Below are 115,343 nucleotides of genomic sequence, written 5' to 3'. Positions count from 1 at the left end.
CGTCGGTCAGCTTCAGGTTCACCTCGGCCGAGTTGCGGCCGTCGCGCGTGCCCACGTTGGACAGGATGCTGTCGATTTCCTTGAATTCGCTCAGCGCCGTTTCCACCTGCTTGACCTTGTCGTTGGTGTATTCCAGGCTGGAGCCGACCGGGGTCTTGAAGCGCATATTGACCCAGCCTTCATCGGTTTCCGGGAACATCTCGCCGCCTATCATGGGCACCAGCATCAGGCTGGCCACGAAGATGGCGGCGGTGGCGGCCAGCGTGGTCTTGCGCCAGTTCAGCGCGGCGGCCAGCACCTTGCCGTACACCACGTGCAGCCAGTCCACGCCGCGCTCGACCCAGTCCATGAAGCGGCCCAGCCACGGCAGGTAGCGGAAGCGGTTCTCTTCCGGGTCCGGCCACACGGACGACAGCATGGGGTCCAGCGTGAAGGAGACGAACAGCGACACCAGCACGGCCACCGCCACGGTGATGCCGAACTGCAGGAAGAAACGGCCGATAATGCCGTCCATAAACGCCACCGGGATGAACACGGCCACGATGGCGAAGGTGGTGGCCATGACGGCCAGGCCGATCTCGTTGGTGCCGTCCTCGGCCGCCTGGTGGTGGCCCTTGCCCATGCCGAAGTGGCGCACAATGTTCTCGCGCACCACGATGGCGTCGTCGATCAGCAGGCCGATGCACAGCGACAGCGCCATCAGCGTGAGGAAGTTCAGCGTGAAGCCGAAGGCCTGCATGGCGATAAAGCTGGCCATGACGGAGATCGGCAAGGTCAGGCCGGTGATGATGGTCGAGCGCCAGGACTTGAGGAAGAAGAACACGATCACCATGGTCAGCACCGCGCCTTCGATGATGGTGCGCTTCACGTTGTCGAGCTGGCTCTGCACGCGCTCGGACTGCGAATCGAGGATGTGCAGGCGGACGCCGTCCGGCAGCGTCTGCTGCAGGGCCTCGGCGGCCTTGCGCACGCCTTCGCCCACCACCACCACGTTGGCGTCCTGCACCTTGGTCACTTCCAGCGAAATGCCGGGCTTGCCGTCGATGCGCGAGTACGATTGCGCTTCCTCCTCGCCGTCGACCACGCTGGCCACCTGGTCCAGGTAGACCGGGCCGTTGGCGCGGCGCGCCACGATGATTTTGTTGAATTCGCGCGCGTCCTTGATCTTGCCTTCCACCCGCACCAGCTGCTCGGTCACCGGCTGGCTGATGTTACCGGCCGGCAGGTTGGCATTGGTGGCCTGGATGGCGCGGATGATCTCGTCCACGCCTATGCCCTGCGCGGTCATCTCGTTGGGTTTCAGGCTGATCAGCACCTGGCGCTTGGTGGTGCCCAGCACGCGCACCTGGCCCACGCCGGCCACGTTCTGGAAGCGCTTGCTGATGATCTGGTCCGTCATGGTCGACAGCTCGCGCAGGCTGTGCTTGTCCGAGCTCAACGAGAGCGTCACCACCGGGCGTTCATTGTCGCCTTCCTCGCGGGCGATGAAGGGGTCTTTGGCCTCCTTGGGGAAGCGCGGGCGCACCAGGGCCACCTTGTCGCGCAGCTCCTGCATGGCGCGGTCCATATTGGTGGACAGCTGGAACTCCAGGTAGACGCCGGCCCGGCCTTCCCAGGAGTTGGCGCGTATGGTCTTCACGCCGCTGACGGTGTTGACGATGTCCTCCACCGGCCGCGTAATGTCGTTCTCCACCGCTTCCGGCGAGGCGCCCGGATATTCGATCTCGATGGCGGCGAAGGGCAGGCTGACGTTGGGCATGCTCTCCACGCCCAGGCGCTTGTAGGCGAACAGGCCCAGCACCATGAGCGCCACCATCACCATGGTGGCGAACACCGGATTTTTAATGCTGACTTTGGTTATCCACATGGCTTAGCTCCGCGCGCCCGGCACGCTGGCCTTTGCCGTGGCCGCCGCCGCGTCCGCGCCGGCCGGCGCGGCCAGCTTGACCTTGGCGCCCGGCTTGACCGCGTCCAGCTTGGCCACGATCACCTGCGCGCCCTGCTGCAGGCCGCCGGTCACTTCGGCGTAGCCGGTGTCCTCGTTGCGCAGGCCCAGCGTGACCGGCTGCGCCACCACCTTGCCCTGGTCCACCTGGTACACCACCTGCTTGCCGCCGTCGCTGCGCAGCGCCGCCAGCGGCACCACCGGCATCACGGCCGAGCGTTCGGTGACGATATTGCCCTTGGCGAACATGCCGCCCAGCAGGGCGCCGTCCTTGTTCTCGACGGAAATGTAGACCAGCATGGCGCGCGAGCCGGGCTCGGCGGTGGGGTTGATGCGCGCCACCTTGCCGTGGAATTCGCGCTGGAAGCCGTCCACCTTGAACGCCACGTCCTGGCCGGTTTTCACGCGCGGAATCTCGGACGTGGGTACTTGCGCTTCCAGCGTCAGCTCGGCCAGGTTGACGATGGTGTAGACGGGCATGTCAGGCGCGACTTTTTCGCCCGCCTGCACATGGCGTTTGGAGATGACGCCGCTCATGGGCGCGCGGATCACGCTGTCGTTCAGCGTAATGCGGGCCATGTCCACCATGGCGCTGGCCGACTTCACATTGGCGCGCGCCAGTTCCACGCCGTTGGCGGTGGTGTCGTAGGACGTCGAGGAAATATAGTTCTGCTTGAGCAGGGCCTGGCTGTTGGCGTGGTTGCGGCTGGCCATGGCCAGCTTGGCCTGCGCCTCGTCCAGCATGGCCTGCTGCTGCGTCAGGCGCGCCTGCAGGTCGGCCTGGTCCAGCCGCGCCAGCACCTGGCCCTGGGCCACGTGCGTGCCTTCGCGCACGGCCGCCTCGCGCACTTCGCCGGACACCTTGGCCTTGATGGTGGCCTGGCTGACGGGCGCCAGCGAGCCGGACAGCGGCAAGCTCACGGCCAGCGCGCGCGCATCGATGGCGGTCACGTCGGCGGCGGCCAGTTCGTAGACTTCCGGGCCTTTTTTCGCGTCGGCCTTGGCCGGCGCCGCGGCAGTGGCCGGAGCGGGCGTCTTGGCCCGGCTCTGCATCACGGTCCATCCGCCGCCCGCCAGGGCCAGCACGATCAGCACTGCGGCAGGCTTGCGCCAGCGTTTGCCGCGCGCTGCGGCCTGGGCGGGAGCGGAGGATAGGGGCAAGGTCTCGATTTTCATTGTTTTGTCTCTTGGAGGCCAGATTGGGATGTTGCCACTCTAGGTAATTTCAAGAGCCCGCACCACGCCAGTGCGACGAAACGGAGAAAAGCAGGGCTGAGTTGCAAAAACGCGGGGGCGGGTGGCCTGATGCATCACGGCAACGACCCGGCGCCGGCGGCGCGCACGTTTGACAAAGCGCAATACGTGCGCCGCGCGCACGCGCCAAGATGAATGCTACGCCCCGAAGCGGGCACATCGCATCGAGGGCGCCGTGGAGCCGCATCAACCTGACGCTGGGCCTGCCTTGCCCGCACCGTCCGACACCATCGCGGTGCCGGACGCACTGAACCTGATCTCCCGCCTGATCGACACGGTCGAGCCGTCCCAGCTGGTGGCCGTGCACTGCATGGACGAGGCTGGCTGCGTGCTGTTCTGGAATAGCGCCTGCGCCGAACTGTACGGCATCGCCTCCGCCGACGCGCTGGGCCGGCCGCTGGCCAGCCTGCTGGCCTTCGAGCAGGCCGATGAGCACGCGGCCGCGCTGGCGGAGGCCTGGCGCAGCGGGCGCGCCAAGCCGGCCCGGGACTGGCAGGTGAATACGGCGAGCGGACGCCGCCTGTGGGTCAATTCCACGCTGTTCCCGGTGGCGCAGGACGGCGCCGTGCGGCAGATGTTTTGCGTCGACGCCGACATTACCGCGCGCCGCATCGAGGACGAGGCGCTGCGCGCGGCCGGGGCCAATTTCCGCCAGATCTACCTGAGCTCCGCCGACGCCATCCTGATGCTGCAGGGCGAGCGCGTGACCGACCTGAACCCGGCCGCGCTGGCGCTGTTCAAATGCCCGCAGCGCGACGGCATGGTCGGTCACCGCCTGCGCGATTTTTCCACGCAGCAGCCGCCGGACGGCGAGCAGCAGGCGGGGCCGCCCGGCATGGATGAGGGCGGCGGCAGCCTGCGCTACGACTGGCGCTTCCTCAACTGCGCCGGCGAAGCCTTCTGGGCCGAAGTGCTGATGACCTCGATTTCGCTGGACCACGGCTACCTGTTCTACGTGGTGGTGCGCGACATCAGCGCCCGCAAGCAGGCCGAGCGCACGCTGCACCTGGCGGCCCAGGTGTTCGAGAACTGCCGCGACGCCATCGTGCTGACCGACCGCGAACGCCGCATCATCGCCCTCAACCGCTCGTTCACCCAGATCACCGGCTACGAGGCCGAGGCCATGCTAGGCCAGCCCTTGCAGCTGCGCCGCAGCGGCGAGGACGCGCACGACTTCCAGCGCCTGGTGTGGCAGGAAATGGATGCCAACGGCCACTGGCAGGGCGAGGTCAGCGCGCGCCGGCGGGGCGGCGAACTGTTTCCCGGCTGGCTGTCGCTGACCGCCATCCGCGACAACGCGGACCGGGTCAGCAGCTACATGGGCATGCTGTCCGACATCACCGACCGCAAGCGCGACGCGGACCACACCCGCCACCTTGCCGAGCACGACTTCCTGACCGACCTGCCCAACCGCGTGCTGCTGCTGGACCGGCTCAGCCTGGCGCTGGCGTCGGCGCGCCGCAGCCACACCATGCTGGCCATCCTGTTCATCGACCTGGACCGCTTCAAGGAGGTCAACGACACGCTGGGCCACCAGGTGGGCGATCAGCTGCTCAAGGAGGTGGCGGCGCGGCTGGTGAAGTGCGTGCGCGGCGCCGACACGGTGAGCCGCCAGGGCGGCGACGAGTTCCTGATCATCCTGGCCGATATCGGCGGCGCGGACCAGGCCGCGCACGTGGCGGCCAGCGTGCTGGGCGCCATCGCCCAGCCTTTCCAGCTGGGGCCGCATGCGCTGCACGTGTCCGGCTCGGTCGGCATCAGCCTGTATCCGGAGGACGGCGACGGCATCGAGCAGCTCATCAACAATGCGGACGTGGCCATGTACCACGCCAAGGAAAGCGGGCGCAACGGCTTCAAGTTCTTCAACGCCGACATGCACGCCAGGATAGCCGAGCGCGAGCAGCTGGAGAGCGGCTTGCGGCTGGCCTTGCGCGAGCAGCAGTTCGAGCTGGCGTTCCACGCGGAGGTGGACATTGCCAGCGGCGCGGCGGTGGGCGTGGAGGCGCTGCTGCGCTGGCGCCACCCCGAGCTGGGCCTGCTGCGCCCGGAGCGCTTCATGGCCGCCGCCGAGGAGGCCGGCTTGATGGTGCCGATCGGGAATTGGGTGCTGCAGCAGGCCTGCCGCACTGCGCGGCGCTGGCACGACGCCGGGCACAGCCTGGTGGTGGCGGTCAACCTGTCGGCGGCGCAGTTTGCGCAGAAGGACTTGCTGGCCGTCGTGCGCGCGGCGCTGGAGGCCAGCGGGCTGGACCCGGCCAGCCTGGAGCTGGAGCTGACCGAGGCCATCATCATGAAGGGCGGCAACGCCGCGCGCAGCACATTGGATGCGCTGCATGGGCTGGGCGTGCGGCTGACCATAGACGATTTCGGCACCGGCTATTCGCGCCTGGGCTATCTGAAGGACTACCCGGTGGACAAGCTGAAGATAGACCAGTCCTTCGTGGCCACGCTGGACGGCAATACCGCTGTGATCGGCGCCATGATCGCCATGGCGCGCAGCCTGGACATGCTGGCCATTGCGGAAGGGGTGGAAACGCAGGAGCAGCTTGATTTCCTGCGCAGCGCGGGCTGCGACCAGTACCAGGGCTACCTGGCGGATGCGCAGGTGCAGGCCAGCGCTTTGGGGCAGCTTTTGGCGGGTTAGCGCCGCAAGCGCAGCCGCACCAGCACCTGCCCGTGGTCAGACGTTTCCGGCCGCTGCTGGCTCAGGTGGTCGTTCAGGTACGTCACGTCATACACCTCGCCGATGGCGCGCGGCGACTCCGGGTGGAACTGCTCCGACACCAGCACATGGTCTATGGTGCTGTAATGCCCTTCGTGCACGGTGGTGTAGCCCATGTGGTGCAGATGGTCCTGCCGCTGCTGGATCTGCGCGCAGTCGAACATGCGGCCGCGCAGCTCGTCGCCCGGCTCGCAGTTCGGATTGCCCCCCAGCACAATGGTGGTGGTGACGGCGTCGGCCGTGTCGTTGAAGTCGCCCATGACCACGCAGGGCCGCTGGCCGTCCTTCATCACCTTGCTCAGCAGCACGCGCAGCGCCACCGCCTCCGTGCCGCGCCACACCAGCGAGCGCAGATTGGCCAGCGCGTAGTGCAGCGGATCGTCGCCGCAGTCGTCGCGGCGGTAGTCGGGGCGGCGCGACTTCAGGTGCACCACCACCACGTCCACCGTGGTCTCATTGGGCAGCACCACCTGGGCGTGCAGCGGCGCGCGCGCGAAGCGGTCGGCATCGGGATTGCCGGAGTCGGACACCACCCCGGCCGGGAACTCGGCATACACCGTGGGCGGCGCCGCCAACGGCAGGCGCGACACCAGCGCCACATTGGGCGTCAGGCGCGTGGCGTGCGGGTCGGGGTCGAAGCCGGCGTGGATGGCGTCGCGGTATTTGCGGGTGCGCGACAGCACGTCGCGCAGCGCGGCCTGGGAAAAGATTTCCTGGAAACCAACCACATCGGCATCCAGCTGGTCCAGCTGCTGCGCGGTCCATTCCACCTTGGCCTCATATTCCTGCTCAGAAAGCGGCGGCAGGTTGTCGTACAATTGAGCACCCGGCGGGGCGAGATTGCAGACATTGAACGTGGCGAAGCGAATTTCTTCCCGCATAACGAAACTCCTATTGAACGGTTAGCGTATCACGGCATGGCCAAAAAAGAGCATATTTCCGAAACGCCCGCGACCCAGATGCTGCGCAAGCATAAGGTGGCGTTCTCCGAACACCCTTACGAATATGAAGAACACGGCGGCACCACGGTGTCCGCGCGCGAGCTCGGCGTGGATGAGCACGCGGTGGTCAAGACGCTGGTAATGCAGGACGAGGCGGCCAAGCCGCTGATCGTGCTCATGCACGGCGACTGCAAGGTGTCGACCAAGAACCTGGCGCGCGGCATCGGCTGCAAGTCGGTCGAGCCGTGCAAGCCGGAGGTGGCGCAGCGCCATTCCGGCTACATGGTGGGCGGCACCTCGCCCTTCGGCACCAAGAAGGCGCTGCCGGTGTATGTCGAGGAGTCCATCCTGGCGCTCGATACGATTTATATCAATGGCGGGCGGCGTGGCTACCTGGTGGGCATCAAGCCGCAGGTGCTGCTCGAGCTGATCGCGGCCAAACCGGTGCACTGCGCGCTGGCCGACTGAGGCTACTCAGTGCCGGGCGCTTGTTGTATAGTCGTCAGCCGCCGCAGTGGCAGCATGAAAAAATAAAAGAGAGAAACGTATGAATACAGCACTGATAACAGTGGCCATGGCCGTGGGCGCCTACCTGCTGGGCTCGATTTCCTTCGCCGTGGTGGCCAGCAAGCTGTTCGGCATCGCCGACCCGCGCACCTACGGTTCCAAGAACCCGGGCGCGACCAATGTGTTGCGAAGTGGCAACAAGAAAGCCGCCATCGCCACCCTGATCGGCGACGCCGCCAAGGGCTGGCTGGCGGTGTGGCTGGCCGTGCATTACCAGGAGCAGCTGGGCGTGGAGGACATCGCCATCGCGCTGACGGCGATCGCCGTGTTCCTGGGCCACCTGTGGCCCATCTTCTTCCGCTTCGTGGGCGGCAAGGGCGTGGCCACGGCCGCCGGCGTGCTGCTGGGGCTGAACGTCTGGCTGGGCCTGGCCACGCTGGCCACCTGGCTGATCGTGGCCTACGCCTTCCGCTACTCCTCGCTGGCCGCGCTGGCCGCCGCCGTGTTTGCGCCGTTCTACTACGGCCTGCTGTTCGGCGTGGATGCCATCCTGATCGCCGTGGTGGTCATGTCCATGCTGCTGCTGTTCCGCCACAGCGCCAATATTTCCAACCTGATCGCGGGCAAGGAAAGCCGCATCGGCAGCAAGGCCGCCGCCAAGAAGAAGTAAGCGTTGAAATAGGCCGTGGCGGCCCCATATCGCAGGGATACTTTCCGCGAGGCCGCCATGACCACTCCCATCAAAATCGATTTCGTTTCCGACGTCTCCTGCCCCTGGTGCGCAGTCGGCCTGAACGCGCTGGAAACGGCGCTGCGCAGCATAGGCGGCGAGGCCGCCCCCACGCTGCACTTCCAGCCCTTCGAACTGAACCCCAACATGGGGCCGGAAGGGCAGGACATCACCGAACACATCACCCAGAAATACGGCGCCACCCCGGAGCAGCAGGAGCAGTCGCGCGCCATGATACGGCAGCGCGGCGCCGACGTCGGCTTTGACTTCGCCATGGGCAAGCGCAGCCGCATTTACAACACTTTCGACGCGCACCGCCTGCTGCACTGGGCCGGCCTGGAAGGCGCCGAACAGCAGCGCGCGCTCAAGCACGCCTTGTTCACCGCCTACTTCACCGAAGGCGAAGATCCGAGCGCGCACGCCGTGCTGCAGGCGGCCGCCGTCAAGGCGGGCCTGGACCCGGCCGGCGCCGCCGCCGTGCTGGCTTCGGACAGCTACGGCGCCGAGGTGCGCGCGGCCGAGCAGTTCTACCAGCGCCAGGGCATCAACTCGGTGCCGGCCGTCATCATCAACGACCGCCACCTGATCTCCGGCGGCCAGCCCGCCGAGCTGTTCGAGCGCGCGCTGCGCCAGATCATGGCCGGCGCGGCCTAAGCCCGGGCGGGCAATCTGCGGCCGAAAGGCGGGGCGGATGTCCGTTCGCGGTTTTTTTGCGCTAAACTTGTCGATGTAGCACCGAAGCTTATAGACTAGACAAGCGCAACGACGCTACGAAGGGACGCCATGCTGGCCGCAGAGAATATTTACCCGAATATATACCCACTCAGTTATGCCATTCCGCCGGACGACGCGCGCCGCGTAAGCGCGCTGCAGCGCTACCACGTGCTGGACACCCCCGCCTGCGAGGAATTCACCTTCCTGACCGAACTGGCCGCGCAGCTGTGCGGCGTGCCGTACGCCTTCATCACCCTGGTGGACGCCGGGCGCGCCTGGGTGAAAGCCGCCACCGGCCTGGCGCTGGACACCTTGCCGCGCGAGCAAAGCTACTGCTCGCTGGCCGTGCTGGGCCAGCAAGCCACCGAAATCGAAGACCTGAGCGCCGACCCGCGCACCGCCGAGATGCCGCTGACGGTGTCCGCCCCCCATATGCGCATGTACAGCAGCGTGGCGCTGACCGCGCCGGACGGCTACGCCATCGGCGCGCTGAGCGTGATGGACAGCCGGCCGGGCCGTCTCGTTCCCGAGCAGGCGCGCAGCCTGCGCCGCCTGGCCGCGCAGGCCATGGCGCTGCTGGAAGCGCGCGCCGCGCGGCACGCGCTGCAGGCGGCCCGGGCCGAACTTGCCGAATTGTCCACCACCGACGAGCTGACGGGCTTGCACAACCGCCGCTCCCTGCTGGGCAAGCTGAGCTTTGAAGTGGCGCGCACGCGCCGCTTCCGCACGCCGCTGTCGGCCCTGATTATCGACCTGGACGGCTTCAAGGCCGTCAACGAACGCCACGGCAGCGACGCGGGCGACCTGGTGCTGGCCAACGTCGGCCGCCTGGTGCGCGAGAACGTGCGCGTGATCGACCTGGCCGGTCGCTACGGCGGCCAGGAAATCTGCGTGCTGCTGCCCAACACGCCGCTGGAAGGCGCGCTCAAGCTGGCCGAAAACCTGCGCGCCAAGCTGGCTGCGCAAATCCACCGCGAAGCAGGGCGCTTGCTGCCGGTCACGGCCAGCATCGGCGTCGGCGCCTTCAACCACATGGACATCAGCGACGGCGACAGCCTGCTGCGCCAGGCCGAGCAGGCGCTGGCGCGCGCCAAGGCGAGCGGACGCGACCGCGTCGAAAGTTAATTCAGCCCACAGGAGGCAGCCATGCCCAAAGCAATCTGGAACGGCGAAGTGATCGCCGAAGCGAATGACGACGAAGTGCAGATCGTGGAGAACAACGTCTACTTCCCGATCGGGAAAGTGGCCGAGGAATACCTGCAGGAAAGCGAGCACACCACCACCTGCCCGTGGAAAGGCAAGGCCAACTACTACCATCTGCTGGTGGACGGCAAGGTCAACGAAAACGCCGCCTGGTTCTACCGCCACCCGTCCGACAAGGCGCAGCACATCAAGGACCACGTCGCCTTCTGGCACGGCGTGGAAGTGCAGCGCTAGCGTGGTGTAGGTGGAAAAGTTGTAAGCCAGCCATTTTCCTGCCCCGGGTTCGGGTAACATCCGGGGCATGGATAACATCACCCACACCGTCGTCGGCCTCGGCGTCGGCGAACTGGTGCAGCGCAGCCTGCCCGCCGAACCGGACGAAGCAGGCCAGCGCACGCGGCACCGCCTGCTGCTCACCGCCTGCGCCGCCGCCAGCAATTTCCCCGACCTCGACCTGTTCCTGACCCGGCTGCTGCCCGACCCGCTCGGCTACCTGCTGCAGCATCGCGGCCACACGCACACCTTGCTCTATGAAGTGCCGCAGGCCCTGCTGCTGGTGGCGCTGCTATGGCTGCTATGGCCGAATGCGCGGGCGCTGCTGCGGCGCAGCCAGCACGCGCGCGCCGGGCTGGGCGCGGCGGTCGTGCTGGGCTTCCTGCTGCACATCGGCATGGACTTCCTCAATTCCTATGGCGTGCATCCTTTCTATCCCTTCGACGGACGCTGGTTCTATGGCGACATGATCTTCATCATCGAACCGGTGTTCTGGGTGGCGTTCGGCGCGCCGCTGATCATGGCGATCGGCCGGCCGTGGCTGCGCTGGCTGATGCTGGCCGGGCTGGCGGGCGCGCTGTGCTACTTCGCCGCGCGGGGCTATCTGGGGACGGTGTCGCTGGCGGCCTTGCTGGCGCTGGGCGCCGGGCTGGCTTGCCTGAAAGCGGCACGGCGGCGCAGCCGGCGCGCGATGGCGCTGGCGCTGCTGGTCAGCGTGGGCTTCGTCGCGGCGCAAGGCGTGGCCGGCACGGCGGGGCGACAGCGCGTGCAGGCTGCGCTGCAGGCGGCCGATCCGCAGTCGCGCATCCACGACGTCGCCATGACCGCTTTTCCGGCGCAGCCGCTGTGCTGGGCTTTTGTTTCGATAGAGTCCAATGTAGCGGCAGGCAGCTACCGCCTTCGGCGCGGGCTGGTCAGCCTGGCGCCCGGCTGGCTGACGCCGCAGCAATGCCCCTCGGGCCTGCTGGACCCGCCGCCGCACCGCGCCGCCGCTCCGGGCGTCGAGCTGTACAGCGAGGTCAGCGGCAAGCTGGCCGAACTGCGCAGCCAGGCGGACGGCAACTGCTGGCTGTCGGCCTGGCTGCGTTTCGCGCGCATGCCCGCCATCACCGGCGCCACCGCCAGCGACATGCGCTTCGCCACCACGCCGCGCGGCAACTTCACCACGCTGGACCTGGCGGCGACCGCCGGACGCGCCTGTCCCGCCGGCGTCCCCGCCTGGACGCCGCCCCGCGCCGATCTGCTTGCCCGCTAGCGGCCGGGGCTGCGGTGGCCTCAGGCCGCCTGTGGCAGCACGTCGTCATGGTCGGTGGACAGCGACAGGCTGATCCACTCGCCCAGTTCCTGCTCCACGAAGCGGTTCTTCTCGCGCACCATGCGCACCGTGTCGCTGCCCAGCATCAGGCGCACGGGAGGCTGCGCGCTGTCGGCCAGCTTCAGGATGGCCAGCGACAGCTTGCGCGGATCGCCCGGCTGCTTGAGGCTGACGCTGGCGGCGAAGGTGCGCATGGCGCCCACGGTGCCGGCATAGTCGTCCAGGCGCGCATCGGTGGACACCAGCGAATTCCCTTCCAGGAACTCGGTGCGGAAGTAGCCCGGCTCGACCACCGTGACGTGGATGCCCAGCGGCCGCACTTCCTCGGCCATGGCCTCGCTGATGCCCTCCACCGCAAACTTGGTCGAGCCGTACACGCCCCAGCCCGCGTGGGCCGTGTAGCCGCCCACGGACGAGATATTCATCACATGGCCGCCGCCCTGCCGGCGCATATGCGGCAGCACGGCGCGGGTGACGTTGAGCAGGCCAAACACATTGGTGTCGTACAGCGCGCGCACCTCCGCGTCGCTAGCCTCCTCGACCGCGCCCAGCAGGCCGTAGCCGGCGTTGTTCACCAGCACGTCGATGCGGCCGAAACGGTCCACGGCGGCGCGCGCGGCCAGCACGGCGGCCGCCTCCTGCGTCACGTCCAGGCGCAGCGCCAGCAGATTGGGATGGGCGCCGATGGCGTCGATCACCGCTTGCGGGTTGCGGGCGGTGGCTGCCACACTGTCGCCGCGCGCCAGCGCATCTTTCGCCATCAGGACGCCGAAGCCGCGCGATGCACCGGTGATAAACCATACTTTAGACATGCTGTTCTCCTTGAGATGTGGTGGGATGTTGATGGAGGCCAGTTTAGGCCGCCTGCCTCTGCTACACTAGCCACCATAAAGGCGTTTGATTTTCACCTTCTGGTTGTAAATGGATACTTCCCGCGTTATCACTTTGTTTATCGCCGTGGTCCGCGCCGGCAGCTTCAGCCAGGCGGCGGCCGAGGCCGGGTTGTCGCCGCAGGCCGTCAGCAAAGCCGTGCGCCAGCTGGAGGACAGCCTCGGCGTGCGCCTGTTCCACCGCACCACGCGCAGCCTCAGCCTGACGGAGGAGGGCGAGCGCCTGTTCGAGCTGGCCAGCCCCGGCCTGCGGCTGCTGGACGAAGCGCTGGAAAACGTGCGCAACAGCCGCAAGGACATGGACGGCGTTATACGGGTGGCGGCACCCACCTCCTTCGGCCAGCACATGCTGATCCCGCTGGTGCGCGACTTCCAGGACCTGCATCCCGGCGTGCAGTTCGACCTGCTGCTGGAAGACCACTTCACCGACCTGATCGACGCCAAGATCGACGTCGGCTTCCGGGGCGGCAACCCGCCTGAGCGCAACCTGGTCTCGCGCCGCATCGGCGACATCGGCCTGTACATCTGCGCCGCGCCGCGCTACCTCGAAAAGCACGGCGCGCCGCAGACGGTGGACGAGCTGGCCGCGCACCGCTGCACCGGCTTCCGCCAGCCCAACACCGGCCGCCTGGTGCCGTGGGAACTGCGCATCGACGGCGGCACGGTCTACAAAGACATCCCCACGGTGGCCAGCTTCAACACGGTGGAAGGCGAAGTGCAGGCCGTGCGCGAAGGCGTCGGCATTGGCCAGCTGGCCGCCTACATGGCCGAAGCCGACATCGCCGCCGGCCGCCTGGTGCACCTGCTGCCGCACACCGTCACCGTCAACAGCGGCGTCTACATGTACTACCAGCAGCGCACCCAGATGCCGCAGCGCGTGCGCCAGTTCATCGACTTCGCCTCCGAGCGCGCCCCCGGCCTGTTCCCAAAAATTAAGCACCCCACCCGGTTTTGTTTGGAGAAATGATGGATAGATTGCATTTGATGGGGGTGTTTGTCGCCGTGGGCGAGGAGCAGAGCTTTGCGGGCGGGGCGCGGCGGCTGGGGATGTCGCCGCCGGCCGTCACGCGCGCCATCGCCGCGCTGGAGGAGCGCCTCGGCGTGCGATTGCTGGACCGCAGTACGCGCCATGTGCGCGTCACCGAGGCCGGCCAGCGCTATCTGGACGATGCGCGCCGCATCATCGCGGAGGTGGACGAGGCCGACGAGGCCGCCGCCGGCAGCAACGCCGCCCCGCGCGGCCACTTGTCGGTGACGGCGCCGGTGCTGTTCGGCCGCCAGTACGTCACGCCCGGCATCGTCGAGTATCTGCGCCGCTATCCGGGCATGGAGGTCAACGCCATGTTTGTGGACCGCGTGACCAATATGCTGGAGGAGGGCATCGATGTGGCGGTGCGCATCGGCGATCTGCCCGATTCGAGCCTGCGCGCCGTCACCGTGGGCCAGGTGCGGCGCGTGATCTGCGCCGCGCCGTCTTATCTGGCGGAACACGGCACCCCGTCCGCGCCCGAGGCGCTGGCGGACCATGTGATCGTGACGTCGTCCGGTTCGAGCGGTGCGCCGGACTGGCGCTTTGCGCAGGCGGGCCGCGCGCAGTCGCTGCGCTTGAAGCCGCGCCTGGTGGTCAACAGCAACGACGCGGCGATCGAGGCGGTGCGGCGCGGCTTCGGTGTCACGCGCCTGCTGTCTTACCAGGCCGAGGCGCTGCTGGCGTCCGGCGAGCTGGTGCTGCTGCTGGAGGAGTACGCCACGCCCGGTGTGCCGGTCAGCATCGTGCATCGCGACAGCCGGCAGGGTTCGGCCCGCATCCGCAGCTTCGTCGACCTGATGGCGGAGCGCCTGCGCGCCGTGCCGGTGCTGCAGCCGCTTTAGGGCGCCGGCCCGGCGCCAAATGCGCACTTGGTGCGCCTGCTTTTGGTGCGCCGCACAATATCGGTGCTGAAAATACACTTCTTTCCCCGCGTTTGACAGCCGCCGCCCCGTAATCGGGCTGGCACAGCTATTGCAAAGCTAGTGGCAGGGCAGGCGTCCGCCTGCCGCAGTTCACAAACTAGCATGGGGATAAGATGGACAGCAAAATCAGCTTGACTCGCCGCAGCCTGTTGAAAGCCGGCGCCGCCACCGCAATCTCCGGCCTTGCCACGCAGGGCGTCTGGGCCGCCGGCTCGGACAAGCCTGAAAAAGAAGAAGTCAAAATCGGTTTCATCCCGCTGACCGACTGCGCCTCGGTGGTGATGGCTTCCGTGCTGGGCTTCGACAAGAAATACGGCATCAAGATCGTGCCCAGCAAGGAAGCTTCCTGGCCCAGCGTGCGCGACAAACTGGTGAACGGGGAACTGGACGCGGCGCACGTGCTGTATGGCCTGGTCTACGGCGTGCACCTGGGCGCCGGCGGTCCCAAGAAGGATATGGCCGTGCTGATGAATCTGAACCACAACGGCCAGGCCATCACGCTGTCGAAAAAAGTGTCCGACAAGGGCGGCGTGGACGGCCCCTCGCTGGCCGCGCTGATGAAGAAGGACCCGCGCGAGTATTCCTTCGCGCAGACCTTCCCCACCGGCACCCATGCCATGTGGCTGTACTACTGGCTGGCCAGCTACGGCATCAATCCCATGAAGGACGCCAAGATGATCACCGTGCCGCCGCCGCAGATGGTGGCCAATATGCGCATCGGGAATATGGACGGCTTCTGCGTGGGCGAGCCGTGGAACCACCGCGCGATCGTGGACGGCATCGGCATCACCGCCACCACCACCCAGGAGATCTGGCGCGACCATCCGGAGAAGGTGCTCGGCACCAGCGCCGAATGGGTGAAGAAGTATCCCAACACGGCGCGCGCGCTGACCGCCGCCATCCTGGACGCCAGCCGCTGGATCGACGCGTCGCTGTCGAACAAGCTGAAGATGGCCGAAACCATCGCCGACAAGTCCTATGTGAATACCTCGGTGGACGTGATCAACCAGCGCATCCTGGGCCGCTACCAGAATGGCCTGGGCAAGACCTGGGACGATCCGAATTCGATGAAGTTCTTCAACGACGGTTCGGTGAACTTCCCCTACCTGTCGGACGGCATGTGGTTCCTCACGCAGCAGAAGCGCTGGGGCCTGCTCAAGGCCGAGCCGGACTATCTGGCGGTGGCCACGCAGATCAACCAGGTCGATGTGTACAAGGACGCCGCCGCCATGGCCAAGGTGGCCGTGCCGAAGTCCGCCATGCGCAGCGTGAAGCTGATCGACGGCACCACCTGGGACGGCAAGAATCCGAAAGCCTACGCCGATTCATTCAAGATCAAAGCATAAGGAGCAGCCATGAGCGCAGTTCTGCACAATATCGCCGCCGTGCCGGTAAAGGACGCCGTGAAGGAAGCCGTGAAGGAAGCCGCGCCGGAGAAGCCCGCGCGCAGCGAGCGCATCGCCGCCAAGGGCATCAAACTGGAATCGGGGAGTGCGCGCATGCGGCCCTACGTGATGAAGTATCTGCCGCCGCTGATCGGCCTGGCGCTGCTGGTGCTGGCCTGGCAGATCCTGGCTTCCAAGAACAGCAGCTTCCCCACGCCATGGGCCACCTGGGAGGAGGCGGTCAAGCTGTTCTCGGACCCGTTCTACCGCAAGGGGCCGAACGACCAGGGCATAGGCTGGAACGTGCTGGCTTCGCTCCAGCGCGTGGGCATGGGCTTCGGCCTGGCGGCGCTGGTGGGCATACCGCTGGGCTTCATCATCGGCCGCTTCCCCTTCATGTACGGCATGTTCAGCCCCATCATCAGCCTGCTCAAGCCGGTGTCGCCGCTGGCCTGGCTGCCGATTGGCCTGCTGGTTTTCAAGGCCGCCGATCCGGCAGCCATCTGGTCGATCTTTATTTGCTCGATCTGGCCGATGATTATCAACACGGCGGTGGGCGTGCAGCGCGTGCCCCAGGACTACATGAACGTGGCGCGCGTGCTCAGCCTGTCCGAATGGAAGATCGTCACCAAGATCCTGCTGCCTTCCGTGCTGCCTTACATGCTCACCGGCGTGCGCCTGGCCATCGGCACCGCCTGGCTGGTGATCGTGGCGGCGGAAATGCTGACCGGCGGCGTGGGCATCGGCTTCTGGGTCTGGGACGAGTGGAACAACCTGAACGTGCCGCACATCCTGATCGCCATCGGCGTGATCGGCGTGGTGGGGCTGCTGCTGGAATGGGCGCTGGTGTCGCTGGCCAAGGCATTTACCTACGAACAAGTGGAGAACTGATATGAGCGCGAAATTCATCGACATCAGCAAGGCCGAGATGGTGTTCAACACCAAGAAGGGCCAGTTCCATGCGCTGGCCAATGTGAACCTGACGGTGGAGCAGGGCGAGTTCATCACGCTGATCGGCCACTCCGGCTGCGGCAAGTCCACGCTGCTGAACCTGATCGCCGGGCTGACCACGCCCACCGGCGGCACCATGATCTGCAACGGCCGCGAGATCGCCGGGCCTTCGCCCGAGCGCGCGGTGGTGTTCCAGAACCACTCGCTGCTGCCGTGGCTGACCTGCTATGAGAACGTGTACCTGGCGGTGGAGCGGGTGTTCAGCGCAAAGGAGAGTAACAAGCAGCTGCAGGAGCGCACCTGGGCCGCGCTGGCGCTGGTGGGCTTGACGGCGGCGGCGGGCAAGCGGCCGAACGAGATCTCGGGCGGCATGAAGCAGCGCGTGGGCATCGCGCGCGCGCTGGCGATGGAGCCGAAAGTGCTGCTGATGGATGAACCCTTCGGCGCGCTGGACGCCCTGACGCGTGCGCACTTGCAGGACGAGCTGCTGCGCATCGTGGCGGCCACCGGATCGACGGTGGTGATGGTGACGCATGATGTGGATGAAGCGGTGCTGCTGTCGGACCGCATCGTCATGATGAGCAACGGGCCTGCGGCGACGATAGGGGATATCGTGCAGGTGCGGCTGGCGCGTCCGCGCGACCGGCTGGCGCTGGCGCAGGACCCGCTGTATATCGATTACCGCAGCAGCGTGCTGGAGTTCCTGTACCACCGGCAGGGGCGGCCGGCGCAAAGGGCCGCGTGAGCGCCTGGCGGGTTACGCTACGCTAACCCGCCCTACGAATTTGCAAGGGGCATGTGCTGATGCGTAGGGCGGGTTAGGCGGCGCCAGCCGCCGTAACCCGCCAAATTCAAATCACCCGCAGCTCGTCCAGCGGCCAGCGCGGACGCACATTGAAGGAGTAATCCTTCTTCGCTGCGTCCGGGTTGATCATCAGCCGCATGGCGCCGGCAAAGGCGATCATGGCGCCGTTGTCTGTGCAGAACTCCAGCTCCGGGTAATACACTTTGAAGCGCTTCTTGGCCGCCGCCGCGTTCAGCGAAGCGCGCAGCTGCGCATTCGCGCCCACGCCGCCGGCGATCACCAGCCGCTTCAGGCCGGTGTGCTTGAGCGCCGACACGCACTTGGCCGTCAGCACTTCCACAATGGCGTCCACAAAGCCGCGCGCGATATTCGCCTTGTCCTGCTCGCAGATATTGGCGATCACCTTTTCCTCGTGGTTCTTCACCACCGTCAGCACCGCCGTTTTCAGGCCGGAGAAGCTGAAGTTGAAGTCCTTGGTGTGCATCATCGGGCGCGGCAGCTTGTAGGCCGCCGGGTCGCCGAATTCGGCCAGGCGCGAAATGGCGGGGCCGCCCGGATAGCCCAGGCCCAGCAGCTTGGCGGACTTGTCGAAGGCCTCGCCTGCCGCGTCGTCCAGCGTTTCGCCCAGCAAGGTGTACTGGCCCACGCCGTCCACCCGCATCAGCTGCGTATGGCCGCCGGACACCAGCAGCGCGATAAACGGGAACTCCGGCGGCTGCGAGGCCAGCAGCGGCGACAGCAGATGGCCTTCCAGGTGGTGTACGCCCAGCACCGGCTTGTCCAGCGCCATGCCCAGGCTGCAGGCGATGGACGAACCGACCAGCAGCGCGCCCGCCAGGCCGGGGCCTTGCGTGTAGGCGATGGCGTCGATATCGGCCAGCTGCTTGCCTGCGCCGGCCAGCGACTGCTCCAGCAGCGGGATGGCGCGCCGGATATGGTCGCGCGAAGCCAGTTCGGGCACCACGCCGCCGTACTCCTCGTGCATGGCCACCTGGGAATAGAGGGCATGGGACAGCAGGCCGTGCTCTGTGTCGTACAGAGCCAGGCCGGTTTCGTCACAGGAGGATTCAACGCCGAGAACAATCATTGGGACCGTGCAAAGTGAAAGGGGAATCCGCCATTGTAATGGAAAGCGGGCGCAGCCCGCACCAAAGGGGCCCGCCGATGCACACCCGTAGGGCGGCGGCACGGCGGCGGTAGGGCGCGTTAGCGTAGCGTAACCCGCCATCGAGCCGCCAATAGCGTCTTCACCGCTGGCATCCCTCTTGCTTTAGATCCCATATAGCATCGAAGGAGCCAAACCATGGCTGAGTACTGGAAACTGATCTGCAAGCTGAAGGACATTGCCCCGCAGGGCGTGCGGCTGGTGCCGCGCGGGCTGGCGTGGCAGGAACTGCCGGGCGTTGCGGTGATCCGCACGCTGGACGACCAGGTCTTCGCGGTGCTGGACGGCGGCCGGCCCGAGCAGGGCGCCGTGCGCCACTACGCCGTCAAGCTGGAGGACGGCAAGATCTACCTGGACCTGAATGAACTGAACGCCCCCGCCAGCCGCGCCGAGGCGGCGCTGGCGGGAGCCTTCGGGGTAGCCCCCCACGTCGGCGCCAACCCCTGGGCTTGATGCTTTAAGGACGCTTCAGCAGTTCCGCATGCGCCTTGCGCAGCATCTCAGCCGTGGTGTCCCAGTCGATGCAGCCGTCCGTCACCGAGCAGCCGTACTTCAGCTCGCTCAGATCGGCCGGGATCTTCTGGTTGCCGCCTACGATGTTCGACTCGATCATCACGCCCACCAGCGACTGGTTGCCGTGCGTGATCTGGTTCACCACGTCCGTCATCACCAGCGGCTGCAGCTCGGGCTTCTTGTAGCTGTTGGCGTGCGAGCAGTCCACCACGATATTGGCCGGCAGCTTGGCCTTGGCCAGCGCCTGCTCGGCGATGGTCACGGACACCGAGTCATAGTTCGGACGGCCGTCGCCGCCGCGCAGCACCACGTGGCCGTAGCCGTTGCCGCGCGTGCGCACGATGGACACATTGCCTTCGCCGTTAATGCCCAGGAAGGCGTGCGGATTGGCCGCCGACAGAATGGCGTTGATGGCGATGCTGATGTCGCCGTCGGTGCCGTTCTTGAAGCCCACCGGGGTCGACAGGCCGGACGACATTTCGCGGTGCGTCTGCGACTCGGTGGTGCGCGCGCCGATCGCGGTCCAGGCGATCAGGTCGCCCAGGTACTGCGGCGAGATCGGGTCGAGCGCTTCGGTCGCGGTGGGCAGGCCCAGTTCGCACACGTCCAGCAGGAACTGGCGCGCCTTTTCCATGCCCACGTCCACGCGGAAGGAGTCGTCCATGTCCGGATCGTTGATATAGCCCTTCCAGCCGGTGGTGGTGCGCGGCTTCTCGAAATACACGCGCATTACCAGCAGCATGGTGTCGGCCACTTCGGCTTGCAGCGCCTTCAGGCGGCGCGCATAGTCCAGGCCGGCCACCGGGTCGTGGATGGAGCAGGGGCCGACTACCACGAACAGGCGCTTGTCCTTGCGGTCCAGGATGGCGCGCAGGTCGGCGCGGCCCTGCATGACGACGGCCGACGCGGCGTCGGTCAGCGGCAGTTTCGCGTGCAGTGCGGACGGAGTCGGCATGGACGCGAAGTTGGTAACGTTTACGTTTTCGATGTCTGGCGAGATCATGATTCGGTGCCTCAACTCATTATTTTAATCAGGGGGACCTATAAGTGTAGCCGAATTGCCAGTTTGATGCGGGCGGCACTGCAATGCAGCAATCCTGGGCGCTGGCTCTTGTAGTAAGCTCTCCACCATGACGACACATCCCAACCCATTCCCTGCGGCAAGGTTCATCAAAGAAATCGGCCGTGGCAAGAAAGGCGCGCGCAGCATGACGCGCGCCGACGCCCAAGAACTGTATCAAGCCATCCTGGACGGCCGGGTCTCCCAGCTGGAACTGGGCGGCATCCTGCTGGCGATGCGCATCAAGGGCGAGTCCGTGGACGAGATCGCAGGCTTCCTGGACGCGGCGGAAGCCTCGTTCACGCCCCTGCAAGCGCCTGCGGGCGGCTGCGCGCCGGTGCTCATCCCCACCTACAACGGGGCCCGCAAGATGGCCAACCTGACGCCGTTGCTGGCCCTGCTGCTGGCGCGCGAGGGCGTGCCGGTGCTGGTGCACGGCGTGCCGCACGACCTGGGCCGGGTGGCCACCGCCGAGGTGTTTGCCGAACTGGGCATCCATGCTGCCGGCAGCCATGCCGAAGCCGAGGCGGCGCTGGCGTCGGGCAAGCTGGCCTTCATCACCATCGACGCGCTGGCGCCCAAGCTGGCCCATATGCTGTCGCTGCGCCGCATCCTGGGCGTGCGCAACTCCACCCACACGCTGGTGAAGATGATGCAGCCCTTCGCCGGCCCGGCGCTGCGGCTGGTGTCCTACACCCATCCGGAATATCTGGAGATGCTGGGCGAATACTTCTGCACGGCGGCTGCGCCCGAACGCGGCCACGCCTTCCTGATGCGCGGCACCGAGGGCGAAACGGTGGCCAACGCCAACAAGGGCCAGCGCATCGACTGGTTCCATGATGGCGAGCGCACCGTGCTGGTGGAAAAGCAGCTCACGGCCGAAGAGGAAGTGGTGCTGCCGGAGGACAAGAGCGCCGCCGCCACCGCCGCGTGGATCGCCTCCGTGCTGCGCGGCGACATCGCCGTGCCCGCCTCCATTGCCGAGCAGGTGGCCCAGGTCGCCAAGGTCGCGCGCAGCCTGGCCTGATGTGCCGCAATGCATGATGAAGCGTAGGGCGGGTTAGCGGGAACCGCGTAACCCGCCAAGCGCCGCCGGTCCGGCCGCCAAGTCAGAGTACAATGGCCGGTTTTGAAGCGGAATCGGAGCAGTGATGGCGAAATTTGATGTGGCGGTAATCGGCGCGGGCGCGGCGGGTATGATGTGCGCGGCCGAGGCCGCCAAACGTGGGCGCCGGGTGGTGCTGATCGACCACGCCGCCAAGCTGGCCGAAAAAATCCGCATTTCCGGCGGCGGCCGCTGCAACTTCACCAATATCAACACCAGCCCGGCCAACTTCCTGTCCGAAAATCCGCACTTCTGCAAGAGCGCGCTGTCGCGCTACACGCCGTCGGACTTCCTGGCGCTGGTGCGGAAATACCGCATCGCCCACCACGAAAAGCACCGTGGCCAGCTGTTCTGCGACGACTCGGCCGAACGCATCATCGAGATGCTGAAGGCCGAATGCGCGGCGGGCGACGTGCACTGGCGCATGCCGTCCAAGGTCGCCTCCGTGGAACAGATGGACGACGGCAGCTTCTACCTCGCCACCGACACCGGCGACATCGAATGCGACAGCGTGGTGATCGCCACCGGCGGCCTGTCGATTCCGAAAATCGGCGCCAGCGGCTTCGGCTACCAGATCGCCGAGCAGTTCGGCCTGAATATCGTGCCCACCCGCCCGGCGCTGGTGCCGCTGACCTTCGACGCCGACACCTGGGCGCCGTTCGCGCCCCTGTCCGGTATTTCGCTGGAAGTGGACGTGGAGACCGGCAGCCTGAAGGGCCGCAAGCCCGACGGCGCGCGTTTCCGCGAAGACCTGCTGTTCACCCATCGCGGCCTGTCCGGCCCGGCCATCCTGCAGATTTCCAGTTTCTGGCAACCCGGCGCGCCCATCGTCATCAACCTGCTGCCGGAAATGGACGTGGCCCAGGAGCTGATCGAGGGCAAGCAGACCGTCAAGAAGCAGCTGGGCAACGTGCTGGCCCAATGGCTGCCGGCCCGCCTGGCCGAAGGCCTGTTGCAGCTGCACGGCCTGGCCGCCGACGCCCGCCTGGCCGACATGCAGGACGCCGTGCTGCGCAAGCTGGGCGCGGCCATCAACCAGTGGACCATCACCCCCAACGGTTCCGAAGGCTACCGCAAGGCCGAGGTGACCCGGGGCGGCGTGGATACGCGCGAGCTGTCCCAGCAAACCATGATGGTGGGCAAGGTGCCTGGCCTGTACTTTATCGGCGAGGCGGTGGACGTGACGGGGTGGCTGGGCGGCTACAATTTCCAGTGGGCCTGGGCTTCGGGTGTGGCGGCCGGCCAAGCAGTCTGATATGATTGCATTCCGGCGTGTGTTTTGCCGCCGGAGTCAGGTGTTGGCAGGACGAAAAGGTTGCTCAAAAACAGACAGTTTTCTAGATGAAACTGGCCTGTTGAGCCGGTTTTCCGTCCAAAGGTCTTCCCAATTTGGCCGAATACTGCTAATATCTTTATCTTCCTAAAATCTAACGGTTTGAATTTTTACATGACCACTATCCGCCTTAAAGAAAACGAGCCGTTCGAAGTTGCAATGCGTCGCTTCAAACGCACCATCGAAAAAACCGGCCTGCTGACCGAACTGCGCGCACGCGAGTTCTACGAGAAGCCAACCGCAGAGCGCAAGCGCAAGCTGGCAGCTGCCGTGAAGCGTCACTACAAGCGCATCCGCAGCCAGCAACTGCCTAAGAAACTGTTCTAAGACTGTTGTTTCAGGATAGCCCGGCAGTACGGCGTCGCGCCGCGGGCTCATCCTGTCCAGTCGCATGCCCGCTCCGGTTCGCCGCAGCGGGTTTTCGCATTTTGCGCCACGATTTTTCCCAGTGAGAACGAACAATGAGCTTGAAACAACAGATTAGCGATGACATGAAGGCCGCCATGCGTGCCAAGGAAGCCGGCAAGCTGGCCACCATCCGCCTGATGCTGGCGGAAATCAAGCGCAAGGAAGTGGACGAGCAGATCGAAGTGAGCGACGAGCAAGTGGTCGCCATCGTCGACAAGATGATCAAGCAGCGCAAGGACTCCATCACCCAGTTCGAAGCCGGCAACCGCCAGGACCTGGCCGACATCGAAAAAGCCGAGTTGGAAGTGCTGATTGCCTACAAGCCGGCCGGCCTGTCGGACGAAGTGGTGGCCGCCGAAGTGGCCGCCGCCGTGGCCGCCTCGGGCGCCGCCGGTCCGCAGGACATGGGCAAGGTCATGGCCATCGTCAAGCCCAAGCTGGCCGGCAAGGCCGACATGGCTGTCGTGTCCGCGCTGATCAAAAAAGCGCTGACCCCGGCCTGATCCGGGTGCCGGCCCGCCATGCGCCGCAGGCGGCTCCGGCGGGTTACGCTCCGCTAACCCGCCCTACCGGTGCTGGCGTAGGGCGGGTTAGGCGGCTCGCCGCCGTAACCCGCCATCGCGCCGCCGATTGATCAGCCTCAAGCCGATCGCTCGCGCGGCAGTATAGCCTCTGATGTAGAACAAGACTGATCGCCGTGATACCTCAATCCTTTATCTCCGATCTATTGAACCGCGTCGACATCGTGGACGTGGTCGGCCGTTATGTGCAGCTCAAAAAGGGCGGCGCCAACTTCATGGGCCTGTGCCCGTTCCACAACGAAAAATCCCCCAGTTTCACGGTCAGCCCCACCAAGCAGTTCTACCACTGCTTCGGCTGCGGCGCGCACGGCACCTCGATCGGCTTCATGATCGAATACTCCGGCATGGGCTTTGTCGATGCCGTGAAGGAGCTGGCGCAGAACTGCGGCATGGTCGTGCCCGAGCAGGACGACAAGATACCGCCCGCCCAGCGCGCCCAGATGCAGGCCCAGAGCATGGCCCTGTCCGAGGCCATGAACCTGGCCGCCGACTACTACAAATCCCAGCTGCGCTCGGCCCCGAACGCCATCGGCTACCTGAAAAGCCGAGGCCTGACCGGCGAAATCGCGGCCCGCTTCGCGCTCGGCTTCGCGCCCAACGGCTGGGACAACCTGCGCAGCGTGTTTCCCAACTACGAGGCGCTGGCGCTGGTCGAGGCCGGCCTGGTGATCGACCGCGTGGACGAGGAGGGCAACCACCGCAAGCGCTACGACCGTTTCCGCGAGCGCGTGATGTTTCCAATTCGCAACACCAAGGGCCAGGTGATCGCCTTTGGCGGCCGCATCATGGAGCAGGGCGAGCCTAAGTACTTGAATTCCCCCGAAACGCCTTTATTTTCCAAGGGTCACGAGCTGTACGGCCTGTTCGAGGCGCGCCAGGCCATCCGCGACGCCGGCTATGTGCTGGTGACGGAAGGCTATATGGACGTGGTGGCGCTGGCGCAAATGGGTTTCCCGCAGTCGGTGGCGACCCTGGGCACGGCCTGCACCAGCACCCACGTGCAGAAACTGTTGCGCCAAACAGACACCGTGATCTTTAGTTTTGACGGCGACAAGGCCGGCCGCCGCGCTGCCCAGCGCGCGCTGGAAGCCTGCCTGCCCCATGTGTCGGACAACAAGACCATCAAGTTCTTGTTCCTGCCGGCCGAGCACGACCCGGACAGCTATATCCGCGAATATGGCGCCCCGGCCTTCGAGCAGCAGGTGCACGAGGCCATGCCGCTGTCGCAGTTCCTGCTGCGCGTGGTGTCCGCCGAGCATGATTTGAGCGAGCCGGAAGGGCGCGCGCGGGTGCAGTTCGAGGCCAAGCCGCTGCTGCAGGCCATGACGCCGTCGGCGCTGCGGCTGCAGATCGTGCGCGGCCTGGCCACCATGACGCAGAGCAGCCCGGGCGAGATCGAGCAGCTGTACGAGCTGAGCAAGCCGGTGGCCGAGGTGCGCAGGGCGCCGCAGCGCAGCAGCCGTCCGCAGCCCGTGGGCCTGGAGCTGCAGATCGTGCGGCACCTGGTGGCGCACCCGCCGCTGGCCTTCACGATAGACGAGGCGGGCCTGGGCGCATTCACCAACTTCGGCGAGGAAGCGGCCGAGCGCCTGTACCAGCTGATCGCGGCGGCCATCGCGCTGGGGCCGCAGGGCAGCTTCGCCGCGCTGGCGCAGCATTTGAAGGAGCAGGGCAGCGAGTACGACGGCATCATCAGCGAGATCGCCGCCGAGCCGGAGTCGGATTTCGACGCCATCAAGACGTATCTGAGCAGTGCCATCCGCCAGATCCGGACCGACGCGCTGAAAGCCGAGCTGGCACAGTTGTTCGCGTCCGGTTTGTCTTCCAGCGAAATTGGTGTACGCTACCGCGAAATTACGGCTATGCAAGACCAGTTGTTACGGGAGGCCGAAGCGGAGCTATCAGCCCGCTAGTCTCACGGGGCTGCGCCCCTATGAGACGGGCCGGGCGGGGTCTGGAAATTGTAAAGTAGCGTGCTATAATAAAACGCTAAGTATTGAGTGCTTAGCTTTGTTGTTTCAGTTCGGAATTCTGTTTGTTTTCAGTAAGTTAGGCTCTTGATCGGTGCGGCGGGCGGTAAGGCTGCGGCACCGTAGGCCGGGGCCGGAATGTTGCCGGATCATGGCCGGATGGCGCAGTCGGTAACCGCCCAGGCGCGGCGCCTGCCTCCGGACACTGGTGGATCTAGCCCCCTTGCGCTGTCTACAGTAGAATTTCTGCCGAGTACGGTCCCGGGTTTGGGCCGGCGGTGGAGGTTCCTGTGTGCGCAGGAGCCAGAAGGTATAAGTATTCGTAGCGGTGTTGCAAGAACTTTATCCTAACCCGTAAAGCAAGTCGTTGTGTAATCGAAAGCGCCTGTGCCAACAAAGAAACCTGAATCCAAAGCGGCTGCAAAGCCGAGCAAAGTGACCGCCAAGGCCGCCAAAACGGCCGACAAACCGGAAACGCGTGTTACCAACACGCCGCCGGCGGTAAGCCAGACCACCGATGCCGCCGCCTTGGCAGCCATCGATACTTCAGGCTATGTGCTGCCTTCAGTGAAGGTGCCGGGCCGCCGTGGCCGCAAGCCGAAAGAATTCCAGCCCGAGAACGACGAAGTGGCCGCGCTCAACGCGGTCGAGCGCGCCGAGCTGAAGGCGGTCGACAAGGCCAAGGCCAAGGACCGCAAGGCCAAGGAAAAAGCGCTGCTGAAGGACGCCTTCTCGTCCGACACGGAAGCGACCGAGGAGGAACTCGAACGCCGCCGCCAGAAACTCAAGACCCTGATCAAGTTCGGCAAGGAACGCGGCTTCCTCACATACGCCGAGATCAATGATCACCTGCCTGAAAATATCGTCGATCCGGAAGCGATCGAGGGCATTATCGGCACCTTCAACGACATGGGCATCGCCGTCTACGAGCACGCGCCGGACGCCGAGACCCTGCTGCTGTCGGACAATGTGGCCACCGTCACCAGCGACGACGAAGCCGAAGCGGCCGCCGAAGCGGCCCTGTCCACCGTGGACTCCGACTTCGGCCGCACCACCGACCCGGTGCGCATGTATATGCGCGAAATGGGCTCGGTCGAGCTGCTCACGCGCGAAGGCGAGATCGAGATCGCCAAGCGCATCGAAGACGGCCTGAAGGACATGATCCAGGCCATTTCCGCCTGCCCGGTGACCATCGCCGAGATCATCGCCGCCTCCGAGCGCATCCGTAACGACGAGATCAAGATCGACGAGATCGTCGACGGCCTGGTCGACGAAAGCGAAGGCGAGCCCGCGCCCGCCCCGGCCGCCGCCGCCTCGGACGACGAGGAAGAGGACGAGGACGAGGAAGAGGAAGAGGCCGAAGAGGAAGAGGAAGCGGCCGGCGCATCGGGCGCCGCCGGCTACTCGGCCGAACAGCTGGAGCAGATGAAAAATGCTGCGCTGGAAAAATTCGACCTGATCTCGCAGCAGTTCGACAAGATGCGCCGCGCCTTCGAAAAGGACGGCTACAGCTCGAAAGCCTACGTCAAGGCGCAGGAAGCGATTTCCTTCGAACTGCTGGGCATCCGCTTCACCGCCAAGGTGGTGGAAAAGCTGTGCGACACCCTGCGCGGCCAGGTGGACGAAGTGCGCCACATCGAGAAGCAGATCCTGGACGTGGCGGTGAACAAGTGCGGCATGCCGCGCGCCCACTTCATCAAGGTCTTCCCGGGCAATGAAACCAACCTGGAATGGGTCGACGGCGAAGTGGAAGCCGGCCACGCCTACAGCGCCATCCTGGGGCGCAACATTCCGACCATCAAGGAACTGCAGCAGCGCCTGATCGACCTGCAGGCCCGCGTGGTGCTGCCGCTGCCGGACCTGCGCAACATCAACCGCCAGATGGCGGCCGGCGAGATGAAGGCGCGCAAGGCCAAGCGCGAAATGACCGAGGCCAACTTGCGCCTGGTGATTTCCATCGCCAAGAAATACACCAACCGCGGCCTGCAGTTCCTGGACCTGATCCAGGAAGGCAACATCGGCTTGATGAAGGCGGTGGACAAGTTCGAGTACCGCCGCGGCTACAAGTTCTCGACCTACGCCACGTGGTGGATACGCCAGGCGATCACGCGCTCGATCGCCGACCAGGCGCGCACCATCCGCATCCCGGTGCACATGATCGAGACCATCAACAAGATGAACCGCATCTCGCGCCAGATCTTGCAGGAAACGGGCGCCGAGCCCGATCCGGCGACCCTGGCCATCAAGATGGAAATGCCGGAAGACAAGATCCGCAAGATCATGAAGATCGCCAAAGAGCCGATCTCCATGGAAACGCCGATCGGCGACGACGACGATTCCCATCTGGGCGACTTCATCGAGGACAACAACACCCTGGCCCCGTCCGACGCGGCGCTGCACGCGTCCATGCGCGGCGTGGTCAAGGACGTGCTGGACTCGCTGACGCCGCGCGAAGCGAAGGTGCTGCGCATGCGTTTCGGCATCGAAATGTCGACCGACCACACGCTGGAAGAGGTCGGCAAGCAGTTCGACGTGACGCGCGAGCGCATCCGCCAGATCGAAGCGAAAGCGCTGCGCAAGCTGCGCCACCCTTCGCGTTCGGACAAGCTGAAAAGCTTCTTGGAAGGCAACTAGGCACTTGACGGGAGCGTCGGTTCCGCCTATGCTCCCGTGTCCGTTTAATCAACGGTTGCAGTACCCAGGGCCTCTAGCTCATGCTTGGTTAGAGCAGCGGACTCATAAACCTTGTGTATCGAAAAGGTGCATAAAGGGAAGTCGTTTAGATTCAAAGATTTACGGTTGATTTCTTGCTCGTTTTGAGGTGCGCAAAACGCTGTCTGGTCCATTTCTGGTCCGGCGCGCACCGGACGGCAGGGCTCCAGAGCCTCGACTTGTCGGTGGGGCGGTATAAGTAGTACAGGTTTCGGGCCTCTAGCTCATGCTTGGTTAGAGCAGCGGACTCATATGTAAATGTGCCTTGCGATGGGAAACCGCGTAAGGGATGGTGTCAAATTCGGTGAAACCTAAGCGCAGCGATGCGTAAGGCAATGCCGAGCCAAGCTTCAGTGCGAAAGTGCTGTTGAAGGTGTAGAGACTAGACGGCACCCACCTACGGCGCAAGCTATGGTGAAGGCATAGTCCAGGGAGTGGCGAAAGTCACACAAACCAGAATCCGTTGGTGCCGTGTTCGACTCACGGGAGGCCCACCAAACAATGAAAAAGCCAACCCTGCGGGGTTGGCTTTTTTTTAGCTGAACGCCCTCGGGCTCGTCCAGTGTTTCATGACGAGTGGTTAGACCTATGTTTTTCCGAGGAGGTACTGGCTGGCCTGACATCTCCAGTCAGGTCACGTTTGAATGACAAAGCCCTGCTTTTCTCGCTTAAATTGATATGATCCTCCCGAGCGCCGCTGGCCAAGGCGGCAGTTCTTCTTATCCACGAAAACTCTTTGAAATTCAACGTACCCGGTGCTGACTGGTGCGGCATTGCCTGCATTGCATTTTTATCGTTTAGCAATGCTACAATGTATTTCCAAATGGAAATTGCAGAGATATTGTGCATGAAATTGTTTGCCCGTACTTTGCCAGTCCTCCTTTGCCGCGACACAACCTGTCGTTCGCCGCGAATATAGTGTCTCCATGGCATCCAATTACACTACCAAGATCAGCAAGGGCGAAAAACTCGCCCAGCGCCTGTCCCGCATCCTGGCACGCCTGCACCAAGGTGATCGCATCGATAAACGTCAGTTGGCCGAGGAACACGATGTGGATGTGCGCACTATTGAACGCGACATGGGGGAGCGGCTACTTGGAATCGCCGAACGTGATGCGGATGGCCGCTGGCAACTGACGCACGCCGCCCGCAGTACGATTCCAGTCAAGTACCTACATGGCTACGCGCGTATGGCCGGCACCGAGTATCTTTTTCCGGACGGCAGCCTGCGCTACTTGCTGCAGCAATTGAATATGCCCGAACATCGTCGGGTCACCCAGGTACAGGTGATCCCCCACGAAGACCTGCAGGGCAGCCGCATCTTTACCGCATTGCATGCCGCCATCGCCAGTCAGCACAGTTGCAGCTTCATTTACAAGAATAGACTGCGGCTTGCCCAGCCTTACCGGCTGATCCATAAAAATGGCGTCTGGTATCTGGCGGCGGAAGACAGCGGGCGGCTCAAGAACTTCAGCGTGGCGCTGATCGATCAGCTGGAGGTGGATGAAGCCAGCCGCTTTCCTCTCAACCGCGCCCACAGCGACTACATCGACGCCAAGGACGATGTATGGTTTACCACCGAAACGACGGACGTTCTGTTGCGGGTCGGCCCGGACATCGCGCACTACTTCAACCGCCAGCAACTACTGCCGCAGCAACAGCAACGACTGGACGGCGACGGCTCCTTGCTGGTCACCACGCAAATCAATCACATCAATCAATTAATGCCGGTGGTGCGGCATTGGTTACCGCATGTGCGAATTCTCAAGCCTAAAGAGTGGCACGACGAGCTGGTGCTCGGCTTGAAGCAGGCGATTCAGCTGTGGGAAGAATGAAATCAAGTTTGGTCTATATCAATCAGGAGTCAGCATGAATGATGAACACAAAAAAGCGATACGCACCTCGATCAGCGCCTGTCCGATCTGGACCGCGCGTGCGGCAGACCAAATCGGTCAGATGTTAGCGCAAATCAATCCGGCTAATACCATGATGGCGGGGATTTCCATGACCGCACAAAATAGCGCTATCAAAGGGGGATTCGCTTCGGAAGTTTTTCATGCCGAGTCCTTCAATCTGGATGCCATCCTGAAGAACAAGGATGTACGCGCGTTCACTGATAACTTCAGCAATACGCCGTTGGCGCGCAACGATACATTGCACGATATCGTCGTAATGAAGGATGGCCAGCGTGTCTTGGGCGCCCAATTGAAATACTTCAAGGATGCTGACGCGACGCAGAAGGCATTTCGCTCCACCAGGGATGGCGTGCACCAATACGAAAACAGCGATCTGTTCCTGGGACCATCCGATCAGATTGACGGCATCCGCACGTCCGCCCAAAAGACGGTGCTGAAGAATCAGCAAACGCGCCCGGGAGTTGCGCGCGCGGCGGAGAAGGTGCGCGACAACACCTGCGCCCAGCTTGATGTGGACGGCGCCCAGTCAACCCCGTTGAGCAAGGGCGAAGCCGAGCAACTGGGCAGCGGCTCCGAGGCCGGCAAAGATCTGCACGAGCAGATGCAGAATGACTACCTGAACAAATCCACGCTACAGCAAAGCATGAAGGCAGCCCAGGCCGCAGCGATCATCACCGCCGTCACCGCTGGCTGCATCAATTCCTTCCAGTACATCCAGCAGGTACGGAATGGCGAAATCAGCGCGGAGCAGGCTGCCCACCTTATTTTGAAAGACACGGTGATTGCGGCCGGCGATGCCGCGTTGAAGGCCGGCGCGGCGACCGCCAGTGTCAGCATCGCGGCGCGCTCGCTGCCTCAGTTGTTTGCCGGTTCGGCATTCAAGAGCAGCCTCGCCGGCGGCGCGGTGGCCGGTGCGGCTATCTGCGCGGTGGATGCCGTGCAATGCTTGGTGTTGTTCGTTGCAGGCAAGATGAGTCGTGAAGAACTGGAGACCCGCACCGGGAAAAATCTGTTCCAGACTGGAGCCGCCGTGGTCGGCGCCTCGGTGGGCGCTTCGATCGGCGCACTGGGTGGGCCTGTGGGCGCATTCATCGGCAGTTTGGTGGGCGGCATGATCACGTCGATCGCGATGAGCATAGCGCTGGACAATCATATTGAGAAAAATTTTAGGCTCACGCTGACAAATACGGAACAGGTGGTCGGCAGCGGCATCGCCGCCCACGACACATTGCAGTATCTGCAGCTTTCTCAGGAATACTACGCGGGATTCCATAAGTCGCTGTATTTGTCCGAGCGCCACTTTGGGCAACAAGTCAAGACAATGCAGTCCCAAAGCGCACGACTGAAAGACAAAATTAACAACCTCTGAGGTATGAATATGAATGACGCATCCGTCGCTGAACAAAATCAGATCTTTGAGGCCTCGCTGGGAAGTGTGGAGCAGGACGCTATCAATGCGCTGGTTAGCAAGCACAAGGCAAATGCCGCCGTCACGCAGCAACTGGCGATGGACGCCTCGAAGCTGGTGGCGACCAGCCAGGAGCGGCTGGCCCAGCAATCCGGAGCAGGCTTCTTTAAACGGCTTGCCAATGCCATCAGCGGCAAGACCAGCGAGAATCAGCAGCTGAACCAGTCGGACATGCTGCAGATGCAAAAGTTTGCATGGCACTATCTGCAGCAGTTGCAGCAGCAGAATCTGATTAATGCTCAAAGTATCGCGGTCATCCGCAACAATCTGGGAATGATGAATGAATACATCATCGAGACCCGTGATTTCCTTGAGCATGCCATTGATAAAATCGACCACCGTCTGCGACATCTGGAAAACAATGCTAAGTTCGTCAGCTGGGCGCTGAATATCGAAGCGAACAAGCGTCGCTTCAAATCGATGCCGAAGAACTTACTGATTTTGCGGCTGACCTACGATTTCCAGCGCAGCCATCAGCATGTGCTGTTCACGGAGCGCGATGTCAGCAATTACCTGGTCACTACGCTTGAGAAGCTGGATGTGAATTGCGACGAGGAGATCAAGCTGCTGGACTTCATCAGCGAACTTATCGATCAGATCGATATCGTTGGCCTTGAGCAGTACCGCAGCCTGATCGCGGTCTCGTTCGATGAATACGCGGTGGAGTCTGATTTCTTGCAGAAGAATATTTCTGGCATCGGCTTCAATGCGCTTTATTATCTGTCCGATCAATATGAACGCATTACCGACCTGATCGCTGATGAGCAACTGTGCAACAGTGACGAAGCACGCGAAAAAATAATATCCAAATTTTTTGGCAAGGAGTTTTCAGGCCTGACCACTGCCTGTAGCATCCGTCATCTGATGTGCGAAATCATCGGAGCCACCCAGCTTGCGATTGACGTCTACAAGGACCAGCACGGCTTGAACGCCGCGCCGCAACCAGTCGCCGAAGCGCTGCAGCAGGAGGAGGAGCCGGTGATACTGTTTTCCGCATTGCCGGAAATTCATGCGCACACCTATTTCGACAGTGGCGCTAGTGACCAATCGAAGCGCGATTATTTGCTGCTGTTCGCCTTATGCGTTGAGACTTCCGCATCCTTTAAAGCGCCGGCACGGGAGTTCCTGTCTTTGTTGGGCGCGAAGGCGGGCCAGGCCGATGTGCGCGAGGAGATCCTCAGGCTGGCCGACAATCCGCGCAAGCTGAATGACTATCAGCCAGCGATGCAGGCATTGCTGGACGACGAGGATAAGAAACTCACTTGGCTGCTCGATGTCTTCTTCTTGCTGGCATTGGATGGCAAGCCGGTTGAAAGCCCCCAGATCAAATCGATACTGGGCATCCTCAAGCCCGCCCAGTTGAAGGAATGCCTGCCGCAGCTGCTGGCGATTATCGGTGACAGCGATGAGTCCAAGGTGCTGGAGCTTGCGCTCAAATTGACGCCGTCCACGCAGGCCTGGAAGAATGTGGTCCGTTACCGCGAGCTGCGTTTCGGAACATTCTTCGCAGAGCCGCTGAAACGCCTTCAGGCGGCAAGCTGGGCGAACACGCGCCTGCTCTTAGAAATGAGCGAAGTGTATCGTAGAGGCATGGAGCACGCGTACTTTTTCAGCTACTCCGACGGCAGTTTCATGGACAATCTGGCGGAGAAAGCTGCTTCCACCTTGTGTGCCCAGGGGCGTAAATCTGCGCTCGCTGGACTGAACGAGTTTCGCGAGAAGACCGTAGCTTTCCTTTCGGAGCACAGTTCCGCGCTGTCCCTAGGAAATAGTGTGATTTCCCGTTGGAGTATTTCTGCTTTCGAGTTCAAGGACGATACTGGTTACAGCGATTTTGATCTGGATAATTCGGCGGAGAACGAGGACTGGGGCGATCAGTTCCAGCTTTATTACGATAAGCTCGAGGGGACGCTGAATTCGTTTGACGGTGCTTGCGGCAATGTTGTGAAGCAAATTGAGTTCTTCGTTGCGGGCGATTTCGATCAATCCGTGCTTGCGCTCAGAGAGAAGCAGCGTGCCGAATCCCAGCGCAAACGAGAGCAGGAGAAGCTGGAAAAACAGTCCGTCGTCCTTGTCAAGGATGGACAGGAGCACCTGTTCAGAATCGATTGGCGGCAGGTCGACAATCCACCGTGCGATCCGCAGCACATTACCCACATCAAAACGGACGGCAAGATATGGGTGATCGTCGCCAGCATTAATTCCGATGAAGTGGTGTACCGCAGTGAAGACGGTGTGGTCTGGCAGAAAATCCAGCTCGATCTGCCGCAGTTCAAGATCTGGCTGGACAAGATCGATGTCGTCAATGGCCTGTGGATCGTCAGAAACCGTGCGCTCAGGGAGGGAACGCGGGAGCAGGGTTGTTATTATTCAAGTGATGCCTTGGTTTGGCAGCACAGCACCGGCCCCGACGGCGAATACAAAAATCAGGGTTATGAAAATCTCGTGTATTTTAACGGCGTATGGCTGTGGGCAACCTCGCAAAGGAAGAAATACTCTTATACTGAAAAAGGTTTCTTCAGCGACTCCACCAACACCGGCACTTACTACACGCTGGCGGTGTTTTGCGCCCCGACGCTAGATGGCCCGTGGCAGCCGTGGGAGCACACGCCGCAACTTCCTGAAGGTGCCGGAGTAAAAACAATCTGCTCGCTGCCGGGGGGCAACGCGCTGCTCGCTTTCTGCGAATACGACAGTTCCTATATTCGTAACAAGAAGAAGCCTGAGAACCCGCCGTTTGTGAAGTATTTTGGCGCCGGCAAATCGTGGCAAACCAGCGACTGGGATAGCAGCAGATCTTTTTACGGCTCTGATCGCCCGATTATTACACAACTGGACGGCAAGTTAAGGTATTTCTGCTCCGGTGAAATCCTTGTATCGGTCAAGGGCTATGACTGGCAGCTCCAGGAGGCGACGCTGCATGTTGACGAGCATTTTCAGTTGAACGACGTGAGCCTGTTCACTAGGAGCAACGACATGGGCATTTACCTTAGTCAGGATGGCGAGCAATTCAAGGAAATCGCGCTTGACGATGGGGGGTGGCGATATCTGACAGCCAATGACGGTGGCATACTGGGTATCCATTATGCTAACAAACACGAGGAAACGGTGCTGCGGGTAGGGCGCTACATTTGCCAGCCAAAGCTGTGACCGTGAGGCGGCCCGTCAAATGGGCCGCCCCGCCGTTCGCCTGGCTGTGAGCGGATTTTTCTTGCCCCGATGGCTTTGTGTGTTGCATTTAATAAAATTGCGACAAGCATTCCATAAAAAAGTGGAGTAGGAGTGACACGGCCCTGCCTGACTCGCTCAAATCGATATCATTTTCCTGAGCGCGACCCGTTCGGGTGTCTGCTCGTCGGACCTCGAACTTTCCTAGAAATTCAATACCTGCGGTGTTCTGTGTGACCGCCAGGAAAAACGGAAATGGAACGGACGACGTAGGCTGCACTGCTCGTTACCTTTGTCTGCTCCGCATTGCATCTTGATTTCTAAGGGTTCTTGGGCAACGGGCAACGCTCGTTGCCTCGATGCTCAAGAACTCTGAAAACGCTCAACCCCACCCCCCACGTATCAACTTCCTGCCCGCATTCGGTTATGCCGAATGCGGGCTTTCTTTTGTCATCAATACGGAGGCCGACAATGGCGACACTTGCCCGAAAATTCCGATTCACACAGCGCGACTTGGATCGCTTGCCCCCTTGCCCGGCCGATGCCGCGTCCAAGGCTTACGAGGTCAGTGATGCCGACGTGACCGGGTTGCGCCTATCAGTTACGAAGGGCGGCAGAAAATTTTGGTTCTGGCGGTACACGTTCGACGGGCGCAAGCGCGCAGCCCGAATCGGCGAGTACCCGGCTACCGATCTCGCCGCCGCCCGCAAGCGGGCCGGCGAAATGCGTTCGATGCTCGACATGGGAAAAGACGCGCAAGGCGAGAAGGACGAACTCAAGGCCATGCCCAGCTTCGCCGAGTTCGCTGAGCGTGAGTACATGCCGATGGCGAGGCAGACCAAGCGCTCGCACAAGGACGATGCCCACCGCCTGAAGAACCACTTGATCCCGCGCTTCGGCCACAAGAAGCTGTCGGAAATATCGACGCGCGAGATCCAGGCCTTCATTGGCGAGGTGGCGAAGTCGCGCACGCCGGCCACGGCCAACCGCATCCTGTCGCTGATCGCGCGCATGCTCAAGCTGGCCACAATCTGGGGCATCATCGAAAAGAACCCTTGCTACGGCATCGCCAAATTCCGTGAGCAGCGGGCGCGCGAGCGCTTCCTGACCAGTGATGAAATCGCGCGGCTGTTCCAGGCCATGGAGGGTGACAGTCACGGCTACGGTGTCGCCGGGATCAAGTTCTTGCTGCTGACCGGGCTGCGCCGTAACGAGGCCCTGCGCGCAAAGTGGGGGCAGGTGGACCTTGGGCGTGGGCTGATGCATCTGCCTCAAACCAAGTCGGGCAAATCCCGGCATATCGTGCTCAGTGCGCAGGCCCGCATGCTTTTGGAGGGGCTACCGAGCTATGGTCAGAGCCAGTGGATTTTTCCAGGGAAAAGCCTTGCTGATGACCGACCCGTGTACAACATCGACAAGTGCTTGCAGCGATTGCTGGAAAAGGCCGGCATCGAACGGATGCGCGTGCACGACCTGCGTCATACCTACGCATCAGTCATGGCGCAGAACGGGGTGTCGCTGTTCGTGATCCAGTCGGCGCTGGGTCATAGCTCGCCAATGATGACCATGCGTTACGCACACTTGTGCGACACCGCTCTCCGGGATGCTAGGTGCAGGCCTTGGCGCAGCCGAAGCCCTTGGACTTCCAGTTCACGATGATCGTGAAATTCTGCTGTGAGGAATTCATGTGTCATCCTTTCGTGGGTGTGTGGGCCAAGGCGGTTATGCCTTTTTTGCGGTGTTCTGCTTTGGTGTTTTGCTGTGTTCCGCTTCGGGAGGTGATTGGGTGCTGGCTGCAGGATCGACTGGCTCGATGAGCGTGCCCGCCTCGGCCAGCATGGTCTTCTTCCACGCAGCCCAGTCGCCCGTGATGATGTGCTGCGTTTCTGCGTCCGGCGCTGGTCCCAGCAGACCTTCCGAACGGAGGATCGCCACAATGAAGCCGGCGTTGTTACTGCTGCGGCCTACAAAGGCGTCCTTGAGCGCCCTGGAGGGAAAGGGTGTGCTGACGTCGCATTTGCTGACGCATGCCTCGATTTTCGGAAACGGCACGCGCTCGCGGCTGAAGTACCCTCCGCCCTGGTTGCCGGTGATGGCGATGAGCAGCGTGGTGCGGTCAACGTCGGCGATCACTTGATATTCGATGCTGCCTTCGGCGTACTTGCTTACCTTGCTTGCCTTGGCTGTTTTCAGAAGCCAGATCGGTGGCGGCGCCTGGAACTGGGCGCTGCTCTGTGCATCCGATGCTTCAGTGGTGGTGGGCTCGGTGGGCGTCGCGGCGGCTTTGCCAGGGGGGGATTGCTTGGTCATGTTGAACTCCTGATTTGCGTGAAGAAATGAAAAAGCCCCCATGACCGATAGGTCATGGGGGCGCTAAGGACTTGCGGAGGGGGGGCGATCAGCGAAGGCTGACCGGTGTGCAGCGGTGTGTTACTTGACCTTGTCGGAGATCCAGATGCCGACGTAGACCGGCCAAATGAGGGATTCCGCGAGGGACAGCCAGAAGCCATCCTGCGGATACATCACGGCTGTACAGCCGATCACGCCGAGGGAGTAGATCCCCATAAGGGGGTTGGTTCTTTCGTTGTCTTCGTCGCTCATGTGGAGATGGTTCCTTTGAGAATCTGTTGGTAGTTGGAATTGTGGCGCCTCATTTGAGACAAGCTCGCCAGATGAGGATTGCCGCGATGAGCATCCAGAACCCATAGTGGAGTCCGAGAATGAACTTGATTGCTGGCCAGCCCATCGTGATGATGATTGCTAGCCCTATGAGGACTTGCATAACCTGCTCCTTTTCCAAGCTCCGGTAGGGGGGACTCTGTGTGTTGATCGCTGTCCTGGCCGCTTCAATCAGCGTCCATCGCGGAAATGATATGGAGGTGAAGATGGATCCGCGATTCGAACTCGGTGTAATCTGTTGACTTGCGAGTCGGTGAATTAGATTCTGTCATAAACGTTGGCTTGCATCAACAATAAACGTCGAATATCAATCCGACATTTATGGTTGCCAAGAACATTTCAGAGCCTGCCGATCCGGCTTCACAAGCAAGTGACCTGGCCGTGCGGCTGTCGCGGAATATGACTGCCCGGCGTCATGCGATCAGGCTTACGCAAGCTCAGGTCGCCGAGAGATTGGGCTTGGACACTGAAACCGTCTCACGCTTCGAGCGCGCCAAGCATATGCCCTCGTTGGTGACGCTTGAGCGGATGGCTGCTGTTTTGGCGACGACGGTAGCTGAGTTGTTGGCAGAGGAACCTAACCAGCCTGATGATCAGTCACTTGTCATTACGTCCTGGATGGCGGCCCTCCGACCTGATGATCAGGCTTTTGCTCGCGCGCTCTTAAAGCAATGCTGCGACTATCTCTCCGCCCGCAATCCGGACCTCAAGTAAGACATGCGTATCGCCGGTTGACTTGAGGTAAAATTGCCGAGTGGTAGCGCCCTCATGCATCTATGCAGGTTGCGCTGCACGTTACCATGCGGCCTAATGGCGCAAAGGCGAGCAATCGCGTGAGCGTTAGCGGCGGTGTCAGCGGCTTGGACGACTCGCAAGAGGCTCTCAGCCAAGACTCTGCCGACGGTGGCTGGCGTGGTGCTTCGTCTTCTACTCCCGATTTAGTTGGGAAGGCGAATAAGAAACGTGCGGGGCGGTCAAGGAGCATAGGCGCGGGCGCGCCGCGAACGTCGAAGCGTGAAAACGTTTCGCATTCTGCCCCGTCTTGGTGGAAGCGATGGCTGTTAATCGCGACTACCGCGTGCTTTTTGTTCAATTGTTGTAGTGAACTGGGGGTGTTGAGAATGCAAACGAGTATGATTCGCATTTCGGCGGCTGGTGGTTGGGTGGACGGTGTGCCTCATGCATCTATGCAGGTTGCGCTGCACGTTACCATGCGGCAAAATGGCGCAAAGGCGAGCAATCGCGTGAGCGTTAGCGGCGGTGTCAGCGGCTTGGACGACTCGCAAGAGGCTCTCAGCCAAGACTCTGCCGACGGTGGCTTTTTCCGCTGGCTCGGGGGGCTTCAACGCCAGCGGCACACCTGAAATGGGCTCGACTGTATACGACCAAGTACTTTCCCACGCGACGCTGAGTGCTGTGTGGAAGCATCTCTACAAGAAAACAAAACTCCTTTCCCGCAACACCACCGGGGTCGATGGCCAGTCGATTAATGACTTCCATCTTGATGCTAAGGGTCATCTCGTTCGTCTGGCTCGGGACATCCGTGAGCGTAAGTTTTCATTTTCCCTTTTGAAGCCGTACTTGGTCCCCAAACCGAGTGGCAAAAAGCGCTTGATTTGTGTTCCGACTGTACGGGATCGGATCGTTCAAGGTGCGTTGGCTGGGTACCTCGGAGACAAGTATGCCGTTAAGCTGGCGAATAACATCAGCTTCGGGTTTATCAAGGGGCGCAGTGTTCACATGGCGGCAGACATCGCTTGCACGTCGCGCCGTGAACGATCCTGGGTATACAAGACAGACATTACCGCATTCTTTGATTCAATCCCCCGTACCGATCTGCAAAACGCCATCAAGAAGCTGATCAAGGAGCGTTCATTGCATGCCTTGCTGTTCGCCGCGCTGGGATGTGAAGTTGATTCGCCCAGTCGGGCAGTAGCAACCGACATCGCCAAGCTCGGAATTAAGCGCGGGCTGGGGGTACGGCAAGGAATGCCTCTGTCTCCGTTCTTCTCGAATCTGCTCTTGGTCGATTTCGACCAAAAAGTTGAGCAGTCAGGCGTTAGTGCTGTTCGGTATGCCGACGATTTGATCTTTCTTTGCAAGGATGAAAGCGAATGCAATCAAGTAGCCGCTTTCTGCAAAAGTGAGTTCAACAAGATCGGCTTAGACGTCCCGGCGCTTGGTCCCGGGTCAAAATCGGTGATCTATTCTCCTGACCACCCAGCCGAGTTCCTGGGACTAGAGCTTGCGCCGGCGGCGGTTGGCTATGAGTTGAGGTTAGCAGATGACCAGTTGCTGCGCTTAAAGCAAGAGTTGCTTGGCTTTAGCAACATCAAGCAGCTGCTCAGTAGGGGCGTCACGCTTCGCACACTAGGGCAGACCATTGCAGCTAAGCGGGACGGCTACCTTGGCGCTTATGACATGTGTGCCAATATTGAAGACGTCCAGCTGGAGCTGCGAAAGGCGGAACACAAGGCGTTGCGCGCCGTCTATGGCGCGGGGTTGGGGATTAAATTGTCGGAAATTGGTGCGGACGCGCGAGCCTTTCTAGGTTTGCCTCGTAAGCCCTAGTTGTCATAACGACTCCCTGCCCGGCATGGAGGGCTCCTGGCTATGTCCGTGTGGCTTTTCGGAACAAAGACGAGGGTGGCATTTTCTCGTTGAACTGTATGCCGAGGCGCTCCGTTGCTCGCCCGGGCTAACTGTGACAATTCAATAGAATTCGACGCGTTCTTGGCGCCAATATTTTCGAATGACAATAAAAATGACCTCCCTACTAGGCAATTGGGGTACGAGATGCCAAGCTGGGGCGAGGCAATTCAAATATTGCATGGATTACTGACGTGCTACAAGACGTGGGAAGGTCTAACTAATGCTGGATGAAGATTCAGTGCGCGCTGCAAGCGAGCTCGCGACTACGGCGGAAGATTTTGTGGAGAGGTATGGCGAAAACTACTGGCTCGCTGTACTTTACCGCGCACTCGCTGCTCATGATGGGTTCTGTAGAGGAGGTTTTGAGATGCTCAAAGCCCTGTAGCGTATGCTTGAAAATTATGCATGGCACGGGGGAGAGTGATCCTACTCGGGTCTTTTTCGCTATCTGGTCATGTTCTGCTGCTTTAATAGTAGGGCTGGCTCTGCCAGCCTTAGATGGAGCAAACGATGCACAAAAGGGCAGTACCAACCCTCAATGTCGAGCATTGGGCTACGTTTCAAAAACATATGGATCATCCGGTGATCTGGCCGGGAAAGTGTCCGCGAAGATGGGGGGCTTCGGTGCAGGCGGATGATGCCGTGCTCAGTGGCCTTCCGGATGTTGCCTTAACTCGTGAAGATGTAAAAGCTTTTTGCCGCAACGAGCGCAATTCGGACGAGGCGTGTTTTCTAGTAATCATGGCATGGGGAGGGATGCGCGTGTCGAATGCCCGACGAGCCTGGCCTGCGCGCGATCGCTGGCTGGGCCTTGTCAGGGCAATGCGACATGGGACTCTCAGTGGCCGGTCGGCTGCGTTCCACGCATTGCTGCGGGCTGATGTCCCTGGCATGCGGATTCCCTATTTTACGAAGCTGATGTATTTCCTGTGCTCTGGCCAGGCCTGCTATATCCTGGATCAGTGGACGGCGCGGTCCGCCAATTTGTTATGTGTTCCAGCCGCGCCGCTCGTACGATTACAGCAGAATTACGTCAAGAACGATAACCCTGCAAGTGTCTATCTCGAATTCTGCGACCTAGTGGATCGCCTGGCAGATGCCACCGGACGGACCGGCGAGCAGATTGAGCAAAGCATGTTCGCAGGTGGTCGTGGTCATCCGTGGCGCGCTGTTGTACGCAAGCTCGGCTGACGGATCTCAAATTGGTCAAAGTTGGTATCACGCGCGCTGCTAGGGGGCTACGTCATCCGTTCCTTCTCCGGTCTAATTGCTAGTGTCTGGTCCGCTTCTGGTCCCAGAAAAGAAGGGCCGGCACCTGCAAAATTTGTCTTGATCTTTATAAAATCAACGACTTAGTGCTTAGTCTGTGTCGCTGTTCAAGGGTCTCATAAAATTTGTGCCTTACGTTTGGAAACTGCGTAAGGGATGGTGTCAAATTCGGCGAAACCTAAGCACAGCAATGTGGATGGCAACGCCGAGCCAAGCTTCGGTGCGAAAGCGCTGTTGAAGGTGTAGAGACTAGACGGCACCCACCTAAGGCGTACGCTATGGTGAAGGCATAGTCCAGGGAGTGGCGAAAGTCACACAAACCAGAATCCGTTGGTGCCGTGTTCGACTCACGGGAGGCCCACCAGACAAATGAAAAAAGCCAACTCTTCGGGGTTGGCTTTTTTCATTTGGCCCTGGAACTATTCGCTACTTCCGGTGTCTGATATGCATGAAGCTAGTCTACCGATACCGCGTCAAATCCCATCTTGCCTTGCTTGATCGGCAGGCACAGACAGTTAATTTCGTCTGGAACTATTGCAACGACCGTCAGCGCGACGCGTTGCGCTTTGGACGCCGATGGCTAACTGGATTCGACCTCATCAATTTGACGAGCGGCGCCAGCAAAGAAGGGGAAAAGTACTGGACGGTACAAATTTTTCGCGAGATCGGCGTGGCAACTGGTTCTTGAATATTGTAGTGGAGGTAGCCGAGCCGGAGGCCAGGCTGCCTATGCGCGGCATTGGAATTGATCTCGGTCTCAAGGTGCTGGCAACCCTGTCCAACGGGATCAGGATTGAAACACCGGCCTGCTATCGCGCCGAGGAAGACCGGCTGGCGATTGCGCAGCGTGCCCGCAAGCGGCTGCGGGTTCGGGCTATTCATGTGCGGGTTGCCAATCGTCGCAAAGACTACTTGCATAAAGTTACTGCCCTTCTTGTGCGCGACTTTGATTACATCGTCGTTGGCAACGTCAATGCCGCCGCGCTCGCGAAGACGCATATGGCGAAGTCGGTGCTGGATGCGGGCTGGTCATCGTTCCGTCAACAACTGGCGTACAAGGCTGTTAAGCATGGCGCCTGGTTCGAGGAAGTCGTTGAACGTTTCACCTCCCAGATCTGCTCGTGTTGCGGACGCTTGCCGGACACGAGGCCGAAAGGTATCGCAGATCTTGGCGTAAGGGAGTGGCAATGCAGCGAATGCGGGTCAATGCATGACCGCGATGTGAACGCCGCGTTGAACATTCTCCGTCGCGGGCGTGCGACGCTGGCTGCAGGAGCTCTGCTTCACGATGGCAGGGAGACGCCAAAATCCTTTGGTGCCGGTGCGGCAGGTTGACATCCTTGAAACGTGGGCTAGCCTAAATAGGCTAACCAAGAGGAGTGACATCATGCCGAAATACGTCATTGAGCGCGATATTCCCGGCGCGGGCAAGCTCACCAGCGCGGAACTGCAGGGAATCTCGGCCAAATCCTGCGGCGTCCTCAATGAACTGGGGCCGGCCATCCAGTGGGTGCACAGCTATGTCACCGACGACAAAATCTACTGCATCTACAACGCCCCCAGCGAAGAGCTGGTGCGGGAACACGCCCAGCGCGGGGGCTTTCCCGCCAACCGCATCTCGCAGGTGCGGGAGATCATCGATCCGGTCACTGCGGAGTAGGCTGCCTGCCGCTTAGCGGGTGTTCACCCTGGCCATGAAGGCAGCGGTGAGCCGGGCGACGTCGTCGAGCCGGGTGTCCATCACGAAGTGTCCGCCGTCCAGGATGTGGACCTCGGCCGCCGGATTGTCGCGGCGGAAGGCGTGCGCGCCGGGCACGGTGAAGGCCAGATCGTGCTTGCCCCATACCACCAGCGTCGGCAGCTGGCGCTGCTTCAGCCAGGCTTGCCATGCCGGGTAGGCGGCCAGATTGGTCTGGTAGTCGTAGATCAGGTCGGCCTGAATCCTGGCCTGGCCCGGGCGGTTCAGGTAGGCGTATTCGTCCATCCACAAATCAGGGTCGTATGCTTCCACGGCAGGATCGTCGCCGATGTGGCGCGCCCGCGTGGCCGCGACCGACTGGTGCACCGCCACCACCTCCTTCTCATAGGCGGCGCGGTCGGCCCAGAAGGGCTTGCGCTTGGCCCACATGGCGCCCAGGCCTTCTTCATACACGTTCCCGTTCTGGAAGACCAAGCCCTGGATCGCGGCGGGGCGCGCAATGGCCATGCGCATGCCGACCGGGGCGCCGTAGTCCTGCATCAGCAGCACGTAGCGCGTGACGCCTACCGCGTCGGTGAATTTCTGCATGACTGCCGCGAGATGGTCGAAGGTGTAGCTGAAGCTGGCCGGGTCGGGCGCTTCGCTGTTGCCGAAGCCGGGGTAGTCCGGCGCGATCAGGTGGTAGCGGTCTCCCAGCTTGCGCAGCAATCCGTCGTACATGCGGGACGAGCTGGGCACGCCGTGCAGCAGCACGATGGCGGGCTTGCTGGCGTCGCCGGCTTCGCGGTAGGCGATCTGCACGCCTTCCACGGCAACCGTGCGGTAGGCCACCGGCGCGGCTTGCGCAGCCGGCATAGCCGCGGCCAGGGAGAGTGCTGCGGCCGCCAGGACATTTGCGGCGGTGGACGTGGTGTGCATGATGGGCTCCAGTCGTGGTTGAATGGTGCCAATGTAGCTGCCGCGCCGGGCGGCAAAAAGGGTGCCGGGATCAATACATTGTTTCGCTCGGCGAAACTACCCGTGTCAGTCCGGCTGGTCCAGGTTCTGCTTCACTTGCTGCAGCAGTTCCAGCAGCGCCGTTTGCTGCCCGGCGCTCATGCCGTGTACGGCTTGCGTGTTCAGGATCTCCGCCTCGCGCTGCGCTGCCGCCTGGATGGCGCGGCCGGCGTCGGTCAGCGACAGGCGGGTGTTGCGGCGGTCGGCCGCGTCGGCTTCGCCGTGCAGCAGGCCGCGCTCGCGCAGCGCGGTGATCAGGCGCGCCAGCTGCGCCTTGTCGCGCCCGCTGTGCTTCGATAAATCGCTTTGCGTGGCGCCCGGATGGCGGCTGAAATAGCCCAGCACTTTCGCTTCCATATGGGTCAGCTCGTGCTGGCCGTCGCGCAGCGCCTGGAATTGGCGGGTCTTGTACTGGTGCATGATGGTGTGGACCAGCTCCAATACCGCGTCCTGCCGCTGCTCGCGGCAATGGTTGACATTGTCATTCGATTCAGGGATGATGGGTGACATTGTCAATCAATTGGAAGTGAAAGATATGAGTATAGACTCTCCCGCCAGCCGTGTGCAGCGTGTGCGCCACGAGCTGAAGATACGCCGGGTGGAAGTGGTGCGCGTGCGCGCCATCGGCAGCCATTTCCGCGCCATCACCTTCGGCGGTCCCGCCTTGCAGGATTTCCATAGCGCGTCCTTCGGCGACCACGTTAAATTCATCCTGGGCGACGGCCCGGACGCCGCCAAGCGCGACTACACGCCGCGCAGCTTCGACCCGGTGGCGGGCGAGCTGGTGATCGAGTTCGCGCTGCATGGCGACGGTCCGTGCGCGGCATGGGCGGCGCAGGCCGCGCCAGGCCAGCAGGCCACTATCGGCGGGCCGCGCGGCTCGCTCATTATTCCGGTGGACTACGAATGGCACCTGCTGGTGGGCGACGAGACCGGCTTGCCGGCCATGTCGCGCCGCCTGGAGGAGCTGCCGCGCGGCGCGCGCGTGACCGTGATCGCCAAGGTGGGCGACGCGGCGGACCGCCGCGCCTTCGCCGGCGAGGCGGCGGCCGATGTGCGCTGGGTGTCCAGCGACGCGGAGCTGCTGGCGGCCGTGCAAGCCTGGACCTTGCCCGCCGGCGACGGCTATGCCTGGTGCGCGGGCGAAGCGGCCACCATGGTGGCGGTGCGCAACGAGCTGGTCAACGTGAAGGGCCTGGGCAAGCACGCCATCCGCGCCGCCGCCTACTGGAAGCGCGGCGGCAGCGGCTATCACGAGAACCTGGAGTAAGGCGGGCCGCTACCGCGCCTGTATCCACGCGGCCAGCGCGGCGGCGGGCAGCGGGCGGCTGTACAGATAGCCCTGGCCCTTGTCGCAGCCCTGGCGCCGCACCACGGCGGCCTGGGCTTCGGTTTCTATGCCCTCGGCCACCGTGCTCATGCCCAGGCTGCGCGCCACCTTGACGGTGGCCTCGATCAGCACTTCATGGTGGTGGCTGGTGTCGGACAGGCTGACGAAGGAGCGGTCGATCTTCACCGTGTCGACCGGCAGCAGGTGCAGGCTGGACAGCGAGGAGAAACCAGTGCCGAAGTCGTCCAGCGCCAGCTTCACGCCCAGCGCTTTCAGGCGCTGCAGCTGCTGCTGGATATCGGCCCCTTGCGCGGCCAGGCTTTCCGTCACTTCCAGCTGCAGCTGGGCCGGCTGCATGCCGCTGGCGTCCAGGATGGCCGCCACCTTGTCGCACAGCGACGCATCGCCCAGCTGCGCGCGCGACAGGTTGACCGCCAGCAGGCGCGGCGCGCGCGCCCCCAGCTCGTTTTGCCAGGCGGCGAAGTCGCGGCAGGCGGCGCGCAGCACGAACTCGCCGATGGCGTCGATCAGGCCGGATTGCTCGGCGATCTCGATGAATTCGATCGGCCCCACCACGCCGCGCCCCGGGTGCTGCCAGCGCACCAGCGCTTCCACCCCGGCCGAGCGGTCGATGGCGCCGTCCGGCAGCACCCCGACCACCGGCTGGTAGACCGTAAACAGCTGGCCCTGGGCCAGTGCGCTGCGCAGCTCCGCTTCGATGCCGCCGCGCCGCGCGGCCTGCTCGCGCATGGCCGGCTGGAACAGCACGGTCTGGCCGCCGCCGGCCGCCTTGGCCACCGCCACGGCCACGCTGGCGTCGCGCAGCACGTCGTCGGCGGCCGCGCCGCCCGCGCCCAGGTACACCACGCCTATGCTGAACTGCAGGCTGATGTCGTGCAGGCCGATGCGGTAGGGCTTGCCCAGCGTCTGTTGCAGGCGGGCGGCGATGCTCTCGGCCACGCCGGCGCCGGCCAGTCCGTCGAGCACCAGCGTGAATTCGTCGCCGCCCACGCGCGCGGCCACTTCGCCCAGGCCCTGGGCGCTGCCGTCGCCGCCGGGGCGTGCGCCCGAGCGCACGCTGGCGCGCAGGCGTTCGGCCATCAGCACCATCACCTGGTCGCCCACCGGGCTGCCCAGGGTATGGTTGACCTGCCGGAAGCGGTCCACATTGATAAACAGCAGTGCGCCTTCGTCGCCGCTGGCGGCGCGCGGCCGGGCGGCCATGCGCTGCAGCAGTTCGCGCACGGCGGCGCGGTTGGGCAGCTTGGTCAGCGTGTCGATGCGCGCCGCGCTGTCGAGCCGGCGCGCCAGGGTGCGCTGTTCGCGCTGGACTTCGGCGGTGGCGTCCACCAGCACCGCCATCATGCGCCCGGCGTCCACCTTCAGCACGCCCAGTGCCAGCACTTCGGGCCGCGCGCCGCGCCCGCCCGGCTCCGCGGCGCCCGCGCTACCCAGCACCAGGCGCATGCCATCGGCAATCACGCCGTGCGCGTACGGATAGGCCTGGCACTGCGCGCGCAGGCCCGGCGCCTGCTGCTGCAGCACGTCGAACAGATTGGCCAGGTTGCCGTCCGGCGACACCGGCATCAGCAATTGCGAGGCCATGGGATTGAGCATTTCAATGCTGCCGTCCTGCTGCAGCTGGATCAGCCCGACCGGAGCCTGGTACAGGAACTGGATCAGCGCCTCGTAGGCGTCGTCGCTCTCGCTCGTCATGCCTGGGACTCCCCTTCGGCGGGCCAGCACACCACGCGGTTGCGTCCGCCGCGCTTGGCGGCGTACAGCGCGTCGTCGGCGCGCTGCAGGAAGCCGGCCAGGGTGCAGGCCGGGTCGTCCATGGCCGCTACCCCGATGCTGATGGTATAGGCGATGGCGGTGTCGCCGACCATCGCCGGGCCAGCCTGCACCCGCTCGCGCAGGCGCTCGGCCACAATGGCCGCGTCGGCCAGGCTGGCGCCCGGCAGGATGGCGGCGAACTCTTCGCCGCCTATGCGCGCCACGGTGTCGACCTGGCGGAACATGCTTTTCAGCGTGGCGCCCAGGTGGCGCAGCACGGCGTCGCCGGCCGGGTGGCCGTGGCTGTCGTTGATGGCCTTGAAATGGTCGGCGTCGATCAGGATCAGAACCGGCGCCTGCGGCATCTTGGCGCGGCGCAGCAATTCCAGCTCGCCCGCTTCGAAGAAGGCGCGCCGGTTGGCCAGCCCGGTCAGGTGGTCGCCATAGGTGGCGCTGCGCAGGTTTTCGCTCAGTGCGCGCTTGTCGGTGATGTCGCGCAGGATCAGGCAGTAGGCCGGTTCGCCCGGCGCGGCCGGCGCCAGCGTGCCGTCGTCGCGCTTGCGCCCCGGCAGCGGCGAGAGCATGGCGCTGCCCCAGAACTGGCTGCCGTCGGCGCGCCGGCGCAGCCCTTCGTCCAGGTGCCAGCCGTTGAGGTTGGCCTGCTGCAGGCGGTGCGCCTGCTGTGCTGCAGAGGCGTCGTCGGCCGGGTAGAACAGGCCGAAGGGCTGGCCGCGCACACCGGCTTCGTCGAAGCCGGTGACCCGGCCTATGCTGTCATTCCAGGCGGCCACCCGGCCGTCCTGGTCCAGGCTCACCAGCGCGTAGTCGGCGATATTGGTCATGATGGCGTTCAGCCAGGCGTCGGTGTTGCGCAGCTGGCGCTCGCGCTTGTCCTGCTCGGTGATGTCGCTGAGCACCGCCATCAGGCGCGCCGCGTCCAGCTTGAGCAGCGTCAGCGACAGCACTTGAGGGCCGCCTCTGGCGCCGTTCAGGTAGAGCCGCATGCCTTCGCACACATTGCCGCTGGGCGCGCTGTAGCCGGCGCAGCGCTGGCGCAGGTCGGGCGCCACCGGCGCCAGCGCCTCGAACAGGTTGAGCAGATTGCCGTCGGCGCTGAGCGGCATCAGCAGCTGGGCCGAGAGCGGATTGAGCATCAGGATGGCGCCGTCGCTGCCGGCCTGCACCAGGCCCACCGGCGCCATGTACAAAAATTGCAGCAGCGCCTCGTGCTCGGCGGCGTCGGGCGCGTCCGCCACGGCGTTCATAGCCGCTGCACCAGCACGTAGCGCATGGCCGAGCCGGGCGAGCACAGCAGCCGCAGCGCCACCTTGGTCGGACGCATGCGCAGCGTCAGCACATAGTCGATGGTGGCATCGAGCGCCGTGCCGCTGTCCTGTGCGTCCTCGAAGCGCTGCGCCACCAGGAAATTGTTCATGCACGGCGCCACGACGGTAAACAGCTCCTGGTCCAGCACGCGTTCGGGGCTCAGGCCGGCAGCGCGCGATTCGAAGGCGTTGTAGCGGCGCACGCGGGTGCTCTCGTCAAAGCCGATCACGCCGAACGGCAGCGCGTCCAGCGCGGCCTGGTCCAGCTGGTCCAGGCGCTCGCCCAGGGCGGCTTGCGTAAAGGTGAGGGTGTTTGCTTCAGTCATGGTTGCTCCGGGGTTGATTCGTTGCCGGCGTCGATAATCCAGTCCGCCAGCTTGCCTTGTTTTGTCCTGGGCAAATTGCTGCCGAAGGTGAATGATACCGGGCGCGCGGCCATAGTCAAATGGGCGCGCGCCCAGGCCGCCAATTCTGCGGCCAGCGCGGCTTCCTGCGCGCCGGCGGGGGCCGGCACGATGAAGGCCTTCAGGCGCTGGCCCTCGTCCGGGCGCATCAGCCGCACGCTGGCCTGGGCCACGCCCGGGTGGCGCTCCAGCACCGCTGCGGTGGCGGCCGGGTGCACGTTCACGCCGCCCACCTGGACCGCCTGGTCGATCCGCCCGGCCGGCACGAAGGCGCGCTCGCCGCGCCAGTCCAGCGTGTCCTGCAGCGCCACCTCCCGGCCGTCGCGCAGCAGCATGCCCGGCTGCGCCGTCCGGTCCCAGTAGGGCAGCAGCGCGTAGGCCTCGCCTGCCTGGCGGCGCCAGCCGATGCCGGCCGTTTCGCTGCTGCCGTAAATTTGCAGCAGGTCCAGGCCCAGTGCCTGAAGCTGTAGCGCCACCGGGTCGGGGCAGGGCGCGGTGGAGGTGATGCCGGCCACGCCGTGGGCGAAGGGCTGGCCGGCGGCGGCCACGCCGGCCCAGTAATCCGGGAAGCTGACGATCAGGTCGCCCGTCCGGGCCAGCCCGGCCAGGCGCGCCGGCAGGGTGGCGCGCGCGTCGACCAGCTGCGGCGCATCGGGCAGCGCCTGCGGCAGCAGCACGGTGAACAGGAAGCCGTAGATATGGTGGGCCGGCACGGTGTAGAGGATGCGCTTGACCGGCCCCAGCACGCCGGTCCAGTACTGCACTTCCTGTTCCAGCTGCGCCAGCGCATGCTGGCATTGCTTGGGCGCACCACTGCTGCCCGAGGTGCGGAAGCTGATGTGCGCGTCCTGCAGCGCCAGGCTGGCCTGCGCGATGCTGCACCAGCCGGCCAGGGTCGGCAGCGCCGGCAGTTGCTCGTCCAGGCCGGTTTGCTCCATGCGCAGCGCGGCGCTCAAGGCTGTGGCCAGCTGGAAGCGCTCCAGCGAGTCGGCGCCCAGGTCGCGCTCAAAATGCAGCTCACCGGACCAGGGCGCGTGCGGCAGGCCGGCATGGCTGAGGCGCATGGCGGCCAGTTCGCTTCTGGCCAGATCGGCAATCAGGCGCGGCAGGCTGTCCTGCTGCCACCAGGGGCGGGTGGGCGCGAATGGGGCTAGGGTTGACATGGCAGCAGTATAGAGCGGTTTGGCCGGCCGTAGCGGCGCGTGGGGTTTCCTGAGCAAAACAAGTTTGTAGGTATGCAAAGCAGTATTAGAATGCAACAAACTTTGGAAGGGGAATGATGGCCAAGCGCGACACGCTACAACACGATGCGAGCCCGCCGGCGCGCGCGCGCATGAGATTGGCTTTGGCGCTGGGCGCCGCCGTGCTGGCGCCAGCGGCCATGGCCGGCGTGCCGTTTGACTACCGCATCGGCGCCACGGGCATAACCGAGGACGAGCACGGCATTGTGATCCATGCGCACGAGCCGGTGCGGCTGGAATTGCGCCCGGGCGGCCGGATCTGGCCGCCGCTGGTGGTGGACGACGGCGGCCGCATCTACGTGGGCGGCACGGTGATCGACGCGCTCAGCGGCCGCGTGCTGCAGGCGGGCGGGCGCGACGTGCTGGCCTTGCCGTATGGCGTGCAGGTGGCGCCGGAAGCGGGCGGCTACCGTTTTCGCAGCAGCGCCACGCCGGGCCGCGACTGCCTGCTGCCTTTGAACAAGCTCAACGCCGGCGGCAGCAAGTCCGCGCTGCGGGCGATGAAGGACGCCAGCGTGGCGTTCGCGTCGTCGCCGCGCGGGGTGGTGGGGCTGGCCACGCAGCTGGGCATGAACGGCAAGGTGTCCGGCTACACGGCCAGCCTGATCGACGCGGCCTCGTGCAAGGTGGCGCACAGCACCTGGCTGGGCAATCCGGATCTGCTGGTGGAACTGGCGGCGTCCAAAGCGGGCGGCTGGTGGATCACCGGTTCGGCCGCGCAGACGCTGCTGCGTTCGGCGGATGGACGGCGCTGGCGCAAGGTGCGGGTGCCGGCGCAAGGCGCGCCCTTGACGAGCAGCTATGCCGTGAATGACAAGGAAATCTGGGTTGCCGCCGCGCAGAGCGGGGAGAGCGAAGAGCGGCCGTATATGCTGTCGTACTCGGGCGACGGCGGCGCCAGCTGGGCCAGCTTGCGGCGCGACGATCCGCTGCTGGGCCGGCTGCCGCCCGCGTGGCTGGAGGGCCAGCGCCGCCGCGCGGCGGGCAGCGACTAGGCTGCGGGCGCGAGGCCCGGCCGGGCCGCTTCGGCAGCGGTCACGTCCTGCATGGCCACCACCAGGTCGGCCTCGGTCAGCAGCTGCTGGACGGGGAAGCCGTCCTCCAGCGCCACCAGCAGGCGGTCGGACGGCTGGTCCGGGCGGGCGGGCAGGAAGGCGAATTGCGGGAAGCGCGCGCTGCCGTTGCGGGCCAGCTCGTGCAGCGTGCGCGGCGCGGCGCGCAGCAGGCCGTTGCGCACATGGCGCTGGCGTTCTTCGCTGCGCTCCTTGAGCAGCGTGCTCAGGCGCGTGGTTTCCTTGCGCAGCCGTTCGGCTTCGGCGTGCTGGCGCTGCAGCTCAACGTCGCTCATGGCTTCTTCCCATTGGCTCAGTTTCAGCAGGCCTTGCTTGTGCAGCGTCTGGCGCTGCAGGTCGATGTCGAGCGCGCTCAGGTGCTGCTGGTGGGCTTCCAGGTCTTGCGCGTCCTTCACGTCGCCGTTGGCGCGCAGCCATTTGTCGCCGAAGTCGAACACCAGGCCGTCAAAGTAGAAATACACCGGCAGCGGCTCGGGCAGGGACAGTTCCAGCAGCTCGCGCGTGCTCATGTTCCAGCGCGCCGCCAGTTCGGCCAGGGTGAGGGTGATTTGTGGGGCAGATAAGGTCATGCGCGCAGTATACTACGGGCTTTTGCTGCGGCGCAGAGGTCTGGCGGGCGGGCAGGTGTGGTAGAGTCCTGTTCGCTTTTTGCGCATATCCCAGAATTCCAGACCCATGAAGATGCAGACTACGCCGCGCGTTGAACCGACTTTCGGGGACGACCCTCTGTCCTCCGCCTCCGCCCCAGCGCCTGCCGGCGCGGACCCGGCCGAGGCCGTTTTCACCGCCTGGCCCGAGGTGGGCGAAGCCCATACCGAACCGCATATGGCCCCGCCTGCGGGAGCAGCGCCTGATGCTTCTGTGCCTGATCCGTTCGCCGCCGATCCCGATCCGCTCAAGGCCGATGCGCCCGCCAGGAAGCCGCTGCCGCTGAAAACCATGGCGCTGGGCGGCACCCTTGCCGCCGGCCTGATCGGAGCGATTGTGTGGATCGGCAACACGGCGCAGGAACAGCGCCACCAGCCGCCGGCGCTGGCCGCTCCGGCAGGCATGAGCGCCAAGGCGCTGCCGGCGCCGGACGTGCAGAAGATAGCGCCGCCGCCGGTGGTGCAGTCGGCGCTGGTGGCGCCGTCCGAGCCGCAGCATGCGGTGCCGGTCCCGCCCGTACCGCCCGGTGCGACCGCCGCCGCGCCTTCGGCGCTACTGTCTGCCGCACCTTTGGCGGCAAATTCCGCCGCTCCGGCTGGTACAAGCGCCAGCGGCACCATCGCCGCCGCGCCTCCGGCCAGCCGTGCCGTCGCCGCGCTGCAGTTGCAGCCGGCGGAAGCTGCTCCGGCCAAGCTGAAGACGGCCGCGCGCACCGGTGCGCGCACCGGTTTGCCTCAGGCGGCGGTCAAGAAGGCCAAGAAGACAGCCGGCAAGCCTGCCAAGGCCGGCGCCGTGCGCGAGCCGCGCAAGCAGGCGGCGCCCGCCAAGCCGGCGCGCAAGACCGCCGTAGCGGCCAAGCCGCGCTGCGATGCGGCCAACCGCGCCACGGCGCGCTGCCGCGCCATCAGCAAGGCGGCGAAGAAGTAGTCAGCCCGCGCGCCTGGCCGAGCGGCGGCTGGCCAGCCAGTCCGCGCCGCCGTTGGCCAGCGCGGCGGCGATCACGTCCGGCGGCAGGCTGTACACCGTGGCCCAGGTGGCGCGCCCGTCGCCGCTGTTGGCCGGAAAGCTGCTCGCCTCGATGGGCCAGTGATATTTGCGTTTCAATGCCTTGACGATGGCCGCCAGCGAGACGCGCCCCTGCAGCGGCTCCGCGCCGGTCTGGTCGCTATTCGACAGCAGCACCGCCAGCACGGCTGCCCGCGCACTTTGCGGGCCGGGGAAGGTGGGAGTTTTTCTTGCCATCCGGGCATTGTAGCCGGAAGTTTACGGCCCACGAAGATCGCGCAGAAAAAGCCGTTTGGCGATATCATGGTGGATTGTGTACGCTGGAGGCGCCATGAAGTTGGCACTGGTATCGTTTTATTTGTTAGCTATTTTCCACATCCACTTCCGGGGCAAGGTGCGGCTGCCGTTCATGCGCCAGCTGTTCGACCATTCCTCGTTCATGGCGCCGATCAACCTGTTCATGCACGTGTTCTCCAAGGTGCCGTCCAAGCCCTATCTGTCGCTGGACCAGTTCAAGGAACTCGAGCCGCTGCAGCAGAACTGGCAGATCATCCGTGCCGAAGCGGAAAACCTGCTGGCGCTGAAAAAGATCAAGGCCGCCGAACAGAACAACGACGCCGGCTTCAATTCCTTCTTCAAGAACGGCTGGAAACGCTTTTACCTGAAGTGGTACGACGCCAGCCATCCGTCCGCTGAACAGCTGTGCCCGCAGACCTATGCGCTGCTCAAAGGCATCCCCACCGTCAAGGCCGCCATGTTCGCCGAGCTGCCGCCGGGCGGCAAGCTCAATCCGCACCGCGATCCCTTCGCTGGTTCGCTGCGCTACCACCTGGGCCTGGCCACGCCGAACGACGACCGCTGCTTTATCGACGTGGATGGCGAACGCCACAGCTGGCGCGACGGCCAGGGCGTGATGTTCGACGAAACCTATATCCACTGGGCCATCAACGGCAGCGAGAGCGACCGCATCATCCTGTTCTGCGACGTCGAGCGCCCCATGCGCTACCGCTGGGCGCAGGCCATCAACCGCTGGCTGGGCCGCACCATGATGACCGCCGCCGCCTCGCCCAACGAGCAGGGCGACCAGACCGGCCTGGTGAGCAAGCTGTTCAAGGTGTCCTATGTGGCCGGCCAGTACCGCCGCCGCTACAAGGCCTGGAACAAGACCGCCTACAAGCTGACCAAGTTCGGCCTGATTATCGGCGTGGCCGCCGCCATTATTCTGCTGTAAGCCGCCTGCCTGTCTGGCCGGCCGGCAGACGCTGGCTGGCCTCTTCCCTGGTCAGTATCCACACGTTGAGGATCTGGCCGTCGCTGTCTTCCTGGTAGTTCACCAGCAAGTTCTCGCCGCGCAGGCTGGCCGGCATTTCTATCATATTGTCCTGGTTGAAAATGCGCGCCGCCGGCGACAGCGTGCGCGTCTTGCCGTCGATAACAATCGACGGATGCCAGGCCGGCGTCATCTTGCCGCGCTTGGCGTCGGGCGGGAAGGGGCGGCTGTCCGCCAGGGCCAGCGAGGGCAACATCAGGGGCAGCGTCAAGAGCAGCGCCAGGCTGCGTCGTTTCCACATTTTGCAGGTCCGTGTAGGGAAAGCGCCAGCTTACCCGATCGCCGCGCCGGGGGCTGTTGTCTTGGCGCAAAAAATGCGTGCGGATTTGCGGTAGTCAATTCGGCATCGGTCTATACTGGATCTCCGGACAGATAGCCAGGGAGATGCCATGAAATGGTTCTACAACCTCAAAATTGCCACCAAACTGATCGTCTCCTTCGGCGCAGTGCAGATCCTGTCGCTGATCCTGGGCCTCAACGCCATCGCCGCCATGGGCCGCATCAACCAGGCGTCGGACGACCTGGCGCAAAACTGGATGCCCAGCGTGCAGGCCGTGATGACCATCCGCATCGACGTGGGTGATTTTCGCCGCTGGCAGCTGGCCCATATCCTCAACAGTGAGGAGAAAGGCTACGAGACCTACGAGAAGCGCATGAACGATACGCTGGCATCGTTCAAGGCCGACTCCGAGCGCTACCAGAAACTCATTTCCAGTCCGGAAGAAAAAGCCCAGTACGAGGCCTTCGCCGCGCAGTGGCAGCAATTCATCGGCGAGAACGCCAAGCTGGTGGAGGCGTCGCGCAAGGGGGAAAAGGAAGCGGCGCGCGCGGTGGCCACCGGGGCCTCGGCGCAGATGATGACCGCGTTGAACGAGCAGCTCAACAAGCTGGTTAAGCTCAACATAGACGGCGGCGACGCCGCCAGCGACGCGGCCACCGCCACCTACAACAATTCGCGCCTGATTATCGTGGTGCTGCTGGTGGCCACCGTGGTGCTGGGCATGCTGCTGGCGCTGTGGGTGGCGCGCATCGTGGCCCGTCCCTTGCAGGAAGCGGTGTCGGTGGCCAAGCAGGTGGCCGGCGGCGACCTGACGCAGGAGATTGAGGTCAAGTCGCAGTGCGAAACCGGCCAGCTGATGGGCGCGCTCAAGGACATGACGGGCAGCCTGCAGTCGCTGGTGGCCCAGGTGCGCAGCGGCACCGACACCATCGCCACCGCGTCCGGCCAGATCGCCTCGGGCAACCAGGACCTGTCCTCGCGCACCGAGCAGCAGGCCAGTTCGCTGGAGGAGACCGCCTCGTCGATGGAGGAGCTGACCTCCACCGTCAAGCAGAACGCGGACAACGCGCGCCAGGCCAACCAGCTGGCGCAGTCGGCCTCCGGCATTGCCGTCCGGGGCGGCGACGTGGTGGGGCAGGTGGTGGGCACCATGGCCTCCATCAATGAATCGTCGCGCAAGATCGTGGACATTATCGCGGTCATCGACGGCATCGCCTTCCAGACCAATATCCTGGCGCTCAACGCCGCCGTGGAAGCGGCGCGCGCCGGCGAGCAGGGGCGCGGCTTCGCGGTGGTGGCGTCCGAGGTGCGCAACCTGGCGCAGCGTTCGGCGGCGGCGGCCAAGGACATCAAGACCCTGATCGGCGATTCGGTGGAAAAAGTGGACGCCGGCTCGCGCCTGGTGGACCAGGCCGGCGCCACGATGGATGAAATCGTGGCCAGCATCACGCGCGTGACGGACATCATGTCCGAGATCACGGCGGCCAGCCAGGAGCAGAGCAGCGGCATCGAGCAGGTCAATACGGCGATCGTGCAGATGGACCAGGTGACGCAGCAAAACGCGGCCCTGGTGGAGCAGGCCGCCGCCGCCGCCGAATCGATGATGGACCAGGCCGCGCACCTGAGCCAGGTGGTCAGCGCCTTCAAGCTCAGCGCCAGCGCCAGCGCCATGGCCGCCAGCGCCACGCAAGCGCCGCCGCGCGCGCGCAAGGCCGCGCCGGCAGCGCCGGCAAGGGCGGTCAGTCCGCCGCCCGCCAAGGCCCTGCCGCCTGCGCGCGCCGCCGTCAAGGCGCCGGCCAAGCCCGCGTCCAAGCCCGCCGCCGACGAATGGGAAGAGTTCTAAAACCGCTGCCGCCGAAACGCGTAGGGCGGGTTAGCGCAAGGCGCGTAACCCGCCGCAGTGCGCGTCCTCAAGGATGGCGCGCCTGCCAGTCCTTCAAATCGGCCCGGTACTTGTCCAGCGCATCCTGGTACATATCGTCCACGCAATAAGCGCAGCCGCTATGGCAGCAGTCGCCCGGTTCGGGCGGCTGCGGCGGTTCCGGGCGCGGGTCTTCCGCATCCAGCGTTGTTTCAGTCATCTCGTTCATTCCATTCCTAGTGCCAGCAGCGCCTGGTTGCGGCCCTTCTCCTTGGCGCGGTACAGCGCCTGGTCGGCCAGCGCCACCAGCATTTCCTCCGTGTTGTCGTCCGTCGGCGCCAGCACCGCCACACCTATGCTGATGGTGACGATGCCCAGCGGCGCGTCCGCGTGCGGCAGCGCCAGCCTGGCCAGCTCCGCGCAGATATCCTGCGCCACGCCGAACGCGTCGGCCGCATTGGTGGCCGCCGCCAGCAGCGCGAATTCCTCGCCGCCGTAGCGCGCCACCAGGTCGGTGCTGCGGCGCCCGTGCTTGGTGATCAGTTCGGCCACCGTGCGCAAGCAGGTGTCCCCGGCCAGGTGGCCGTAGTGGTCGTTATACTTCTTGAAGTGGTCCACGTCCAGCAGCGACAGGGCCACCGTCTGCCCGGTGCGCGCGGCGCGCCGCCATTCGGCCGCCAGCGCCTCGTCGAAGCCGCGCCGGTTGCGCACGCCGGTCAGGCCGTCGGTGGTGCTGAGCGCGGCCAGCTTGCGGTTCGATTCCTCCAGCGCGGCGGTGCGCGCCGTCACCAGCGCGGCCAGCTCGGCCTGGCGCCGCGTCAGGCGCCGGATGCGCCAGCGGTGCGCGGCCAGCAGGCCGCCCAGCACCAGCAGGCCCAGCCCGGCGCGGAACCACCAGCGCTGCCAGAACGGCGGCGTGATGACGATGGTCATGCTGGCCGGCTCGGCGCTCCACACGCCGCGGTGGTTGGCCGCGCGCACGCGGAAGGTGTAGGTGCCGGGATAGAGATTGGTGTAGCTGGCGTTGCGGTGCGAGGCGTCGGCCAGCACCCAGTCGCGGTCGAAGCCGGCCAGCTGGTAGGCGTAGCGGTTCTGGCCGGGATCGGTGTAGTGCAGCGCCGCGAATTCTATCGAAAACACCGAGGCCTGGGCCGACAGGGTCAACACGCGTGGCGCCGTCACCGGGCCTTGCAGCTCGGCGCCCTCGCTGCGCTGGCCTTCGCCCAGCGAACGGTTGAACACGGTGATGTCGGTAATGGCCACCTGCGGCGCCACGGTGTCGCTGCGCACGCTGCGCGGCGTGACGGCGGTCATGCCGTGCACGCCGCCGAAGTACAGCGTGCCGTCGCTGCCGTTGGCCGAGGAGTTGGTGGTGTAGCCGTCGGTCAGGCCGTCGGCCGGGCTGTAGCGTTCCACCTTGCCGCTGGCCGGGTCCAGCCGGTACAGGCCGGCGATGGTGCTGGCCCAGATCATGCCGTCCTGGTCGCTGCGGATGGCCAGCACCTTGCCCGAGCCGACCGCCGCCGCGTAGGGCTGCACCCGCAGCGCGCCGCTGGCCGCCACCGTCACCAGGTCCAGGCCCTTGGCGGTGCCCACCCACAGTCGGCCGGCCGCGTCCTCGTGCAGGCTGGAGACGTTGTCGTCCGACAGCGAGGGCTGGCCGCCGTCCTTGCTGGCATCCGGCGCATGGCGCAGGTGGCGGAACTTGCCGGTGGCCGGGTCCAGCATGTCCAGTCCGCCGCCGTTCCACTCCGAGCCAGCCCACACGCGGCCTGCCCGGTCCTCCAGCACCGCCGAGGTGCCGTTGACGCTGCGGCTGGCCGGGTCGGCCGGGTCGTTGTAATAGATGTGGTGGCTGCCACGCTTGCTGTCGTAGCGCACCAGGCTGTTGCCGGTGGCCAGCCACAGCACATGGTCGCGGCCGGGCGCGATGGCGTTGATGTAGTCGCTGGCGGTGTTGCCGAAGCGGATCACCTGGAAGCGGCCGTCCGGCCCCAGCCGGTTCAGGCCGTTGGCGGTGCCGGCCCACAGCGGCCCGGCGGCGTCCTTGCCCTGGCCTAGATCCTGATACAGGCTGTAGACAATGTCGTGGCTCAAGGTGCCCGGCTTGCCGTCCGCGCTGCGGTAGCTTTGCAGCACGGCGCCGCTGGCCGGGTCGTACAGGCTCAGGCCCAGATTGGCCGCCAGCCAGACCTTGCCGTCCGGCGCCGCCGCCAGCGCCAGCAGCGCGTTGGTCGACAGCGATCCCTGGTCCAGGCGGTGCGGCACGTGGCGGCGGAAGCCACGGCTGTTCAGGTTGGCCAGGCTGATGCCGTCGGTGAACGAGGCCACCCACAGCATGCCGCCCCGGTCCTGCAGCATGGCGCGCAGATTGTTGCCCGGCAGCGAATAGGGATCGCTGGCCTGGTGCTGGTACTGGTCGAAGCTGGCCTTATCCGGATTCCAGCGCAGCAGGCCGGCCGACAGCGTGGTGGCCCACAGGGTCTGGGCCTGGTCCACATAGAAACTGGTGATGCGGCTGGACGGGCTGGCGGCCGGCCTGCGCGGCGCCCACGGCTGGCCGGCCGGCTGGCTCAGCACGCCCGCCTCGGTGCCCAGCCACAGGGTGCCGTCGCGGTCGAACTGCATGGCGCGCACGATGTTGCTGCGGCTGTCGGGCTGGGCAGCGCTGTCCACCCGGTAGTGCTGGAAGAGGGTGGCGCCGGGCGCCAGGTAGTCCACGCCGCCGGGCCAGGTGCCGGCCCACAGGCCGCCGTCCTTGTCCAGCGCCAGCGCATTCAGGTCGTTGCTGCCCAGGCTGCCGGGCCGGGCCGCGTCGTGCGCGTAGACGGTGAATTTGCCGCTGTCCGGGTTGAAATGCTGCAGGCCGCCCCAGGTGCCTACCCACATGCCGTCCTTGCCGTCGGAGATGATGTTTTTGACGATCAGGCGGTTGGCCGGGCCGGAGGGCGGCGCGAAGACGGTGAAATCGTTGCTGTCCGGGTTGTAGCGCGCCAGGCCGTTGGCGGTGCCGGCCCACAGGCGGCCGCGCCGGTCCTCGTAGATGGCGGCCACGCGGTCGTGCGGCAGGCTGCGCGCGTCGTTGCGGGCGTGGGCGAACTTGACGGCGCGGTAGCCGTCATAGCGGTACAGGCCGTTGCTGTGGGTGCCTATCCAGACGAAGCCCTGGCGGTCCTGCAGCAGCGACAGCATGGACGGCTCGTCATTGTCCAGCGGCCCCAGTTTCTTGAAGCGCAGCGAGGGCGGGGCGCTGTGCGCCGGCGGCTGGGGCCAGCCCAGGCCGCAGATACCCAGAAGGAGGAGGGCGGCCAGCAGCTGCTGCCAGCGCGGCCAGCGGGGGCGCTGAAAAAGGGGGAGGAAGGGGGTTGCCATCATTGCCATTATACATTTCATTCATGTAACAGAATCGCGGGAAAGCGACTGTTTCCGTGTACAGTGGCGGAAATTTAGGGTATCGTGTAGGCCGCTGAATTTGTATCCTGTATCCGCGCAAGCTGGCCCCGCCCTGCTGTCCTCCCGCCTCGCCGCTTCGCGCGGATTTTGCTGTTTATTGAAAAATTTATGTCCGACATCGAGAACATTTCCACGCCAGAAGCCGTCCCCGCTGCCGCCCCGGCCGCCGCTACCGAAGCTGCCGAGCAGGTCCGCTTTGCCGATTTTGGCCTGTCGCCCGACATTCTGCGCGCGCTGACCGCGCAAGGCTACGTCCACCCGACGCCGATCCAGGCGCAAGCGATCCCCGTGGTGCTGCAAGGGCGCGACGTGATGGGCGCGGCCCAGACCGGCACCGGCAAGACCGCCGGTTTTTCGCTGCCCATCATCCAGCTGCTGCTGGCCACCGCCAACAGCTCCATGTCGCCCGCGCGCCATCCGGTGCGCGCGCTGATCCTGACCCCGACCCGCGAGCTGGCGGTGCAGGTGGCCGAGAACGTGGCCGCCTACTGCAAATTCACCCCGCTGCGCTCCTGCGTGGTGTTCGGCGGCATGGACATGAAGGGCCAGACCGTGGCCCTGAAGGCCGGCGTCGAGATCGTCATCGCCACGCCGGGCCGCCTGCTGGACCACATCGAGCAGAAGAATATTTCGCTGGGCCAGGTGCAGATGCTGGTCATGGACGAGGCCGACCGCATGCTGGACATGGGCTTCCTGCCGGACCTGCAGCGCATCATCAACCTGCTGCCCAAGCAGCGCCAGAACCTGATGTTCTCGGCCACCTTCTCGGGCGAGATCAAGAAGCTGGCCAATAGCTTCCTGAAGAATCCGCAGCTGATCGAAGTGGCGCGCAGCAACGCCACCGCCGAGCGCGTGACCCAGGTGGTGTACAAAGTCAGCGAAGAGCACAAGCGCGACGTGGTCGCCCACATCCTGCGCCAGCGCGAGCTCAAGCAGGTGATCGTGTTCTCCAACACCAAGATCGGCGCCTCGCGCCTGTCGCGCAGCCTGGAGCAGGAGGGCATGAAAGCCACCGCCATCCACGGCGACAAGACGCAGCAGGAACGCATGGCCGCGCTGGAATCGTTCAAGAAGGGCGAGATCGACGTGCTGGTGGCCACCGACGTGGCGGCGCGCGGCCTGGACATTTCCGACCTGCCTTGCGTCATCAACTACGACCTGCCCTACAACGCGGAAGACTATGTGCACCGCATCGGCCGCACCGGCCGCGCCGGCGCCTCGGGCGACGCCATCTCGATCTACTCGGACAAGGACGAGCGCCTGCTGGTCGACATTGAAAAACTGATCAAGCAGACCATCAAGCGCGGCGAACTGGACGGCTTCGCGCCGTCGTCCGCGCGCGGCGACGAGCGCCACGGCGAACGCCGCCACGGCAGCAGCCGCCGTCCGGAAGGCGAAACGCGCGCTGCGCCGGAACGCAGCAACGGCGGCGGCAGCAGCGCCGGCGGCAGCTACGCCGGCGCGCGCCCGGAACGCAGCCGTTCCAGCTCCGGCCCGATGCCGCGCCGCGAGAAGGTCGATCCGTGGTTCCTCAAGCCCTACGAGCCGGCCCAGAGCAGCGCGCCGGCGCCGGCCCCGCTGCCGGTGAGCAGCAAGCCCAAGCAGAAACTCGCCGCCTTGCTGGGCGGCCTGCGCAAGCTCTGAAACGCGCAGCGTCAATAAAAAAGCGCCGGACGATGATCTCGTCCGGCGCTTTTTTTATGCGCGGCTGGCGCCGCGGCGGCGTCGCGCCGGCTTAGGGCGTGATGCTGATCTGGATCAGGCCGATGCCGAGACGGCGGCCGTCCGGCCCGGCGCCTATCGACTGCGGCGACACCGGGTGCGGCGGCACCAGTTCCAGGCGGTCGGCACGGTCCGCGCCCAGGTCGAACGGCAGGCGGTAGGTCTGCTGGCCGGGCTGCAGCACCACGCTGTGGCTCTGCTTGCCGATGCGCACGGTCAGCGGCTGCCCGGTGTTGGGGCCGAAGGGCTGCAGCGTCAGGGCCAGCGTGAAGCGCTTCTCCAGCGGCTCCAGGAAATCGATCTGCACCGTTGGACTCAGCACGGCATCCGACCAGCGGCCCCAGCCTTCGGCCACCGACAGGCCGCGCGCGGCCGCCACGATCACCGGATAGGCCGGATCGGCGAAGCGGATGCCCGCAGCCAGCGCCGCCGGCGTGTTCAGCACGCCGTTCGGGCCGCCGTACAGGCTGCGGATGATCTGGCGCGCGCTCTTGCCGGCCACCGCCAGCGGTGGCGTGGCCGGGGCCGGCACGCGGAAGAACACCACTTTGCCGTCGGCGCGCGCCAGCGCCGGCGGCGCGCCGGTCAGCGCGCTCAGCTCGGCCACCGCTGCCGCGCCCTGGTCGGCGTAGCCGTCCCGGTTCAGGTAGATGCCGCTAAAGCCCAGTTTGGCGATGGTGGCCAGCTGCTGCGCCATGGGCTGGCTGTCCAGGTGGCGGTAGAACAGGTCGCCTTCGCGGCCTTTCATGCCGGCGTAGCTCCAAGACAATTCTTTCGAGTGCAGATAGCCGCGCATGTGGTCGTACACCGACATCTGGTGCAGCTGCGGCACTTCCGGGAACGGCATATACGGCAGCTGGTAAATCGCCGCGCCGCGCGGCAGCGCCGCTTCGATGGCGCGCACGAAGTCCTGGTTTTGCTGGAACTCCTGCTTGAGCTGGGCACGGCAGCCGGTGCAGACTGCGCCCGACTGGTCCCACATGCCGGCGCCAGCCAGCAGCGCGCACAGCGCCCCCGCCCCCAGCGCCAGGCGGCGTCCTTGCAGGCGCCCGGCCAGCCAGCCCTGCAGCAGCAGCATCAGGCCGGCCAGCGCGCCGAAGCCGATGAACACGCTGATGCGGTTCCAGCCCCGGATCGAGGACGAGATGGTCATGGAGAACAGCGCGCCCAGGCCGCCGATGGTGCCGAACAGGAACAGCAGGGTGACGATGAGTGCGAGCAGGGTCAGCCGCCGGTCCATGCGCCGGCCAGCCGTGGCGGCCAGGAGCACGCCCAGCATCGCCAGGAAGCCGGCGCCGCCCAGCAGGCCCAGCGCGGCAGTGCTGTTTTCATTGACCAGCGGCATATTCTGCGCATACATGTCGGCCAGGCCGTTCAGCGTGCTGCTGCGGTGGCCGCCGCGCGGCAGTATCAGTTGCATCAGCTTCAGGCCGTACACTTCGGCATTGGCGATGCCGCGGTTGGCCACTTCCGCATTGGCGCCGTGCGCGCGCTGGTAGGCCAGGTTGGGCGCGATGTTGAGCACGATCCCCAGCACCACGAAGGCGGTGGCGACGGCGGCGGCGCGCACGCTGCGCCACTCGCCCCGGCACAGGCCGGCCAGCGCCACGGCGCCGAACACCAGCACGCCGAACAGGGCGTAATACACGCCGAAGCTGGCCAGTACCATCAGGCCGGCGCCGGCCAGCAGCGTGGGGCGCATCCTGCCGCGGAGCTTGCCTTCAAACAGCTTGCCCTCGGCCATGCGCAGGGCCGCGTAGAAATACAGCGGCGCCACGAAGTACCAGGTGTAGAACAGATGCGACAGGCGCATCATGTGGAAGGGCATGAAGGTAAACAGCAGCGCGGCGGCGGCCGCGTAAGGACGCTCCAGGCGCAGCGCGCGCAGCACCAGGAAGGCGCTGGCAAAGGCGGCGCTGAAGCTGAGCAGGTAGTACAGATTGAACACGGTGGCGAAATTGCCGTTGATCAGGCCGAGCAGCTTCATCAGCACCAGGCTGCCCACGTCGGCGCCCGGGTAGTCGTGGAAGTCGGAGCCGAAGGGATAGCCGCTGTGGTCGTTGTGCAGCGCCCAGCCCTCGATCAGGCGCTTCATCAGCCAGGAATGGCTCAGGCCGTCGCCGACATACCAATACGGCACGTTCAGGTCGGGCAGCAGGCCCTGCGGCCAGCCGACCGTGACCAGGCTGGCCAGGAAGAAGCACAGGACCGCGCCGGGCAGCCACCAGCGCCATTCGGCGCGCATCAAGGCGCCCAGCGATTGCGGCGCCAGCAGCGCCGCGTCCGCGGCGCCGCCATTGTGATAGTTAGTCATTCAGTTTCCGTTGTTTGTATCGTAGCGGCGGCCGCGCTGCGGCGCGCCGACCATGCCAGCACCATTTTGCTGATGGCGTAGCTGAGCGGCACCATGCAGGCGGCCACCGCCAGCGGCGCCAGCTTGTGCGGCACCTGCAGCCATTCGACCAGCAGGCCGAGCAGGGCGGCCGAGATCAGGTATTGCAGCGCGTACACCAGCGGGAAGGCCAGGAAGCCGCTCCACGACAGCGGCACGCGGAACACCACCACGGCGTTGAACCAGTAGGAGAACACCACGCCGGCCGCGTAGGCCAGCAGATAGGCCGCCTGGTAGGGCAGGGCCAGGGCCAGCAGCAGATACAGGCCGTAGCTGAAGCCGGTGTTGATGGCGCCGCCGGCCACAAAGCGCGCCCAGCGCGCCAGCACTGCCCGCCGGCCCACTCAGCCTGCCTTCTGCGCGCCGACCACGGCCGAGAACTCGTCGTAGTTGCGGATGTAGTCGGCCGCTTCGTAGTAGTCGGAGGTAAACACCAGCAGCACCGCGTCGCTCGAATATTTGTACTGGATGCCCCAGGTCAGCGGCGGCAGGTAGATGCCCTGGTCGGGCGACTCGAGCAGCACCTCGCAGCGCGAGGCGTTGTCGTCCACCACCACCGCGCAGCTGCCTTTGACGCAGATCAGGAACTGGTGGCATTTATGGTGCGCATGCTCGCCGCGCGTCTTCTCGGTCGGCACGTTGTAGACCAGGAAGTAGCGCTTGGGCTCGAACGGGATCTCGCGCGCGAATTCGCCCACCGACAGGTCGCCGCGCGGGTCTTTCACGGCCTTGAAGCGGTGCAGCGTCACGCCGCCCACGCCCAGCGGCACGGTGGACTGGGTGGCCGGGAATTCGGCCTGGCGGTGCCAGTTCGGGCGCTCGGACTGGCTCAGCGTTTCCACGTAGCCGACGATGCGCGCCGGCGAACCGGACACGATGGCGTAGGGCGGCACGCTGTGGCTCACCACGGTGCCGGCCTCGACCACGGCGCCCTGGCCGACCTTGACGCCGGCGCAGATGGTGGCGCCGGCGCCGACCTTGCTGTGGGTGCCGAACACGGTGTGGCCGCTGGCCTCGTCGGGACGCTCCAGCGTCACGCCGGCGGCCAGCCTGGCGCCGGCTTCCAGGCGCACGCCCGGCCACACCTGGGTGAAGCCGGCCACGGCGCTGCCGGCGGCCAGTTCGGCGCCGCCGTAGACCACCACGTAGTCGCCCAGCTGGGCGCTGGCGTCGACCTGGGCGCCGTCGTGCACCACGGCGGAAGGGGAGGAGCTGTGCTGCATATTAGCCTCGGCTGTAAGTGGAGAAGATATGGCTGCTGCGTCCGACGCGGTAGCCATGGTGGGCCCAGACCTTGAGCACGGCGCGGTTGGTGGCCTGGGTGGTCATGAAGGCGGTGCCCACGCCGGCGGCCTGGAACTTGGCGCTCAGCGCGCCGATCAGCTTGACGTACCAGCCGCGCCGCGCCGGCGTCACCGCCGACAGCACCATGCGGCCCAGCTTCTGGCCGCCCAGCGCGGCCGGGGCCGTCACGTAGTTGCCGGTCAGGAAGGCGTCGGCCGGGCCGTCGGCCGGCACGATGACTTCGTCCGCATAGCCCTTGACCGAGTTCTCGACGAACACGGCCAGGAAGTCGTCGGCCTGCTGCGCGCTGAAGAAGTCGTCGGCGTGGAAGCGGTCATAGTGGTTGACGGCCTGGGCGGCGGCCACGCGCAGTGCCGGGATGTCGGCCGCGGTGGCGCCGCGCACGGCGGCGGCGCCCTTGGCGTCGAAGCGCTGCAGGTCGTCGCGGAAGCAGGTCAGGCGGGTTTCGATCAGGCGGTAGCCGGCGCCGCTCATGCCGGCGATGGCGGCCGTGTCTTCCGACGGCACTTCGGCGAACAGGTAAAACGCCGGGGCCTGCGCGGCCAGGTGGGCGCGCAGGCCGGCGAAGGCCGCCTGCAGCGCGCTGAACGGCGTGCCCGGAGCGGCCGCCGTGTAGTCGACGCGGAAGGTGGCGGTGCCGAAGAAATCGGTGTCCCACGGCAGCGCGCGGTAGACTATCTGCACGCCCGCGCTGCCCTGGTCCTGGCGGCCTTCAAACAGCTGCGCCTTGCCGGCGGCCAGGTCGGCCGCCAGTTCGCCCAGCCAGTCCGGTCCCAGCTGTTCGGGCGTGCGGCTCAGGAAACTGACCGGCGAGTAAAAGCCGGCCTTGTCGGAAACGGTCAAGGTCATGAGGAAACTCCTTCTGTCAGGGGATGCGGCGCGGCGGCGCTGTGCGCGGCCGCCGGCGGCGTATGGCTCAGGCGCGCGGCCACCACGGCCAGCGGACGCTGCTTGCTGTTCTCGTAGCCGCGCCAGGCGTAGGTGCCCACCAGGCCCAGGCCCAGCAAGTTCAGGGTGCCGAACAGCAGCACCACCAGCATGGTGGCGGCATAGCCGGGCACGTCGATGGCGCCGCTCAGGCGCGCCCCGGCCACCAGCAGGCCCAGGCCGATCGACAGCATGGAGCCGATCGCGCCCATGCGTACCAGCATGCGGATCGGATAGTCGGTGAAGGCGAAGATGCTGTCCATCATATAGTCCAGCTTCTTGCTGAAGGTCCAGGCCGACTTGCCTTCCTGGCGCACCTGGCGCTCGTAGGCCACCAGCTTGCGCCGGTAGCCCAGCCAGAAGATCAGCGCGATCAGCGAGGAGCGCGATTCCTCCAGCTGCAGCAGCTGGTCGCGGAAGGCGCGGTTGCAGCCGAACACGTCCACGCCGCCCTCGGGCATGTCGTGCACCACCAGGCGGCGGTACATGCCCCAGAACAGGCTGGAGGCCAGGCGCGAGCGCAGCGGATCCTGGCGCGTGGTGCGGGTGCCGATGGCCACGTCGCACTCGTCGCGTTCCAGCGACTGGAAGAACGCCACCACCAGCTCGGGCGGCTCCTGCAGGTCGGCCGCCATCACCGCGTAGTATTCGCCGCGCGCCGCTTGCAGGCCGGTGCGGATGCCGGGGAAGGAGCCGAAATTGCGCGAGTGCGCCAGCAGCTGGGCCGCGAAGGGCAGCGTGGGCAGGGCGTCGCGCAGCAGCGCGAAGGACTGGTCCGGGCTGCCGTCCACCACGAACACGGCTTCGAGCCGGCCGTCCAGCGCCTGGTTCATGCCTTGCACGGCCGCCAGCAGGCGCGGGATCGACTCCTCGTTCTTGTAGACCGGAATGACGACGGAAAACTTCATGCTGCCCATGCCGCTTAGGCCTGCCAGCTGTTGACGGCGGCGATCACCGCGTCCACTTCGGCGTCGGCCATTTCCGGGTAGCACGGCAGCGTCAGGATCTCGCGCGCCAGCGTCTCGGTGTTGGCCAGCTTGACGCCGGCAAAGCGCGCGCCCAGCACCGGCTGCGCGTAGTCGGGAATCGGGTAGTGCACGTCGGAGCCGATGGCATTGGCCTTCAGGTGCTCGCGCAGCGCGTCGCGGTTCGGGCTGCGCACCACGTACAGGTGGGCCACGGAGGCGGCGCCGGCGTCGGCCGGGGTCTGCACCTGCGCGTGGGCGATGCCGGCGCGGTAGCGCGCGGCGATGTCGCGGCGGCGCGCGTTGGCCGCGTCCAGCAGCGGCAGGAATTCGCTCAGGATGGCCGCCTGCAGCTCGTCCAGGCGGCTGTTGCGCGCGGCCGGCAGTTCCACCTTGTACTTGGCGGTCCAGCCGTACTGGCGCAGCATGCCCACGGTGGCGGCCACGTCGGCGCGGCTGGTGACGACGGCGCCGCCGTCGCCCAGCGCGCCCAGGTTCTTGGTCGGGTAGAAGCTGAAGGTGGAAGCGTCGCCGAAGGTGCCCACGCGCTGGCCGTCCACGGTGGCGCCGTGCGCCTGCGCGCAGTCTTCCAGCAGCGGCACGCCGCGCGCGGCGCACAGCGCCGCCATGGCCTTGATTTCCGGCAGGGCCAGGCCGTACAGGTGGGTCACCACCACCGCTTTCACGCCCGCGTCCAGCGCGCGCGTGACTTCGGCCAGCGTGGCGCCGCGCGTGTCCAGGTCCACGTCCATGAAGAAGGGCTCGGCGCCGGCGGCCAGCATGGCCAGCGTGGTGTACATGCCGGCGTTGGCCACGGTGGCCACGCGCTCGCCCGGCTGCACGCCCAGCGCCTTGAGCGCCAGTTCGATGGCGTCGGTGCCGTTGGCCAGGCTGACGCAGTGCGCCGCGCCCAGCCAGGCCGCGAAGTCTTGCTCGAAGCGCTTCACTTCCGGTCCCAGCACCAGCCAGCCGCTGGCGATGACGCGGTCCATGGCGGCCTTGATCTGGGTCTGGTGCTGGGTCAAACGGGTCGAGAGGTTGTTAATTTGTTGCATGTCAGGGTTCCGATACTGGTTGGAAAGTGCCGCGGGCGCCGTTGCGTAGACGCTCATCTTAGCACTTTGATTACTCATGGACTTCTGGTTTGGGCGGCGCGGCGCGCTGGTCTTGCGTCAGGCTGCGGTACCAGCGCTGCCCCACCACCACGTCCACCAATTGCTGCGCGCTCTGCTGCCATTTCAGCCAGGGCATGCCGTCCGAGCCCGGCGCCTTGCCGTCGGCCAGCAGGGCCAGCCACTCGGTCAGCGCCGCGCCCAGCTGGGCCGCGTCGGCGGCCCGGAAATAATGGGCGTGCGCGCCGGTCACTTCGCGGAATACCGGGATGTCGCGCGCCAGGATGGGGATGCCGTGCTGGGCCGCTTCGATCAGCGGCAGGCCGAAGCCTTCGCCCTCGGAGGCGGCCAGCAGGCCGCTGCAGCTCTGGTACAGCTTGAGCAGCATTTCGTCGGAGACGCCGGCCAGCCAGAACAGGCGCTGTTCGCGCTCCGGATGGCTGCGCAGGCGCTTGGCCAGCTGCTCCACCATCCAGCCCTCCTTGCCGACGATGACCAGGTTGGCGTCCACCCCTTGCTGCCACAGCAGGTCGAACGCGGCCAGGGCCTGGGCATGGCCCTTGCGCGGCTCCAGCGTGCCCACCATCAGCAGCGAGGGACGGGCGGCCACCGCCGCGAACACCTGCTCGGCGTTCTCGCTCAGGCCGAAGCTCGGCTTGCTCGCGTCGATGTCGGCGCCCAGGTGGAAATAGCCCAGCTTGAGCGGCGACTGGCGCCGCCACGGGCGCTCGGCCATCCAGCCGGTGAGCTCGTCGGCCACCGCGCGCGAGATGCACACGACCCCGTTGGCCACCTCGGACAGCGTGTCGAGGTAGTCGCCGAAGTAGTCCTGGGTGCCGAAGGGGAACCAGTCCGGGCGCAGCATGGGCAGCACGTCGTACACCACGAAATGCACCGCCACGCCCTGCTGGCGCATGGCCATGAGCTGCGCCCGGTTCTGCGCGGTGCCGTTGGTGTACAGATCCAGGCCGAGGAAGACGTCGTCCGGGCGCATCGCCAGCGGCGCGTCCTCCAGGCCGGGATCGGCCAGGCCCAGCTGCTGCAGCATGTAGCGGCGCGCATAGCGGTAGGGGCGGTTGCCGCCGTCGCCGTACACCGGCTCGACGCGCCAGCCGGGCGGCGGCGCGTCGATCAGCGCCTTGAGCACGCTGCGCACCACGCGCTGGATGCCGGTGCGCAGATCCGATTCGACCAGCGCGGAAATGTCGACGAACAACTGGCGCAGGCCGCGCGGCGGCTGGTTCCAGGCGATGGCGCGCGCCGCCGCCAGCAGCTCGCCCGGCTGCGCGGCCGCCGCGTGCGGCAGGCGCGCCAGCCCGGCCAGCAGCTCCTGGTAGTGGCGGCGCGGGTGGCGCGCGGCGAACTGTTCGATGGCGGCGTGGTAGCCGCGCGCGGCCGCCGCCGGCGCGTGCGCGCTGCGCACCAGCTGCTCGGCCGCCGCGCCCAGGCGGGCGCGCAGCGCGGCGTCGCCGTGCAGGCGCTGCAGCGCGTCGGCCAGCTGCTCGACCGTGAAGGCGTCCGGCAGCTTGAGCAGGACGTCGTCGCCGATGTCGGCGGCCGCGCCATGGGCGTTGATGATGGTGGCCGCGCCGTACAGCAGGCAGTCCAGGATGGCGGCCGAGGTTTCGCCGCGCGTCATGCTGCGCAGCTGCACCGCGATGTCGGCGGCCGCGCCGTAGTCGGCATAGGTCTCGGGCGGCACGAAGCCGGTGATCAGGATGCGCGCGGCCGCGCCGCTGGCGGCGATGCGCTCGCGCACCTGCTGGCCGTAGCCCTGCGCCGCGGCCTGGCCCACGAACACCAGCTTGCAGCGCGGGTCGCGCCCCAGCGGCGAGGCCAGGAAGGCGTCCACCAGTTCGGCGTTCAGCTTGGTCGCGCCCAGCATGCCGAAGCTGCACACCAGGAAGTCGTCCTCGGCCAGGCCGAGCGCGGCGCGCGCGGCGGCGCGCCGGCCGTCGCCGGCCACCCGGTCCAGCGGCCGGCGCGGCAGCGTCACCACCTGCCAGTCCTGCGCGGCGTCCGGGCCGTACCACTGGCTGGCCAGCGCGCGCGCGTAGTCGGAATGGACGATCACGCCGGCCGCCTGCGCCAGCACGGCGGCGTTGGCCGGATGGTCCCAGATGGCGGCGGTGCGGTCGCGCTGCAGCGCGTCGAGCGCGCCGTAGCCGTGCGCCTGGTACAGGGCGCGCGGGAACAGGCCGGGCTGGCCGCCGCTGTGGTCCAGCCAGTCCACCACGCCGGACAGGTAGAAGTCGTGCAGTATCACCACGCCGGGATGGCGCTGCAGCATGGCGAACATATAGCCGTGCATCGGGTTGTTGCCGAAGTGGTAGACGATGCGGTCGAACTGCTGCGCGTGGGCGTCGAACCAGGCCGGGCTGCGCAGCGGGAAATTGGCGGCGATGTGGGGCGCGCCGATGGCGCCCTGTTCGGCCACGATCTCGATGTCGTAGTAGCGCGCCAGCGCCGGCAGCACGTCGGCGCTGTAGTCGGCTATGCCGGATTGCTCCGGCGGCAGGGGCGACAGGTAGGCCAGGCGCGGGCGGCGCGGCGCCGGCGCCGCGCCCGCGTGCCGGGCGGCGGCCGCGCTGAACAGCGCCCACAGCGCTTCGGGCGCGCTGTCGGCGCCGGCCACGGCCACCTGCTCGGGCTCGACGGCGCGCTCGATGCGGGCCGCCAGTTCGGCGTTGGCGGCCAGCAGCAGGGCGGCCGAGCGCAAGCTGGACTGGCTGCGCTGCCAGGCCTCCAGCACTTCCGGCGCCTCGCTGGCGGGGGCGTCGAGCACCGTGCCGCGCGCCAGGCTGAAGGCGGTCGGCAGCTGCGGGTGCGGGCGCGCCGCGCACAGCGCTTGCGCGGTGCCGTCGAACAGGGCGGGCGCGTAGACCAGGTCCGGCGCCAGGCCGAGCAGGAAATTGTCGCGCACCAGTTCGGCGGCGCGGCTGCGCCAGGCGGCGTCGCCGCCGTCGGCCGGCGCCGGCAGCAGGTAGCTGCGCACGCGCTCCGGCGGCAGCACGCCGTCAAAGGCGGCGCGCAGCCACTCGATGCGTTCGGGCTGGCCGCCGTCCAGGGCGATCCATACTTGGTGCGGCCCGGCGCTGCGCGCCAGGCGCAGCGCCTGGTCCAGCGCGGCGTCGTGATTGCTGCCGTGCTGGCAGGCCTGCAGGTCGATTACTAGGCGCATGGTGTTCAGGTAGTGGGGGAATGGATGGCGCGCAGCAGCTCGCCGTACACGGCGCGCACCGGCTCCGCTTCGTGGCCCAGCGGAATGGCCCAGCGGCTGGCCTCCGGCGCGGCGGCGCACTCGGCGGCGGCGCCGCTGTCGGGCAGCGCGGCGGCCGCGGCCGGCGCGGCGCTGTCCGCGGCCGGCGGACGCAGGCTGCTGAGGACGCGATGGGCCAGGCCGGGGAAGCGCCGCTGCAGCGGGATCAGCAGGCGGCGCGCGCTTTCGCTGCGGCCCAGGCGGCGCACCAGGCGCAGGGCGCCGTCGCGGCTGCGCGCCAGCAGCGCCTGCGGCGCGCGACCCACGCCGAGCAGGCTGCCGCGCAGGCGCCACCAGCGGCTGTGTTCCATGGCCAGCAGGCGCTGCTGCATGTCGCTGCCCCAGGCGCCGGCCTGGTGGCGCGCGTGCTCGCTGTGCGCCAGCGCCGCCTGCAGCTCGCCCAGCGCGCCCTGCAGCTGCGCTTCGCGCCGCGCCAGTTCGTCCCGCAGCGCCGTTTCGCGCCGCGCCAGTTCGTCCTGCAGCGCCGTTTCGCGCTGCACCAGCTGGTCCTGCAGCGCGGCCAGTCCGTCCTGCAGCGCGGCGACCTGCTCGGCGCGGCGCGCCAGGTCGCCGTCGCGCAGTATCAGCTGCGCTTCGCAGGCGGCCAGCTGCCGCACCTGCTCGGCCTGCACCGCCAGCGTCTCCTGCAGGCGCTGCTGGGCCGCTGCCGCGCCGGCCAGCGCCTGGCTGACCTGGCGGTTGGCTTCGCGGCCGTCGTGCAGGGCCTGTTCGGCCAGGGCCGTGCGCTCGGCCTGCGCGTCGGCGGCGCGGCCCTGGGCGGCGGCGGCCTGCTCCAGCGCATCCTGCAGCTGGCCGGCGAGGGTTGCCTTGGCTTGCCAGGCGTGCGCCAGGTGGTGGCTGATGAAGTCGTCAAAGACATTCGGCTGCAGCGCCAGCACCTCGCGCAGCGCGGCGTGCTCGCCGGCCGTGTAGTAGCGGTTCAGGCCGTCGAACCAGGCGAATTGGTAGTCGTGCGCCGTCACCAGCGCTTCCCAGGCCTGGTGCGCGCTGTCGCGCTGGCCGGGCAGGGTCGCTTCGATCACCAGTATCCACGGCCGCCAGCGCTGCAGGTCCAGGCCGCGCAGCACCTCGCCCTCGGCGCCCTCGACGTCGATCTTCAGGAAGTGGATCGGGCCCTGCACATGGGCGGCGCAGATGTCGTTGAGCGTGCGCAGCGGCACCGTCACTTCCTGCAGCGCATAGCCGTCGGCGCGGTGGCCGTCGGCCACGGCCGCGTCGGTGGAGGCCCAGCCGTTCATGTCCGGCACTTCATACAGCGTGATCTCGCCGTCGCGCGCGCCGCAGGCCACGGCCAGGTTCAGGTCGCGCGGGCGCTGGGCCTGGAACTGGGCGTGGTAGGACGGCATCGGCTCGATATTGATGCCGCTCCAGCCGCTGTCGTAAAACGCCTTGCTCACCGAGTGCAGCACCGGATCGTTGGCGCCGACGTCGATATAAAACCCGTTGCGCACATGGCCCAGGGCGCGCCACAGCAGCACGTCCTCGCAGTTTTGCGCGTAGCTGACGAAACTCATAATTGGACGATCTCGATAGTGGGGTCGATAAAGGCCGTGCCCTCGAAGTGCGGGCGGCGCATATTGATCACGGTAAACACCAGCGCCAGGTCGCGCCACTCGTAGTTGTTGACCAGGTGGGTGTCGGTGCTGACGATGGCGGTCGACACCGAATAGGTGCCGGGGCCGAGGTTCATCGGGAAGGCGAAGCGGTAGCGCACCAGGCTGCCGGCGGCCACGGCGGCCAGCGGCATCTCCTTCAGGTGGGTATTGGTGCCGTACATGGCCTGCCCGAGCCGGTCCTTGATCATATAGCCCAGCACCATGCGCGGGATCGGCGCGTGCGCCTGCACCGTGACCTCCAGCGTCACCGCCGCGCCCACGTCCACCACCTCGACCGGCGCGCCGTGCTCGTCGAGCAGCGCGATCTGCGCCACGCTCGCCTCGCCGCTGCCGGAAATGATCTGCACCTTGCCGCTGTCCAGGGTTTTCACTTCCAGCTTCTGGTTCTCGCGCTCGGCGATCATGGCGTTGTAGTAATCCATGATTTCCTCCGGCGGCCCGCTGCGCGCCAGGCGGCCGGCGTCGAGCAGGATGGCGCGGTCGCACACCGACTGGATGGCCTGCTTGTCGTGCGACACCAGCAGCAGCGTGGTGCCCTGGCGGCGGTATGCGCGGATGCGCTCGAAGCTCTTGTGCTGGAAATAGGTGTCGCCCACCGACAGCGCCTCGTCGACGATGAGGATGTCGGGCCGGCGCGCGGTGGCCACGGAAAAGGCCACGCGCATCTGCATGCCGCTGGAGTACACCCGCACCGGCTGGTCCATATAGTCGCCGATCTCGGCGAAGGCCTCGATGTCGGGCATCAGCGCCGTGATCTCGGCCACCGTCATGCCGATCAGCTGGCCGGCCATGTAGACGTTCTGGCGGCCGGTGAAGTCGGGATGGAAGCCCATGCCCAGCTCCAGCAGCGCGGCCACGCGGCCCTGCATGGCCACGCCGCCCGTGGTGGGCTGGGTGGTGCCGGTGATCAGCTTGAGCAGCGTGCTCTTGCCGGCGCCGTTGATGCCGATCAGGCCCACGGCCTCGCCGGGCGCGACGTGGAAATTAATGTCCTGCAAAATCCACTTGAGCTTGTGGCGCGCGCCGCGGAAGGGCAACAGCCATTCGCCCAGGCGCGACCAGCGCGTGGGATATTGTTTGTAGGCCTTGCCCAGGTTGCTGACTGTTATCGAGCCCATCAGAGTTCATCCACCATTTCACCCGCGCGCTTGCGGAACAATTTCATGCCGAGCAGGCACAGCGCCAGCGCCAGCGCCAGCGCCGGCAGCATGCTGGCCCAGTCCGGCGCCTGGCCCGCCACCAGGATGGTCTGGCAGGCCTGGATCACGGCCGCCATCGGGTTCCAGGCCAGCAGGCCGCGCACCTCGGCCGGCAAAATGCTGGCCGGGTAGACGATGGGCGTGAACCAGAACCAGAACTGGATAAAGATGGTGAAGAACTGGCCCACGTCGCGGAAGAACACATTGAGCACGCCCAGCACCAGGCCCAGGCCGATGGCCAGCATCACCAGCAGCGCCAGCACCGGTATCAGCAGCAGGAAGACGGCGCCCGGGAACTGGCCCGACAGCAGCAGGAAGGCGGTAAACAGGCCGAAGATGATGCCGAAGTTGACCAGCGCGTTGAGCACCACGATGACGGGCAGGCTGGTGCGCGGGAAGCTGATCTTCTTGAGCAGGTTGGCCTGCTCGAGGAACATGTTCTGGGCGCGCGTGACGATTTCCGAGAACAGGCCCCAGGCCAGCACGCCGGCGCACAGGTAGATGCTGTAGCCGTACTCGGTGCTGTTGCCCGGCAGCTTGCTCTGCATCACTTGCGAGAAGATCAGCGTGTACACCAGTATCATGGCCAGCGGGCTCAGCACGGTCCAGGCCGCGCCCAGCATGGTGTTGCGGTATTTGGACTGGAACTCGCGCCGGACACTGCCCAGCACAAAGCCGCGGTAGGACCACAGGGCGCGCAACATCAAACTCATGCCGCCCTCCGGCCGGGACGGGCAATAATTAGCATCATCGTGAATTGGGCCGCGCTGCGCGGACGGCAGGACGGCGGGGATTGGTCAAGAGCGGCATTATAGCCTACCGTCCCACGCCCCTTGCTACAGTTGTAACACGTTGTCACAAAGAAAGGAGCTAGCTCTGCACCAGCTTTTGCAGCGCCTCGGGGTTTTTGATCACCAGCCGGTGCGGTTCCTTCTGGACGATGCCCTGCTGCACCAGCGTGAGCAGCGCCCGGGTGACGGTCTCGCGGCTGGTGTTGATCATATTGGCAATATCCTGGTGGGTGGGCAGGTTTTCCACCACTGTGCCGTCCGGCTTGTTTTTCTGCATCAGCACCAGGTAGGTGTAGATGCGCTTGGCCGTGTTGTTGATGCTGAGCAGGGCGCGGAATTCGGAGTCGCGCTGGATTTTCTGCGCCAGGTGCTGCAGCATCTGGCGCGCCACCGTGGGCGAATGCGAAAACAGGTGCATGGCGGTGGCGGCGGGCAGGAAGGCGACCAGCACGTCCGTCATGGCCACCACCGAGGCCGAGCGCGTGGTGTTGTTGATCAGGGCGATTTCGCCGAAGAAGTCGCCGGGCGCCAGCATGCGCAGGCCGATGGCGCGGCCGTCCTCGGTAATGTCGACCACTTGCAGCTGACCCGACAGCAAGAACAGCAGCCCGTCACCGTGGCCGCCCTTGTGCAGCACCACGTCGCGCTTGGCATACTGGCGGAAGCGCAGATCGCCCTTGACGCGCAGGATTTCCTCGTCGGTCAGGTTGGCCAGCAGCGGTATCTTGCGCAGGTGGACCTGAACCTGGCGCTCGGCCGGCGACGCTTCCGTACCGGTGTCGGGCGGCGGCGGGCTGGCTGGCTGGATGGTGGTATTCATGCGTTTCGTTCAGTGGGTGACAGCGTCATTCTAGCTCAGATGGAGGCGAGTGCCGCTGCGCACAAGGCCCCCGCCGCCACGCCGGCCGCGTTGGCGGCCATGTCGCGCCAGGAGAAGCCGCGTCCCGGCACCAGCTGCTGCAGGCATTCGATCAGCCAGCCGGCCAGCAGCAGGCCGGCCAGCCACAGCGCGGCGCTGGCGGCCGGCGCGATGCGCATGGCCAGCAGGGCCAGCCCGGCAAAGGCGCCGAAATGCATCAGCTTGTCGTTCGGCAAGCGCGACGGCAGCCACTGGTTGGGCACCAGGCAGCCTGCCACCAGGGCCAGGCTGAAGCCGATAAAAACCGCCATTTCCCACATCATGCGCTTATCCGTTTCACTACGCGCTGCGCGCGCGCCGGTGAACCATTCACAGACCCTGCCACTGCCAGCTCAATTGCAATTGGCGGTTATTGTACTGAAAGATGGGAATATTTTCCCTGTTGATGACCTGCCGCACTTCCAGGATCAGGTTTTGCTGGCGCGCGACCGGATAGGTGAGGGCGGCGCGCAGCGTGTGCGTGTCCTGCTCGCGCACCTGGTCGACCACGGGCGGCGCATAGGGCTCGCTGCCGCGCCAGTGCTGCAGCGTGTAGCCCACTTCGGCGGTCAGGCCGGTGCCGTATTTGCGCTGCCAGCTCAGCGCGGCGTTGGCGCCGTGGCGGTCGCCGCCGGGGCGCGCGCCGGTGGCGCGGTCGGTGGCCACGCCGATGCTGGCGCTGACCACGCTGTCGTTCTTGCGCCGGCTGAACTGGGCGCGCAGCTCGCCGGTGTTGGCGTCGAAGGTGTCCAGCGTCACATAGCTGTTGCGCCCCACGCTGCCCTGCAGGTGGAAGGTGAAGCCGTAGGGCAGCTTGAGCGGCGGGCCCACGCGCGCCAGCAGCTGGTACTGGCGCTGGTAGAACTCGCCGCCCAGCGAGATCAGGCCGGCCAGCACGGTGCCGCGCAGGGTCCAGCCGTCCCAGCGCCACAGCGTTTCGGCGCCGGCGAACAGGGCGCCGCTGTCGTACTGGCGCAAGGTGTCGTTGCGGCGCTGCTGGAACTGGACGAAGCCGACGGTGCCGTTCGGCGTCAGGTCGCGCATATAGTCGCCCGACAGCATGGTGTACTGGTCGTGCTGCGGCTGGAACTCGGGCGACAGCGTGTATTCCGGGTTCAGCACCCGGGTCGAGCCCTGGTTGACGTTCTGGTCGATGCCGCGCGAGATGGACAGGCTGTACTGGCTGAGCGGCGTCCACTGCTCGCAGCCGACGGCGCGCGCTTCGCGTATCAGCTCGACGATGCCGGGCGGCGGCGCAAAGCGCTCCTCGATGGTGCGGAACATGCGCTCGGCCTCGTCCGGGCGGCCCAGGCTGCACTGGATCAGCGCCAGGTCCAGCCAGGCGCCGGCATGCTGCGGCTCCTGCTCGATCACGCGCCGCAGCGCCTGGTTGGCGTCCTGCTTGCGGCCCTCGGCGATGGATTGCAGCGCGTCCTCGTACAGCTGTTTGGTCACGGCCTGCACCGGCGGCAGTTGCTCCGGAGCCGGGGCCGGGATGGGCGGCGTGTCCGCCGCAGTGGCGGACGTGGCGGCCGGCGCGGCGGATTCGGCGCCGGGCCGGTCTTGCTGCTGCTCCTGCTGCTGCGCCGCGCTGGCGCCGCAGGCCAGCAGCAGCGCCAGCGCGGCCAAGGGGGAAGCCGGGCGCCTCATGCGGGCTGCTCCTCGGCGGCCGGCAGGGCGGCTTGGGTCATGGCGGGTTCAAGGGTGTACAAGGTGGTGGTTTTTTCTTTCCCGCGCAGTACGCGTTCTCCCAGCAGCAGGAAGCGGTGGCGGCGCGCCTGCGCCACGGTGCCGGCGCCGATGATGATGTCGTGCGGCAGGTCGCGCGCGGCCTGCTCCAGGCGCGAGGCGGTGTTCACGCTGTCGCCCACGGCGGTATAGATGCTGCGCGAGCCGGTGCCGAAGTCGCCCGCGAAGGCGGTGCCGCTGTCGATGCCGATGCGCACCCGCAGCGGCGCAAAGCCGTTGCGCGCGCGCTGCCGGTTGTACTGGCGCACGCGTTCCACAATGTCGGCCGCCGCGTCCAGCGCCAGGTCGGCGTGGTCGGGATTGGGCAGCGGCGCGCCCCAGAACGCCACCAGGCCATCGCCGGTGTATTTGTCCAGCGTGCCGCCCTGGGCCATGACCGGGCCGGTCAGGCATTCCAGGAATTCGCGCGTGAGCTGGGCGGCGGCGGCCACCGGCAGCGCCTCGACGTGGGTGGTGTAGCCCTCCATGTCGGCGATCAGCGTGGTCACTTCGCGCTGGGCCGGCGCCAGCGGATCCTTGATGTCGCTGCGCAGCAGCTCCGTCACCACTTCCGGCGCCACGTACTGGCGCAGCGTGTCGAGCAGGTGGCGCGATTTGCGCTGCGTGAGCTGCCAATGGTAGGGCACGGCCACGGCCAGCAGGAACAGGGTGCAGGCCAGCGGGCCGGTGGTGGAGAAATACGGGTCGTGCGGGCTCATGGCATAGGCCAGCGCCAGCCAGGCGGCGCTCAGCGCGGCGAGCACGCCCACGCCCAGCGCGGCCGGCACGCGCGGCAGCGCCCACAGCGCCAGCAGCACGCAGGCCGCGCCATACAGGCTGCCGATCCAGCGTCCCGGCCACGGCGCGGGCGCCGTGCCTTGCTGCAGGTCGAGCAGGGTGGACAGCATGGCGGCCTGCACCCCCAGGCCGGGGCGGTTGGCCGCCAGCGGCGTGGCCACACGGTCGCTCAGGCCCAGCGAGGACGAACCGACCAGCACTAGGCGGCCGGCCGCGCTGGCCGGTTCGATGCGCTGGGCCAGCACGTCGCTGGCCTGCACCAGGGTGTAGGCGCTCCAGTCGCGCTTGTAGGCGATGCGCTGCGGGCTGGGCGGCAGCGTGGCCAGGCCGCCGCCGCAGCAGTCGATCAGCGCCAAACTCAGCGCGGGATAGCGCGCCCCCTGGTAGCTGGTGAGCAGGGGCAGGCGGCGCAGGGCGCCGTCCGGGTCCGGAATGAAGCCGATATTGCCGACGTTGGGCGCGCCGGCCCAGGCGGCCTGGTTGGCGATATAGCCGGTGGCCGCCGTGGCGTCGCCGGCGCGCGCGGTGGCGCCGCTCAGCCGGCCTTCGCGCAGCGCATACGGGCGGCTCTGTGAATAGTCGAAAGCCTGCGCCAGCACCAGCCGCGCGTGCCGGGCCAGCATGCCGAGACGCAGGTCGCCGTCGGCGTCGGCCGGATTGGGCAGCACGATGTCGAGCGCGACGCCGCGCGCGCCGTAGGTGGTCAGCAGGATTTCCACCAGGTCGGCCAGGCGCGCGCGCGGCCAGGGCCACGGGCCCAGCTCGGCCATGCTGGCCTCGTCGATGTCGACCACCAGCACGCGCGGTTCGGGCGTGTCCGTGCTTTGCCAGCGCAGATAGCGGTCGCGCAGCCACTCGTCGGCGAACAGCGAGGCGCCGGGCGGCGCCAGCCATTGCGTGCCCAGCGCCAGCATGAGTCCGGCAGCGGCTATCAGCGCGCGCGGCAGCCAGGCCGGCAAGGGGGGCAGGCGCCGTGACCAGGATGTCGTCGAAGATGTCAAAAGGGGCTGCGGTGGGGTGAAGGTCAATCCGTTAGTATAACGCCTAGCCCTGTGGAAAGGCGAGTGGGGCGGCCGATGCTACAAAGTGTAACGTTTCGCGCAGTTAGCGGGCTTTTCCATGAGAATGTGATGGCTATCACGGCAGCTTACGTGCCGTGCTGGATAATAAGATGGAAAAGGGGAATATCATGTTACGTCATCTCGTGGCCGCTGCCGGCCTTGCACTACTCTCCCACGGCGCCTACGCGGCAGTCGCGGGCAAAATCGTCTATGTGACGGGCAGCGCGCAGGTGGCGCAGCAGCCTGCCGTGCTGGACGGCGCGGTGCAGGAAGGCGATATGCTGACCACCGGCGCCGACGGCTATCTCTATATCACCACGGTGGACAACGGCCTGTTCATCCTGCGCCCGTCCAGCCAGGCCCGCATCGTCGCCTATTATATAGACGAGAAACAGCCTTCCAACAACCGCATCAAGCTGGAACTGCTGAACGGGGTGGCGCGCAGCCGCTCCGGCGACGCGGTCAAGAAGGCGCGCCAGAATTTCCGCTTCAACACGCCGGTGGCCGCCATCGGCGTGCGCGGCACGGACTTTACCGTCTTTACCGATCACGACACCACGCGCGTGACCGTCAACTCCGGTGGCATCGCGCTGAGCGGTTTTGGCGGCGCCTGCAGTCCTGAAGGCCTGGGCCCGTGCGAAGGCCAGGCCACGCGCGACCTGTTCGCCGCGCAAAAAGGCAATCTGCTGCAGATCCGCCGCGGCCAAGCCGCGCCACAGCTGTTGCCTGAAACCAATACCCTGGCGCCGGACGCCGTGGCGCCGCCGCGCCAGGACGAGCCGGGCAAGCATGCCGGTCCGTCCAGCGGCGCGAGCCTGCCGCCGCAGCCCAATCTGGACGTGCAAAAAAGCGCCAGCCTGCAGCAGCAGATTGCCACCAATGGCACCGGCACCAAGAACGATCCGCCGCCTGCGGTGATTGTGCCGCCGGTGACGGAAATCACCCCGCCGGCCACCGAAGTGCCGGTGGTCACGCCACCCGTGGTCACCCCGCCGGTGGTGACGCCGCCGGTGGTGGTGGAACCGCCGGTCGTGACGCCGCCGGTGGTGACGCCGCCGGTGGTCGAGCCGCCGGTGGTAACTCCGCCCGTGGTGCAGGAGCGCCAGATCGTCTGGGGGCGCTGGCAGACTGTGCTGGACCAGGAAAAGCAGATCGACCTGGCGGGCGAGCTGAACAAGGGCAACAAGCTGATCGCCAAGAATGCCGATTTTGCACTGTTGCGCACCGACGGCGCGGCCTATGTGGTGCCGGAGCGGGGCAACGTGAGTTTTGTCATGCAGCAGGGCCAGGCCTTCATCCATCCGGACAACACCGCCTTGCCGACGCTGGCGGCGACGCTGGAAAACGGCGCGCTGAGTTTTAATTTTGACAAGCGTACCTTTGCCACCAATTTCGACCTGGTCAACGGCGACGAGCGGATGCTGATGCAATCGACCGGCAAAGTGGCCAGCGACGGGCGCTTTGTGGGCGACGCTATCTATATCCAGCCTAACAATATGTCCGTCAGCGGCCTGTTGAGCGCGGACAAGGGCGGCACGGCGGCTTATCTGTTCGAGCGTCGCATGACCGGCCGCACCATTTACGGCGCCACGGGCTGGGCAGTGCAGCCCGCCGCAGCCAAGTAAGCCCTGCGGTCCCCGTGCCCGCCCAAAACAGCCCGCTTCTTGCGGGCTGTTTTTTTTCGCGACCACGGTACGCGATGCGCAATTACAACAGCAAGCCCGGCGCTGAAAAAATATTACATTCGCTTACGACTTTCCGTATGGCGTTTTTTTACATGTGGTCAACTTGTCAAATTTCGTGGCTGAGGCGAGCCCTTTTCGCCGGGCCGGCAGCCCGCTGCAGGCCTCGCTTCTCCTATGAAAGCGGGGTGGCACCCGGTAAACCGCGTCTATCCTTGCGTTGGGCGCAATCTTCTCTGATAATGAGCCGCCGTGTAATTTTCTGTTGATCTATTTGTTAACTTTCGGAGGATATTGCTTATTTTTGTGATGGCTGTCACATGCTTGGGCAATACCTTCTGAGATTATTCGGTACGTTAGATTGTTTGGCCACCGCGAGTCATGCAATTAACTTCAATCAATCCTTCCTAGGAGTTTTAAATGGGTATCTACGCAACTGATCTGCAAAAGCTGTATGTCGCTTACTTCAACCGTCCTGCTGACCCGATCGGTCTGCAGTACTGGGAAGGCCTCGTAGAAGCTGGCGCAGTAACCCTGGACGCGGTGGCTAAGTCGTTCGCCGGCTCGCCAGAAGCGATCGCCATCTACGCAGGCAAAAACGTCGCGCAAAAAATCGACGCGATCTACGTGAACCTGTTCGGCCACCCAGCCGACACCCCAGGCCTGCTGTACTGGGCGAACCTGGTCAACAACGGCACCATGTCCCTGGACGTTGCTGTTCGCCAGATCTCGCAAGGCGCACAAGGCACCGACATGGTGGCCTTCGAATCGAAAGTCGCTGCTGCTGAATCGTTCAGCGCTGCTCTGCTGCTGAAAGAAGGCGGCGTTGCTGCTTACAATGGCACCGAAGCTAACAACGCAGCTAAAGTATTCCTGGCTGGCATCACCACCGCAGAACAACTGGCCGCCGCTACCGCGCCAGCCGCTCTGGACGCCACCCTGAACAAAGTTGCTGCTGCTGCCGACCCACTGCTGGCCGCTTCGCAAGCTGCACAAGCTACCGCTGTTGCCGCCAACACCGACGCAACCGCTAAAGCTGCTGCCGCTGTTGCCGCTGCTGCAAAAATCGACACCGCAACCGCTGCCGCTAAGACCGCTGCTGACAAAGCTGCCCTGACCGACGCAACCGCGCTGACCGCAACCGCAACCGCCGCTAAAGCAACCGCTGACGCAGCTGTTGTAGCCAAGACCACCGCTGACGCAGCTGTTGTAACCGCTAAAGCTGCCCTGGCAACCGCCATCGCTGGCGGCGACGGCGCAACCGTTGCTGCTGCTCAAGGCAAAGTCATCATCGCTGAAGACACCGCTGCTAAAGCTGCAACCGCTGTGACCACCACCGCTGCTGCCTTCACCGCCGCTGACACCGCTGCTAAAGCTGCTGTTGCCGATGACACCGCTGCCGCTACCGCTGCCGCCGCCATCGCTACCGCCACCACCGCTGCTGCTGGCGCCGCTTCCGCTGCAACCGCCGCTGCAACCGCTGCCGCTGCCGCTGCCGCTGCTTTCAGCGCTGCTGCTGGCAAAACCACCCAAGTTGGTGATGACGCTGCTGCCGCTACCGTTGCTACCGAAGCTGCTGCCGCTGTCAAGAGCGCAACCGCTGCTGCCGCTACCGTAACCGTAGCCCAGTCGGCCACCACCTACGGCGCTGCTGCCGCTACCGCTGCTGCTGACGCTGCTGCGCTGGCAACCGCTGCTGCTGACACCAAAGCAAAAATCGCTGCAACCGTATCGATCGAAACCGCAAACGCAGCTATCGCTGCTGCTGCTGTTGAAGTTGCTGCTGCTGCTAAAGCCAAAGCTTCGGCTGACGCTGCTGCTGCCCTGGCCGCTCAGTACAAAGCTGCTGCCGACGTCACCACCGTGACCACCGACGACGCTGCTGCTATCGCTGCTCTGGCCGCCGCCAACACCGCTGCTGCTACCGCCGCTGCCGCTGTTGCTGCCGCTGCCACCAACACCGCCGCTGCTGCTGCTCTGCCAGCTAACTACGTTGCCAAGTCCTTCGTTCTGACCAAAGGTCTGGACGTGTTCACTGGCGGCGCAGGCGCTGACACCTTCGTCGGTTCGATCGACACCACCGCTGGTTCCGAACTGTCGACCATGAGCGTGATCGACAACATCAACGGCGGCGCAGGCATCGACACCCTGAAGATCGCTTCGGTACAGGCACTGGTTACCGCCAACCTGGCCAACATCAGCAACATCGAAATCTTCGAACTGGAATCGGCTGCAGCCATCACCCTGAACACCTCCGCTATCAGCGGCGTGACGGACGTGAACGTTCTGAAAACCGGTGGCGCTGTTGCTGTAACCGCCGGCACCACCACCAACATCACCGAGTCCGTGAAGGCCTTTGGCGCAGCTACCACCATCAACGGCGGCAAGAACGTTACCGTTAAGCTGACCGACGTACTGGACAACACCAGCGCCGTTACCATCGGCGGCACCGCTGCTGCTGCTGGCACCGTGGCTGTTGAAGTCTCGGGCAAAGCCTACGATGCGGCTGACTCCGCTGCAACCCTGAGCAACGTTACTGTCACCGGCGGCACCTCGATCAGCGTTATCCAGAAAGCTGCTGCAAGCATCACCGCCGCTGCTGCTGATACCGCCGCTATCACCGTGATCGAAGGCGACATCGCTGTCAACGGCAACGCCAGCACCACCGACGTTGTTATCAAGCAAGATGCAACCGTGGCCGTAGCCAATGCGACCTTCAAAACCGGCGGCGTAACCGAAACCGCAAGCGTAACCTTCGGCATCCTGAAAGCCGGCGACGTGCTGACGGTTGCTGGCCTGACCCTGACCGCCACCGTCGACATGACCGCTGCTGAAGTTGCAGCTGCCTTCTCCGGCCTGGTAAACGGCTCGGCATACGCAGCAGGTCCACTGGTCGCCGCTGGCGACACCCAAGGTAGCGCTTCGGCCGCCAAGGGCGTGTTCACCAACGTGGCAACTGGCTGGACCAGCGGCGCCGTAAGCGGCTCCACCGTGGTCTTCACCAGCACCACCGCCAACAGCAATCTGGGCGGCGACCTGACCCCAGTGCTGACCAACACCAGCGGTTCGTCGGCAGCTCCAGTGGTCACCACCACCCAAGGTAGCGCACACAATGCTGGCGCAAGCGGCGGCAAGCTGGGTGTAACCGCTGGTCTGGTATCCGTTGCTGACGCATCGGGCGTACTGAAAAACCTGACCATCGAAGGCTACAAAACCGGTTCCGCTCTGTCCTCCGGTGGCGCAGCTCTGAGCACCCTGAACCTGGCAGGCAGCGATGCTTCGTCGACCCTGACCATCATCGACACCGCCGACACCCTGGCACTGAATCTGTCGTCGATGGGCGCTACCAGCACCGTGGCCTTCACCGCCGCTCCGCTGACCCTGAACGTGAAGAGCACCGGCAACAACACCGTGGCCCTGACCGCAGCAGCGACCACCGCGCTGAACGTATCCGGCACCGGCACCCTGACCAGCGCTGGCACCTTCACCAACGTGAAATCCATCGTTGTAACGGAAACCGCTGGCCTGAACGTAGGCGGCGCGACCTTCGGCGCCCTGGAATCGATCACCGCTACCGGCACCACCGGCGCGATCACCGCTTCCATCAACGGCGTGAACACCACCTACGCTGGTAGCGCAGGCGTGGACACCGTGACCCTGCTGACCGGCACCGCACTGACCAAGTCGATCGACCTGGGCGCTGGCGATGACACCCTGGTATTCGGCTCGCTGGCTGTTACCGGTTCGACCGCAACCCTGTCCGGCGGCGCTGGCACCGACACCCTGTCGATGACCTCGGTAGTTGCTGACGGCCTGGATGGCGCACCAGTGACCTTCTACACCAACTTCGAACGCCTGCTGATCAGCAACGTTGTTGGCGCGACCGACGGTGCAGTTGTCAACACCACGCTGGACCTGGCTAACCTGGGCTTCACCAACTACGTGTCCGTCTCGGGCACCAACCAGGAAGCTGGCTTCCACGACACGCTGACGCTGAACAACCTGGCTAACAACGGCACCCTGGGCCTGACCAGCGCCGCAGGTGACTACATCGTTGGTATCAAGGATGCAGCTACCGGTACCGCTGACGTGCTGAACATCGTCACCAGCTCGACCGCCGGCCTGACCAATGGTGTGGTAACCGCAGCCAATGTTGAGACCGTGAAGATCGCTACGGTTGACACCCAGTCCGGCACCCAGACCAAAAACACCGACACCCTGACCCTGACCGCCGACAAAGCGACCAGCGTTTCGGTATCGGGCGCGGCTGACGTGACCCTGACCCTGACCGGCAGCACCAAAGTGACGACCATCGACGGCACCGGCATGACCGGCACCGGCGGCCTGACCGTGACCTCGGTAAACACCACTTCCGCCACCACCTTCAAAGGCGGTGCTGGCAACGACGTGTTCACCGCAGCTACCGGCACCACCGCTGACGTTCTGCTGGGCGGCGCTGGCGATGACACCCTGATCGCCAATGCTGGTCTGGACACCCTGACCGGCGGCGCTGGCAACGACCTGTTCGTGATCGCTACCGCATCGCTGAACTCGTCGAGCTACGCAACCATCACCGACTTCGCTGCTGGCGACCTGATCAAGTTCACCGGCGCTTCGGGCTTCGTGGCTTCGAAGGTTACCCAGGGCGACACCGCTGTGTTCCAGGATTACGCTAACGCGGCTGTGAACTCGGCATCGGTAGGCGCTGGCGTAGCTGCCTGGTTCCAGTTCGCTGGCAACACCTACGTTGTAATGGACGCAGGTGCTGACTCGACCGCCGGCTTCGTCGATGGTCAAGACTTCATCGTCAAGCTGACCGGCCTGGTTGATCTGACCAACGCTTCGTTCAACAACACCTCCGACACCATCGCTCTGTAATTAAGAGGGAAACAGCCCTTCGGTCCGCCGAAGGGCCTGGTGAAAGTCAAAGACCCCGCTGCCGCAAGGCAGCGGGGTTTTTTACGTCTTGATACAAGTTCTTCGCCGCAGCAATGGAAAATTTGTGACGTACATCACATTCTTTGGCCGTTTTAGGGGATAATGTCTCGTCTTTAACCGAGCGTGCCGCGGCCTGGAATTGCTACCCCATGAAAAAATTACTGAATCCTAAGAGCGAAATCGAGCAGATCCTGCTGCGCTTCAAGCGGACCTTCTACACGATAGGCGTGTTCAGCGCCATCACCAACCTGCTGGCGCTGGCGCCGTCGCTGTACATGCTGCAGGTGTACGACCGCGTGCTGCAAAGCCGCAACGAAATCACGCTGCTGATGCTGACCCTGATGATCCTGGGCGCCTTCGCGCTGCTGGGCGCGCTGGAGCTGATACGCAGCTTCGTGCTGGTGCGCGTGGGCGCCAAGTTCGACATGGAACTGAACCGCCGCATCTACACCGCCGCGTTTGAGCGCAACCTCAAGCAGGCCGGCGGCAACGCGGGCCAGTCGCTGGCGGACCTGACCAATCTGCGGCAGTTCCTGACCGGTAACGCCCTGTTCGCCTTCTTCGACGCGCCGTGGTTCCCGATCTACCTGGTGGTGATCTTCGTGTTCGAGCCATCGCTGGGCTGGTTCGCTCTGGGCGGCACGCTGGTGCTGGTGGTGCTGGCCTATGTCAACGAGCGCGTGACCCACAAGCCGCTGGCCGAAGCCAACTCCATGGCCATCGCCGCCAACACCCTGGCCACCAACAATCTGCGCAACGCCGAAGTGATTGAGTCGATGGGCATGCTGCCCAACCTGATGGGCCGCTGGTTCAAGCTGCACGGCAAATTCCTTCACCTGCAGGCCGAGGCGAGCGAGAAGGCCGGCCTGATCGGCGCGCTGACCAAGTTCGTGCAGATGTCTCTGCAGTCGCTGGTGCTGGGCCTGGGCGCCTTGCTGGTGCTGGAAAACAAAATCACCCCCGGCATGATGATTGCCGGTTCGATTCTGCTGGGCAAGGCGACCGGCCCGGTCCAGCAGCTGATCGGCGTATGGAAAAGCCTGAGCAGTACCCGCAGCGCCTACGAGCGCCTGACCGAACTGCTGGAGCAGAATCCGGCCCGTTCGGCCGGCATGGCGCTGCCCAAGCCCAAAGGCCTGCTGACGGTGGAGGCGCTGATCGCTTCGCCCCCCGGCGCGAAAGCGGCACTGCTGAAAGGCGTTACCTTCGGCATCCAGCCGGGCGACGTGCTGGGCATTATCGGTCCCAGCGGTTCGGGCAAGTCCACGCTGGCGCGCCTGCTGGTAGGCGTGTGGCCGGCCGCCAGCGGCAAGGTGCGCCTGGATGGCGCGGACATGTACCAGTGGAACAAGGCCGAACTCGGCCCGCATATTGGCTACCTGCCGCAGGATATCGAACTGTTCGGCGGCACCATCGCGGAAAATATCGCCCGCTTCGGCGACGTCGATGCCGAGAAAGTGGTGCTCGCCGCCAAGCGCGCCGGTGTGCACGACCTGATCCTGCACATGCCTGGCGGCTACGACACCAAGCTGGGCGACGGTGGCGCCGGCCTGTCCGGCGGCCAGCGCCAGCGTCTCGGCCTGGCCCGCGCCATGTACGGCGACCCGTCGCTGGTGGTGCTGGATGAACCGAACTCGAACCTGGACGATGTAGGCGAGCAGGCCTTGGTGCAGGCGATTGCCGAACTGCGCAAGCAAGGCAAAACCATCGTGTTGATTACGCACCGCTCCAGCGCCATCAGCGTGACCAACAAACTGCTGCTGCTGCGCGACGGCACGGTGGAAGCGTTTGGTCCTACCGACCAGGTGCTGGCCGCCCTGCAGCAGCAGAATCAGAAAATGCTGGCGGCGCAGCAAGCCCAAGCCCAGGCGCAGCAGCAGGCGCAAGCCCAAGCCCAAGCCCAAGCCCAGGCCCAGGCCCAGGCGCAGCAAGCGGCGATCCAACAAGCCGCCATCGAACAGGCTGCGCGCGAAGCTGCCCAAGCCGCAGGCGATGGCAAGGCGACTACGGAACAGGAATGAATATGAAACTGATTGCAAGCAAGGACAAGGCGACCGAAGTCATTACCCATGACGTGGAGCCGTTGACTGTCAATACCGACGCCGGCGCCTACGCCCGTGTGGGCTGGTTTATCGTGCTGGCCGGCGTGCTGGGCTTCCTGCTGTGGGCTTCGCTGGCGCCGCTCGACAAGGGCGTGCCCCTGTCCGGCAATGTTGCGAAAGAGGGCAACCGCAAGGCTGTGCAGCACCTCATCGGCGGCACTGTGGAAGACATTCTGGTCAAGGACGGCGATACGGTCAAAAAGGGCCAGGTGCTGGTGCGCATGAATGGCGTGCAGGTGACCTCGCAGTCCGAAATCTCGAAAGTGCAGCTGATTTCGGCCGCAACGGCGCAAGCCCGGCTGACTGCCGAGCGCGCTGGCAAATCCTCGTTCGATCTGCCGGCGGCGCTGGTGCCTTTCAAGGACGATCCGCGCGTGGCGGGCAGCATGGCGCTGAATTCGCAGCTGCTGCTGGCGCGCCAGACCAGCCTGCAGAACGAGCTGGCTTCCATGGAGGAATCCATTGCCGGCCTGAAGTTCCAGCTGGCCTCGCTGCAAGCATCGAGCGAAAGCAAGAAAGAGCAGCGCAACTTCCTGAAGGAGCAACTGGACAATGTGCGCGACCTGGCGCGCGACGGCTATGTGGCGCGCAGCAAGCTGCTTGACCTGGAACGCAACTATGTGCAGCTGGGCGGCGAGATTGCCGAAAACGCCGGCGCCGTGGGCCGCACCCAGCGCCAGATCGCTGAAGTGACGCTCAAGCGCGCGCAGCGCATGCAGGACTACCAGCGCGAGGTGGGCACCCAGCTGAGCGACGTGCAGAAAGAAGCCCTGGCGCTGGAAAGCCGTATGAAGGCTGAAATCTATGCCGTGAACAATGTGGAAGTGCGGGCGCCGGTGGATGGCGTGGTGATCGGCATGGCCGTGTTCACCAAGGGCGGCGTGGTGCCTGCAGGCTTCCGCATGATGGACATCGTGCCGGTGGACGAGGCGCTGGTGGTGGAAGGCCGCCTGGCCGTCAACCTGATCGACAAAGTGCACGCTGGCATGCCGACCGAGCTGATTTTCTCGGCCTTCAACAGCAACACCACGCCGCACATTCCCGGCGTGCTGACCAAGATTTCGCCGGACCGCCTGCTCGACGAGCACAACGGCCAGCCCTACTACATGGTGCAGGTGAAAGTCACGCCGGAAGGCCTGAAGAAGATCCAGCACCTGAAGCTGGAAGTGCGTCCCGGCATGCCGGCCGAGCTGTTCGTCAAGACTGGCGAGCGCACCATGATGAGCTACCTGCTCAAGCCGGTGTTCGACCGCGCCAAAACGTCCATGACGGAGGAGTGATGCGCCACTTTCTGCAATCGAAACGCGGCCTGCTGGTGCAGGCCATCGGGGCGGCCTTGCTGGCGCATAGCAGCGGCGCCTCGGCGCTGGGCCTGATGCAGGCCTACGAGGCCGCGCTGAAGAACGACAGCGTCTACCGCGCCGCCTACTTTACCAACGAGGCCGGCAAGGAAAACCGCGTGCTGGGCCGCGCGGGCTTGTTGCCCAGTCTGTCCGCCAGCTATAGCGGCAGCAAGGCCAAGAGCGACATCACGACCGGCGGGCGCACCGTCAAGCAGGACTACATCAGCCGCTCGACCAGCGTGCAGCTGCGCCAGACCCTGGTCAACTTCGACGCGCTGGCGCGCTATAAGCAGGGCGTGCTGCAGGCCGAGTACAGCGACGCAATCTTCCTGAGCGAAGCGCAGCAGGTGGCCATGCGCGTGGTGGGCGCCTACATCGAGGTACTGTTCAAGCAGGACCAGCTGGCGCTGGCGAAGAGCGAGCGCGACACCTATCTCGAGCGCATGAAGGTCAACGACCGCATGTTCGAAAAAGGCGAGGGCACCCGCACCGACATGCTGGAAACCCGCGCCCGCCTGGACGTGGCCGAAGCCACCGTGCTGGAAGCGGAGGACAACCTGGCCGCGACCCGCATCACGCTGCAGTCGATTGTCGGCGCGGACGTCAACATGGGCGAGCTGGACGCGCTCACGCCGGCCTATAATCGCCCGCCCGAGGACACGCTGGGCCTGGAAGGCTGGCAGCGCCTGGTCATGGAAAGCAACCATGAAGTGCGGGCGCGCAAGCTGGGCGTCGACATCAGCCAGCAGGAGGTCAACAAGCAGCGTTCGGGCCACTACCCGCGCCTGGATGCGGTCGCCTCGTACAGCAAGGCCGATTCGGACACCATCAACACCATCAACCAGGATTCCACCACGCGCAGCATCGGCTTCCAGTTGACGGTGCCGCTGTATTCGGGCGGCGCGGTGAGCGCGTCCACCCGCCAGGCCGTGGCCAACCGCGAAAAGGCCAAGGCCGACCTGCAGACCGAGATCGACAAGGCGATGCTGGAGCTGAACAAGGATTACGATTCCCTGGTCAGCAGCGTGAAGAAGATCGAAGCGCTGATCAAGGCGGTGGACTCCGGCCAGCTGCTGGTGCAGGCGACTGAGCAAAGCATCAAGGGCGGGGTGCGCATCAACCTCGATCTGCTCGATGCGCAGCGCCAGTTGAGCAGCACCCGGCGCGACCTGGCGCAGGCGCGCTACACCTATGTGCTGTCTTTCCTGAAGCTGCGCGCCGCCGCCGGCACCCTGTCGGTCAACGACGTGCGTGAAATGGCCGGCTACTTCCGCTGAGCGTGACGATGGAAGAAAAGGAAGAAGTCACCATCGACGGCGTCAGCTACCTGGTGTCCGAACTGAGCGCAGGAGCGCTGGAGCAGGTCAACAACATCAAGTTCGTGGACCAGGAGATCGCCGCGCTGCATGCGCGCCTGGCGGTGTACGGCACCGCCCGGATCGCCTACGAAAACGCACTGCGTCTGGCTGTGCCACGATCGATACAGTAAGGCTGCCGCCGCTGGTGGCGGCACTTGGTTGTAGGGTAAGATTGCGGCCATGAAATCTCTCAATCTCCCCTACAACCCGCGCCTGGACCAGCTGCGCTGGCTGGCCGTCACCATCGTCTTCCTGTTCCACTACTACCACGAGTACATGCGCCAGGGCGGCGTGCCGCAGTACAACGTGCTGCTGGCGCCGGTCACCGAAGGTCACACCGGCGTGGGCCTGTTCTTCGCCCTGTCCGGCTTCCTGTTCATGCAGATCGCGCAGCGCCAGCAGCACATCGTCTACCGCGACTTCCTGCGCAACCGCCTGCTGCGCATCGTGCCGCTGTTCCTGGTGGTGTTTGTGCTGGCCACCTCCATCGGCCGCGACAAGTTCGCGCCGCAGGATTTGCTGTATGTGCTGGCCACCAACCTGGGTCTGGCACCCACGTCTTACACGGTGGTCACCGGCGCGGCGTGGAGTATTTCGGTGGAGTTCACCTTCTATCTGGTGTTCCCCTTCCTGGCGCGCTTCGCGCTCGAGCGCGGCGCCAGCTATCTGCTGCAGCTGCTGGGCATCATGCTCTTCCTCAAGCTGGCCGCCTACACCGCCAATGAGAAGAGCACGCTGATGTTCTTCAGCACCCTGGTGGGGCGCTTCGACCAGTTCCTGATCGGCATGCTGGGTGCGTTCGCCGTGAGCCGCCATGCGGCGCAGCTGCGCCGCCACGGCGCCTGGCTGGTGCCGCTGGCAGCGGCGCTGGTGTATGGCAACTGCGTGCTGCAGGCCTCGGTGTCGCGCTTCGACCCGGCCTCGCATGACAAGTTCTGGATTTTCTGGTCCATGCTGGAAGCGTTCGGCTGGACTTGCCTGATTATGTGCTGGGTGGGCTGGGAGCGTCGCATGCCGGCCGTGGTGGAGCGCGTGCTCGAACATGGCGGCAAGATCAGCTTCTCGTTCTATTTGCTGCACATGGCGGCGCTGACCGTGCTGGCCAATTTTATCGGCCTGCCGCACTGGACCGGCAGCCGCGTACTGGACGCGCTGCTGGCCTTCCCGCTGGCCTACGGCGCCACCTGGGCCATGTCCGCGCTCAGCTACCACGTGATCGAACAGCCCTTCCTGCGCCTGCGCCGCAGCTACGGCGACAAGCCGGCAGTGTAGTGGCCATGGCGGGTTACGTGCGGCTGCGCCGCACTAACCCGCCCTACGCGTGTTTTTAAGACCGCGCCGTAGGGCGGGTTAGCGGCGCAGCCGCGTAACCCGCCACTCCCGCCGCCGGTGGGTACGCTGGTTTGCGCCCGCTCAAACTTCGGTTTCACTGCGGTGCTTGACGCTATCATCGGCCGCTACAATTTCGCCATGCGCGCCGACCATGACAGCAGCTACAGGCAACTATTCGCGCACCCCGAGTTGGTGTGCGAGCTGCTGGCCGTCTGCTTGCCTTTCGGATGGGCCCGCAACTTGAATGCGGAAGGGTGCCGGCGCGTGAATGGCAGCTACGCCAGCGATGACGGCCAGCAGAGGCATGACGATATGGTGTGGCGCGTGCAGTCTGTTGGTGGGCCCCGCGAGCTGTACGTGCTGCTGGAATTCCAGTCGCGTCCGGATTGCTATATGGCGCTGCGGATGCAGGTGTACACCGGTTTGCTGCTGGAGGACTTGCATAAGCAGCGGCTGCTTCCAGCTGGGCGGCCCTTCCCCAAGCTGTTGCCTGTTGTCCTGTATACCGGTATGCGGCCCTGGACCTCTGCTGTCTCCATGCTGGATCTGCAGGATCAAGATGGCGAGCTGGATGAATACCAACCTCAGCAGCGCTACTTACTGCTGGACACAGCCCGGTGTGCGTTGCAGCCAATGACCAGGCCGTCGAACGTGGTGCAGGCGCTCTTCCAATGTACCCAGTTTGGCACGGCGGAAGCGTTGCTGCCTGCGCTGCTTTGCATTGAAACTTGGCTGCGCGGCCGACACAATGAGGCCTTGCGCCGCACCATTACCTTATGGGTGAAGCGCTATTTGCGACGGCGCTTCAAGGAGATTAAGATACCCAGGAAATGCTCGTTGGAGGAGGTGCGCACCATGTACTACGTTCCGATATTCAAAACGTTTGCCGACCAGCTGAAATTTGAAGCGGTGCAGCAGGGATTAATGGAAGGTCGGCAGGAAGGTCGGCAGGAAGGCCGGCAAGAAGGCCGGCAGGAAGGCCGGCAGGAAGGCCGGCAGGAAGGCCGGCAGGAAGGATTGCAGATTGGAATCTGCCAGGCACTCGGCGCGACGCTGCGTCGGCTGCTGGAGCGCGACGCCGGCCCCTTGCCGCCCGCTGTTATCGCCCGGATTGATATTGCCAGACCGGAGCAGCTGCAGCAGTGGCTGGACCGGGCGATCGATGGCGAGCGCCCGGTAGAACTGCTGGGGGCGGCAGCTTAAGCTGCGGCCTGCTTGCCGTGGCAGTGCGGGCACGACACGCCGTACACGTACTGCTCGGACAATTGCTCGCGCGGCGTGACCACGGCGCGGCAGGCGAAGCATTGCGTGGTTTCCACCGCCTCCAGCTGCGGATTGAGCGCGGTGCGGTAGTCGAACACGAAGCAGTCGCCCGTGTAGTGCGCGCCGCCCACTTCCTCGAAGTACTTCAGGATGCCGCCTTCGAGCTGGTAGACGTTGTCGTAGCCGATGTTCTGCATATGGATGGCGGCTTTTTCGCAGCGGATGCCGCCGGTGCAGAAGGTGACCACGGTCTTGCCGTCGAAGTCGGCCTTGTGCGCCTCGATCAGCTCCGGGAACTCGGTGAACTTCTTGATGCGGTAGTCCACCGTGTTGTCGAAGGTGCCCACGTCCACTTCAAAGTCGTTGCGGGTGTCGACCATGACCACCGACTTGCCGGCGTCGTCGTGGCCCTGGTCCAGCCAGCGCTTGAGGGTGTGCGCTTCCACGAAGGGCGCGCGGCCTTCTTCCGGCTTGATCAGCGGCATGCGCATGGTGATGATCTCTTTCTTGATCTTCACCAGCATGCGCTTGTGCGATTGCTCGCTCGACAAGCTTTCCTTCACTTCCAGGTCCGCCAGCCGGGCGTCGCTGCGCACCCAGGCCAGGTACTGGTCGATGTCGGCGCGCAGGCCGGACAGGAACATATTGATGCCTTCCGGCGTCAGCAGGATGGTGCCCTTCAGCTTGAGCTGGGCGCACTGCTCCTGGTACTGCGGGCGCAGGTCTTCCAGGTTGTCGAGCGTGATGAATTTGTAGGCAGCGATGTTGACATACGGAGTCGCCGCTGCTGCGCCGGCTGCTGCGGGCGCGCTGGAGGTGTGAGCTTGCATGGTGCGTTTTTCAGGAAAATGCGGAACAGCCGCTATTATAAGCCATCGACCATGCTGCCTAAGCAGTGGGCGGCGCGGTAGAATAGCAGCTCATTGGAACACTGGCGAGCAGCAGCATGAACATGATGGTAATCGAACAAGAAGGCGGCGCCGCAGCCGCCGCGCATCCGCCGCAAGGCCCGGCTTTCGTTCACCTGCGGGTGCACTCGGAATACTCGATTGTCGACGGCCTGGTGCGCATCGACGACCTGATCGGCGCGGTCGCCAAGGACAAGCAGGCGGCGCTGGCGGTCACCGACCTGGGCAACCTGTTCGGCATGGTCAAGTTCTACAAGGCCGCGCGCGGCAAGGGTATCAAGCCCGTGATCGGCTGCGAGGTGTGGATCACCAACGACGACAACCGCGACAAGCCTTCGCGCCTGCTGCTGCTGGCGAAAAACCGCATGGGCTATCTGCAGCTGTGCGAACTGCTGTCGACCGCCTGGCTCACCAACCAGTACAAGGGCCGGGCCGAGATCCGCACCGAGTGGCTGGCCGATCGCGCCAACAAGACCTACGAGCTGCTGCCCAACGAGCGCACCGACAACGGCCTGATCGCCCTGTCCGGCGCGCAGTACGGCGACATCGGCGCCGCCATCGACAACGGCAACCTGGAGCTGGCCGAGCGCCAGGCGCAGAAGTGGGCCGCCATCTTCCCCGGCCATTTCTATGTCGAGATCCAGCGCGCCGGCCAGGCCAACCAGGAAGCCCAGGTGCGCCATTCGGTGGCGCTGGCGGCCAAGCTGGGCCTGCCGGTGGTGGCCACCCACCCGGTGCAGTTCATGTCGCCGGACGAATTCATCGCGCACGAGGCGCGCATCTGTATCGCCGACGGCGAGATGATCGCCAACGCCAAGCGCGTCAAGCGCTACAACGAGCAGATGCGCTTCCTCACGCAGGCCGAGATGGGCGAGCTGTTCGCCGACCTGCCGGCCGCGCTGCAAAACTCGGTGGAGATCGCCAAGCGCTGCAACGTCACGCTCACCCTGGGCAAGCCGCAGCTGCCGAACTTCCCCACCCCGCCCGGCATGACCATCGACGAGTTCCTGGTGGCCGAGTCGAAGAAGGGCCTGGAAGCGCGCCTGGAGCATCTGTTCCCCGACCCGGTCAAGCGCGAGGCCGAGCGCCCGCGCTACGAGGCGCGCCTGAAGTTCGAGACGGACACCATCTGCAACATGAAGTTCCCCGGCTACTTCCTGATCGTGGCCGAGTTTATCCAGTGGGCCAAGGAAAACGGCGTGCCGGTGGGACCGGGCCGGGGTTCGGGCGCGGGCTCGCTGGTGGCGTATTCGCTGCTCATTACCGACCTGGATCCGCTGAAATACAATCTGCTGTTCGAGCGCTTCCTGAACCCCGAACGCGTATCGATGCCCGACTTCGATATTGACTTCTGCCAGGAAGGCCGCGACCGCGTGATCCAGCACGTGAAAGACCTGTACGGCCACCACGCCGTGTCGCAGATCGCCACCTTCGGCACCATGGCGGCCAAGGGCGCGATCCGCGACGTGGGCCGCGTGATGGACTTCGGCTATATGTTCTGCGACGGCGTGTCCAAGCTGATCCCGTTCAAGCCGGGCAAGCCGGTCTCGATTGCCGAGGCGATCGAAGAGGAGCCTATGCTCAAGGAGCGCCAGCAGAACGAGGAGGAGGTGCGCCAGCTGCTGGACCTGGCGCAGCAGGTAGAGGGCATCACCCGCAATATCGGCATGCACGCCGGCGGCGTGCTGATCGCGCCGGGCAAGCTGACCGACTTCTGCCCGCTGTACACGCAGGGCGGCGACGGCGGCGTGGTGTCGCAGTACGACAAGGACGACGTGGAGGCCGTGGGCCTGGTCAAGTTCGACTTTTTGGGCCTGACCACGCTCACCATCCTGGACCGCGCCGTCAACTACATCAAGGACCTCGATCCGAAAGAGGCCGACTTCGACCTGGCCAAGCTGCCGCTGAACGACCGCGCCTCCTACGAACTGCTGACCAAGGCCAAGACCGTCGCCGTGTTCCAGCTGGAGTCGCGCGGCATGCAGGGCATGCTGAAGGACGCGCGCCCCGACCGCTTCGAGGACATTATCGCGCTGGTGGCGCTGTACCGTCCCGGCCCGATGGACCTGATTCCCGACTTCTGCAAGCGCAAGCACGGCGAACGCTTCGACTATCCCGATCCGCGCACCGAATCCATTTTGTCCGAAACCTACGGCATCATGGTGTACCAGGAGCAGGTGATGCAGATGGCGCAGATCGTCGGCGGCTACTCGCTGGGCGGCGCCGACATGCTGCGCCGCGCGATGGGCAAGAAAAAAGCCGAAGAGATGGCCGAGCACCGCGAGATCTTCCGCGCCGGCGCCGCCAAGGACGGCCTGACGGCAGAGAAGGCCGACGAGATCTTCGACTTGATGGAAAAGTTCGCGGGCTACGGCTTCAACAAGTCGCACGCCGCCGCCTACGCGCTGCTGTCCTACCACACGGCCTACCTGAAGGCGCACCATCCCGCCGCCTTCATGGCAGCCAATATGTCGCTGGCCATGGACGACACCGAGAAGGTGAAGATCCTGGTCGAGGACTCGATCGACGTCTGCGGCCTGACCGTGCTGCCGCCGGACATCAACAAGTCGGCCTACCGCTTCCGTCCGGACGGCGAAGCGCCTTCCGTCACCGGCAAGAAGGTCACGCAGATCCGCTACGGCCTGGGCGGCGTGAAGGGCGCCGGCCAGAACGCGATCGAGGCGATTATCGCCGCGCGCGAAGCGGGCGGGCCCTTCGTCAGCCTGTTCGATTTCTGCAAGCGCGTGGACAAGAAGCAGATCAACCGCCGCACCATCGAAGCGTTGATACGCAGCGGCGCCTTCGACTGCCTGGAGGTGGACCGCGCCGTGCTGCTGGCCACGGTCACCTTCGCCATGGAATGCGCGGACCAGGAGGCCAAGGCGGCCAACCAGGTCAGCCTGTTCGGCGGCGACGATTCCGACCTGGTGGCGCCGCCCGAATACGTGAAGTGCGCCCCCTTCACCGACCGCCAGAAGCTGGCCGAGGAAAAGATCGCGCTGGGCTTCTACCTGTCCGGCCACATGTTCGATTCCTACGCGCCGGAAGCGCGCCGCTTCTCGCGCACCAGGCTGGCCGACCTGGAGCCGTCGCGCGAGCCGCGCATGATGAGCGGCGTGATCACCGGCATGCGCCCGCAGATGACGCAGCGCGGCAAGCTGTGGATCGTCACGCTGGACGACAAGAGCGCCGTGGTCGAGGTCACCGTCTACAGCGAGGTGTTCGACGAGAACAAGCGCATGTTCAAGGACGACGAGTTCCTGGCCGTGGTGGGCAAGGTGTCCGAGGACCGCTTCTCGGGCGGCCTGCGCATCTCGGCCGAGAAGGTGTACGACATCATCGCCGCGCGCAGCCAGTTCGGCCAGCAGTTCGGCTGGACCATGCCCACCACGGTGAGCGCGGCCAAGCTGCAGGAAGTGCTCACCCCCTACCGCGACGCCAACGGCCTGCCGGTGGCCATGCGGGTCAAGCCCCAGGGCGTGGACTGCGTGGTGCAGCTGGGCGAGGAGTGGCGCGTGGCGCCGTCGGATGCGCTCAAGCTGTCGCTGGAGCAGGTGCTGGGCGCGCGCGAAGTGGCGGTCGAATACTAGGAGAACAGCATGGCTACCGTTACCGAGGTCACCACCGCGCCGCTGTCCGGCCTGAACTACATCGACGCCTTGCTCGATGACGGGCCGGCCTGGAACTACCTGGCGCCGTCGACCGGCAACACCATCAGCTACACTTTCTCCACGGCCAGCGGCCTGCAGTCTAGCAACAGCAGCATCCAGAGCGCGCCGCAGGCCTTCACGGCCGCGCAGCAGGCCGCCACGCGCACGGCGCTGGCCTACCTGAGCAGCATCACCGGCATCGTCTTCACGGAAACCACCAGCGGCACGGCGGCCAAGGTGCATTTCGCCTACGCCGACATCGTCGGCGCCAATACTTCGGGCCTGTGCAGCTGGGGCATCAACTATTCCTACAAGAGCGGCGAGGTGATCACGGCCTATAACGCCAACGCCTATATCTACCTGGACAACGTGCAGTGGGGCGGCCAGAACAGCTTCCTGGGCGGCGGCCAGGGCCTGGAAACGCTGCTGCACGAGATGGGCCACATGATGGGGCTCAAGCACCCCTTCGAGGGCGATATCGTGCTGCCGGCCGGCAGCGACACCACGGCCAACACCTTGATGTCCTACACCGATTCCGGCGGCCCCTATGCCAGCTACAGCCAGTACGACCTGGCCGCGCTGAAATGGCTGTACGGCGGCGACGGCCTGGGCGGCCTGCTGGGCGTGGGCTCGAGCGGGGGCGGGCGCTACTACACCGGCACCAGCGCGGGCGACATCCTGACCGGCGGCGCGGCCGACGACGCGCTCGAAGGCGTGGGCGGCAACGACACGCTGGACGGCGGCGCCGGGACCGACACCGCCATCTACGCCGGCCTGCGCGCGGCCTACAGCGTGGTGCAGCTCGATGCGCTGAACTGGCGCGTCAGCGGCGCCGAGGGCGTCGACACGCTGCGCAATATCGAGCTGCTGCGCTTCGGCGACGGCACGCTGGCGCTGTCCAGCCTGGACGCGCTGCCGCCGGCCGCGCCGGTGCTGGTGTTCGGCAAGGACGGCAGCGCGGCCGCCAGCGGCAACCATCCGCTGTTCAGCGGCAGCGCCGAAGCGGGAGCCAAGGTGGAGCTGTTCAACGGCGCCGTCAGCCTGGGCGTGGGCACGGCGGCCGCCAACGGCAGCTGGAGCATCCAGCCGGTGGCGCTGGCCAACGGCAGCTACAGCGTCACCGCCAAGGCCACCGATGCGAACGGCAATGTGTCGGCGGCGTCGGCGGCGCAGGCGTTTACGGTGGCGAGCAGCCTGAATCTGAGCGGCACGGCGGGCGCGGACACGCTGGCCGCCACGGCGGGCAATAATTTCGTCAATGGCGGGGCCGGCACGGACACCGTCCTGTACGCCGGCGCGCGCAGCAGCTACACGGTGGCGAAAACCGCCTATGGCTACACAGTGGCCGACCTGGCCGGCGCCGGCGGCACCGACCTGCTGGTGGGGAGCGAGCGCATCAAGTTTGCCGACAAGATCCTCGCCATCGATATTGACGGCGCGGGCGGGCAGGCTTACCGCGTCTACCAGGCCGCCTTCAACCGCGCGCCCGACCTGCCCGGCCTGGGCTACTGGATAGGGGTGATGGACCGCGGCGTAGGGCTGGGGGAAGTGGCCGCCAATTTCATGACCAGCGCGGAGTTCATCAAGCTTTACGGCAGCGCCACGCCGAGCAACGCCACGCTGGTGAACCTGCTGTACAGCAATGTGCTGCACCGCGCGCCGGACGCGGACGGCGCGGCCTACTGGCTCGATGTGCTCAATAAAGGGCTGGCCTCGCAGGCCGCCGTGCTGGCCTCGTTCAGCGACAGCCCGGAGAATTACGCCCAGGTGATAGGCGCCATCCAGAACGGCTTCGAGTACACGCCCTTTGTCTAAGCCTTACAGGTCTTTCAGGCCGGTGATGGCGTAGCCTTTCACGCCGATCTGCTGGTGGGGCTGGGAGATATGGAAGTCGGGCAGGGCCTCGGCGCCATCGTCCACTTCCAGCGCCATGCTGGCCGCTTCCCAGTCGGTATTGATGGCTTCCTGCGGGATGGGTTTGCCTTCGGGGACGGCCAGGTAGGAAAACAGGCCGTCGTGTTCGGCGCGGCGGTAGATATCCAGTCGCATTGCATGCTCCCAGGTTGTAGTGGTGGTGCGGCGATTCTACCGCACCCCGCCGATTCAGGCTGCGGCCAGCGCCGCGTCCAGTGTGCTCTCCAGTTCGGTATCGCGCACCGGCTCCCGCACCGGCTCGCGTGCGGCCTCCCGCAGGGGCTGCTGCTCCGCTTGCGGCTGCCGCGCGGCAATACCATCGACCACGCTGGCCGCCACGGACGCCAGCAGTTCGTGGCGCTTGCGCGCTTCCGAACGCTTTTTGGAGGCGATCTCCTCCATCACCGGCGCCATCAAAGGACCGCAAGCGAGCGCGTAGTCGCCGTCGCTGCGCGGCTGGGCGCCCATTTCCATCCACAGTGCGTTGTAGTCCGCATGCACGCGGCCTTTGCGGATCTGCTTCAGCACGGCGCGGTTGTCGTTGCCCACCAGCAGCAACTGGCTGCAGCCGTAGGCGTAGCCCAGCTGCTGCACCAGGCGCACCAGCAGGTTTTTAGGGCGCAGGCCGTGCAGGTCGCGGGTCGCTTCGCGCGCCAGCTCCAGGCCGTCGCCGCATTGCGGTCCCTGCAGGCAGCCTATGCCCACGCAGGCCTGGTGGCCGTCCGCCAGGAAGGAGAAGGCCACCGAGGACACCAGCGTGTCGCCGCAGCGCAGCTGGAGCACCAGTTCGCCTTCGCGCTCCATCGGCACGATGGCGCGCAGGTCGATCTGGTAGACCGCGCCGGACTTGCCCGCAAAGCTGGCCAGCTCCACCCGGCCGCTCGTGGCTTGCGCCACCACCGGCGCCAGCCCGTGCTGGAGCACGAAACGGTAGTGCGACACCAGGGCCGCCAGGCGCTGGCGCTGGGTCAGGCGGCTGCTCAGGTAGGGACGGTAGATTTTGTGCAGCAGGCGCGGCTGCATTTGGGCCAGCTCGCGCAGCGCGCCATGCGAATTGAGCGCCTGCAGCCAGCCGCGCGTCAGCAGCGGATGGGCCAGTGCGCGCACTTGCAGTTTGACGGCCGCGCAGGCCATGGAGGGCAACGATTTCCGTTCCAGCCCGGCTCGGAGGGTGATAGCCTGCATGTTGTTCGGTACTCCAGAGTGCGATGTTCAGTGATAAATGCGGGCGGCATGGGCTGGGCCGGGGGAAACACTACGTTACAATCAGAAATATATCGGTGCGCGCAAGCGCTGGCAATTCGCGGATTAGCTTAAGGGAAACACTTACATGGCAGAAAGCTTGGCCCTATGAGGCGCTTCTCGGCATTGGCATGGTCAAATTTGCACGGACCATTATTCTTGTTGCTATATCTGCTGCTCGACTGGCTTACCTATGTCGACCCGCTGTACGGCGTCAATATCACGCCCTGGAATCCGGATCCGGCGCTGGGCCTGGTGTACTGGCTGCGCTACGGAAAAAAAGCGGCGCTGCCGTGGTTTGCAGCGTTGCTGCTTGGCGACATATTGTTTCGCGGCATGTCGGCCGGGCCGCTGTTCACCTTGCTGGGCGCGCTCAGCCTGACCTTGGGCTACGGCCTGATCGGCGAAGGGCTGCGGCGCAACTTCAGCAACGGCGCCATGTTCGACAACCGCGACCGCCTGCTGACCTGGCTGGTGGCGGTGGCGGCCGGCGCGCTGCTGAACGGCGTGGCCTATGTGGCGCTGCTGTCCTCGGCCGGGCAGATCCCGGCCGGGCAGGGCGCGCTGGCGGTGTGGCGCTTCGCCATCGGCGACATGGTGGGCATCATGGTGTCCATGCCGCTGATCTGGATGCTGGCCAGGGAGGAGAGCCGCGCGCGCCTGCGCGCCGCCGCCTGGCGCTGGGAAACCCTGGGCTACCTGGTGCTGGCCGTGTGCATGCTCACGGCCGTGTTCGGCCACATTGCGCGGGCCGAGTTCAAGCATTTCTACTTCCTGTTCCTGCCCGTGATCTGGGCCGCCACGCGCCAGGGCGTGTACGGCGCCGCGCTGATCGTGTTCACGCTGCAGCTGGCCATCGTCACCCTGGTGCGCTGGAACAACGCGGTCGACATCGAGGTGGCCGAGCTGCAGCTGCTGGACGCGGTGCTGGCGCTGGTGGCCTTCTTTATCGGCATCGTGGTCGACGAGCGGCGCCAGGTGGCTGACGAGCTCAAGCACACGCTGCGGCTGGCCGCGGCCGGCGAAATGGCGGCCGCGCTGGCGCACGAGCTGAACCAGCCGATGACGGCGCTGTCGGCCTACGGCAAGGCCTGCGAGCACCTGCTCGAGCGCGGCGAGACCGGCGAGCTGCTGAAGGGCGCCATCGGGCGCATGGTGAGCGAATCGGTGCGCGCCGCCGAAGTGGTGCGGCGCCTGCGCGACTTCTTCCGCACCGGCGCGCTGCGCCTGGAGCCGGTGCCGGCCAGCGCGCTGCTGGCCGCCATCACGCAGCAGTTCTTCAGCCAGTGCCGCGAGCAGGGGGTGGAACTGGCGGTGGCGCAGGCGCCGCCGGTGTCGGTGCTGGCGGACCGGCTGCAGGTGGAGCTGGTGCTGCGCAACCTGCTGGCCAACGCGCTCGACTCGGTGGCCGCCTGCCCGCCGGGCCAGCGCCGCATTACGCTGTCGGCGCAGGCGCTGGGCGGCGCGCGCCTGCGCATCACGGTCGAGGACAGCGGCGCAGGCGTGTCCGAGGCGCTGTCGCGGCGCCTGTTCGAGCCCTTTGTGTCGACCAAGTCCAGCGGCCTGGGCCTGGGGCTGGTGCTCAGCCGCGCGATTATTGAAGCGCACGGCGGGAAATTGTGGGCGGAGGTGGCCGAACACGGCATATTCCGCTTTATACTCCCGGCGCTGGAAGGTGAAACAGGAGAATAGCGTGGCATTGGACCTGACCGTATTTATCGTCGACGACGACCCTGCCGTGCGCGACGCGCTCGGCTTGCTGCTGGGCGTGCGCGGCTACCGCACCGCCGTGTTCTCCAGCGGCGAAGCGCTGCTGCAGGCCTGGCGTCCGGAATGGGCCGGCTGCCTGCTGATCGACATCCGCATGAGCGGCATGGACGGCCTGGAAGTGCAGCAGCGCCTGGCCGAGCTGGGCAACCGCATCCCCATCGTCATCGTCACCGGCCACGCCGACGTGGCGCTGGCGCGCGCCGCCTTCAAGGCGCAGGCGCTGGACTTCCTGGAAAAACCCTTCGACGACGCCAAGCTGGTGGCCGCCATCGATGAAGCGTTTTCGTCGGAAGCGCGGCAGCGCCGCCAGAACCGCGAGCGCGACGACCACCTGGCCCTGCTGCGCGAACTGACGCCGCGCGAGCGGGAAGTGATGCAACTGGTGGTGGAGGGGCGGCACAACCGCGAAATCGCGCCGGAGCTGGGCATCAGCGTGCGCACGGTGGAAGTGCACAAGGCGCGGCTGATGGCCAAGCTGGGGGTGGGCAATGTTGCCGACCTGGTGCGCATTGCCATGCTGGACCAGGCGTAGCGGCGCTGCTTGGCGGGTTACGGCGCGCTGCGCCTGACCCGCCCTACGGTGTTTCGGTGTTTCGGCGGCGCGTAACCCGCCAATGCCGCCAGCGCCGTCAGGAGCCGTTCGCGGCGGCCAGGCTGGCTTGCGCTGCCGGCCGCACGCCCGGCGGCATCGCTTGCGGCGCCGGCGCCGAGTTGGCCGGCGTCTGCGACTGCAGCCCCTGCGCGGCGCGCACGGTCTTGTCGGCGGCGCGCTGCAGCACGATATGCCGGTTGCGGTCCTCCAGGCTGCGCTCATTCTCCTTGTGCCACAGGTGGTAGACCTCGGTGGCGAACGCGCCTTCCTTGCGCATCACGCCGGCATTGAACAGGCGCACCACCAGGTCGGAATCCTCATGGCCCCAGCCCTGGAAGCTCTCGTCGAAGCCATTCACCGTGGTCAGGTCGCTGCGCCACACGCCCAGATTGCAGCTCTTGATGCGGCGCCAGCTGAAGCGGCGGCTTTCGCGGCCGAAGTTGGGCAGCGTCAGCACGGTCTGCAGGAATTTGTTCAGGTCGCCGGTCAGGCGCAGCTTCAGCTTGTCCCACACGGTCAGGCCGCGCAGGCTGAGGCGCTCGGCCAGCAGGCGCAGCGTGTAGCCCGGGCTCAGCAGCACGCGGCTGCCCGTCACCAGGTAGCCCGGCCGGGCCAGCTTGCGGTGCTGGCTGATGAAGTTGGGCTGCGGCATGCAGTCGCCGTCCAGGAAGATAATGTAGTCGCCGCTGGCGGCCAGGATGCCCTGGTTGCGCGCGCGCGCGGCGCGGAAGCCCTCATCCGGCTGCCACACGTGCAGCAGCGGCACCGGCGAGCGGCGCTTCAGGTTTTCCACGCACTGGCGCGTGTTGTGGGTGGAGCCGTCATCAGCGATAATGATTTCGAATTGATTATCGTCCTGGCAGAAGCAGGCCTCCAGCACTGCCGCCAGGGCGTCGGGCCGGTTGTAGGTCGTGATGATGACGGATATTTTTGACGCTTGTTGCATGAAGTGGATGCTGCCTGTGCTGATTTTGCAAGAATAAGCTCACAAAACATTAATGAATAATACTTTTACAAAAAAAAACATTCTGCAAGACAACGCACTATCTTATCTCATCCACAGTCTGATTTTCCTGCTGCCGGCCTTGGCCTTAATCACGCGCAATAGTGTCAGCACGGTAGGCTTTCTGTTTCTGCTCGCCGGCATGCTTTGCTGGCGTGCAGCAAAACCAGGCTTATTGCGTCATCTTACTGAGGTTCGGACGGTTTTAACAGCGTTTGGTATCAGTTTCGCATTTGCGCTGGCGGGTCTATTGTTGCATCCCGACATACAATTGCGCGCACTGGAGAAACCCAGCCGTATCTTTTTCAGCGTCACCGTGCTGCTGGCCGTGCTGGCGCTGCGGCCCAGCCGCAAGGCCCTGTGGGCCGGCCTGATCGCCGGCACCGCGGGCGGCGCGGTGTTCATCTGCTACCAGCGCTGGGGCCTGGGCATAGACCGGCCCGGCGGCCTGATCAACTCCATCACCTTTGGCGACATCGCGCTGTGCATGGGCATGATGTGCCTGGCGGCGGTGCTCGATTTCAAGGGCAAGCAGGTGCTGTGGCCGGCGCTGGGCGCGCTGGCCGGCCTGCTCGGCTCGGTGGCCTCCGGTACCCGTGGCGGCTGGGTCGCCATCCTGTTTGCCGCCGTGCTGTTCATCAAATACGGCCACTTCCTGCGCAGCCGCGTGTCCAAGGTGCTGGCGCTGCTGGTGGTGGTGCTGTTGGTGAGTACTTACTTCATTGATGGGACCGGCACCCGCGGCCGTGTGCGCCAGGGCGTGTACGACGTGACCGCCTATTTCGACGGCACGGTGCGCCTGACCAATGTGGGCGTGCGCCTGGAGCTGTGGAAGGGCGGCCTGGCGCTGGCCGCCCGGCACCCGTGGCGCATCTCCACCCACAAGGAAATCCGCGCGGAGCTGGAGCAGGAAGTGGCGGCCGGGCGGCTGCAGCCCTTCGTGCTGGAGGCCGAGCACTTCCATAACGACATGATGCACGTGCTGGTGTACGGCGGCATCCCCGGCCTGCTGGTCTATCTGTTCACCATGCTCGCGCCCTTCCTGTTCTTCCTTCGCATCCTGAAAACCCACGAGTCGGCCAGCCCCGCCGTCATTGCGCCCGCGCTGGCGGGCATGCTGCTGGTGACCGGCTATTTCAGCTTCGGCCTGACCGAGGTCATCTTCTGGTCCATCCTGAGCACCATGTTCTACGTACAAATGCTGTTCCTGCTGATGGGCTTTTGCCTGAACGCGCAGGACGAGAGGATAGCGCCATGAGCCAGCTACCGCCGCCGCTGCCGCCGCGCACGCTGGTGATTTCTCCCAACTGGATAGGCGACGCCGTGATGGCGCAGCCGCTGCTGGCGCTGCTGCGCGCGGCCCATCCGGAGCGGCCCATCGACGTGCTGGCGCCGCCCCAGGTGGCGCCGGTGTGGCGGCAGATGGCCGAGGTGGACCAGGTGCTGGAAACCCCGTTCCGCCATGGCCCGCTGCAGCTGCGCGAGCGCTGGCGCTATGCGCGCGAGCTGCGCCGGCGCGGCTACGCGGCGGCCTATGTGCTGCCCAACACCCTCAAGTACGCGCTGATCCCCTGGCTGGCCGGCATTCCGCAGCGGGTGGGCTATAAAGGCGAGAGCCGCTATGGCCTGATCAACGTCATGCACCATGACGACGTGCCGCCGCGCCCCATGGTGCCGTTCTACGCGGCGCTGGCGCGCGCGCCGCAAACGCCCTTGCAGCCGGTGCCGCGCCCGGCGCTGCAGGCGAGCGCCGAACAGATCGCCGCCGCCTGCGCGCGCACCGGGCTGGACCCGCAGCGCCCGCTGGTGGCGTTCGCCCCCGGCGCCGAATTCGGCTCGGCCAAGCGCTGGCCCGCCAGCCATTTCGCCGGCCTGGCGCAAGCCATTGTGGCGGCGCATCCGCAAGTGCAGATTGCGCTGCTGGGGTCACCCAAGGACAAGGACGTGTGCGCCGAAGTGGTGGCCGGCGCCGGGTCCGCGGCAGCGGCGCTGCACAACCTGGCCGGCGCCACCAGCCTGGCCGAGGCGGTGGCGCTGATCGCCCGCGCCGGCGCCGTGGTCAGCAACGACTCCGGCCTGCTGCACATCGCCTCGGCGCTGAACCGCCCGGTGGTGGCCATCTACGGCCCCACGGACCCCGGCCACGCGCCGCCGTTTTCCGACGTGGCCGCGTCGATCTCGCTGCGCCTGGAGTGCGCGCCGTGCAAGCAGCGCGAATGCCCGCTGGGCCACCAGGATTGCATGCAAAAGATCGCGCCGCAGCAAGTGTGGCAGACCCTGCAGCCCATGCTGACGCCTATCGATTGATTTTAATGTAGGCCTACAATGTATATGCCAAACGTATATACGAGGGGGCCATATGGAACAAGGTGCTGTTTTTCAGAGCAATCGTAGTCAGGCAATACGGCTGCCCAAAGCCGTGGCGTTGCCGGGAGACGTGAAGCGGGTCGATGTCGTGGTGCTGGGCAGGACAAGAATCATTTCTCCCGCCGGGGAGTGCTGGGATAGCTGGTTTGACGCCCCTGGCGTGAGCGATGACTTTATGGCCGACCGTGGCCAGCCCGCACAGCAGGAGCGGGAGGCGTTCTGATGCTGAGGCTCATTCTGGATACGCATACCGTGAGGCGCGGCCCGCCCGGAAAATAATTGCAGAAATAGTTGTAACATCGGCGAGTGAGCGGCGACTTAACAGCATATCCCCACTTTTTTGGAGAACTGTTTTGAATACCACGCTTATCTACAGGAGCTTACTCGCCATGACCCTCTCGCTCGCCGCCCACGCCCAAGCCCAGCCACCGGCCGAACCGTCTCCCGCCGCCCTGGTCGACGCATTGAACAACGCCTTCGGCAAGCACGCCGGCAAACGCGCCTCGCACGCCAAGGGCTTCTGCGCCACCGGCGTGTTCACCCCGGCCCCCGGCGCGGCCGGTTTCGCCGGCAGCCCATTGTTCCGCCAGTCCAGCGTGGCCGCCCAGGTGCGCTTCTCGGTTGGCGGCGGCAATCCCGGCGTGTCGGACAAGAGCCGCAGCGTGCGCGGGCTGACCATGCGCCTGAGCGGCGGCGGCGAGGTCTACGACCTGCTGCTGCTCTCGGAACCGGTGTTCTTCGCCGCCACGCCAGCCTCCTTCGTCAGCTTCCTGGAAGCGCGCGTGCCCGACCCGGCCACCAGGAAACCGGACCCGCAGAAAATCGCCGTCCACAACGCGGCCTACCCGGACGGCACGCGCCAGCCGGCGCTGCTGGCCGCGCACGCCGCGCCGCAGTCCTACGCCACCACGGCCTACTTCTCCAACAACGCATTCGTGTTCGGCGGCGAAGGGCAGGCCAGGCAGCATGCCCGTATCGTGGTGGAGCCACAGGCCGGCACGCACTACCTGAGCGCGGATCAGGAACAAAGCCTGCCGGACCAGTTCCTCCAGGCCGAGCTGCGCGAACGCCTGGGCAAGGATGGTGTGGCCTACACCATCTACGCCCAGTTGCCCGCCGCCGGCGACAGCCTGTTGGACCCCAGCCAGCCGTGGCAGGGCAGCGCCAAGGTGGCGCTCGGCACGCTGGCGGTGCAGGCGCTGGACGACGCGGGCGCATGCGACGGCGTGGTCTTCATGCCGGGCAATCTGCCTGCCTCCATCGCCATGAGCGACGATCCCATCCTGCGTTCACGCGCGGCGGCATACGCCGTGTCGCTGGCGCGGCGCAGCGGCGGCAAGTAAGCAACCCTGCAAGGAGCGCAGCGCCATGAATGGAACCGGCAAGGACGGGCAGGACGGCAAAGACGGCTGGGCGGCGGTGACGCGCGAGCGCTCCTTCCTGCTGCGCCTGGCGCGCCTGCAGCTTTCCTCGGACGCCGACGCGGAGGACGCCGTGCAGGAAACCCTGCTCGGCGCGCTCAAAGGCTGGAACGGCTATGCGGGCAAAGCCAGTGTGCGCAGCTGGCTGACCGGCATCCTGCGCTTCAAGATCATCGACATCATCCGCGCGCGCCGCATGGCGCCGCTGGACGGCGCATCCGCCGCCGAAGACGCCGACGGCTTCAGCATCGACGCCCTGTTCACGGCCGAAGACGCCTGGCACCCGGAGGTGTTCATCGACACGGTATGCGCCGAAACGCAGGCCTCGCAGCGGCAGCTGCTCGACATAGTGGAACTCTGCATGGCGCGCCTGCCCGAGCAGACCGCGCGCATCTTCCTGATGCGCGAATACCTGGGCCTGGAGCTGGCCGAAATAGAGCAAGGCGCCGCCATCAGCGGCGGCAATCTGCGCGTGGTGCTGTACCGTGCGCGCATGCGGCTGCGCGAATGCACGGTGCGGGCCTGGGGAGAAGAACAATGAACGACGAAGTGAAAAAGCTGACCTGCCGCGAAACCACCTATCTGGTCTGCGGCGCGCGCGACGAAGCGCTGACGGCCGCGCAGCACAGCCAGCTCGCGCGCCACCTGCAAGGCTGCGACGCCTGCCGCGTCGCCTCGCGCCAGTTCGCGGACCTGTTCGCGCAGCTCGATGTGCTGTTTGCCGCCAACGCAGGGCGCAAAATTAAATAAATATAACGTTAGGTGATACGCGCAAAGCCGCGTATATTGCATCTCGTACTTGCATCAAGTCGTAATCTTGTCGGTCCCAATTCCGCATGGCTGTTATCCCAGGTCGTTCAGTTTTTCCTTCGGTTTTAATTCTTGGTTTCAAGTGCCCTTAAGGCAAAGTTGCCTATTGTTTTAATCAAAGGAAAAAAACATGAGTATTCAACAAACCGGTATTGTCAAATGGTTCAACGACGCTAAAGGCTTCGGCTTCATCACGCCAGACGCGGGCGGCGCAGACCTGTTCGCGCACTTCGGCGACATCCAGTCGACCGGCTTCAAGAGCCTGTCCGAAAACCAGCGCGTCTCGTTTGAGCGCAGCGTTGGCCCTAAAGGCGAAAAAGCTGGCAACATTCAGGTTCTGTCCTGATTGATGATCTACCCGCGCCCGGCATAGCCGGCTGCGGCGAGTCTTCGCGGTTGAAGACATGCGATACCCAGATGAAGGCCGCATTGCCATGCGCCTTGTTGCGTCGTCCCCCTCCAACCGGCTTTGGACACCTGGCAGATAGCCAGGGTCGGGAGAAAATGGTTTAGCGGGACAATGGCTTGCAGTCACCGCTTGCACCGCGCAGATAGCGCGGGTTACCGGTGCCGATGACACCTGGCAGATAGCCAGGGTGATCGCTGAGTCATGCGTCATACTGAATAGAAAAGCCCGCTGCATGCGGGCTTTTTTACGTCTGGCTGCCGGGTTGATTTTATTCTGTCACATCAAAATCACGTGGTACTGTTCCTGGTGGTAGGAGTTCTCCGCCTGCAGCGAGATCTTCTTGCCGATGAAATCGCCCAGCATGGCCAGGTGCTGGGATTCCTCTTCCAGGAACAGGTCCACCACTTCCTGCGAGGCGAGGATGCGGAACTCGCGCGGGTTGAATTGCTTGGCTTCGCGCAGCAGCTCGCGCAGGATCTCGTAGCAGATGGTGCGCGAGGTCTTGACCTGGCCCTTGCCGGCGCAGGCCGGGCAGGGCTCGCGCAGGATGTGGGCCAGCGATTCGCGCGTGCGCTTGCGCGTCATCTCGACCAGCCCCAGCGCCGAGAAGCCGCTCACCGACACCTTGGTGCGGTCGCGCGCCAAAGTCTTCTTCAGCTCCAGCAGCACCGCGCTGCGGTGCTCGGCGTTCTCCATGTCGATGAAGTCGCGATTAACGGACTGTCCAGTTCATGGTGTCATGCAATGAGTTTTTGTCCACGACGGCCGGATGAGGGTCTATTGCTTTGAGCAAGGTTCGCAGTTTCAATTCCAGCTTGTCAGGCTCAAAGGCGCGGGGCCGCAATCGTGAGTGCTTTGCAGGCTGCTCCAAGTGGCAGACGACGCGCAGCTTTCTGGACTTGAGCAGTTCTTTCGCCATGCGCTGCTCATCAGTATTTACAGCATGGCACTGCGCGCTCACCAGTCCTGCCAGCGTATCCCGTACCTTGACGGCGATTTCATCGGCCAAATCTATGGCCTTGGTTCTGGCGTGCTGGCGGAAGTCTTTGACCTCAATGAGCCACAGTGCGTTGTTCTCTTTGACGACGATATCAACAGCTTTGCTTGCACCGCAGGTATTCTGAAATTGATTGCGATAGTGGGACCAGTCATCGTATTTGCTCGACTTCGCGCCCGGCGGGAAGTCGAACGTTAGCGCGCCTTCCGTGATCGACTGTTCAATGACGGGCATTATCGATCCTCGGCAGCGAGGAATCGGTCAGACTGATGCAGTTCCTCATCCAGCAGCACTAGCGTTTGCAAATCATCGATCTTGTCGCCTTGTTCCAGCGCGACTTCGTCGACAGCGTCTTTCAGCGAAAAATAACGTGTAGGTAGCGCAGCGTAAGTGCCGCTTGCGGTCAGCATTTCCAACTCCCTGAGCAGGAATAGTGAATGGGTCGCAATGAACACCTGGATGCCTTCAGCTGCCAAATGGACTATGCTTTCAGCAATAACCTTGATAAGTTTTGGATTCAGGTTGGTTTCGGGTTCGTCCCAAAACAGGTAGCCTTGTTCCAGCAACACACCGGTACTGATCAGGCGTGCCAGCATGGCCAGCTTACGCAGCCCTTCCGCAACCAAGGGCATTTCCATACGGCCCGCCCCCGCGACGTGTAAGTAGAACCGGCCACTGGCGGCATCGACCACGACCTTGCCGCCCATTGCTTTTTCGAGCGGTTTCAGAAGGCGTGCTGCATCGCGGGTGCGGGGACCCTTGATCGACGGGGCGCCGAGCAGCGACACGGTATCGCGCCATGCTTCTTCGAATTCGACATGGTAGTTGTCGTACAGAGGAACAAACCACGGGCACAAAGTAGCCAGTTCACGCGTGGGCAGATAAACCGGCGGCAGGGCCAGATTTTCCTTGGGAGCCTTGATGACTTCCACCTGCGACTTGGCATTGGTGGCAAACGCAATGGAAGAATTTTTACCGGGAGCGTCCATCGTCAAGGTAATTTCACAACGATCACGGCCCTGTTTTCGCTTGACGAGGCGACCGATGGATTCTGGACGCATTACTCCAAGCAATTTGTCCGCATATGCCCGTTCGAAGTTGGTTTTGGCGAAGTCTTTGCCGGATTGAACTTTGAGCATTGCATAGATGGCCTTGAGCACATGCGATTTGCCCATGGCATTCTCGCCGACGATTACATTCAGACCTTTGGAGAAAGTCCAGACCTCGTTGGGAACGGTGGTGAGGTTGTGAAATTTTGCTTTCTTAAGCATGTGATCTTCCTATTGGAATGCCGTCCGATGCCGCCGTATTCCGAAATGCATATGAATGTCTTGGTCAGAACGATCCGGGCCGGCTTACATCAGGATCACGTCGTACTGTTCCTGGTGGTAGGAGTTCTCCACCTGCAGCGAGATCTTCTTGCCGATGAAATCGCCCAGCATGGCCAGGTGCTGGGATTCCTCTTCCAGGAACAGGTCCACCACTTCCTGCGAGGCGAGGATGCGGAATTCGCGCGGGTTGAATTGCTTGGCTTCGCGCAGCAGCTCGCGCAGGATCTCGTAGCAGATGGTGCGCGAGGTCTTGACCTGGCCCTTGCCTGCACACGCAGGGCAGGGTTCGCACAGGATGTGCGCCAGCGATTCGCGCGTGCGCTTGCGCGTCATCTCCACCAGTCCCAGCGCCGAGAAGCCGCTCACCGACACCTTGGTGCGGTCGCGCGCCAAAGTCTTCTTCAGCTCCAGCAGCACCGCGCTGCGGTGCTCGGCGTTCTCCATGTCGATGAAGTCGAGGATGATGATGCCGCCCAAATTACGCAGCCGCAGCTGGCGCGCGATGGCGTGCGCTGCCTCCAGGTTGGTCTTGAAGATGGTGTCGGCAAAGTTGCGCCCGCCCACGAAGCCGCCGGTGTTGACGTCGATGGTGGTCATGGCCTCGGTCTGGTCGACGATCAGGTAGCCGCCGGATTTCAGGTCCACGCGCCGGCCCAGCGCGCGCAGGATCTCCTCCTCCACGCCGTACAGGTCGAACAGCGGCCGCTCGCCGGTGTAGTGCTGCAGGCGCGGCAGCACACTGGGGGTGTAGGTCTTGCCGAATTCGGTCAGCGCGATAAAGTTCTCGCGCGAGTCCACCTGGATGGTGGCCGTTTCGTCGTGCACGAAGTCGCGCAGCACGCGCTGGGCCAGGCTCAAGTCCTGGTGCAGCAGGCTGGTGGCGGGCCGGGTGCGCGCGCCGTGCGTGATGGCGGCCCAGGTCTTGCGCAAGTAGTCCACGTCGGCCGCCAGGTCGGAGTCCGACGCGTCCTCGGCCTGCGTGCGCACGATGTAGCCGCCTTTTTCCTCGGCCGGCAGCAGCCCTTGCAGGCGCGTGCGCAGCGACTCGCGCTCGCTTTCCTTCTCGATCTTCTGCGACACGCCGATATGGTTGTCCTGCGGCAGATAGACCAGCATGCGCCCGGCGATCGAAATCTGGGTCGACAGGCGCGCGCCCTTGGTGCCGATCGGGTCCTTGATCACCTGCACCGTCAGCACCTGGCCGTCGAACAGGATCTTCTCGATCGGCGTGGGGGCGGCGTTCTGGCCGTCGTGCGGGCGCGCTTCCCAGATGTCGGCCACGTGCAGGAAGGCGGCCCGCTCCAGGCCGATGTCGATAAAGGCCGACTGCATGCCCGGCAGCACCCGCACCACCTTGCCCGAATAGACGTTGCCCGCCAGGCCGCGCGTGAGCGTACGCTCGATGTGCAGCTCCTGGACGGCGCCCTGGAGTATCAGGGCGACCCGGGTTTCTTGCGGGGTGATGTTGATGAGGATGTCTTCGTTCATGGAGTGTTGCCTTATTGTTCTGAACGAAGATCATACACGCGCCACTGCGGAGCGGCAAACTCAGTCGACCAGCGTGCTTTGCGCGGCAATCTCGGGCGGCAGGACAATATGGTGGCGCAGCAGCTGCGCGCGGCTGAACACGAAGCGGCCGCGCTGCGCGGTCACGGGGTAAATGCTGCTCGGCGCGGCGCCGGACAGGATGCGCAGCGCGATGTCCGCCGCCGCCATGCCCTGCTCGCGGCCGTCCAGCACCAGGCCGCCCACGGCCAGGTCCGGGCCGACGAAGAAGTCCCACAGCCCGAACACAGGCACCTGGGCGTGTTCCGAGGTCCAGCGCAGCATGGCCATGGCCGTGCGCGGAAAGGCGGTCTCTTCGCGCACGGCCTGGTAGGTGCCGAGGTAGATGGCGTCGTAGCCCTTGCTGCGCGCCGCCAGCACTTCGGCCTGCCACAGCGGCCAGTCGGCGATCAGCTTGATGTCGACCTCCAGCCCCTCGATGGTTTGCCGCGCGCGGCCCTGGAAGACTTCGCTGAGCAGCACGGTGGAGGTCATGCTGGTGTCGAACAGGAACAGCACGCGCCGCGCCGCAGGCAGGATCTTGCGCAACTGCGCGACATTGCGCTTGACCAGCGGCCGCTCCAGCACGCCCGTGATGTTGCGCACCTTGGCCGGGTCGAAATAGGCGCGCGGATTGTTGTTGATGCCCAGGTAGACCACCGGCGTGGCGGTGGCGCCCAGCCGGGCAGCCAGCAGGCTGAGCGCGGCGTCGTCGCCCACGATCACCAGCGCCGGTTTCAGTTTCAGGTAGCTGGCCCAGGCGCTGTCGGCCATGGCGGCGTGGCGCGCCGGCGGCAGGCGCTTGGTGTCGAGTTCCACGCTGACCACGCGGTAGGCCGGTTCCAGGCGCGCTTGCAGGGCGGCCTTGTAGCCGGCGTCCCATTCGAAGCCGGCATGGTAGCTTTCGATCAGCAGGATGGTGGGGGCAGGGGATTGCGCCGCAGCCGGCGCGGTGGCGCTCCAGAGCGCCGGCAGGGGCAGCAACGCCGCTAGTGTCCGCAGCGCCTTCCTGCGCGCCCGGTGACTGGCCTGCTGCTGCCGCTTCATCTGCCCACTCGCCTAGGGCAGCGGCAGTCCGGCCTGGCGCAGCAGCTGCGCCGTTTCGTACAGCGGCAGGCCCATGATGCCCGAATGGCTGCCTTCGATATGCTCGACGAACAGCGAAGCGAGGCCCTGGATGCCATAGCCGCCGGCCTTGTCGTAAGGCTCCTGGGTGGCGCAATAGGCCTGGATGGAGGCGGGGGAGAGGGTGCCGAAGCGCACTTCGGACACTTGCGTGACCTGCAGCGCGATATTGTGGTGGTGCACGGCGATGGCCGTCATCACCTGGTGGGTACGGCCGGACAGCTGCTCCAGCATGGCCACCGCTTCCGCGTTGTTGGCCGGCTTGCCCAGGATGGCGCCGTCCACGGTGACCGTGGTGTCGGCCGCCAGCACCGGGCGCGAGACCAGGTGGCGGCGCTGCACCAGGTTCCAGGCGAAGGCCGCTTTTTCAGCCGCCACGCGGCCCACGTAGTCGTAGGCCTTTTCGCCGGGCAGCACCTCCTCGGTGACGTCGGCGCCG

At 65.1% G+C, this 115,343-nt stretch carries 94 protein-coding genes and 2 pseudogenes (2 of these 96 only partly in view); 53 read left to right on the top strand and 43 right to left on the bottom strand.

Annotated features, from left to right (window positions below; all coding sequences use genetic code 11):
- Together KT882_RS27120 and KT882_RS27115 are read right to left on the bottom strand one after the other, a co-directional pair.
- Positions 1-1,867, bottom strand: partial view of an efflux RND transporter permease subunit gene (locus KT882_RS27120; protein ID WP_161073928.1) — the 5' portion only. The gene continues 1,265 nt to the left of window position 1, outside the view; only the first 1,867 of its 3,132 coding nucleotides appear in the window; it begins with the start codon at positions 1,865-1,867; its stop codon lies beyond the left edge, outside the window.
- A 3-nt stretch (positions 1,868-1,870) separates the two neighbouring features.
- Entirely contained in the window at positions 1,871-3,121 is a 1,251-nt protein-coding gene (locus tag KT882_RS27115) for an efflux RND transporter periplasmic adaptor subunit (protein WP_228893782.1), read from the bottom strand.
- 286 nt (positions 3,122-3,407) lie between these two features.
- Here KT882_RS27115 and KT882_RS27110 point away from each other — a divergent pair, with 286 nt between their 5' ends.
- A complete protein-coding gene (locus KT882_RS27110; protein WP_228893781.1) occupies positions 3,408-5,843 on the top strand; it encodes a sensor domain-containing protein in 2,436 nt (811 codons plus the stop codon).
- Here the strand turns inward: KT882_RS27110 and KT882_RS27105 are convergent.
- On the bottom strand, positions 5,840-6,802 hold the full coding sequence (locus tag KT882_RS27105; RefSeq protein WP_161073926.1) for an endonuclease/exonuclease/phosphatase family protein: 963 nt from the start codon (positions 6,800-6,802) through the stop codon (positions 5,840-5,842). The two genes, KT882_RS27110 and KT882_RS27105, sit on opposite strands and share 4 nt — an antisense overlap.
- Positions 6,803-6,838: 36 nt before the next feature.
- Between KT882_RS27105 and ybaK the strand changes: the two genes are divergently transcribed.
- The 6 genes from ybaK (at position 6,839) to KT882_RS27075 (ending at position 11,544) form a co-directional block, all read left to right on the top strand.
- A complete protein-coding gene (gene ybaK, locus KT882_RS27100; RefSeq protein WP_161073925.1) occupies positions 6,839-7,330 on the top strand; it encodes a Cys-tRNA(Pro) deacylase in 492 nt (163 codons plus the stop codon).
- Positions 7,331-7,409: 79 nt separating this feature from the next.
- Entirely contained in the window at positions 7,410-8,039 is a 630-nt protein-coding gene (plsY, locus tag KT882_RS27095; protein ID WP_228893780.1) for a glycerol-3-phosphate 1-O-acyltransferase PlsY, read from the top strand.
- A gap of 57 nt (positions 8,040-8,096) precedes the next feature.
- Positions 8,097-8,753 (top strand): DsbA family oxidoreductase, encoded by a 657-nt coding sequence (locus KT882_RS27090; RefSeq protein WP_161073923.1) that lies wholly within the window; start codon positions 8,097-8,099, stop codon positions 8,751-8,753.
- Positions 8,754-8,882: 129 nt separating this feature from the next.
- Positions 8,883-9,938, top strand: a complete 1,056-nt coding sequence (locus KT882_RS27085) for a sensor domain-containing diguanylate cyclase (protein ID WP_228893779.1) — start codon at positions 8,883-8,885, stop codon at positions 9,936-9,938.
- A 21-nt stretch (positions 9,939-9,959) separates the two neighbouring features.
- A complete protein-coding gene (locus tag KT882_RS27080) occupies positions 9,960-10,250 on the top strand; it encodes a DUF427 domain-containing protein (RefSeq protein WP_161073921.1) in 291 nt (96 codons plus the stop codon).
- 67 nt (positions 10,251-10,317) lie between these two features.
- The gene (locus KT882_RS27075; RefSeq protein ID WP_228893778.1) at positions 10,318-11,544 is read left to right on the top strand and encodes a metal-dependent hydrolase; all 1,227 of its coding nucleotides are present in this window, start codon (positions 10,318-10,320) and stop codon (positions 11,542-11,544) included.
- A 20-nt stretch (positions 11,545-11,564) separates the two neighbouring features.
- On the opposite strand, the gene KT882_RS27070 is transcribed toward KT882_RS27075, so the two are convergent.
- A complete protein-coding gene (locus KT882_RS27070; protein ID WP_161073919.1) occupies positions 11,565-12,416 on the bottom strand; it encodes an oxidoreductase in 852 nt (283 codons plus the stop codon).
- Between the two features lie 109 nt (positions 12,417-12,525).
- Between KT882_RS27070 and KT882_RS27065 the strand changes: the two genes are divergently transcribed.
- From KT882_RS27065 to KT882_RS27045, 5 genes are all read left to right on the top strand, one after another.
- Entirely contained in the window at positions 12,526-13,461 is a 936-nt protein-coding gene (locus KT882_RS27065) for a LysR family transcriptional regulator (RefSeq protein WP_228893777.1), read from the top strand.
- The gene (locus KT882_RS27060) at positions 13,458-14,366 is read left to right on the top strand and encodes a LysR family transcriptional regulator (protein ID WP_308807759.1); all 909 of its coding nucleotides are present in this window, start codon (positions 13,458-13,460) and stop codon (positions 14,364-14,366) included. The genes KT882_RS27065 and KT882_RS27060 overlap by 4 nt, the downstream gene beginning before the upstream one ends.
- 194 nt (positions 14,367-14,560) lie before the next feature.
- Positions 14,561-15,793 (top strand): CmpA/NrtA family ABC transporter substrate-binding protein, encoded by a 1,233-nt coding sequence (locus KT882_RS27055; protein ID WP_161073917.1) that lies wholly within the window; start codon positions 14,561-14,563, stop codon positions 15,791-15,793.
- A 9-nt stretch (positions 15,794-15,802) separates the two neighbouring features.
- Complete coding sequence (gene ntrB / locus KT882_RS27050; RefSeq protein ID WP_161073916.1) at positions 15,803-16,723, top strand: nitrate ABC transporter permease; 921 nt, start codon at positions 15,803-15,805, stop codon at positions 16,721-16,723.
- Position 16,724: 1 nt separating this feature from the next.
- The gene (locus tag KT882_RS27045; RefSeq protein ID WP_161073915.1) at positions 16,725-17,528 is read left to right on the top strand and encodes an ABC transporter ATP-binding protein; all 804 of its coding nucleotides are present in this window, start codon (positions 16,725-16,727) and stop codon (positions 17,526-17,528) included.
- Between the two features lie 106 nt (positions 17,529-17,634).
- Here KT882_RS27045 and tsaD read toward each other — a convergent pair whose 3' ends face one another.
- Positions 17,635-18,675, bottom strand: a complete 1,041-nt coding sequence (gene tsaD, locus KT882_RS27040; protein WP_161073914.1) for a tRNA (adenosine(37)-N6)-threonylcarbamoyltransferase complex transferase subunit TsaD — start codon at positions 18,673-18,675, stop codon at positions 17,635-17,637.
- 216 nt (positions 18,676-18,891) lie between these two features.
- On the opposite strand from tsaD, the gene KT882_RS27035 reads away from it, so the two are divergent.
- On the top strand, positions 18,892-19,206 hold the full coding sequence (locus KT882_RS27035; RefSeq protein ID WP_161073913.1) for a Rieske (2Fe-2S) protein: 315 nt from the start codon (positions 18,892-18,894) through the stop codon (positions 19,204-19,206).
- 4 nt (positions 19,207-19,210) lie between these two features.
- Here the strand turns inward: KT882_RS27035 and KT882_RS27030 are convergent, their stop codons facing one another.
- Complete coding sequence (locus KT882_RS27030; RefSeq protein ID WP_161073912.1) at positions 19,211-20,269, bottom strand: 3-deoxy-7-phosphoheptulonate synthase; 1,059 nt, start codon at positions 20,267-20,269, stop codon at positions 19,211-19,213.
- Positions 20,270-20,396: 127 nt separating this feature from the next.
- Between KT882_RS27030 and ybiB the strand changes: the two genes are divergently transcribed.
- The 10 genes from ybiB to KT882_RS26980 all read left to right on the top strand — a co-directional run bounded on the left by ybiB (position 20,397) and on the right by KT882_RS26980 (position 36,646).
- Positions 20,397-21,353 carry a DNA-binding protein YbiB gene (ybiB, locus tag KT882_RS27025; RefSeq protein ID WP_161073911.1) on the top strand — a complete coding sequence of 319 codons (957 nt, stop codon included), beginning with the start codon at positions 20,397-20,399 and terminating at the stop codon, positions 21,351-21,353.
- Between the two features lie 124 nt (positions 21,354-21,477).
- The gene (locus KT882_RS27020; RefSeq protein ID WP_161073910.1) at positions 21,478-22,686 is read left to right on the top strand and encodes a BaiN/RdsA family NAD(P)/FAD-dependent oxidoreductase; all 1,209 of its coding nucleotides are present in this window, start codon (positions 21,478-21,480) and stop codon (positions 22,684-22,686) included.
- A 192-nt stretch (positions 22,687-22,878) separates the two neighbouring features.
- A complete protein-coding gene (gene rpsU / locus KT882_RS27015) occupies positions 22,879-23,091 on the top strand; it encodes a 30S ribosomal protein S21 (protein WP_008451879.1) in 213 nt (70 codons plus the stop codon).
- Between the two features lie 134 nt (positions 23,092-23,225).
- Positions 23,226-23,675: a GatB/YqeY domain-containing protein gene (locus tag KT882_RS27010; protein WP_161073909.1), complete on the top strand. Its 450-nt coding sequence runs from the start codon at positions 23,226-23,228 to the stop codon at positions 23,673-23,675.
- 194 nt (positions 23,676-23,869) lie between these two features.
- Positions 23,870-25,666 (top strand): DNA primase, encoded by a 1,797-nt coding sequence (gene dnaG / locus KT882_RS27005; RefSeq protein WP_161073908.1) that lies wholly within the window; start codon positions 23,870-23,872, stop codon positions 25,664-25,666.
- Positions 25,667-26,158: 492 nt separating this feature from the next.
- Positions 26,159-28,357, top strand: coding sequence for an RNA polymerase sigma factor RpoD (gene rpoD, locus KT882_RS27000; protein ID WP_228893776.1), 2,199 nt, complete (start codon positions 26,159-26,161; stop codon positions 28,355-28,357).
- Positions 28,358-29,361: 1,004 nt separating this feature from the next.
- Positions 29,362-30,270: a helix-turn-helix transcriptional regulator gene (locus tag KT882_RS26995; RefSeq protein WP_228893775.1), complete on the top strand. Its 909-nt coding sequence runs from the start codon at positions 29,362-29,364 to the stop codon at positions 30,268-30,270.
- A gap of 34 nt (positions 30,271-30,304) precedes the next feature.
- Positions 30,305-31,720 (top strand): glycine zipper family protein, encoded by a 1,416-nt coding sequence (locus KT882_RS26990; RefSeq protein ID WP_228893774.1) that lies wholly within the window; start codon positions 30,305-30,307, stop codon positions 31,718-31,720.
- Between the two features lie 9 nt (positions 31,721-31,729).
- Positions 31,730-34,969 carry a hypothetical protein gene (locus KT882_RS26985; protein WP_228893773.1) on the top strand — a complete coding sequence of 1,080 codons (3,240 nt, stop codon included), beginning with the start codon at positions 31,730-31,732 and terminating at the stop codon, positions 34,967-34,969.
- A 489-nt stretch (positions 34,970-35,458) separates the two neighbouring features.
- On the top strand, positions 35,459-36,646 hold the full coding sequence (locus KT882_RS26980; protein ID WP_228893772.1) for a tyrosine-type recombinase/integrase: 1,188 nt from the start codon (positions 35,459-35,461) through the stop codon (positions 36,644-36,646).
- Positions 36,647-36,709: 63 nt separating this feature from the next.
- Here the strand turns inward: KT882_RS26980 and KT882_RS26975 are convergent, their stop codons facing one another.
- Together KT882_RS26975 and KT882_RS26970 are read right to left on the bottom strand one after the other, a co-directional pair.
- Entirely contained in the window at positions 36,710-37,297 is a 588-nt protein-coding gene (locus KT882_RS26975; RefSeq protein WP_228893771.1) for a hypothetical protein, read from the bottom strand.
- Between the two features lie 120 nt (positions 37,298-37,417).
- Positions 37,418-37,588 (bottom strand): hypothetical protein, encoded by a 171-nt coding sequence (locus tag KT882_RS26970; RefSeq protein ID WP_228893770.1) that lies wholly within the window; start codon positions 37,586-37,588, stop codon positions 37,418-37,420.
- 399 nt (positions 37,589-37,987) lie between these two features.
- Between KT882_RS26970 and KT882_RS26965 the strand changes: the two genes are divergently transcribed.
- From KT882_RS26965 to KT882_RS26945, 5 genes and pseudogenes are all read left to right on the top strand, one after another.
- Positions 37,988-38,380, top strand: a complete 393-nt coding sequence (locus tag KT882_RS26965) for a helix-turn-helix domain-containing protein (protein ID WP_228893769.1) — start codon at positions 37,988-37,990, stop codon at positions 38,378-38,380.
- Between the two features lie 651 nt (positions 38,381-39,031).
- Positions 39,032-40,237 carry a reverse transcriptase domain-containing protein gene (locus KT882_RS26960; RefSeq protein ID WP_228893768.1) on the top strand — a complete coding sequence of 402 codons (1,206 nt, stop codon included), beginning with the start codon at positions 39,032-39,034 and terminating at the stop codon, positions 40,235-40,237.
- A 591-nt stretch (positions 40,238-40,828) separates the two neighbouring features.
- Positions 40,829-41,509 (top strand): 8-oxoguanine DNA glycosylase OGG fold protein, encoded by a 681-nt coding sequence (locus KT882_RS26955; RefSeq protein ID WP_228893767.1) that lies wholly within the window; start codon positions 40,829-40,831, stop codon positions 41,507-41,509.
- Positions 41,510-42,035: 526 nt separating this feature from the next.
- Positions 42,036-42,922, top strand: a pseudogene (locus KT882_RS26950) (RNA-guided endonuclease InsQ/TnpB family protein).
- 52 nt (positions 42,923-42,974) lie between these two features.
- Positions 42,975-43,247, top strand: a complete 273-nt coding sequence (locus KT882_RS26945; protein WP_161073906.1) for a DUF4242 domain-containing protein — start codon at positions 42,975-42,977, stop codon at positions 43,245-43,247.
- 12 nt (positions 43,248-43,259) lie between these two features.
- Here KT882_RS26945 and KT882_RS26940 read toward each other — a convergent pair whose 3' ends face one another.
- Positions 43,260-44,204 (bottom strand): alpha/beta fold hydrolase, encoded by a 945-nt coding sequence (locus KT882_RS26940; protein ID WP_228893766.1) that lies wholly within the window; start codon positions 44,202-44,204, stop codon positions 43,260-43,262.
- 105 nt (positions 44,205-44,309) lie between these two features.
- The gene (locus KT882_RS26935) at positions 44,310-44,792 is read right to left on the bottom strand and encodes a MarR family winged helix-turn-helix transcriptional regulator (protein ID WP_161073905.1); all 483 of its coding nucleotides are present in this window, start codon (positions 44,790-44,792) and stop codon (positions 44,310-44,312) included.
- A 25-nt stretch (positions 44,793-44,817) separates the two neighbouring features.
- Between KT882_RS26935 and KT882_RS26930 the strand changes: the two genes are divergently transcribed.
- Positions 44,818-45,552, top strand: coding sequence for a siderophore-interacting protein (locus KT882_RS26930; protein ID WP_228893765.1), 735 nt, complete (start codon positions 44,818-44,820; stop codon positions 45,550-45,552).
- A 9-nt stretch (positions 45,553-45,561) separates the two neighbouring features.
- Here KT882_RS26930 and KT882_RS26925 read toward each other — a convergent pair whose 3' ends face one another.
- The 4 genes from KT882_RS26925 to KT882_RS30705 are packed head-to-tail and all read right to left on the bottom strand — an operon-like array spanning position 45,562 to position 50,280.
- Positions 45,562-47,328: a putative bifunctional diguanylate cyclase/phosphodiesterase gene (locus tag KT882_RS26925; protein ID WP_228893764.1), complete on the bottom strand. Its 1,767-nt coding sequence runs from the start codon at positions 47,326-47,328 to the stop codon at positions 45,562-45,564.
- Positions 47,325-48,653, bottom strand: a complete 1,329-nt coding sequence (locus KT882_RS26920; RefSeq protein ID WP_161073902.1) for a sensor domain-containing diguanylate cyclase — start codon at positions 48,651-48,653, stop codon at positions 47,325-47,327. The genes KT882_RS26925 and KT882_RS26920 overlap by 4 nt, the downstream gene beginning before the upstream one ends.
- Entirely contained in the window at positions 48,650-49,039 is a 390-nt protein-coding gene (locus KT882_RS26915) for a phosphonate transporter (protein WP_161073901.1), read from the bottom strand. The genes KT882_RS26920 and KT882_RS26915 overlap by 4 nt, the downstream gene beginning before the upstream one ends.
- Positions 49,036-50,280, bottom strand: a complete 1,245-nt coding sequence (locus tag KT882_RS30705) for an AMP-binding enzyme (protein WP_267478626.1) — start codon at positions 50,278-50,280, stop codon at positions 49,036-49,038. The genes KT882_RS26915 and KT882_RS30705 overlap by 4 nt, the downstream gene beginning before the upstream one ends.
- Before the next feature lie 113 nt (positions 50,281-50,393).
- Between KT882_RS30705 and KT882_RS26905 the strand changes: the two genes are divergently transcribed.
- A complete protein-coding gene (locus KT882_RS26905) occupies positions 50,394-51,353 on the top strand; it encodes a beta propeller repeat protein (RefSeq protein ID WP_228893763.1) in 960 nt (319 codons plus the stop codon).
- On the opposite strand, the gene KT882_RS26900 is transcribed toward KT882_RS26905, so the two are convergent.
- Entirely contained in the window at positions 51,350-52,000 is a 651-nt protein-coding gene (locus tag KT882_RS26900) for a hypothetical protein (RefSeq protein ID WP_161073898.1), read from the bottom strand. The genes KT882_RS26905 and KT882_RS26900 overlap by 4 nt on opposite strands.
- A gap of 106 nt (positions 52,001-52,106) precedes the next feature.
- On the opposite strand from KT882_RS26900, the gene KT882_RS26895 reads away from it, so the two are divergent.
- Positions 52,107-53,006 carry a hypothetical protein gene (locus KT882_RS26895; protein WP_228893762.1) on the top strand — a complete coding sequence of 300 codons (900 nt, stop codon included), beginning with the start codon at positions 52,107-52,109 and terminating at the stop codon, positions 53,004-53,006.
- Here KT882_RS26895 and KT882_RS26890 read toward each other — a convergent pair whose 3' ends face one another.
- Positions 53,007-53,321 carry a hypothetical protein gene (locus KT882_RS26890; RefSeq protein WP_161073896.1) on the bottom strand — a complete coding sequence of 105 codons (315 nt, stop codon included), beginning with the start codon at positions 53,319-53,321 and terminating at the stop codon, positions 53,007-53,009.
- A 94-nt stretch (positions 53,322-53,415) separates the two neighbouring features.
- Between KT882_RS26890 and lpxO the strand changes: the two genes are divergently transcribed.
- Positions 53,416-54,315 carry a lipid A hydroxylase LpxO gene (lpxO, locus tag KT882_RS26885; RefSeq protein ID WP_161073895.1) on the top strand — a complete coding sequence of 300 codons (900 nt, stop codon included), beginning with the start codon at positions 53,416-53,418 and terminating at the stop codon, positions 54,313-54,315.
- Here the strand turns inward: lpxO and KT882_RS26880 are convergent.
- A complete protein-coding gene (locus KT882_RS26880; protein WP_228893761.1) occupies positions 54,302-54,655 on the bottom strand; it encodes a hypothetical protein in 354 nt (117 codons plus the stop codon). The genes lpxO and KT882_RS26880 overlap by 14 nt on opposite strands.
- Before the next feature lie 148 nt (positions 54,656-54,803).
- On the opposite strand from KT882_RS26880, the gene KT882_RS26875 reads away from it, so the two are divergent.
- Entirely contained in the window at positions 54,804-56,537 is a 1,734-nt protein-coding gene (locus KT882_RS26875; protein WP_228893760.1) for a methyl-accepting chemotaxis protein, read from the top strand.
- Between the two features lie 67 nt (positions 56,538-56,604).
- Here the strand turns inward: KT882_RS26875 and KT882_RS26870 are convergent, their stop codons facing one another.
- On the bottom strand, positions 56,605-56,784 hold the full coding sequence (locus KT882_RS26870; RefSeq protein ID WP_161073892.1) for an oxidoreductase-like domain-containing protein: 180 nt from the start codon (positions 56,782-56,784) through the stop codon (positions 56,605-56,607).
- Positions 56,781-59,936 (bottom strand): ligand-binding sensor domain-containing diguanylate cyclase, encoded by a 3,156-nt coding sequence (locus tag KT882_RS26865; protein WP_228893759.1) that lies wholly within the window; start codon positions 59,934-59,936, stop codon positions 56,781-56,783. Before KT882_RS26865 ends, KT882_RS26870 begins: the two co-directional genes overlap by 4 nt.
- 180 nt (positions 59,937-60,116) lie before the next feature.
- Here KT882_RS26865 and KT882_RS26860 point away from each other — a divergent pair, with 180 nt between their 5' ends.
- Positions 60,117-61,652: a DEAD/DEAH box helicase gene (locus KT882_RS26860; RefSeq protein WP_228893758.1), complete on the top strand. Its 1,536-nt coding sequence runs from the start codon at positions 60,117-60,119 to the stop codon at positions 61,650-61,652.
- Positions 61,653-61,743: 91 nt separating this feature from the next.
- On the opposite strand, the gene KT882_RS26855 is transcribed toward KT882_RS26860, so the two are convergent.
- The 14 genes from KT882_RS26855 to KT882_RS26790 form a co-directional block, all read right to left on the bottom strand.
- Positions 61,744-64,044 carry a DUF7024 domain-containing protein gene (locus KT882_RS26855; RefSeq protein WP_161073890.1) on the bottom strand — a complete coding sequence of 767 codons (2,301 nt, stop codon included), beginning with the start codon at positions 64,042-64,044 and terminating at the stop codon, positions 61,744-61,746.
- Positions 64,041-64,466, bottom strand: coding sequence for a GtrA family protein (locus tag KT882_RS26850; RefSeq protein ID WP_228893757.1), 426 nt, complete (start codon positions 64,464-64,466; stop codon positions 64,041-64,043). Before KT882_RS26850 ends, KT882_RS26855 begins: the two co-directional genes overlap by 4 nt.
- Positions 64,467-65,345, bottom strand: a complete 879-nt coding sequence (locus KT882_RS26845; protein WP_228893756.1) for a WxcM-like domain-containing protein — start codon at positions 65,343-65,345, stop codon at positions 64,467-64,469.
- A gap of 1 nt (position 65,346) precedes the next feature.
- Positions 65,347-66,276 (bottom strand): GNAT family protein, encoded by a 930-nt coding sequence (locus KT882_RS26840; protein WP_161073888.1) that lies wholly within the window; start codon positions 66,274-66,276, stop codon positions 65,347-65,349.
- Positions 66,273-67,262, bottom strand: a complete 990-nt coding sequence (locus KT882_RS26835) for a glycosyltransferase family 2 protein (RefSeq protein ID WP_228893755.1) — start codon at positions 67,260-67,262, stop codon at positions 66,273-66,275. The genes KT882_RS26840 and KT882_RS26835 overlap by 4 nt, the downstream gene beginning before the upstream one ends.
- Before the next feature lie 14 nt (positions 67,263-67,276).
- On the bottom strand, positions 67,277-68,374 hold the full coding sequence (locus KT882_RS26830; RefSeq protein WP_228893754.1) for a DegT/DnrJ/EryC1/StrS family aminotransferase: 1,098 nt from the start codon (positions 68,372-68,374) through the stop codon (positions 67,277-67,279).
- Between the two features lie 70 nt (positions 68,375-68,444).
- Entirely contained in the window at positions 68,445-71,612 is a 3,168-nt protein-coding gene (locus KT882_RS26825; protein ID WP_228893753.1) for a glycosyltransferase, read from the bottom strand.
- 5 nt (positions 71,613-71,617) lie between these two features.
- Positions 71,618-73,225: an FkbM family methyltransferase gene (locus tag KT882_RS26820; RefSeq protein WP_228893752.1), complete on the bottom strand. Its 1,608-nt coding sequence runs from the start codon at positions 73,223-73,225 to the stop codon at positions 71,618-71,620.
- Positions 73,222-74,445 carry an ABC transporter ATP-binding protein gene (locus KT882_RS26815; RefSeq protein ID WP_161074041.1) on the bottom strand — a complete coding sequence of 408 codons (1,224 nt, stop codon included), beginning with the start codon at positions 74,443-74,445 and terminating at the stop codon, positions 73,222-73,224. Before KT882_RS26815 ends, KT882_RS26820 begins: the two co-directional genes overlap by 4 nt.
- Positions 74,445-75,239, bottom strand: a complete 795-nt coding sequence (locus tag KT882_RS26810; RefSeq protein ID WP_161074042.1) for an ABC transporter permease — start codon at positions 75,237-75,239, stop codon at positions 74,445-74,447. Before KT882_RS26810 ends, KT882_RS26815 begins: the two co-directional genes overlap by 1 nt.
- A 157-nt stretch (positions 75,240-75,396) precedes the next feature.
- On the bottom strand, positions 75,397-76,137 hold the full coding sequence (locus tag KT882_RS26805; RefSeq protein ID WP_228893751.1) for a Crp/Fnr family transcriptional regulator: 741 nt from the start codon (positions 76,135-76,137) through the stop codon (positions 75,397-75,399).
- 35 nt (positions 76,138-76,172) lie between these two features.
- Positions 76,173-76,499, bottom strand: a complete 327-nt coding sequence (locus KT882_RS26800; protein WP_228893750.1) for a VanZ family protein — start codon at positions 76,497-76,499, stop codon at positions 76,173-76,175.
- A 46-nt stretch (positions 76,500-76,545) separates the two neighbouring features.
- Positions 76,546-77,865, bottom strand: a complete 1,320-nt coding sequence (locus KT882_RS26795; RefSeq protein WP_161074045.1) for a tetratricopeptide repeat protein — start codon at positions 77,863-77,865, stop codon at positions 76,546-76,548.
- Positions 77,862-79,742 (bottom strand): CHASE2 domain-containing protein, encoded by a 1,881-nt coding sequence (locus KT882_RS26790; protein ID WP_228893749.1) that lies wholly within the window; start codon positions 79,740-79,742, stop codon positions 77,862-77,864. The genes KT882_RS26795 and KT882_RS26790 overlap by 4 nt, the downstream gene beginning before the upstream one ends.
- Before the next feature lie 188 nt (positions 79,743-79,930).
- On the opposite strand from KT882_RS26790, the gene KT882_RS26785 reads away from it, so the two are divergent.
- From KT882_RS26785 to KT882_RS26750, 8 genes are all read left to right on the top strand, one after another.
- Positions 79,931-81,427 (top strand): FecR family protein, encoded by a 1,497-nt coding sequence (locus KT882_RS26785; protein WP_228893748.1) that lies wholly within the window; start codon positions 79,931-79,933, stop codon positions 81,425-81,427.
- 477 nt (positions 81,428-81,904) lie between these two features.
- Positions 81,905-86,362: a DUF4214 domain-containing protein gene (locus KT882_RS26780; RefSeq protein ID WP_228893747.1), complete on the top strand. Its 4,458-nt coding sequence runs from the start codon at positions 81,905-81,907 to the stop codon at positions 86,360-86,362.
- 209 nt (positions 86,363-86,571) lie between these two features.
- Positions 86,572-88,443, top strand: a complete 1,872-nt coding sequence (locus KT882_RS26775; RefSeq protein ID WP_228893746.1) for a type I secretion system permease/ATPase — start codon at positions 86,572-86,574, stop codon at positions 88,441-88,443.
- A 2-nt stretch (positions 88,444-88,445) separates the two neighbouring features.
- Complete coding sequence (locus tag KT882_RS26770) at positions 88,446-89,804, top strand: HlyD family type I secretion periplasmic adaptor subunit (protein WP_228893745.1); 1,359 nt, start codon at positions 88,446-88,448, stop codon at positions 89,802-89,804.
- Positions 89,804-91,144 carry a TolC family outer membrane protein gene (locus KT882_RS26765; RefSeq protein ID WP_228893744.1) on the top strand — a complete coding sequence of 447 codons (1,341 nt, stop codon included), beginning with the start codon at positions 89,804-89,806 and terminating at the stop codon, positions 91,142-91,144. The genes KT882_RS26770 and KT882_RS26765 overlap by 1 nt, the downstream gene beginning before the upstream one ends.
- Before the next feature lie 8 nt (positions 91,145-91,152).
- Positions 91,153-91,356 carry a hypothetical protein gene (locus KT882_RS26760; protein WP_228893743.1) on the top strand — a complete coding sequence of 68 codons (204 nt, stop codon included), beginning with the start codon at positions 91,153-91,155 and terminating at the stop codon, positions 91,354-91,356.
- Positions 91,357-91,405: 49 nt separating this feature from the next.
- Complete coding sequence (locus KT882_RS26755) at positions 91,406-92,497, top strand: acyltransferase family protein (protein ID WP_161074053.1); 1,092 nt, start codon at positions 91,406-91,408, stop codon at positions 92,495-92,497.
- A 198-nt stretch (positions 92,498-92,695) separates the two neighbouring features.
- On the top strand, positions 92,696-93,760 hold the full coding sequence (locus tag KT882_RS26750) for an Rpn family recombination-promoting nuclease/putative transposase (RefSeq protein ID WP_228893742.1): 1,065 nt from the start codon (positions 92,696-92,698) through the stop codon (positions 93,758-93,760).
- On the opposite strand, the gene KT882_RS26745 is transcribed toward KT882_RS26750, so the two are convergent.
- Complete coding sequence (locus tag KT882_RS26745; RefSeq protein ID WP_228893741.1) at positions 93,757-94,650, bottom strand: sulfurtransferase; 894 nt, start codon at positions 94,648-94,650, stop codon at positions 93,757-93,759. The genes KT882_RS26750 and KT882_RS26745 overlap by 4 nt on opposite strands.
- 122 nt (positions 94,651-94,772) lie before the next feature.
- Here KT882_RS26745 and dnaE point away from each other — a divergent pair, with 122 nt between their 5' ends.
- Positions 94,773-98,318: a DNA polymerase III subunit alpha gene (dnaE, locus tag KT882_RS26740; protein ID WP_407682059.1), complete on the top strand. Its 3,546-nt coding sequence runs from the start codon at positions 94,773-94,775 to the stop codon at positions 98,316-98,318.
- A 9-nt stretch (positions 98,319-98,327) separates the two neighbouring features.
- Entirely contained in the window at positions 98,328-100,193 is a 1,866-nt protein-coding gene (locus KT882_RS26735) for a DUF4214 domain-containing protein (RefSeq protein ID WP_228893739.1), read from the top strand.
- A 3-nt stretch (positions 100,194-100,196) separates the two neighbouring features.
- On the opposite strand, the gene KT882_RS26730 is transcribed toward KT882_RS26735, so the two are convergent.
- Complete coding sequence (locus KT882_RS26730) at positions 100,197-100,427, bottom strand: DUF6139 family protein (protein WP_161074058.1); 231 nt, start codon at positions 100,425-100,427, stop codon at positions 100,197-100,199.
- A gap of 54 nt (positions 100,428-100,481) precedes the next feature.
- Positions 100,482-101,477, bottom strand: coding sequence for a VirK/YbjX family protein (locus KT882_RS26725; RefSeq protein WP_228893738.1), 996 nt, complete (start codon positions 101,475-101,477; stop codon positions 100,482-100,484).
- 216 nt (positions 101,478-101,693) lie between these two features.
- On the opposite strand from KT882_RS26725, the gene KT882_RS26720 reads away from it, so the two are divergent.
- Both KT882_RS26720 and KT882_RS26715 read left to right on the top strand, forming a co-directional pair.
- Positions 101,694-103,226 carry a sensor histidine kinase gene (locus tag KT882_RS26720; RefSeq protein WP_228893737.1) on the top strand — a complete coding sequence of 511 codons (1,533 nt, stop codon included), beginning with the start codon at positions 101,694-101,696 and terminating at the stop codon, positions 103,224-103,226.
- Position 103,227: 1 nt separating this feature from the next.
- Positions 103,228-103,836, top strand: coding sequence for a response regulator transcription factor (locus KT882_RS26715; RefSeq protein WP_228893736.1), 609 nt, complete (start codon positions 103,228-103,230; stop codon positions 103,834-103,836).
- A 97-nt stretch (positions 103,837-103,933) separates the two neighbouring features.
- Here KT882_RS26715 and KT882_RS26710 read toward each other — a convergent pair whose 3' ends face one another.
- Positions 103,934-104,842, bottom strand: a complete 909-nt coding sequence (locus tag KT882_RS26710) for a glycosyltransferase family 2 protein (protein WP_228893735.1) — start codon at positions 104,840-104,842, stop codon at positions 103,934-103,936.
- A gap of 307 nt (positions 104,843-105,149) precedes the next feature.
- Between KT882_RS26710 and KT882_RS26705 the strand changes: the two genes are divergently transcribed.
- The 7 genes from KT882_RS26705 (at position 105,150) to KT882_RS26675 (ending at position 109,843) form a co-directional block, all read left to right on the top strand.
- A complete protein-coding gene (locus tag KT882_RS26705; RefSeq protein WP_228893734.1) occupies positions 105,150-106,157 on the top strand; it encodes an O-antigen ligase family protein in 1,008 nt (335 codons plus the stop codon).
- A complete protein-coding gene (gene waaF / locus KT882_RS26700) occupies positions 106,154-107,206 on the top strand; it encodes a lipopolysaccharide heptosyltransferase II (protein ID WP_228893733.1) in 1,053 nt (350 codons plus the stop codon). The genes KT882_RS26705 and waaF overlap by 4 nt, the downstream gene beginning before the upstream one ends.
- 52 nt (positions 107,207-107,258) lie before the next feature.
- Positions 107,259-107,489, top strand: a complete 231-nt coding sequence (vapB, locus tag KT882_RS26695) for a type II toxin-antitoxin system VapB family antitoxin (protein WP_161074065.1) — start codon at positions 107,259-107,261, stop codon at positions 107,487-107,489.
- Positions 107,490-107,655: 166 nt separating this feature from the next.
- Positions 107,656-108,609 carry a catalase gene (locus KT882_RS26690; RefSeq protein ID WP_228893732.1) on the top strand — a complete coding sequence of 318 codons (954 nt, stop codon included), beginning with the start codon at positions 107,656-107,658 and terminating at the stop codon, positions 108,607-108,609.
- 25 nt (positions 108,610-108,634) lie between these two features.
- Positions 108,635-109,228 (top strand): sigma-70 family RNA polymerase sigma factor, encoded by a 594-nt coding sequence (locus tag KT882_RS26685; RefSeq protein ID WP_161074067.1) that lies wholly within the window; start codon positions 108,635-108,637, stop codon positions 109,226-109,228.
- Complete coding sequence (locus tag KT882_RS26680; protein ID WP_161074068.1) at positions 109,225-109,437, top strand: anti-sigma factor; 213 nt, start codon at positions 109,225-109,227, stop codon at positions 109,435-109,437. The genes KT882_RS26685 and KT882_RS26680 overlap by 4 nt, the downstream gene beginning before the upstream one ends.
- A gap of 190 nt (positions 109,438-109,627) precedes the next feature.
- The gene (locus KT882_RS26675) at positions 109,628-109,843 is read left to right on the top strand and encodes a cold-shock protein (RefSeq protein ID WP_161074069.1); all 216 of its coding nucleotides are present in this window, start codon (positions 109,628-109,630) and stop codon (positions 109,841-109,843) included.
- 339 nt (positions 109,844-110,182) lie between these two features.
- On the opposite strand, the pseudogene KT882_RS26670 reads toward KT882_RS26675, so the two are convergent.
- The 6 genes and pseudogenes from KT882_RS26670 to KT882_RS26645 form a co-directional block, all read right to left on the bottom strand.
- Positions 110,183-110,614, bottom strand: a pseudogene (locus tag KT882_RS26670) (ribonuclease E/G); the annotation flags it as partial.
- Between the two features lie 4 nt (positions 110,615-110,618).
- Positions 110,619-111,137 carry a hypothetical protein gene (locus KT882_RS26665; RefSeq protein ID WP_187358785.1) on the bottom strand — a complete coding sequence of 173 codons (519 nt, stop codon included), beginning with the start codon at positions 111,135-111,137 and terminating at the stop codon, positions 110,619-110,621.
- Positions 111,137-112,174: an AAA family ATPase gene (locus tag KT882_RS26660; protein WP_161074070.1), complete on the bottom strand. Its 1,038-nt coding sequence runs from the start codon at positions 112,172-112,174 to the stop codon at positions 111,137-111,139. The genes KT882_RS26665 and KT882_RS26660 overlap by 1 nt, the downstream gene beginning before the upstream one ends.
- Positions 112,175-112,258: 84 nt before the next feature.
- Positions 112,259-113,722, bottom strand: coding sequence for a ribonuclease G (gene rng / locus KT882_RS26655; protein ID WP_161074071.1), 1,464 nt, complete (start codon positions 113,720-113,722; stop codon positions 112,259-112,261).
- 60 nt (positions 113,723-113,782) lie between these two features.
- On the bottom strand, positions 113,783-114,826 hold the full coding sequence (locus KT882_RS26650; RefSeq protein ID WP_228893731.1) for an ABC transporter substrate-binding protein: 1,044 nt from the start codon (positions 114,824-114,826) through the stop codon (positions 113,783-113,785).
- Positions 114,827-114,838: 12 nt separating this feature from the next.
- Positions 114,839-115,343 carry the 3' portion of a Maf family protein gene (locus KT882_RS26645; RefSeq protein WP_228893730.1) on the bottom strand. The gene runs 116 nt beyond the window's last position, so only the last 505 of its 621 coding nucleotides appear in the window; the start codon falls outside the window, past its right edge — the gene reads right to left on this strand; it ends in the stop codon at positions 114,839-114,841.

This window comes from Pseudoduganella aquatica (assembly GCF_020865585.1).
GTDB lineage: Bacteria > Pseudomonadota > Gammaproteobacteria > Burkholderiales > Burkholderiaceae_D > Rugamonas > Rugamonas aquatica_A.
This window is presented reverse-complemented; position numbering and strand designations above follow the sequence as displayed.

What these genes read in the sequence shown, in the direction of transcription:
- KT882_RS26990 (WP_228893774.1), top strand. Translation starts at nt 30,305, where the DNA reads ATGAATGATGAACACAAAAAAGCGATACGCACCTCGATCAGCGCCTGT.
- KT882_RS26920 (WP_161073902.1), bottom strand. Translation starts at nt 48,653, where the DNA reads ATGAACGCCGTGGCGGACGCGCCCGACGCCGCCGAGCACGAGGCGCTG.
- KT882_RS27035 (WP_161073913.1), top strand. Translation starts at nt 18,892, where the DNA reads ATGGCTGAGTACTGGAAACTGATCTGCAAGCTGAAGGACATTGCCCCG.
- ntrB (WP_161073916.1), top strand. Translation starts at nt 15,803, where the DNA reads ATGAGCGCAGTTCTGCACAATATCGCCGCCGTGCCGGTAAAGGACGCC.
- KT882_RS26760 (WP_228893743.1), top strand. Translation starts at nt 91,153, where the DNA reads ATGGAAGAAAAGGAAGAAGTCACCATCGACGGCGTCAGCTACCTGGTG.
- KT882_RS26860 (WP_228893758.1), top strand. Translation starts at nt 60,117, where the DNA reads ATGTCCGACATCGAGAACATTTCCACGCCAGAAGCCGTCCCCGCTGCC.
- KT882_RS27010 (WP_161073909.1), top strand. Translation starts at nt 23,226, where the DNA reads ATGAGCTTGAAACAACAGATTAGCGATGACATGAAGGCCGCCATGCGT.
- KT882_RS27070 (WP_161073919.1), bottom strand. Translation starts at nt 12,416, where the DNA reads ATGTCTAAAGTATGGTTTATCACCGGTGCATCGCGCGGCTTCGGCGTC.
- KT882_RS26765 (WP_228893744.1), top strand. Translation starts at nt 89,804, where the DNA reads ATGCGCCACTTTCTGCAATCGAAACGCGGCCTGCTGGTGCAGGCCATC.
- KT882_RS26930 (WP_228893765.1), top strand. Translation starts at nt 44,818, where the DNA reads ATGAGTATAGACTCTCCCGCCAGCCGTGTGCAGCGTGTGCGCCACGAG.
- KT882_RS26805 (WP_228893751.1), bottom strand. Translation starts at nt 76,137, where the DNA reads ATGAATACCACCATCCAGCCAGCCAGCCCGCCGCCGCCCGACACCGGT.
- KT882_RS26750 (WP_228893742.1), top strand. Translation starts at nt 92,696, where the DNA reads ATGCGCGCCGACCATGACAGCAGCTACAGGCAACTATTCGCGCACCCC.
- KT882_RS26745 (WP_228893741.1), bottom strand. Translation starts at nt 94,650, where the DNA reads ATGCAAGCTCACACCTCCAGCGCGCCCGCAGCAGCCGGCGCAGCAGCG.
- KT882_RS27065 (WP_228893777.1), top strand. Translation starts at nt 12,526, where the DNA reads ATGGATACTTCCCGCGTTATCACTTTGTTTATCGCCGTGGTCCGCGCC.
- plsY (WP_228893780.1), top strand. Translation starts at nt 7,410, where the DNA reads ATGAATACAGCACTGATAACAGTGGCCATGGCCGTGGGCGCCTACCTG.
- KT882_RS26735 (WP_228893739.1), top strand. Translation starts at nt 98,328, where the DNA reads ATGGCTACCGTTACCGAGGTCACCACCGCGCCGCTGTCCGGCCTGAAC.
- ybiB (WP_161073911.1), top strand. Translation starts at nt 20,397, where the DNA reads ATGACGACACATCCCAACCCATTCCCTGCGGCAAGGTTCATCAAAGAA.
- KT882_RS26960 (WP_228893768.1), top strand. Translation starts at nt 39,032, where the DNA reads ATGGGCTCGACTGTATACGACCAAGTACTTTCCCACGCGACGCTGAGT.
- KT882_RS26995 (WP_228893775.1), top strand. Translation starts at nt 29,362, where the DNA reads ATGGCATCCAATTACACTACCAAGATCAGCAAGGGCGAAAAACTCGCC.
- KT882_RS26755 (WP_161074053.1), top strand. Translation starts at nt 91,406, where the DNA reads ATGAAATCTCTCAATCTCCCCTACAACCCGCGCCTGGACCAGCTGCGC.
- KT882_RS26945 (WP_161073906.1), top strand. Translation starts at nt 42,975, where the DNA reads ATGCCGAAATACGTCATTGAGCGCGATATTCCCGGCGCGGGCAAGCTC.
- KT882_RS27085 (WP_228893779.1), top strand. Translation starts at nt 8,883, where the DNA reads ATGCTGGCCGCAGAGAATATTTACCCGAATATATACCCACTCAGTTAT.
- KT882_RS26710 (WP_228893735.1), bottom strand. Translation starts at nt 104,842, where the DNA reads ATGCAACAAGCGTCAAAAATATCCGTCATCATCACGACCTACAACCGG.
- KT882_RS26935 (WP_161073905.1), bottom strand. Translation starts at nt 44,792, where the DNA reads ATGTCACCCATCATCCCTGAATCGAATGACAATGTCAACCATTGCCGC.
- dnaE (WP_407682059.1), top strand. Translation starts at nt 94,773, where the DNA reads ATGATGGTAATCGAACAAGAAGGCGGCGCCGCAGCCGCCGCGCATCCG.
- KT882_RS26785 (WP_228893748.1), top strand. Translation starts at nt 79,931, where the DNA reads ATGTTACGTCATCTCGTGGCCGCTGCCGGCCTTGCACTACTCTCCCAC.
- ybaK (WP_161073925.1), top strand. Translation starts at nt 6,839, where the DNA reads ATGGCCAAAAAAGAGCATATTTCCGAAACGCCCGCGACCCAGATGCTG.
- KT882_RS26835 (WP_228893755.1), bottom strand. Translation starts at nt 67,262, where the DNA reads ATGAAGTTTTCCGTCGTCATTCCGGTCTACAAGAACGAGGAGTCGATC.
- KT882_RS26940 (WP_228893766.1), bottom strand. Translation starts at nt 44,204, where the DNA reads ATGCACACCACGTCCACCGCCGCAAATGTCCTGGCGGCCGCAGCACTC.
- KT882_RS26650 (WP_228893731.1), bottom strand. Translation starts at nt 114,826, where the DNA reads ATGAAGCGGCAGCAGCAGGCCAGTCACCGGGCGCGCAGGAAGGCGCTG.
- KT882_RS26915 (WP_161073901.1), bottom strand. Translation starts at nt 49,039, where the DNA reads ATGACTGAAGCAAACACCCTCACCTTTACGCAAGCCGCCCTGGGCGAG.
- KT882_RS27020 (WP_161073910.1), top strand. Translation starts at nt 21,478, where the DNA reads ATGGCGAAATTTGATGTGGCGGTAATCGGCGCGGGCGCGGCGGGTATG.
- KT882_RS26825 (WP_228893753.1), bottom strand. Translation starts at nt 71,612, where the DNA reads ATGCGCCTAGTAATCGACCTGCAGGCCTGCCAGCACGGCAGCAATCAC.
- rng (WP_161074071.1), bottom strand. Translation starts at nt 113,722, where the DNA reads ATGAACGAAGACATCCTCATCAACATCACCCCGCAAGAAACCCGGGTC.
- KT882_RS27045 (WP_161073915.1), top strand. Translation starts at nt 16,725, where the DNA reads ATGAGCGCGAAATTCATCGACATCAGCAAGGCCGAGATGGTGTTCAAC.
- KT882_RS26690 (WP_228893732.1), top strand. Translation starts at nt 107,656, where the DNA reads ATGACCCTCTCGCTCGCCGCCCACGCCCAAGCCCAGCCACCGGCCGAA.
- KT882_RS26815 (WP_161074041.1), bottom strand. Translation starts at nt 74,445, where the DNA reads ATGGGCTCGATAACAGTCAGCAACCTGGGCAAGGCCTACAAACAATAT.
- KT882_RS26795 (WP_161074045.1), bottom strand. Translation starts at nt 77,865, where the DNA reads ATGAGGCGCCCGGCTTCCCCCTTGGCCGCGCTGGCGCTGCTGCTGGCC.
- KT882_RS26725 (WP_228893738.1), bottom strand. Translation starts at nt 101,477, where the DNA reads ATGCAGGCTATCACCCTCCGAGCCGGGCTGGAACGGAAATCGTTGCCC.
- KT882_RS30705 (WP_267478626.1), bottom strand. Translation starts at nt 50,280, where the DNA reads ATGTCAACCCTAGCCCCATTCGCGCCCACCCGCCCCTGGTGGCAGCAG.
- KT882_RS27090 (WP_161073923.1), top strand. Translation starts at nt 8,097, where the DNA reads ATGACCACTCCCATCAAAATCGATTTCGTTTCCGACGTCTCCTGCCCC.
- KT882_RS26870 (WP_161073892.1), bottom strand. Translation starts at nt 56,784, where the DNA reads ATGAACGAGATGACTGAAACAACGCTGGATGCGGAAGACCCGCGCCCG.
- KT882_RS27080 (WP_161073921.1), top strand. Translation starts at nt 9,960, where the DNA reads ATGCCCAAAGCAATCTGGAACGGCGAAGTGATCGCCGAAGCGAATGAC.
- KT882_RS26970 (WP_228893770.1), bottom strand. Translation starts at nt 37,588, where the DNA reads ATGAGCGACGAAGACAACGAAAGAACCAACCCCCTTATGGGGATCTAC.
- KT882_RS27055 (WP_161073917.1), top strand. Translation starts at nt 14,561, where the DNA reads ATGGACAGCAAAATCAGCTTGACTCGCCGCAGCCTGTTGAAAGCCGGC.
- KT882_RS26780 (WP_228893747.1), top strand. Translation starts at nt 81,905, where the DNA reads ATGGGTATCTACGCAACTGATCTGCAAAAGCTGTATGTCGCTTACTTC.
- KT882_RS26925 (WP_228893764.1), bottom strand. Translation starts at nt 47,328, where the DNA reads ATGACGAGCGAGAGCGACGACGCCTACGAGGCGCTGATCCAGTTCCTG.
- KT882_RS27075 (WP_228893778.1), top strand. Translation starts at nt 10,318, where the DNA reads ATGGATAACATCACCCACACCGTCGTCGGCCTCGGCGTCGGCGAACTG.
- KT882_RS26895 (WP_228893762.1), top strand. Translation starts at nt 52,107, where the DNA reads ATGAAGATGCAGACTACGCCGCGCGTTGAACCGACTTTCGGGGACGAC.
- KT882_RS26900 (WP_161073898.1), bottom strand. Translation starts at nt 52,000, where the DNA reads ATGACCTTATCTGCCCCACAAATCACCCTCACCCTGGCCGAACTGGCG.
- KT882_RS26830 (WP_228893754.1), bottom strand. Translation starts at nt 68,374, where the DNA reads ATGCAACAAATTAACAACCTCTCGACCCGTTTGACCCAGCACCAGACC.
- KT882_RS26865 (WP_228893759.1), bottom strand. Translation starts at nt 59,936, where the DNA reads ATGGCAATGATGGCAACCCCCTTCCTCCCCCTTTTTCAGCGCCCCCGC.
- KT882_RS26880 (WP_228893761.1), bottom strand. Translation starts at nt 54,655, where the DNA reads ATGTGGAAACGACGCAGCCTGGCGCTGCTCTTGACGCTGCCCCTGATG.
- KT882_RS26820 (WP_228893752.1), bottom strand. Translation starts at nt 73,225, where the DNA reads ATGAGTTTCGTCAGCTACGCGCAAAACTGCGAGGACGTGCTGCTGTGG.
- KT882_RS26855 (WP_161073890.1), bottom strand. Translation starts at nt 64,044, where the DNA reads ATGACTAACTATCACAATGGCGGCGCCGCGGACGCGGCGCTGCTGGCG.
- KT882_RS26975 (WP_228893771.1), bottom strand. Translation starts at nt 37,297, where the DNA reads ATGACCAAGCAATCCCCCCCTGGCAAAGCCGCCGCGACGCCCACCGAG.
- KT882_RS26810 (WP_161074042.1), bottom strand. Translation starts at nt 75,239, where the DNA reads ATGAGTTTGATGTTGCGCGCCCTGTGGTCCTACCGCGGCTTTGTGCTG.
- KT882_RS26660 (WP_161074070.1), bottom strand. Translation starts at nt 112,174, where the DNA reads ATGCTTAAGAAAGCAAAATTTCACAACCTCACCACCGTTCCCAACGAG.
- waaF (WP_228893733.1), top strand. Translation starts at nt 106,154, where the DNA reads ATGAGCCAGCTACCGCCGCCGCTGCCGCCGCGCACGCTGGTGATTTCT.
- KT882_RS26800 (WP_228893750.1), bottom strand. Translation starts at nt 76,499, where the DNA reads ATGATGTGGGAAATGGCGGTTTTTATCGGCTTCAGCCTGGCCCTGGTG.
- KT882_RS27105 (WP_161073926.1), bottom strand. Translation starts at nt 6,802, where the DNA reads ATGCGGGAAGAAATTCGCTTCGCCACGTTCAATGTCTGCAATCTCGCC.
- KT882_RS26840 (WP_161073888.1), bottom strand. Translation starts at nt 66,276, where the DNA reads ATGACCTTGACCGTTTCCGACAAGGCCGGCTTTTACTCGCCGGTCAGT.
- KT882_RS27115 (WP_228893782.1), bottom strand. Translation starts at nt 3,121, where the DNA reads ATGAAAATCGAGACCTTGCCCCTATCCTCCGCTCCCGCCCAGGCCGCA.
- rpsU (WP_008451879.1), top strand. Translation starts at nt 22,879, where the DNA reads ATGACCACTATCCGCCTTAAAGAAAACGAGCCGTTCGAAGTTGCAATG.
- KT882_RS26875 (WP_228893760.1), top strand. Translation starts at nt 54,804, where the DNA reads ATGAAATGGTTCTACAACCTCAAAATTGCCACCAAACTGATCGTCTCC.
- KT882_RS26985 (WP_228893773.1), top strand. Translation starts at nt 31,730, where the DNA reads ATGAATGACGCATCCGTCGCTGAACAAAATCAGATCTTTGAGGCCTCG.
- KT882_RS26980 (WP_228893772.1), top strand. Translation starts at nt 35,459, where the DNA reads ATGGCGACACTTGCCCGAAAATTCCGATTCACACAGCGCGACTTGGAT.
- KT882_RS26685 (WP_161074067.1), top strand. Translation starts at nt 108,635, where the DNA reads ATGAATGGAACCGGCAAGGACGGGCAGGACGGCAAAGACGGCTGGGCG.
- KT882_RS26890 (WP_161073896.1), bottom strand. Translation starts at nt 53,321, where the DNA reads ATGGCAAGAAAAACTCCCACCTTCCCCGGCCCGCAAAGTGCGCGGGCA.
- KT882_RS26775 (WP_228893746.1), top strand. Translation starts at nt 86,572, where the DNA reads ATGAAAAAATTACTGAATCCTAAGAGCGAAATCGAGCAGATCCTGCTG.
- KT882_RS26730 (WP_161074058.1), bottom strand. Translation starts at nt 100,427, where the DNA reads ATGCGACTGGATATCTACCGCCGCGCCGAACACGACGGCCTGTTTTCC.
- KT882_RS26965 (WP_228893769.1), top strand. Translation starts at nt 37,988, where the DNA reads ATGGTTGCCAAGAACATTTCAGAGCCTGCCGATCCGGCTTCACAAGCA.
- lpxO (WP_161073895.1), top strand. Translation starts at nt 53,416, where the DNA reads ATGAAGTTGGCACTGGTATCGTTTTATTTGTTAGCTATTTTCCACATC.
- KT882_RS26770 (WP_228893745.1), top strand. Translation starts at nt 88,446, where the DNA reads ATGAAACTGATTGCAAGCAAGGACAAGGCGACCGAAGTCATTACCCAT.
- KT882_RS26665 (WP_187358785.1), bottom strand. Translation starts at nt 111,137, where the DNA reads ATGCCCGTCATTGAACAGTCGATCACGGAAGGCGCGCTAACGTTCGAC.
- KT882_RS27030 (WP_161073912.1), bottom strand. Translation starts at nt 20,269, where the DNA reads ATGATCTCGCCAGACATCGAAAACGTAAACGTTACCAACTTCGCGTCC.
- KT882_RS26680 (WP_161074068.1), top strand. Translation starts at nt 109,225, where the DNA reads ATGAACGACGAAGTGAAAAAGCTGACCTGCCGCGAAACCACCTATCTG.
- vapB (WP_161074065.1), top strand. Translation starts at nt 107,259, where the DNA reads ATGGAACAAGGTGCTGTTTTTCAGAGCAATCGTAGTCAGGCAATACGG.
- KT882_RS26905 (WP_228893763.1), top strand. Translation starts at nt 50,394, where the DNA reads ATGATGGCCAAGCGCGACACGCTACAACACGATGCGAGCCCGCCGGCG.
- KT882_RS26675 (WP_161074069.1), top strand. Translation starts at nt 109,628, where the DNA reads ATGAGTATTCAACAAACCGGTATTGTCAAATGGTTCAACGACGCTAAA.
- KT882_RS26955 (WP_228893767.1), top strand. Translation starts at nt 40,829, where the DNA reads ATGCACAAAAGGGCAGTACCAACCCTCAATGTCGAGCATTGGGCTACG.
- tsaD (WP_161073914.1), bottom strand. Translation starts at nt 18,675, where the DNA reads ATGATTGTTCTCGGCGTTGAATCCTCCTGTGACGAAACCGGCCTGGCT.
- KT882_RS26845 (WP_228893756.1), bottom strand. Translation starts at nt 65,345, where the DNA reads ATGCAGCACAGCTCCTCCCCTTCCGCCGTGGTGCACGACGGCGCCCAG.
- KT882_RS27060 (WP_308807759.1), top strand. Translation starts at nt 13,458, where the DNA reads ATGATGGATAGATTGCATTTGATGGGGGTGTTTGTCGCCGTGGGCGAG.